Origin of the sequence: Eoetvoesiella caeni (genome assembly GCF_003315175.1) — a bacterium.
Classification (GTDB): Bacteria; Pseudomonadota; Gammaproteobacteria; order Burkholderiales; family Burkholderiaceae_B; genus Eoetvoesia; species Eoetvoesia caeni.
Genome location: NZ_QNRQ01000001.1, coordinates 1 through 113801, shown reverse-complemented (window position 1 = coordinate 113801; position 113801 = coordinate 1). Strand labels below are relative to the sequence as shown.

Genomic DNA, 113801 nt, shown 5'->3' with positions numbered 1-113801 from the left:
GGCCGACAGCGGCTGCCAGGTCTTGCTGACAGGCAGCGCCCAGGAAAAGCCGCTGATCGAAAGCGTCATCCGGCAATGTACTGCAAGAAAGCATGTATTCGACTTGACGGGCAAGCTTGGCTTGGGCGAGTTCGCCTGCCTGATTGAAGATGCCCGTTTGCTGATTTCGAACAATACTGGACCGGTCCATATTGCCGCCGCTGTCCAGACCGCGGTGGTCGACCTTTATGCATTGACCAATCTGCAGCATACGCCCTGGAATGTGCCGCACCGTTTGCTTTATCACGATGTTCCATGCAAGAACTGCTACAGCAGTGTTTGCACTCAGGGAACGAATGCCTGCCTCGAGGGCGTGGATCCGCAAGCGGTAGTCGATGCGGCATTGGAAATGCTGAGCCCAAATGAAAACGGCCCGGCGTGTCTCGACAGCTTCAATAGGCAAGAGAGCGTCCGCGCCAGGCCAGCCATTCAACTTGGAAAGCCATGACTGATTCTATGAACGTGAACATATCGGTGATTGTGCCGACTTATAGACGTCCGGACTTGCTGGCACGTTGCCTGACAGCGCTGTTGCATCAGTCCGCGCCCGCTCAGACCTACGAAATCGTAGTCTGCGACGACGGCCCTAGTGCGCAGGTGAAAGACCTGGTGCTGGAGTTCTCGGCTTCGGGGCACAAGCCGCCATTGATTCGATACATTGCCGTAACCGCCACCCAGGGCCCTGCGGGAGCGCGCAATGCGGGCTGGCGCGCCGCCAGGGCGCCGATCATAGCATTCACCGACGACGACACGATTCCAGATGCGGGTTGGCTGGAAGCAGGGCTGCAAGCAATGGAAGAAGGCGCCGCGGCGGCCGTGGGGCGCATCGTCATGCCGCTGCCCGAGAACCCCAGCGATTACGAGAATGATGCGGCGCGCTTGCAGCAGGCCGAGTTTGTTACGGCCAATTGTTTTGTGCGGCGCGAGGCCCTGGCCATGGTCGGAGGGTTCGACGAAGGCTTTACCTTGGCGTGGCGCGAGGACTCCGACCTGCATTTTTCCTTGTTGAAAAACGGATGCCGGATAATCTCCGCGCCGCAAGCCATTGTGACGCATCCCTTGCGTCCCGCCCATTTTGCAGCCGGCCTGGCAATGCAAAAAAAAGTCATGTTCGATGTGCTGCTGTATCGCAAGCATCCGGAACTGTATAGGCAGCGCATCCGTAAGGCGCCGCCCTGGCTCTATCTGTCCATCACGGCCTGCTTGCTTGGCGCCGTGGTCTTCTTCCTGGCCGGAAGGACGGAGCTGGCTGAAGCGGCCGCTTATCTCTGGCTGGTGTTGAGCCTGTATTTCTTCTTGTATAGATTGAGTCGCAGCTCGCTGGATATGCGCAATATCAGCGAGCTGCTCGTCACCTCCATACTGATACCGCCTTTGTCCATCTTCTGGCGCCTGGTCGGCGCCGCGCGTTTCGGAAGGGCCTTGCCATGAGCGCGGCCAGCTTATGGCTGCCCGCCACGCGCAAGGTCGCAATATTTCGCGCGTTGAACCTCGGCGACCTGCTGTGCAGCATTCCCGCCTTGCGCGCCGTGCGCCGGGCTTTGCCGGCCGCCTCAATTGCATTGGTCGGGCTGGATGGCATGCGGCCGCTTATGCGGCGCTTCCGCCATTATGTGGATGAGTTCGTGGACTTTCCGGGGGACCCTGCTTTTCCCGAGCAAGCGGCATGCGTTGCAAGGCTGCCGGAGTTTTATCGCTACATGCGGGCGCAGGGGTTTGATCTGGCTTTGCAAATGCATGGTAGCGGCATTCAGTCCAATGCCATAGTTGGCAAATTCGGCGCCAGGCAATGGGCTGGCTTTGTCCCCCTGCAATCGCAGCAGACGCCGCAATTGATGACCTGGCCCGACCGCCAACCGGAAATCAGGCGATATCTTGCTTTATTGGAGTATCTGGGTTTGCCGGAGCAGGACGCCAGCCTGGAATTTCCGCTGGACGATGCGGATCGCGAGGCAGCCGCCGAAGTTGCGCGCCAGGCGGGCATCGAGGCGGCGCGGACTGTTTTCATTCATCCGGGCGCACGTCTGGCCTCGCGACGGTGGCCGCTGCAGCGTTTCGCCGAGGCCGGCCGGCGATTGGCACAAGACGGTTGGCGAGTCGTGGTGACAGGTTGCGAAGCGGAACGTCCTCTCACCAGGAACCTGGCAGCCGCCATCGGCCATGGCACGGTGGACTTGGGCGGTGCTACAGGACTGGGCGCTTTGGCAAGCCTCATGAAGCAGGCAAGGCTGCTGATCTGCAACGACACCGGCGTGTCGCATATCGCGGCCGCGGTAGGCTGCCGCAGCGTCGTCATCGCTTCGGGCAGCGATACAGCGCGCTGGGCGCCGCTGGATGCGGGCTTGCATACGGTGTTGCACGCCGATATGTCTTGCCGGCCGTGCGCCTACGATGTTTGTCCTGTGGGCCATGCATGCGCGCTGGCGGTGAGCTCACAGGAGGTGGTGGACGCCGCCCTGGCGCAACTGGGTAAGGAGATCGTTCATGAAGCGCGCTGAGGAGGGGATCGAAACACCGGCGCACCCGAGCGTCTCCGGCCGCCGCTTGCGTGTACTGACTTGGCATGTACATGGGAATTACCTGTATTCCCTGACACAGGCGCCGCATGATTTTGTTATACCGGTCTTACCGGGAAACCCGAATGGGTATAGCGCGTTGGGCACCAAGATTCCCTGGGGCTCCAATGTGCGCGAGGTGCCGGCACACGAGTTGCGCAATGAACAGCTGGATTGCGTGATCTACCAGTCGCGCAGCGCTTTCGAACGCGATCGTTTCGATTTATTGACTCCGCGGCAGCAAGCGCTGCCCTGCGCATATATCGAGCACAATCCGCCGGAGCCGCATCCTACTGATAGTGTGCATTTCTTCAAGCACGACAATGGTGTCCTCGTCCATGTCACCCCCTACAACGCATTGATGTGGAACGCGCCGGACGTGTGCGTGCGCGTTGTCGAGCACGGCGTCGTCGCCCATCCCGATGTCCTTTATACCGGCGAATTGGCGCGCGGCATCGCCGCGGTCAACCATTTGCACAGGCGCGGACGGCGCGTGGGCGCCGATATCTATGAATGGGCCGCGCAACAGGTGCCGCTGGACTTGATCGGCATGCAGTCCGAGACCATGGACGGGCTCGGAGAGATATCCAATATGGAAGTGCCGGCGTATATGGCCAGATACCGTTTTTTCTTCACGCCCATACGCTATGCAAGCCTGGGCCTGTCGTTGATTGAAGCAATGATGGCCGGCATGCCCGTGGTCGGAGTGGCGGCTACGGAATTGCCCAATGTAATCACCAATGGAGTCGAGGGCTACGTCGACAGCAGGCGCGAAAAGCTGCTTGATTGCATGCGGCAACTGCTTCATGAACCTGAGTTGGCCAGATCCTGGGGCATCGCCGCCAGACGGACTGCACTGGAACGATTTTCCATCGATCGCTATATCTGCGATTGGAACGAGATTCTTCTTTTACTGGCTGGAGCACGACATGAATGACAACTTCGGTACCAGCGGGACGGTCCTGGTGGCCGGAGGTGCCGGCTTCCTGGGTTCGCATCTATGCAAGAGGCTGGTACACGAAGGCCGGCGGGTAATATGCCTGGATAATCTGCTTACTGGCCGTCGCGAGAATGTGCAGGCGTTGTTGGACAACCCCTTGTTCTCGTTTGTGCTGCACGATGTCATAGAGCCCATACCTCTCGATATTTCAGCTACCCATATTTATAATCTGGCGTGCCCCGCGTCGCCACGGCACTACCAGGCCGACCCTGTCCATACGCTGCTGACCTGCGTGTACGGATCCCGCAATTTATTGGAGCTGGCGCGCAAATGCGGCGCGCGGATACTGCAAGCGTCCACAAGTGAAGTATACGGAAATCCTCATGTGCACCCTCAGCCCGAATCGTACCGCGGCAGCGTCAATACAGTGGGTCTGCGGTCTTGTTATGACGAGGGGAAGCGCTGCGCCGAGACCTTGTTTTCGGACTATGGTGCGCGCTGGCACCTGCCTGTAAAAATCGCCCGGATTTTCAACACTTATGGTCCGGGAATGGCGCCCGACGACGGGCGGCTGGTGTCCAACTTCATACTCCAGGCTTTGAACGGCAGCCCGCTTACGGTCTATGGCGACGGCAGCCAGACGCGCTCGCTGTGCTATGTGGACGATCTGATAGAAGGGCTGGTGCGCTTGATGAACACTCCGCCTCTTTTTCACGGCCCGGTAAACCTGGGCGGCCCACAGGAAAACACAGTATTGGAAATCGCCCGGCTGATATGCAAGCTGGTGGAAGTTGAAGAGTCGTTCCAGTTCTTTCCACTGCCATCCGACGACCCGGAGCAGCGTTGCCCTGATATTGCGCTGGCTCGCCGCTGTCTGAAATGGCAGCCAGCCACGGGGCTGGAGGCAGGCTTGCGTAAAACCATAGACTATTTTGCGCACGATGCTGCGTACGAGCCGCAGGAGGCGCAAGGCGATGTGTCTGGAACGCTGGGTCACGATAGCGGTATTAACCTATAACCGCCGTGAGCAAGTGCTTCGTACCCTGGCGGCTTTGTCGGCGGTTGCCGGCGACCGCAGCATTGTCGTCGTAGACAACGGGTCGGGCGATGGAACGCCGGCCGCCATTGCCAAAGCTTTTCCGTCCATAAGGCTTATAAGCCTGCGGCACAATATCGGCGCCGCTGCGCGCAATGCCGCTGTCGCCCAAATAACCACCCCGTATGTTGCATTCTGCGACGACGATACGCAATGGGAGCCGTGGGCGCTGGAGCAGGCAGTTCAGATACTGGAGGCTGCGCCGCAAGTAGCGGTGCTTAGCGCCCGCGTAGTCGTAGGTACGGAGGGCCGGCTTGATCCAACCTGTGTGGATATGGAAAACAGCCCCTTGCCGCGCGAAGGGCTACCCGGGCCTCAATTGCTGGGGTTCATGGCGGGGGCGTGTGTCATGCGGGTGCGGGCCTTCAACGAGGCCGGCGGCTATTGGGCACCGTTTTTCATTGGCGGCGAAGAGGAGCTAATGGCGTTGGATCTAGTGCAAAAAGGATGGTGCATTGTTTACGCGCAACAAGTCGTCAGCCGCCACTTTCCTTCGTCGTTGCGCGATTCCGGCTTGCGCAAAAGGCTGCTGGCGCGTAACGCCATTTGGGTGGCATGGATGCGCCGCCCATGGACGCGGGCTTGGCGCGAAACGGCGCTGCAACTGCGCAAAGCACACCGGCAGCGCGACTTCTGGCCCGTGGCCCTGCGAGCCGTGGCCGGGCTTCCGCGCGCTCTGGCAAATCGCAAGCTTATATCGCAGCGGGTCGAAACGATGAGAATGCAGTTGGATAGTTACCGGCCGCCGCCTTAGCCTGTCCCGGCTAGTACTCGCTGAAACAAAGCTACGGGCCGACGGGAGTACCGCAAGCGCATGCATCAGTCTTTGCGCAAGTCTATCCCCGGATCAAGTGGAGATGCGTCGGTCTGCTTGCCTTTTTCTTTGGCTGGCGACTTCAGGCCGAGTTCGGGGAGCCAGTCTTTCTCTTTGTCTGACTTGCGCTCGCCGCCGTCGCCCTTGGGCTTGCCCGCCGGCGACAAATTGGTTCTGCCTGGTTCGATCTTGGCTTGGGTCATGATTCTCGCTCCAAATACTGAAATACAGCATGGCTTCCAGCAAACGTCGTGCCGTAACCGCGGCCCGGGTCGATGCTCGGGCATACCAGTTGCTAGTCGTCGATATACCGCGTTTAGAGGTCAAGTCATGGACGTCCAGTGGAGCGAGCTTTTTGTTTTTGGCGTATCGCCATGGGAGTTGGTGATCCGCGGCAGCCTGGTATATTGGTTCATCTTCATTTTGCTGCGGCTTGCCGGGCGGCGCGACTTTGGTACCGTAGGTTCGGCCGATGTGCTGCTTGTCGTCCTGATTGCCGACGCGGCGCAAAACGCCATGTCCGCGCAATATGAGAGCGTCGCCGAGGGCATGGTGCTGGTGGGCACTTTGATCCTCTGGAGCGTCGCCGTGGACCGAGTCGGCTATTTCTGGCCGGCGTTCGAACGCTTGCTCGACCCGGGACGCGTCTGCCTGGTCAAGGACGGGGTCATGCAGCGCAGAGGGATGCGCCGCGAGTACGTGACCCCGGACGAGTTGATGAGCGAGCTGCGCCAACAAGGCATTGACGACCTGGGCCAAGTGCGCAGGGCCTATATGGAGTCCCAAGGTGAAATCAGCGTTCTCAAGTTCAAGAAAGGCTGAACAGCCTCAGGAGCGTCGCTTGTGCTCGTTGTCCGGGTCGTTTTCCGCGGGCGGGCGGTCGATGCCGGGTGTCTGCTGCGGGTCCACGCCGGGCAGTATGTCGGGTATGCTGTCAGGAGGCCTGGCAGGTCGCCTAGTGGTTTGAGAAGGCGGCTTATGCCGCGAAGGATTCTTGTCCTTCCCGGGCGAATGTTCGTTGGTCATGGTCGTGGCCTATCCTGTACGCGTACTGGAATTGACCACTCGTAGCTTGGGCGAGGGCACCGGCGCTGTATCACTCTCGGGAGAGCAGACCAACCCATGGTATTTGCGTCCCAGTTCCACCGTCGCATGGAAAAGACCCGCCTTGCTGCCGCAGTCGTAGCGTGTCCCTTCAAACTCGAAGCCAAAGACGGCGCGCGCTTTCAGCAGGGCCGCTATGGCATCGGTAAGCTGAATCTCGCCGCCTTTGCCGGCTTGCGTCTGCCTCAGGAATTCAAAAATCTCCGGCTCCAGAATGTACCGCCCTACAACGGCGTGTGTCGAGGGCGCGTCGGCCGGGTCGGGTTTCTCCACGATAGAAGCCAGGCAAGTCGTTTTGCCGTCGACCGTAACCCCATCAATAATGCCGTATTGGTTGGTGTTGGCCCGCGGGATGTTCTGGACCGCGACTATGCTTGCGTTGTGGCGATGAGCGGCTTCGATCAATTGCTGAGTAACCGGAATGTCGGCGTCGATCAGGTCATCGGCCAATATGACGACAAAGGGTTCGTTGCCTACTATGGGTGCTGCGCACAGTACCGCATGGCCCAGTCCCAGAGGAGCCGTTTGTCGGGTGTAGATACAATTGACATTGGCGGGAAGTACATTTCTGACCGCATCCAGCAGGCTGGACTTATGTTTGGATTCGAGTTCGGCTTCGAGTTCGGGTTTTCGGTCGAAGTGGTCTTCGATGGCGTGCTTGGTGCGGCCGGTCACGAAAATCAGTTCAGTGACGCCGGCGGCAATGGCCTCTTCCACGGCGTACTGGATAAGCGGCTTGTCCACGACGGGAAGCATTTCTTTGGGCATGGCCTTGGTAGCCGGTAGAAAACGGGTTCCTAGCCCGGCAACTGGGAATACAGCTTTACGTATCGGTTTCATCGCTGGAGCGCCTTTCTGAAGGGATCATGCCTTTTCCAAGCAAGCGCCGTTCCTGAACCGTTTGCCGGTGAAGTCAGGCTTTTCGCGCCTTGGGCTTGAAGTCCAGCAGGCGCATCGCCGCGGTCAGCGTGCGAGCTGAATTGTTGTAGTCCTGCCATGGTTCGTTGCCTATGCCGAGCCGTTCATGGACATTGTTTATATGCCAGTGTGCCGAGCTTTCCAATGTTTCGATCTCGTTCCAGGCTACGGGCACGGACACGCCCATTCCCGGTCTGACCCGCAGCGACCACGCAGCCACAGTCGTCGCGCCGAAGCCATTGCGCAAGTAATCAATGAAAATTTTCCCTACCCGATTGCGCGGGCCGCTCAGGACAGCGAAACGCGCCGGCAGCGCTTTGCCTATATGCAGCACGACCGCATGCGAAAAATCCTTGACGGTGTCCCAATCGTGTCTTCGTTTCAGGGGCACGACGATGTGCAGGCCTTTGCCGCCGCTGGTTTTTGCAAATGGTATCAGCCCAAGCTCCTCCAGGAAGGCGCGAATGGCCAGCGCCGCCTCCTGCACGGCCGTCCACTCCACGTTCTTGCCCGGATCCAGGTCGAAGATCATTCGGTCCGGCTTGGCGATTGTGGTCTTAATGGCGTTCCAGGTATGAAACTCGATGACGTTCATCTGGGCGGCGCTTAGCAGACCTTGCGCAGAGGGGATCTCCATTAGAGGCGCATGGCCCGGATCCAGCGCGGGCGAAAGTTGTCGCACGCCTGTCATCTTGGCGGTTTCCAGATGCTTCTGGAAAAAGGTCTGCCCGCTGACGCCCTCGGGAGCGCGGACCAGCGATACCGGCCGGCTTTTCAAGTGTTCGAGCATCAGCGGTGCGACCGCGGCATAGTGGCGGACCACTTCCATTTTGGTGGTCCCGGACGTTTCGTCCACTACGCGCTCCGCATGCGTGACCTTGAAGTTGGCGGGCAGCGTACCGGCTTGGTCTGATCCGACATCGGCCTGCATGGGACTCTCCTTGGTGATGGCTTTGGCGGGCTTGTCATCGCGCAAGCCATGAAAAACCGGATGGCGGACATGGCCGCTTTGCGTCCATTGGCTGAAAGAGACTTCCGCCAGCATAACGGGCTTTACCCAATGCGCTTTCTTGTCGATGCTGGTCGAGGCCGAGAACGGAGTCGTCTCCGAATGCAGCTTGTGCAGCTTTTGTTTGATCTGGGCAAGGGTCTTGGTATTGAAGCCGCTGCCGACATTCCCGGCGTAGCGTAGCTTGCCCGCGTCGTCATGTATTCCCAGCAACAAGGAGCCTATTCCGGTCCGCGATCCTTGCGGGTCGGTATAGCCGCCTATTACAAACTCCTGGCGCATACCGCACTTAAGCTTGATCCAGTCCGGCGAACGGCGAGACACGTAACGAGAGGTCTTTCTCTTGCCGATCACGCCTTCAAGCCCCAGTTTGCAAGCCGCGGCAACGATATCGTGTCCCGGCACGTCGAACGTGTCGCTAAAGCGTACGGCACCATCACTAGCGTCCGCAAGCAGACTACGCAGCTTCTCGCGCCGCGTGGTCAGCGGCAGGGCGCGCAAATCCATGCCGTCGCAAAAGGGGAGGTCGAACAGGTAGTAAACAATATCCCGGGTCTTGGAATTGTCGAATGCATTTTGCAAGGCTTGAAAGTCGGGCCGGCCGTGCTGGTCCATCATGACGATCTCGCCGTCATACCAGCCCTCGGGCAGGCGCAGGGCCTTCAGTCGCCGCGCCAGGGCGGCAAGCTTGCCCGTCCAGTCGTTGCCGTTGCGGGTATATAGTTGTATCCGGTCCTTTTCCACCCGTGTCAATAGACGGTAGCCATCGAACTTTATTTCATAAAGCCATGTTTCCGGATCGCGGGGAGGGGTGTCCACCAGCGTGGCCAACTGCGGCTTGAGCGCGGCGGGCGACATCGCCGGGGCGCTGTCGCCCTGGCCTGCAACGCTGCCGGGCATTTCGTCGACGACGCTGAACTCGCTGGCCGGGCGCGAGAACTCATCTTTTTCCTTGATCAACAGCCATGGGTCTTGCTTCGATTCCTTGCCGTGCATGCGAACCAGCACCCAGCTTCCGTGCAGCTTGTGGCCCCGCAATTCGAACTTCAGCTTGCCGGCCCGATATCCTTTGCGAGCATCGCCTTCCGGAATCCAAGTCCCTTTATCCCAGATAATGACTTTTCCCGCGCCGTACTGCTTGGCGGGAATCTCGCCTTCGAAGCTGTTGTACGAAATAGGGTGGTCTTCGACATGCACCGCCATGCGCTTGTCGGCGCTGTCGAAACTGGGTCCTTTCGGTATTGCCCAGCTTTTCATCGTACCGCCCAATTCCAGACGAAAGTCGTAATGCAGGCGGCGTGCCCAGTGCTTTTGGACGACGAAGGAACGGGCTTCCGTGTTGGGCAGGCCGCCCTGGGCCGGCTCGCTGGTTTTGGAGAAGTCGCGCTTGGATTTGTAGGTTTGCAGGGGATCGTTTTTCTTAGCCATTCTTGCGCCGCTTTACGGCCGTGGCCTGCCGTGGTTTTGCGCTGGTCGCAGGCTTTTTCTTTGGTGCCGTGCTCGAATCGCTGTTGACGGAGCGTGTGCGTGATGCCCTCTTTGCAGAGCCTTGAGCGGGCTTCTTCAGGCTGCGTTGCAACATTTCGGTCAAGTCATAGATCTTGGCGCCGCCACTTTCCGCTTCCTCCTCTTCGGGCTGGGTGACGGACTGCGTCTTGCCGGCCTCCGCCTTGTCCTTGACCAACTGGAGGATTTGTTCTCTGAATGAGTCAGTGAACTTTTCAGGCGCCCACTTCGCGCTCATGTCGTCGATCAATTGCTCGCCCATTGTCAATTCTTTCTGGGTCAGCCCTGTCGACTTGGTGCCTTCAGCGGGCAAATTCAGTTCGTCCCAGCCGCGGATCTCTTCGTCCCATCGGATCAGATTCAAAATAAGCGCAGGCCCGCACGCCATCAAAATGGCAAGATGCTGCTTGGTTTGTATGACGACCTTGGCGATCCCGGCTTTTTTTGTCTTATGCAGGACTTCGCGCAGCAGGGCATAGACTTTGGCGCCCTTGTTGATGGGCGAAATATAATAGGGGCGCTCCAGATATATGAAAGGAATGTCGCTTAATTCGACGAACGCCTCGATCTCGACAGTTTGCGTCGTTTTGGGAAAAGCGGCCTCGATTTCCTCGGGCGATAAAATGACATATTGTCCGTCTTCGTATTCAATTCCCTTGACTATGTTTTCCTTGTCGATCTCTTTGCCTGTTGCCTTGTTGATGCGCTTATAGCCTACGGGGTCCATGCTTCGCTTGTCCAGCCAGTCGAAGTCTATTGAGCGGTTGTCGGTCGCCGAGTGCAAGGCTATCGGTATATGAACCAGACCGAACGAAATTGCGCCTTTCCATAAAGCGCGTTTACTGGAGCTTGCCATGGACGTTTTCCATTGATTTGCGCGTAGTCTTTCGCCTTTGGCCTTTTTGAACAGGCCCTCAACCTCCCAGCAAAAGGCGTTCCCAAGTAATATTAGGGTTTAGGTAGCATTCGCAGACTGGACGCATGAGTGAAATTCCGCATTTTCTTCCCTGGCAGCAACAAGTTGCCAGCTCCTGGCTGACGCAGCGCGAGCGGTTTGCGCACGCCTGGCTGATCCACGGCATGGCAGGCATCGGCAAGCGCCAGTTTGCGCTTGCCGCCGCAGCCAGCCTGCTGTGCGAGTCGCCCCAAGAGGGGCTGGCTTGCGGACATTGTGCGGCATGCCTATGGGTGGCCGGCGGCAATCATCCCGATTTACGCCGTATCCGGCCCGAGGCGATTGCCCTGGAAGAGGGCGCGGATACCGCCGAAGAGCCCACCGAGCAGTCCGGGGCCGCCAAGAAGGCGCCTTCACGGGATATTCGCGTAGAACAGTTGCGCGTGTTGTCGCCCTGGTTCAACACCGCAACGCACCGTGGCGGCTGGCGGGTGGCCGTGCTTTATCCTGCCGAAGCTCTTAATTCGATCTCCGCCAACGCCTTGCTTAAAGTGCTGGAAGAGCCGCCCGAACACACCGTGTTTCTGCTGGTGGTGGATGCGCCCGACCGGATTCTGCCTACCCTGGTTTCCCGTTGCCGGCGCCTGCCTTTGGCGGTTCCTTCCCCCGCCGATAGTGCCGAATGGCTAAGCAGCCAGGGGCTGGACGACTCAACGCAGTGGTTGGCTGCGGCGGGCGGCGCGCCGTTGCGCGCCCTGGAAATGTCGCGCGCGGGCGGGGGCGCCTGTCCCGAGTGGCTGGCACAACTGGTCCGATCGTCGGCCCAAGGTGCCATGCCGGATGTCGGAGCATTGGCCGAAAGCCTGGAAAAAGAAGCGCCCAAAGTATGGATAGATGCGTTGCAGCGCTTGTTCTTGGACTTGTCTCTCGCAGCAGCCCAGGCCTCCGTGCGCTACTTCCCGGAACTGGCGGGGCAGATCAAGGCCATTGCGCAAAAGGTGCCGCCCGCCACACTGGCCGATACCGGCAAGTGGCTGGTCCAGCAGCGCGCTGTCGCGGATCATCCTTTGAATACTAAACTGTTCACCTATAGCGCTTTATCGCGTGCCGCTCTGGCCTGTCAGCCGCAGCGATGATCCAGGCAGGGTAAGTGGCGCCATGCATTTACTTGTTCAAGCCCATTCACGTAAGATTTTAATTTAGAGTTTTGCCATGTATGTAGATTCTCATTGCCATCTGGATTTTCCGGAACTTGCCCAGAACCTGCCAGAAATTCTTCGGCGGATGGAGCAGAACCTGGTCAGCCATGCGCTAGTTGTAAGCGTCAATATGCCGCAGTGGCCCGGTTTGATGGAGCTTGTCGCGCCGCACCCGCATTTGTATGCGTCGGTAGGCGTACATCCGGATTACGAAGACACGCCCGAGCCCAGTGCCGATGAATTGGCCGGCATGGCCGAGTCGCCCAAGGTGGTCGCCATCGGCGAAACCGGCCTGGACTATTTCCGTCTTTCCGAGCCGCTGGAGTGGCAGCGCGAACGCTTCCGCACTCATATCCGCGCCAGCCGCAAAAGCGGGCTGCCGCTGATCATCCACACCCGTTCGGCCAGCGAAGATACCTTGCGCATTATGCGCGAGGAGGGCGCCGATGAGTTTGGCGGGGTAATGCATTGCTTTACCGAGTCATGGGAAGTAGCTCAGGCGGCCATGGCGATGAATTTTTATATATCGCTTTCGGGGATCGTTACCTTCAAGAAGGCGACCGACTTGCAGGATTTGGCCGTCAAGCTGCCCTTGGACCGTCTGCTGATCGAGACCGATTCGCCCTATCTGGCGCCGGTGCCGTACCGGGGCAAGGTAAACGATCCATCAAAAGTGATTCATGTGGCCGAGAAAATTGCCGAGTTGCGAAACATGCCAGTCGCAGATGTGGCACAACAATCAACTGAAAATTTCTTCAGATTATTCAATAAGATACGTAGATAAATCAAACCTATTTATTTAAAGTTATTTATCAGGTCTATTTTTACTTATATTTCAGCTAGTTGTGATGGAAATTTAAAGTAAATTAGTTGATAATTTACTTTAAGTTTCATTGATAAATATGTGCCTTGTATCGAAATTTATTGATTTCGAATCATTATTAAAAATTCGATGGGCTGATGCCATATTGGTATGCAATCCTCTTCAAAAGACAATTCTATGAAAGAACGACTACGCGTTTGCATGGCGGTTAATCACAACACGGCACGTTGCGTGTTCGGCGGCTTGCTGCTGTGCTTTGCGACGGCCGTGGCGGCTGTTTCGCCCAGTTGGTGGGTCGATATCGCCAACGACCGCGTCGAAGCCATCAAGACTGAATTGGCACAGGGCGAGTCGCCCAACGAAATCAGCCCTAAAGGCCAACCAGCCCTTATGCAGGCCATTCGCGACGGGGCCTGGAAAGTGTACGACTTGCTGGCCGCTCATCGGCGCGTTGACGTCAATGCCGAGAACCGCATGCACGAAACGCCGCTCATGTATCTGGCGGTGGTGGGCGATGTCAAGCGCGCCCAGGCCCTCATCAAGCGCGGGGCCAAGGTCAACCATCTGGGCTGGAGTCCATTGCATTACGCCGCCTCTAAAGGCCACGCTGACATGGTCAAGCTGCTGGTTGTCAACAAAGCTATTGTGAATGCGCCTTCGCCGGAAGGCACGACGCCGCTGATGATGGCGGCCTTCGCGGGTAGCGACGAAAGCGTGCGTATATTGCTCAGTGCCGGTGCCGATGTCACTACGCGCAACCTCAAGCAGCAAAATGCAGCCGATTGGGCCCGCATGCGCAATCAGGCGGGGCTGGCCAAAAGGCTGGATCAGCTAAACGCTAAAGTGCTGGCCGAGCGCGCCGCCGCGCATGCGCGCAACCGGGCGGCGGGAGCGGCCGAAGAGGAAAACGGCTCGGCCGCCGTGGGTGGTTTGGGGGCGGCTGCGGTCGCCGGGGGCGCGGCCGCGGCCGGCGTGTCGACACCCGCAGCGACGCAGGCGCCAGGGGCTTACGGCTTGCAGATGCCCGAGGGCCTTACTCCTGACGCCGGATATCGCAGCGGCAATAGCAGGGCGCCAGCTGCTTCCTCAGGCAACGAGGTAAAGGCTGTCGACATCAGCCCGCCAGCCATTCCGCCGTCTTTCGACACAGGCAAGCCGGCCAAGCCAAGCGCTACCGAGGGCAACGCCACATCGCGATATTTCGACTTGAACCGCTTCGATAAAGACCCGGCATACTGAAGCTGCGCGAGCATTGCGGTAAATAGCCGGTGCAGCTATGGCACTGGCCTACATTATTGTTTTGCAGGCCCGGTTTCGCTCAAGGCCAGCGATGCCGTCGTGTTGATGTGGTCGCAGATCAAGCCTACGGCCAAGTCAGGCTTGCGGGCCAGGCAAGCGTCAAGGATGGCGGCATGTTCGGCCGCGACATCCCGCGCCTGCCGCGAGCTTACCGATATATGGCGGTAGCGTGTGGTTTGATCGCGTAGCGTATCGGCAAATTGCAAAAGCCAGGCAGAGGAGCAGGCCGAGATCAGTTGCCTGTGAAAGTTGTCGTGTGCGGCTTCCCAGTCCAGGTCCAATTCGTGTTTCATTGCGTCGGCGTGGATACGCAGTCTTGACATGCGGTGGTGGGCGGACAGCACGTGTTCCTCCCAGGCAATGTCGCCATGTTCGATCGAGTCGCGCAAAGCGGCGGGTTCGATCATCAGGCGTACACGCGTCAGGTCGAGCAGTTCTTCCCGAGAGATTTCCTTGACGAAAAAACCGCGCCGGTCCAGAGCGTAAACGAAGCCGCTGGTCGTGAGGCGCGATAGCGCTTCGCGCACAGGAATGGTGCCGGAGTCGTAAAGCCGGGCCAACTCCTGGACCTTCAGCCGCATGCCTGGCGCCAGCCGGCCGCGAATGATGTCCGTGCGTATTGTTTCAGCTAGCGCCGAAGCCATGGTCGAGCCATGTTCCACTGCCGGCGGCTCGTGGGGGATAGCTTGCGCGAACGTTATATCTGATTTCATGGATTCAATTCTAGCATTGCAAAATATATTATTTTTACAGCTCTAGGGTTAACTCGCTTGAAATGGTCAAATAAACGATCCAAACTCTATACAAAATATAGATCTATATTCTCTAACTTGAATCCAAGAAGTAGCTCTTTCGAAGCCTTCCCCATGCCCATCGTGGCACCCAAAGTCGTCAAGGAAATCCTCAAAACCATGAATGAGACAAGAAACCGAGAACAGCTCGCTGTATTACGGGCGGACGATGAACGTTATGGCGCGATGATCGCCAACAACCTGGCGGTGTTGGATCAGCTCTTGGACGGTGATCTCGTGTACACGCATTCGTCCGCCATAGTCGATACGAAAAGACAATATCTGGATTCTTTACGCGATGGCCGTGTCAAGTACGTTGCTGCGGACAGGCGTGACGCGGTTGTGGCCGTTTACGGAACTATCGCACTCATGCATGGGCAGACGGTCATGCAGGCGGTCATTGACGGTACAACGAAGCAGTTGAATAACTTATTCCAGGCTGTGTGGATACAGCGCGAAGGCAATTGGCGGCTTCTGGCCTGGGCCTCGACTGTCATTCCGGCCACGCGCTGACAGCAAACCGAAGAGCAAGCCTGGTTCACATTATGCGCATTGCATCTTATGCACGTGGCAAGAGCACAGGCCTGGCCTTATTATCCGGTACCGCCTGGTTGGATTTAAGCGCGGTGGCGTCCGATTTCAGTCGATATGCTGGTTACCGGAACGCCCGCAGGTGGTGGCTTGGGCAGATGCGGCCGTCGCAAGCCTTTCATCAATAATTAATAGTGCCCGCTGCGGTATTCCCGGGGTGTGCAGCCGTATGTTGCCTTGAAGCTGCGGCTAAAGTGGGAAAAATCATTAAAGCCGTACATCAGTGCAATATCGCTGATGCTGTGCTGCACAAACTCGGGTTGATCGTAGGCGGTTTTGCAGCGCTCCAGGCGCTGCAGCCAAAGATATCTGGAAGGCGGCAGGAGGCCGCAGTCTTTGAATACTTGCTGCAGCCTGCGTGTTGAAACCGACAGGGCCCGGGCCACGGCTTCGACAGTCAACTCGGGGTCGGTCAGTTCGTTTTCAATATAGCGCTGGGCCCGGTACAGCAGGCGATATCGGGCGATTTGCGCAGGTTGTTCCGCCTGGTCGGGAGCAACATCCGAGAGAGCCGAAACAATCAGTTCCAGAGCGCCGATTTTCAGCGCTTCAGCCACAGAGCTCTTGCTGTCGATAGGGTTCGGTCGGTGCAATTGCGTCGACAGGCCTTGCATGAACTGGCCGACCAGCCGTACGGTGCTGCGGGCGCCCGAGATCCGTTGAGTGCAGCGGTGCTCGGCATCGTCGAACACGTTAAGCAGTGCGTCGCGCTGCATATGCACTATCAGCTGTTGGGCGGGCGCAGGAAAAGTTACGCTGTACGGCCGCACGGAATCAAGCAGCGCCATATCCCCGGGAAACAGGCGGGCTTCCAGACCGTTTTGATGCAGCACGCAAAGCCCTTCTTGCTGGATGCAAAGCATGAAGTTGCTATGCGAGCTGCGCCGGATGAGCGCCGTATTCTTGCTTACTTGCACCGGGCTGCTACTGCTCTGGCAAAAATGCAGTCCTTTTAAGCCGGCGTCTGTAAGGCGGGCGTGAAATGGCGTGCCCGACATAGCCTGGCACTCAATGTCGGCAAAGGTATTGCAGACGGCATCGCGCCAATAGGCCAGACGCTTGGCGGCGGCAACCGAGTCGGTCGAGAATTCGATATTCATGGCGTACCCTCCGGGCGGCGCAAGCGGCCAACCCCGCGTATAGAGCATACCGCATTGCGGATGCAGTCAAGAACTATGTTCAAGGCGGCCGGAGAATGGGGAATAAACGATAAAAGCCTCGTTACAAACTACCCATCAAATCGGAGGATATATGAGTGCGAACGATATTAAAACCGCGGTAAAGGAGATTAGCTCGCTGTTTGTCGACGGCGTCTGGCGGCCAGGATCCGAGCAGCAGGCCAGTGAGGACCTTAACCCGCTTACCGGCGAAGTGTATGCCTTTGTCGCGCAGGCTTCTGCCCAGGATGTGAAGGATGCCATCGAGGCAGCCTATCGGGCGCGTGAGGGCTGGCGCAATAAGCTGGCTTCGGAAAAGGAGGCCATTTTGATCAAGGCGGCGGATGTGGTTGCCGCACGCACGGACGAGCTTCGGGACGTAATCATTGAAGAATCGGGCTCGGTGTTTGGCAAAGCCATGTTTGAAATCAGCTACTGCGTTGATTTGTTGCGCGTGGCGGCAGGCCTGGTGCGCCAGGTTACGGGTGAGACCTTGCCTATGACCATGCCTGGGCAATTGGGCATGACAGTACGCCAGCCGCTGGGCGTCATTGCCGGCATTGCGCCGTTCAACGCTCCATTTTTATTGGCGATGAAAAAGGTGGCGTTTGCACTGGCGGCAGGTAATACCTTCGTGCTCAAGCCCTCCGAATATACTTCCGTCATTGGCTTGAAAATTGCCTCTATCTTTGAAGAAGCTGGTTTGCCCGCGGGCGTGTTGAACGTGATTCCCGGTCCATCGGAAATGGTGGGCGAAATACTGATGTCCGATCCGCGCGTCAAAATGGTGACGTTTACCGGCTCGACCCGGGTTGGCCGCTTGCTGGCCGCGCAAGCCGGGAAAAACCTGAAGCGGCTGACGCTGGAAATGGGCGGCAAGAATCCGTTCATTATTTTGAATGATGCCGATCTTGATTACGCGGTCGACGCCGCAGCCTTTGGTATCTACTTTCATCAAGGCCAAGTGTGCATGGCCAGTTCCCGCATTATTGTCGAAGCGGGCCTGTTCGACAGTTTCTGCACCAAGTTCGCGGCCAAGGCCAAGTCGCTCAAGACCGGCGACCCGCATGACCCAAGCACTATTGTCGGACCGCTGATCCGCGAATCGCAATGTGCGGTGATCAATGAACATGTGCGGGATGCCGTGGCCAAGGGCGCAAAGCTATTGTGCGGCGGCAAGCACGAGGGCGCTTTGTACGCGCCGACTGTGCTGGCAGAGGTAACGCCCGAGATGAAAGTCTATGGAGAAGAGTCCTTCGGACCGATCACCTCGGTGATACGTGCTGCCGATTCTGAAGATGCACTGCGTATTGCCAACGACACCTCATACGGATTGTCTTCGGCGGTGATGACCAACGACTTGCAAAAAGCCTTTGATCTTGCCTTGCGCCTGGAAGCCGGCATGGTGCACATCAATAACTGCACGGTGGCCGACGAACCGCATGTGCCTTTCGGTGGCGTCAAGAGCAGCGGGGTCGGACGCGAAGGCGGGCATGCGTCGATGGACGAAATGACTGAACTGAAGTGGATTACCACCCAGCTTGGCAAGCGCGGGTTTCCGTTCTGAGTCTTATTGATTGTGGTTTCAAGGGCCAGGTTCTGCGCAACACAGAACCCGGCCCTTGGTTCGTCCGGCCTTGGCGGTTTGGTTGTGTCGCAAAATCATTTATCATGATTCGGGCACCGGACTATGCGGCCGGGCATATACGTTCGAGGAGCAATAGGCATTGATGAAAGCAGCAATTTACGGTCTTGGGGCCGTCGGAGGACTGGTGGCGGCGCGGCTGGCGGCGGCAGGGTGCGATGTCAGCGCAGTGGCCCACGGCCAGACGCTGGCCGCATTGCAGCAACACGGCTTGAGACTGAAGATCGCAGGCAACACGCAGGCCATTCCGCTGCGGGCCGAAGAAGACCCCGCCAGTCTTGGCGTACAGGATGTCGTGTTCATTGCAGTGAAATCGCCGGCGCTGCCTCAGGTGGTCGAGCGCATTGCTCCGCTGATAGGGCCGCATACTACTGTGGTGACCGCCATGAACGGCGTGCCGTGGTGGTACTTTGAAGGCGAAGGCGTGCCGTTTCAGGGGGCGCAGCTGCAGTCCCTGGACCCCGGGCGCAAGCTGGCAAGCGCCATTCCGGTCAGGCATATCCTGGGCTGCGTTGTGCATTTTTCCAGTGCCCGTCCAGAGGCCGGCGTTGTGGAAGTCCGCTCGGGCAACCGGCTTATCCTGGGCGAGCCCGACGGGCGCGACAGCGGTCGGCTGCGCGAACTGGTCGGCCTGCTGACCAAGGGCGGTTTCGAAGCCGAAGCCAGTTCCAATATCCGGGGCGATATCTGGTACAAGCTGTGGGGCAATATGACCATGAACCCGGTCTCCGCCATTACAGGGGCGGAAACCGCGCAAATAATAAGCGATCCGCTGCTCAACGAGTTTTGCCTGGCCGCCATGCGCGAAGCCGCGCAAATAGGGGAAAAAATCGGTTGTCCCATCGCGCAAAGCGCCGAAGAGCGCAGCCGGCTTACCTTGCAACTGGGCTCTTTCAAAACGTCCATGCTGCAAGACGCCGAAGCCGGCCGCCCGCTGGAAATCGACGGTCTGGTTACTGTCATGCACGAAATCGGCATACTGACCGGCGTTGCTACGCCCACCATCAACAGCCTGCTGGGCCTGGTACGCGTGTTCGGGCGGGCTCACGGCATTTATTGATCACGCATCCAGGCCGGGCCGCAGGCCGAAGCCGGGGGTTGGGTAGTTGAAGCTGGTTGCGGCCCAAAACGTCAGCGTTCTGGGCTTTTTTCAGCACGCCGGGCTATCCAATGCTTGCCGTTGTGTCGCCGGCGGCGCTTGCACTTCGGGCGCCGCTGCGGCCAGGATTTCGGCGCGATCGCCGCTTTGAGGCGGATAGATGCGCTGGCCGTTGATGGTGCGTTTGGTTTGCTTGGCGGCATCCCGCGTGGCGATAACCTGGCGGTCCCATCCCATGGTGTAAACAGCGCCCCACGGCCCCAGGTCCAGAACCGTGGTGTACCAGTCAATGTGCAGCGGCAGCATCTCCGTGCCCATGATGTCAGCTGCAACGTTATGGCCCGCATAGCGGCCCATGGGCCTGCCATGCTGGCAGGACATCACTGACGCGTGTGTTTCATCCAGCATGGACCAAGCCGCATCGCCGGCGGCGAAGACATTGTCCATCCCCTTGACGCGCATGAACTCGTCGACTGCGACACGGCCCATTCGGTCCTTTTCAACCGGCAACAGGCTGCTCAGGTCATTGGCCTTCATGCCTGCGCACCAAATGACCGTTGCTGCGGGGATCTCTTCGCCATCAGCCAGGGTAACGCCCGATGCGTCGACCTTTGTTATGGCAACACCTGTACGGGTTTCCACGCCCAGCGACTTCAACGCCTCGTCGATCACGGCCTGGGCTTGTGACCCCATGTCAGAGCCGATAGTTGGGCTGGAGTCTGCCAAGAGGACACGTATGGGTTCGGTTCCACCGGCCAGGGCCTTGATTTTTGCCAGGCGGGCCGGCAGTTCGCACGCTATCTCGATACCCGTCAGGCCGGCGCCCACCACCAGGGCGGTATACCTTTCATCGCCACGCGCGGCGGCGGGCAGCGATTCCAGATGCTGCTCCAGCCGCTTGGCGCCGTGATAGGTATCGACGTCGAACGAGTGATCGGCAAGTCCGGGAATCGGCGGGCGCCGCAGCTGACTGCCCAGGGCGTAAACCAGCTTGTCATAAGTCACGTCCTGCGTGCCCATGCCGGTGTCGACCTGAACGGTTTGTCGCGCAAGGTCCAGGCCCACGACTTTGCCTTTGACACGCGCGACATTGATGGGGTCCAGAACCCGGGCTAGGGGAATAACCGATACTTCCAGATCGTCTTCGTAATTGCGAACCCTGATGCTATGGAAGTCGTTCTGGTCGATCAGGGTAATTTTTACCTCGTTCGCTGAAACGTTCAGTTCGTCCAGTTTTCTGGCTGCGCCGGCGGCGCTCCAAAGCCCGGCGAAGCCTCCGCCGATAACGACAATACTCTTCATTTTGACCACTCCTTTAAACGTAGTGATGGCATGCGGCGTATAAATCGCCGCATGCGGCTGCAATCGATCGCATGCAAATTTGCGTGCTACATACCGATATGGTCCTGGACCGGCCGCGGATTGGCGCTCAGCTCCTGCGAAGAGCCGTTCCACACGACCACGCCTTTTTCCAGGATGTAGTGGGTGTCGGCGACGCGCATCAGCGCGCCCAGGTTTTTATCAATGACCAGCAAGGCAAGTCCGCGGCTTTTCAAGAGCGCTATGCAACGCCATATGTCTTTGCGAACAATAGGTGCCAGCCCTTCGGTCGCTTCGTCAAGAATCAATAGTTCCGGGTTGGTCATCAGTGCGCGGCCGATAGCCAGCATTTGCTGTTCTCCGCCCGAAAGATTGCAGCCCAGATGGCGTTCACGTTCTTGCAGTCGCGGAAACATGGCATATACATCGTCGAGCTTCCACGTGGGTCCGCTATGCGCTGCTTGTTTGGCGGTGGCTATCAGATTTTCGCGCACAGACAGATTGGGGAACACGCGCCGGCCTTCGGGAACCAGCCCTATGCCTGCATGCGCGATCTGATGCGGGCGCATACGGCACAGATCGGCGCCGCGCAACGTAATACTGCCTTTCTTCAGCGGCTGCAAGCCCATAATGGTTTTAACGGTGGTGGACTTGCCCATGCCGTTGCGCCCTAGCAAGGCGGCGCACTGTCCAGCCTGGATCTCCAGGTTGACACCGAACAGAACCTTGCTGTCGCCGTACGAGGTCTCAATGCCGTGCAACTGCAGCAGGGCCCCCGAGCCTGGCGGCGGGATGGCTTCAGAATTCATCATCGTCGTCTCCGAGGTATGCGCTTTTGACTTCCTGGTTTGTCTGTATGGCTTGCGGGGTGTCGCAAGCAATGGCGGTGCCGTAAAGCAGCACGGTGATGCGGTCGGCCAGGGCAAAGACGGCATCCATGTCATGTTCGACCAGGACAATACTGTATTGGCCCTTGAGCCTGTGCAGCAGGTCGACCAGCCGTGCCGACTCTTGTTGGCTCATGCCCGCCATGGGCTCGTCCAGCAAAAGTACACGGGGTTGCATGGCCAGCGTCATGGCAATTTCCAGTTGCCGCATTTCGCCGTAACCCAGGGCACCGGCCCGCCGCTGGGCTGCATGGGACAGCTGCACCTGGCACAATGCCTCGTGCGCCGGCTCCGAAAGCCTTTTATCGCGGCTGGCCGTCGACCAGAACCGGAAGCTGGAACCCTGGCGCGCTTGTACCGCCAGCATGACGTTTTCCAGAACTGAAAAATCCTTGAAGACGGATGTGATCTGGTAAGAACGTCCGATACCGTTCAACGCCCGTTCGTCCACGGACGATCCGGTGATATCGATGCCATCCAGAAATATCCGGCCTTGATCGGGCATGACTTCCCCGGCCAGTTGATGGATGAAAGTGGTCTTGCCTGCGCCGTTGGGGCCGATGACGCCATGCAGTTCGCCGGCGCGCAAAGTCATGTTCAGGTCGTTGGTTGCGGCCAGCGCGCCGTAGCGCTTTACCAGGTTCTGTACCTGCATGATCTCAGTCATGGTCGCCGCCTTTCGCAGTGAATATTCCGTAAATGCCGCGCCGCATGAAAATGACCACCAGCACGATGAACACTCCAAAGAACCCCAGCCAATGCGTCGTTATCAGTTCGGTTGCGCTGCCGGGCAGTTCTATGGGCATGGTCGACAGGAATTCTTCAAGACCGACGAAGGCCGCAGCACCCACCAGGGGGCCCAGCAATGTGCCCAGGCCGCCCAGCACACACATCAGTATCAGGTCGCCCGAAAGCGTCCAGCTCATGTATGAAGGCGAGGCGAACAGCGCCAGGTTGGCAAGCAAGGCGCCCGCAAGAACGACTATTTGTGCCGAGATGACGTAGGCCAGCAGTTGATAGCGCCTTGAGCAAAACCCCAGGGCATACATGCGGCGAGTATTCTGCTTGCAGCCGCGAATCACCGTGCCAAAGCGTGAACGGATCAGGCGATGCGACAGGAAGGCGACAAGCGCCAGTATGGCCAGGACCAATACATAGAACTGGTAGGGGTCGCCGATGTCGATGCCGGGAATATGGCTGCGCGCGGCGATCTGCAAACCGTCGTCGCCGCCATACTGTTTCAGGCTGATGGCCAGAAAGTAAAACATCTGCGCGAAGGCCAGCGTGATCATGATGAATGCCATCCCGCTGACCTTCAGGCATATATAGCCGACGCCGTAGGCGATGACGGTGCCGGCTGCGAAAGCCACGACCAGTTGAAGCAGCGCCGAATGAACGCCATATTGCGACAGTATGCCTACCGCGTACGCGCCTACGCCCAGGTAAAGCGCATGGCCGAAGCTGACCATGCCGCCATAGCCCAGGATTATGTTCAGCCCTATGGCGGCCAAACCCAGGATCATCATGCGGGATACCAGGTCAAGATAATATGTATGCCCCAGCATGTGCGAAACAAACGGCACAAGGCAAAGCAGCAGGAAGATGCCGATAGCCGGCAAGGCTTGTCCAGTACGCCGCTTGGAGGGCAGCGCCGCGGGCGGTACTTGGCTGGAGCCTGTCGCCAAATGGGGAATGGCATCCATGGCCATGGTTTGTGGAGTCGAGGTGGAGGGCATGGGAGTCATCCGTTTCTGACAGGAAATAGTCCGTGCGGCTTGACCGCAAGCACGAACGCCATCAGCAGGTAGATCAGCATGGAAGCAATGGCCGGGCCGGCGGCTTGGGCGAGCGACTTTTCAAGCAGTTCATTGAATATGTCGGGCAGAAAAGCGCGTCCCAGAGTGTCGACCAAACCGACAATGAGGGCGCCGTAGAAGGCACCGCGTATGGAGCCGATGCCGCCGGTGACAATGACGACAAGGGTAAGGATGAGAATGGGTTCGCCCATGCCCGGCTGAACCGAGAGAATGGGGCCCGCCATGACCCCGCCCAGTCCCGCCAGTCCCGCGCCAAGGCCGAAAATCAAGGTATTCAGGCGCTTGATATTGGTTCCCATGGCATCGACCATTTCCGAGTCCGAGGCTCCGGCCCGGATCAACATGCCGATTCGGGTTTTATTAATGAGCAGATAAAGCAGCAAGCCGCAAAGCAATCCAGTTGCAATAATGAAGAATCGATACGAAGGATAGGGCAGTCCGAAAAGGCTGACAGTACCTCTGAGCGCCTCGGGCGCATTGATGTAAATGGGCGCGGAACCCCAGAGGTAGCGCACGATTTCGTTGAAGACCAGGATCAAGCCGAAGGTGGCCAGCACCTGGTCGAGGTGGTCGCGGGTATAAAGGCCGGCAAGCACGATGCGATCCAACAAAATACCGATCAGGATCGCGGCGGGAATGGCGGCCAGCAGCGCCAGCAGAAAAGAGCCGTATATATTGAAGACGGCCGCTGCGACGTATGCGCCCATCATGTACAGCGAGCCATGCGCCAGATTCACGAAGTTCATGATGCCGAACACCAGCGTCAGCCCGGCCGACAGCAGGAAAAGCAGAATCCCGAACTGCAACCCGTTAAGAACCTGTGTGGCGATTAATTGCATGTCCATGTCAGTTCGCCTTGACGCTTATTGCATTGCGCAATCGTTGTGGTATGCGTCTTGCTGCGCTTTTAGCGGCGTGGCAATCTTCTTGAGCGTAAACCGGTCCTGGGCGTCTTTGACTACTTCGAAAACGGACAGGTCCTGGATGGGGAAGTTGTTGTTGCCAAACTTGAAGTCGCCGCGCACCGAAGAGAAGTCGGCTTGCTTGAGGGCGGCCATGAAGGCAGCTTTGTCCTGGACGTTGCCGTTTACTTTTTTGATTGCCGAATCCAGCAGTTGTGCGCCGTCGTAACTTTGCGCGGCAAAGTCCGAGGGAATGCGCTTGTATTCCTTTTCAAATTCGGCCACGAATTTTTTGTTGGCGGCGTTGTCCAGGTCGGGACCCCAGACAGGGCTTGTAATGACGCCCAAAGCGCTTTCACGCTGCGCTGGAAGATTGATGGCGTCGGTCGTCGATGTGGAAAGAACCGGGATCTTGCCCAAGAGGCCGGCTTGCTGGTATTGCCGCAAGAAATTTACGCCCAGGCCGCCGGGATAGAAAACGTAGATGGCATCGGGCTTTTCCGAAGCGATCTTGGCCAATTCGGCAGAGAAATCCTGTTGATTGAGCGGCGTATAAATTTCGTCCAGCAGCGGCGACTGGTAGTAGCGCTTGAAGCCCGTTACGAAATCGAAGCCCGATTGATAGTTCGGCACCATGGTGATGATTCTTTTGTATCCCTTGGACTTGGCATAGCTGCCCATGCTTTCGGCTTTTTGATCGTTCTGGTACGAGGTACTGAAAAAATACGGCGAACATTCCTTGCCTGCTATCTGGCTGGGCCCGGCGTTGGTGCCGATCAGGAATACTTCTTTTTTTGTAATGGGTGAGTGCACGGCCAGCATCACGTTCGAGAAAGTCACGCCAACAATAATTGGCACACCGTCTTTATCAATAAGCCGCTTTGCCAGTTGCACGCCGACTACGGGCTTGAGCTGAGCGTCAACCTTGATGACGTCTATGTGGCGGTTGCCAAGCTTGCCGCCGTTGTTCTTCAGGTAAAGCATGAAGCCGTCGTATGAGTCCTGGCCCAAGGCCGCTTGTACGCCCGAGAGCACGCCCATGAAGCCGACCTTCAGGTCTTTCTGGTTGTCTTGTGCCAACGCGGCATTAGCCATGGCCATGGCAAGACCCAAGCCGGTTGCGGCAATTGCTTTTATATAGCGATGTTTCATGTTGTCTCCTGGGCGCCGGTGGCTGGGCCAACGGCTATCGTTATTGGTAGGCTGGTTCTGAACCAATCTAATCTGGATGTTTGGTATCCAGAATTAAGACAATTCTAGGGGGGCTTTTTACGCTAGTCAAGAACAATCTAGACATATATAATCCAGATTATGAGGTATACGGATTAGATTATTATGCGAATGAATCAAGGTGTGGAGTGGGGGCTGCACTGCTGTGTTGCACTTGGCTGGATCGGCCAGAACGAAGTTGTCTCTACGGCAAGGCTGGCCGCCAAGTTCGATTTGCCGGCGGCTTATTTGAATAAATCTTTGCAGGCGCTGGCGCGGGCCGGCGTGCTGGTGTCGTCCGCCGGACCGCGCGGCGGATTCCGGCTGGCAAGGGCGCCGTCCAAGATTACTTTACTGGAAGTCGTCGATGCTATCGAAGGTCCCGAGGCTGCGTTTCGGTGTACCGAGATCCGTCGCACGGGCGACGGCGCTTCCCCGGCCAGCGAATGCAAAAAACCTTGTGCCATTGCCTCGGCAATGCGGCAGGCCGAGCTGGCCTGGCGCAAAGAGCTATCAAGCCAGACTATTGCGTCGGTCATGATGAACGCGCCGCAAGCGGCTGCCGAAAGAGCCGTGCAGTGGTTCGAGGCCACGCGTGCGGTAGCCTCGAATACGGCGGCAGCAGCAGCTACTTAAGCGGGTATATATTCCGGCCTGAGTATGTCTTGCAAGGCACTATACGGGATCAGCAATTCCGGCTGGCCGGACGAATAGGGCGCGATTTCGTACGAGTTGTACTTTACGACCAACCCCGCATCCGAAAACCCGAAGTTTTCGCTGGGCTGGAAAGGCCATATCCGGCTGTAGGCCGCTGGGTCGCGCTGCGCGTCGGGGTTGGTGCTTAGCCATTGCGCATGGGCCTGCTTCAGTGCGGCGAGATAAGCGTCGCGCTGCCCGGGGCGGATAACGTTAGCCAGCCCCAACACCTTTTCGCTGGCGTTGTCCCAGTTCAAAAACTGGGTAGCCGAGATGCCATGGGCTGCGCCTGTGTAGTATTGCCAGGTATTTAGCTCGACGACAGTCAGGTTTTTATTGCGGTACGGGGTCTTGGCCGAGAAGACGACGGAGTCGCGCGGTGCGGCGGTCTTCCAGAAATAGGCTTCATACTGGGCCAGGCTGTCGTAGGGCTGCGGCCGGTCAGCGCTTACGCCGGTCATGACCGCCAGTGCATGGTCGACAAGCTGCGTAAGCTTGGGGATGCCCGGAAATACGATGGAGTCGACTTTGATCGTAGGGCATTCGCCCGAGCATTCGGGCTTTTTGCGTTCCCATTTGACTGGCTGCGTGAACACGCCTTCTTTGCTGGTTTGGTCGGCGGTCTGGTCGGCGGGGATCAATGAAATATTGTCCCGGGGGCCGCTTGCGCAAGCCGTCAACAGCAGGGCAAGGCCCGCAAATGCAAGATTGCGACTATAGCGATTTAATATGTTCATGCGTTGTCTATTATTTGACAGTGTGGGCATCCTGGCCAAACAGCAGCTTGCGGGCGGCCTCGGTATGGATGGTGGGCGCGCTATTGATGCTTTGGGCTTTGTCGTAGGCGCGTATGGTGGCCGGGCGCGCGGCAATGGCTTCGAACCAGCGTTTCAGGTGCGGGAATTCGTTCAGGTCTTGCTGTTGTCTTTCGTGCGGCACTATCCAGGGGTAGCAGGCCATGTCGGCGATAGAGTAGGCGCCGGCGATGAATTCGCGATCGGCCAGACGTTTGTTCAGGACGCCGTACAGGCGGCTTGTTTCGCGCACATACCGGTCGATGGCGTAGGGCAGTTTTTCGGGGGCGTAAGTGGCGAAGTGGTGATTCTGGCCCGCCATGGGTCCCAGGCCGCCCATTTGCCAGAAGAGCCATTGCAGCGCGTCGGTACGCCCGCGCAGGTCTTGGGGAATAAAGCGTCCGGTCTTCTCGGCCAAGTACAAAAGTATGGCCCCGGACTCGAACACCGAAATCGGCTCGCCGCCGCCCGCCGGGGCGTTGTCGATAATGGCAGGGATGCGGTTGTTGGGCGAGATGCGAAGAAAGTCGGGTTGAAACTGGTCGCCGTTGCCGATATTGATCCCGTGCAGGGTATACGGCGTTGCGGCCTCTTCCAGGAACATCGTGATTTTGTGGCCGTTAGGAGTGGTCCAGTAATACAGATCGATCATTGCAGTCCTCTTGAAATCGGAAATGGCTTGTTGCGGCAATAGGGGCAAATTATGCGCTTGGCGGATGCTGATCCGAGGGCGCGGCAAGCGCTTTTTCAATATCGCCGCGCAGCTCGTCCGGCGTGGTGGAGGAGCCATAACGTTTTATGACCTGGCCATCGCGTCCTACAAGAAACTTGGTGAAGTTCCACTTGATGGCCTGGGTACCAAGCACGCCGGCCTTTTCGTCTTTAAGCCAGCGGTACAGGGGGTGGGCATCGGCGCCGTTGACGTCTATTTTGGCAAATAGCGGAAAGCCGACCTGGTAAGTAGAGGTGCAAAACTCGAGGATTTCTGCCTCGGGGGCCGGTTCCTGGTGGCCGAACTGGTCGCATGGAAAGCCCAGCACAACCAGGCCCTGGTCTTGGTATTGGCGGTAAAGTGCTTCCAGTCCTGTGTACTGCGGCGTAAAGCCGCACTTGGAGGCGACATTCACGATAAGCGCCACTTGGCCCTGGTAACGGGAGAGGTCGATGTTTTCGCCGGTTATGGAGGCGGCGGAAAAGGAATTCAAAGAGGTCATGGCATTGCTCGGAAAACGCCGGGCCATGACGAACACGGCCCGCTCAGCTGTCACTGTAGCAGGGCGTCGCCAACGCGTCCATTCGCAATTTTTGCTAGTTTACTTTTCGTTTGCCCTCTCGAACCAGGTGCGCGGCGACAAGCCCTGGTCGGGACCCAGGATGGAGAAACCGCCGTCCACCGGGATATCGACGCCGGTGATCCACGAAGCGGCGTCCGAGGCCACGAAAGCCACGGCCTGGCCGATTTCGGCGCCATCACCAACCCGGCCAAGCGGATGGAACTGGCTGGCCACAGCGTCGGCTACGGGACGAGAGTTATTGCTGAAGCGTTCGACCGAAGGCGACCATGTCCATGCCGGAGAAACCGCCACAGCTCGTATGCCCTGCGGTGCAATGCTTACCGCCAGGTTCTTGGTGAATTGCAGCATGGCGGCTTTCGAGGCGGGGTACAGGGCCCGGCCCGCGGCACCGAACTTGCCGCCGGTGCTGCCCAGGTTGACGATACAACTGCCGCGCTGCATGTGCCGCAGTACTTTCTGCGCAAAAATGGCTGCGGAAACCAGATTGACGCCCAGGGTGCGATGCCATTGTTCGCGGGTGGAGTCCACGCCGTTGTCATCGTAGCTGCATGCGTTGTTCACAAGGATGTCGATGCGCCCGAAGGCGTCCAAAGTGCGTTCTATGCATTCGTCGATCTGCGCATCGTCCTGGATGTCGGTCGCGCAATGCAGCGCCTTTGCGCCTTGGGATTGAAGCTCATGGACAATTTCCGCACCGGCTTGCTCATTGCGTCCGACGATAACCACCGCTGCGCCGCAAGCGGCCAGCACGCGGGCAATGTCGGCGCCCAGGCCCTGGGTGCTGCCGGTGATGATGGCGGTTTTGCCCGTCAATGCGGGTAGAAAGGAAGGCGTGGTCATGATGGAAGTTCGTCAAAAAATTGCGCAAGGGCGTTGGCATCAAGAATTTGGGCCATCAGGCTCATGCTGTCCAGCGCGGCCTGGTGCGTGACGGGGCTGGCGCTGGCGCAGGCCGGTGCCGCCACCAGCACTTCGTAGCCGGCATCTGCGGCATGCCTGACCGTGCCTTCCACCACGGAATGTGTTGCCACGCCCGCAATCAGCAGGCGCTTGGCATCGACGATGCGCAAGACTTCTTCGAGCGGGCTGCCGAAGAAGGCGTTGATGCGCGTGTGCTTGACAATGAATTCGCGCGGGCTGCCGGTGTCGGGTGCCAGCTGTTCATGGAACTGGGCGCCCCAGCTGCCCTCGGTCATGGCATTGCTGGCGGCAACGCCGCGCATGATGGGCATGTTGGTCAGCAGGTCGGCGTAGTCGGGCCGGAAGGCAATGCGCACGTGCACGATGGGCAGGCCGCAAGCCCGCGCACGTTGGAACATGGCGCTGGCGGCATCGAGTACGTTCTGGCGGACAGGGCTGTCGCTGTCCAGCCCGACCCGGATCTTGCCGTCCGGGTGCAGGACTTCGTTCTGGTAATGCAAGGCAATTACCGCAGTCGTAGCCGGCTGCATCAGATATACACCTGGATGGCGCCGTGGGTGTCATTGCAGTTGACCAGGTTGACCTGCTTCAACCTGATGCGCCAGCCGTCGTCGGTGGATGCCAGTTTGTGAATATACGAGCCGGCCAATTGGCGCGCGTCGCCCTTGCGCCATTCGGTCAGGTGAAAGGCGGAACGGACCACCAGGTAGCCTTCGCTGTCGGTGCCGTCGATCATGACGCTGCCGACTACACGCGAGGTGTGGGTAATAGGCTGTTGCGCCCAGTTGCGGGCATTGGTCAATGTGCGCATCCGCATTTCGCGCAGCATTTTATTGTCCCAGCACAGCGAGATGTGGTCGTAGGGGCTGGCTTGCCCCGGCTGCTGCGGAATCCAGTACATGCCGTCATCGGTCCAGAGGGCCAGCCAGTCGTCCCATTTGCGTTCGTCCAGCAGGCGGGCTTCGTTATAGATGAAGCGCTGGATCTCATGGTACGTATCGGGCGGGGTCGTCACCGCTTTGGCGTTGTCGCTGGCGACATCGAAGTCTATGTCGAAAAGCATAATGGTCTCCTTGGAACTAGATTTGTCCTAGCATGTATTGTTTCCAGGCATGGAACTGGTTGCGCATGGGAAGTTCGCTGGTGCCGTTGACGGAAACCATGCCGCCCGGAACCTCTTTGTCGGTGCCGGCGTACCGATGCTGGCTGACCCAGTCGCCGCCGTGGGTCATATTGCCCAGTTGGCAGCGGTTGTAGACTTCCAGGTCGTCGGGCATGACGTTGGACGAAGGAGAGTTGATGAGGTTGGCATACATCAGCCCGCGCTTGAACACTTCATCGGGCGCGCCTTTCAGGCGAAACACCTGGATTTCCACTCGGGTACTGTCCACAGTGACGGGCCGTATGACCCGGAACTGCTGAAACACGGTATGCGGCGAACCACTGCCGTAGATAATGGTGTTGTGGCGGTTTTCGCCCAAGATGGCGAGGGCGCGCTCGCGGCCATAGGCAGCCTCGAGCGATTCGAAATGGGCTTTGCTTATGGGGTCGGTTTCGATGGCGCCGGGATTGAAAATTCCTTCCATATAGCCATGGCCGTAGTCAAAAGCGCACAGGTCCAGCTTTTCCCAGAATGTATAGGGTTCGCCGTTGCCATCCATGATGTGCAGTTCCAGCGGCATATTGCCGATTACTTCGGCCTGTTCGCGCGCCGAGGTGTAGGACGATTCGTGGGTGACTCGCGCATGCATGGTGTCATGCAGGTTTTCGTAGAAAACCTTCCAGTTCGACGGCTGCAGCACCTTGAAGATGCCGCCGGCCACTTCGACTTCGCCAACGGGCGAACGGTCGCACATATTATCGATGGACGAGCGCACGCCGCCCAGGAAGTCGACAAGATCGGGACCCTTTTCGGCCTGGCTGGCAAAGATGAAGCCGCGATAGTTGCCAACGCGGGCAAGATTGCGCATGGCGAACTGGGGATTCTTAGGGTCGAAGTCGGTGCCCTCGAAACCCGCGCGCATGGGGGCCGCCAAGTGCGCGCCGTCCAGCTGGAATGTCCAGGCATGGTAAGGACAGCGGAAGAACCGTCCGGTGTTGCCGCTGCTGTCCGCCGGTACGAGCTGGGCGCCTTTGTGCGGACAGCGGTTATACAGCACATGCACTGTCTTGTCGGCTGCGCGGGTCATGATTACATCCTGGTCGCCGATGCGGGTGGCGTAATAGTCGCCCACTTCGGGAACCTGGCTTTCGTGGCCCACGTATATCCAGGCATGGCCGTAAATACGATCCATTTCAAGTTGAAATAAATCGGGGTCGGTGTACACGGACTTGTGTACCGAATCTTCCCGCACCAGTTCGGCGATTTGTTGATCGGTGTAATGCATGATGACTCCTAGTGTGCTCCTTGGCTATGTGATTGAGCATTGGTGCCGCCCGGCAAGACGCAAGGCGGCACGGCTTGGGATTTGCAACCTATTTCATTTTGCATTCCGTCGCATAGCGGTCGTGATAGTCGGTAAATACTGTGCCGACGGTTTTGTTGGTGATCTGGCCTTTGTCGTTTTTGTAGATGAGGCGCATGTAATAGTTCTGGATGGGATAGTGGTTGTTGTTGAATTTGAAGTTGCCCTGCACGGCCTTGAATGGCGCCGAAGCCAAAGCCGCGCGGAAGGCGTCCTTGTCTCCGATTTTGCCGTTGACCTTGCGAATGGCGCCGTCAAGCAGCATGGCCGAATCGTAGCCCTGGGCCGCGTACATGGTTGGTATGCGGTTGTAGGTTTTCTGGAAGTCTTCCATGAATTGCTTGTTCTGGGCGTTGTCCAGATCAGGCGACCATTGTGCGGCGTTATACATGCCCAGCATGGGTTCCCCGACCGCCTTGATGGTGTCCTGGTCGCCCGAGAAGCCTGGTGTATACATGGCCATGTCCTTCGATAGACCCGAAGCCACCAGTTGCTTGATGAAGCTGATTCCCATGCCGCCCGGCAGGAAGAAGAACACCGAGTCGGCCTTGGAGGCCCGCGCCTGGGCGATTTCGGCCGAATAGTCCAGTTGCCCCAGCTTGACATACACTTCGTCGGCGATCTTGCCTTTGTAAAGATGCTTGAAGCCTTCGATGGACTCGCGCCCGCCAGGGTAGTTGGGGGCGATCAGGAATACGCCTTTGTGCTTTTGCTCGGTAACATACTTGCCCATGGCGGCGGGAATGTCTTCATTTTGCCAAGAAACGACAAAAAAGTTTTTGTCGCATTTTTCGCCCGCATATTCTTTGGGGCCGGTATTGGTCGAAATGTAGACGGTATCATTGGCCAGAATGCTGGGCATGACAGGCAGCAGCACATTCGAGAACACCATGCCGGTCATTACGTCTACGTGATCCTTCTTGAGCAGGCGGTCTACGGCCTGCCTGCCCACGTCGGCCTTTTGCTGATCGTCCACGACGACGACCTCGGTGTCGAGCCCGCCAAGCTTGCCGCCTGCGTGCTTTACCGCCAGTTCGAAGCCGTCGCGGATGTCGATGCCCAGTGCACCGCCGGGCCCCGACAACGTCGACAGAAAGCCTACCTTGACGGAGTCGGCGCCATAGGCCGCACTGGTGGATAAGGCAAGGGCAGATAGGGCAGCAACTAGTATGCCTCGTTTCATGGTTGTCTCCTGTTGTGTCAGCCGACCCAGTGGGGCGGCTCGGTTTGTTATAGATATTCGTGCTTGCCTGGTAAAAGGGCTAAAACAGAATAAAGGATCTTGCAAGCTAATAATGTTACGTCGCAGAAATATGGGCTATCCACTTATGGCAATTTCCAGCCAAATCAGGCAACATTAAGCCTACGGCCCCGGGTTGCGGGGCTTGGGCCTGCCACCCGGTCGGCTTTGTCGACTGGGCGGTATTTCCAGTGCTTGGCCAATAACGGCGGCCCTGACCGGGGTTGCGTCTTTTACAGGAGGCTTGCTGTGCAATCATGGTTCCGCAATGGCTTGCAGCCCTTGTTCGACGTTCCGCCGATTTTCGCATCGCACGACCCCGACCAGGCCCGGCTGGGTACCGCGGGCGCACTCAAAGAGCACGACCTGGTCTGGCGGGCCGGCAAGGTCGATTGCGCTTTGCATCGCGCCCAGTTGGGGGCCTTGTCTTTTTTCATATTGCGCTATGGCGCCGCGGTCACTATCGCTCCTGGCGAATTGCAGCACTTCATGTTGTTTCAGGTGCCGCTTAGCGGCGCGGCACATATACGCGTCGGCAATCAGTCGGTGGCCGCCAGCCGCAATACGGGCGTCATTATTTCTCCCACCTTGCCCTTGCAACTGGATTGGGGCCAGGGTTGCGAGCAACTGCTGCTGAAGATTCCGCGTCGGCGCATCGAGCAAGCCTGTAGCGAACTTTTAGGCACCGACCTTGACGAGCCCGTGGAGTTTCTGCCTGAGCTTTCCCTTGGCACCCCGCATGGCAGGGCATGGCAGCATCAAATCGGCACCTTGCTATGCTATTTGGGCGGCCCCCCGCAGGCGGCGCCTTCTCCTTGGCTGCAGGCCCAGGAAGAAGCGCTTATCCATCACTTGCTGCTGTGCCAAAAAAGCAATTACAGTCAACGCCTCATGCAGCGGCCGGCCGGGGCGCAGAAAAAAGTGCGCGTCGCCGCCGAATATATTCACGAACACTTGCAAGAACCGCTGACGCTAGCTGTCATAGCGCAGGCCAGCGGCTCCAGTGTGCGGGGTCTTAGCATGGCGTTTCAAGAGCACTATCGCCAGTCTCCCATGGCGTATGTGCGCCGCGAGCGCATGCGGGCCGCACGCAACGATCTGTTGCAAGCACAGCCAGGCGCACGGGTAACCGACATAGCCTATCGCTGGGGCTTTGGCCATTTGGGGCGTTTCTGTGCCGAATACAGCAAACGATACGGCGAAACCCCAATGCAGTCGCTCAAGCGTTAAAAAGGGCGGGCTTTTTGCACCGCGCGGCTCAGAATGCCGGCGCTGGCAACGCTGCGTTAAACTCCTACATAGCGCTGCCAGATTTCGGGCGACTCGCGCAGGGTCCCGGAAGGGCCCGACCACACCACCTGGCCGCGTTCGATGATTGTGTGCTGGTCGGCCAGCTCGATCAGGCGCTGCACATATTTGTCGATAACCAAGGTGGTTTGGCCCAGGTCGCGCAACTGGCCCAGGCAAGTCCAGATTTCTTCGCGAATTAGCGGGGCAAGGCCTTCGGTGGCCTCGTCCAGTATCAATAGATGAGGATTCGTCATAAGGGCGCGTCCGATGGCCAGCATTTGCTGCTCGCCGCCCGAGAGTTCGTTGCCCATATTTCGTGCACGCTCTTTCAGCCGCGGAAAGAGTTGGTAAATTCGCTCCAGGGTCCACGGCCCCGGACTGTTGGAGCGATTGCAGGCAAAGGCGATCAGGTTTTCCTTGACGCTGAGGTTGGGGAATATCTGGCGGCCTTCCGGTACTACGGCTATCCCCAGGCGCGCGATGCGGTCGGCGGTCCAGCTGTTGATGGCGTTGCCCCGGAAGCGGATCGATCCGGCCCGGGCAGGCGTCAAGCCCAGGATGGAGCGTACGGTCGTGGTCTTGCCCATGCCGTTGCGTCCCAGAAGCGTGGCAGTCTGGCCGCTATGTATCTCCAGGTCGATGCCGAACAATACTTGGCTGGCGCCGTAGGCGGTATCTATTTTCTCGACTTGCAGCAGGGCGCTCATGCGGCAACCTCGTCGCCCAGATAGGCTTTTTTTACTTCGGCATTGCTGCGTATCTCGTCGGCATTGCCGCTGGCGATAATGCGCCCGAAGACCAGAACGGAAATGCATTCGGCCAGTTGGAAGACAGCTTCCATATCGTGTTCGATCAGTAAAATGGTGACTTGGCCGCGCAGACGGTTGATCAGCTCGACCAATTGCAAGGATTCGCCATGCCCCATGCCCGCCATGGGTTCGTCCAGCAGCAGCATGCGCGGGCGGGTTGCAAGCGCAAGCCCGACTTCCAACTGGCGCTGTGCGCCGTGTGCAAGATTGCTGGCTATGGCGTCGACCCGCGTGCTCAGCCCCACCGTGTCGGCCAGTTCGCGGGCTTCGTCGAAAATGGCGCTGTCGCTCAAGGCCGGGCGCCAGAAGCGCATGCTGCTGCCGCTGCGGGCCTGGACGGCCAGGGCAAGATTGTCGAGTACCGAGCACGATTTGAAAATATTGGTTATTTGATACGAGCGCGCCAAGCCTCGTTGTACGCGCTTGTGCATCGGCAGCACGGTGATGTCCTGGCCGTCGAACCTGATGGTGCCTTCATTGGGGCGCAAGCCACCGGCGATTTGCTGGATCAGCGTGGTTTTGCCCGCGCCGTTGGGGCCGATAATAGCGTGGGTTTGCCCCGCTTTGACTGAAAGACTGAGGTGGTCGGTTGCGACCAGGCCGCCATAGCGTTTTACCAGTCCTTGCAGCTCTAGCAATGTTTGGCTCATGAGCTTTCCCCCCGTCGGCGTTCAAGCAGGCTGGCCAGACCATTGGGCAAGAACAGAACAATAAGCAGAAGTATCACGCCCATGGGCAAGCCCCAGTAGATTGTGAAGCTGGTCAGTATTTCTTCGAGAATCAGCATGAAGAATGCGCCAATGACACCGCCAAAGAAATAGCCCATTCCACCCAGTATGACCATGACCAGCAGCGTGCCCGACTGCATCCAGTACAACTGGCTGGGGCTGGCCATCATGTTTTGGTTGGCAAACAATGCGCCGCCCAAGGCTGCCAATGCGCCGGCCACGGTAAAGCAGGCCAGTTTGTAGCGATACACCGGGTATCCTATGGCCTGCATGCGCGTTTCGTTTTCTTTTATGGCCTGTATGACGCGGCCGAATCGCGAGTTCACCAGCCGGTACATGAAAAAAAGAGACGCTGTGCAAAGCGCCAGCACAACATAATAAAAAACCGAGTCCGAGGCAAGGTTCAGGCCCATGCCGGAGCGTTGCGGCAGGCTTAGGCCGTCATCGCCGCCATACGTGCTGAGCGAAACGAAGATGTAGTAGATCATCTGCGCAAACGCCAGGGTGATCATGATGAAATACACGCCCTTGGTGCGCAGGCACATGGCGCCTATGCCCAGGGCCAGCACGGCGCCCGCCGCGATGGCCGCGGGCCAGCTTATCCAGGCGGCAGTGACGTCGTAATACATCAGGATCGCGACCGTATAGGCCCCCACGCCGAAGTAGGCGGCATGCCCCAGGCTGATCATGCCGCCAAATCCGAGAATAAGATTCAGGCTGGTGGCGACCAGGGCGAAGATGAGCAGGCGGCTGCCGAAACCAATGTAGAACTCTTGGCCCAGCAAGGTGGCCAGCAAGGGAAAGGCCAGCAGGACGGCCAGCAAGAGGGCGCAGCGCCAGGGCGAAAGGCGGTGATGCAAGGTGCTTTTTATAGGTGTCATCAGCTTCGTGCGGGAAACAGGCCTTCGGGTTTGAAGAACAACACCCCGGCCATCAAAACATAAATAAGAATCGAAGCCAGGGCCGGTCCCAGGTTGGAGGCGGCTTCAGGCGACATGAAAGAGCGAAAGAGGGGCGGCAGAACAGTGCGGCTGATGGTGTCCACCCCCCCGACCAGTAGCGACCCGATCAGGGCGCCGCGTATCGAGCCGATGCCGCCGACGACAATAACCACGAACGCCAGGATCAGTATGCTTTCGCCCATGCCGACCTGCACCGAAAGTATGCTGCCCAGCAGCGCCCCGGCAATGGCGCAGAGCGCTGCGCCAACGGCAAACAACGAGGTGAATATCAGCTTGATGTTGGCGCCCATGGCGGTTGCCATTTCGCGGTTGGAGGCGCCGGCGCGCACCAGCATGCCGATGCGGGTCTTGGTGACAATGAAGTACAGCAGCGCTGCCACCGCCAGCCCGGTGCCGATGATGAACAGCCTGAAAGAGGAATAATCGAATCCGGACCAGAGCTGGATAGGCTGGGAAAGAATGTCGGGGGTGGAAAGGCGCAGAGGTTGTTCGCCCCAGATGAGACGCGCGCTTTCATTAAAAATAAGAATTAGCGCAAAAGTGGCCAACACTTGCGACATGTGGTTGCGATGATAAAGCCGCCGGAACACCAGAACCTCGAGGACTATGCCGACAACCACGGTGGCGGCCACCGAAAGCAGCAGGCCCAGCCAGAATGAGCCGGTCAGCAAGGTGAACGAGGCGGTAAAGTAGGCGCCTATCATGTACAGCGAACCGTGCGCCAGATTAATGAAGTCCATGATGCCGAAAACCAGGGTCAGCCCAGCCGCCAGCAAAAAAAGCATCAAGCCGAACTGCAATCCATTAAGAACGAGGTCGGCAAGCAAGCTGCTATCCATGCAAGGGGTCTCCTACGGTGCGTTGTGGGGTTCGACCTCTGGTGTTTCAATCTTTCAGACCAAACTACTTTAGGTATCGAATTTTTAGACGCTAAATATATGACGGGTCGATGGCAGCATGCAATGCAGACAAACACTAGTTTTCGTCTTCGGTCTGTTGCAAAAATAGCGATAATGAAGCGGCTGAATCCTGTTTGCAGTATGGTCTATGCGAAACACGCATCCATTGTTATAGTGCCTTCTACACTTTATTGTCTGTTTTTTTATGGCCGAGTCATGACCAAAATTTATCACAACCCCCGTTGCGGGCATTCGCGCACCACCTTGCAAATCCTGGAAGAGCGCGGCCTGAAGCCCGAAGTCATCGAATATCTTATTACCCCTCCCAGCCGGGCCGAGCTTGAAGCGCTCATCAGCAATGCCGGCTTGACCGTGCGTGAAGCCATGCGCAGCAAAGAAGCCATATACCAAGAGCTAGGCCTTGAAAATCCCGGCCTTAGCGACGATCAACTGCTCGACGCCATGATGGCGCATCCCATACTTATTAATCGTCCCTTTGTCGTCACCGACAAGGGGGTACGTCTTTGCCGTCCGGCCTCTGAAGTGGAAGCCATTCTTTAATAGTCCTCCTGCCGCTGCCTTCCCCATCGCTTAAGGAACAAGCATGAATTTTTACGACGCGCTGTTCCATCTGTCGGATTTCTGGCTGTTTTGCGTTTGCGTTTTAGGGGTTTGGTTGTTGACCATGCTGGCCGCGGCATTGATGGCGGGGTTAATGGTCGTGCTTCCGCATCGGGGCATTCCCATGGTGGGCACTGTGCTTACCGGAATACTGCTGCCCACCGGCATGGTCATAGCCTTCGTCGCCAACGATGTCTGGCAGAACGATGCGGCTGGCCGTGCGGCCGTGGCGGATGAAGCGTCGGCCATTTCGGACAGCTTGCGGGTAGCCAAATACCTTTCCCCGGAGTTATCCGAAGCCGTTCGCGTGCTGGTTCAGGACTACACCAAGTCGGTCATAAAGGACGAATGGCCGATATTGGGCAGCGGCCATTTCAACGATGCGTCCGAGCACTATCTTGAACAACTCATGGTCAAGGCCGTTCAGTTGCAAAGCAATCAAGCAGCAAACAGCTCGCTTGCCATTGCCGGGCAAGAGTTGCGCCGATATGTCACTCGCATCGAGCTGGCTCGGGACGCGCGGCTGCGGGTGGCGGACACCCTGGTGCGCATGCCCAAATGGGTGTCGGTGCTTGTCATGCTGTTTGTGGCGGCTTGTGTGCTGGCGGAACTGCACATCACATCGCGCCGTTCCCTAGCTGTAGTAACCACGCTGTTTGCCCTGGGTTTTGGGGTGACTATCTACTTGATAGCCGTGTACGACAGGCCTTTTACCGGAAAAACCATTATTACCGCGGAACCACTGCAGCGCGCGCTGACGCGCGCTTATATCTTGCCGGATTTATAGTTCGTATCAAATTCTCCATAATAGGAGTATAATTCGTCCATATCCGGAGAAACAGCCATGGAACTTGCATACAGCTATCCTGTCAGCCGCTTCGAGCCCGCCGTTGTGGTGGACCTGAACTCGCGTGTTGCGCGCGAGCGCCTGTCCAAGTCGGCGTTGAAGGGCTTTTTCAATCTCGTACAGGCCTGGGGCCTGCGCGACGACGAAGCCTGCGTCTTGCTGGGCGGGCTTTCCAGCAGTGCTTTTTACGAATGGAAGAAAAAGCCCGGGCGGCTGCTGGAAGTAGACCGCATCACCCGCATTTCTTACTTGCTGGGCATTTATAAAGCCTTGCACATCCTGTACGGAGACGAACTGGCCGACCTATGGGTCAAGTTGCCCAACAGCAATGTTATTTTTGCCGGCAAGTCGCCGCTCGATTACATGCAAGAAGGCGGGCTGCTTGCCATGCAAACTGTTCGCAAACTGCTGGATGCCCGAAGAGGCGGGGTTTGAATGCCGTCTTCGGTACCGCCCTTGTGCCTTTTACGCCAGCTTGACACCTGCCGGCTGCTGCCGTCCCGGTTTGCCGACCAGGAAGACTCCGTCCTAACACCGCTTTCCAGCGACCAGGCACACCTAGAAGACTTGTTCGACCTGGACAATGCCACGAACCAGCGGCTGCTTGGCGAACGTGGCGGAATGCCGGGCATAGGCATAGACGAGCTGGTGTTCGGCGTGCCCAATTTTCGCATCATCAATGCCGCATATACCTATCCGCGCCCTGAAGGCAGCCGCTTCAATGGCGGCGAACGCGGCGCCTGGTATTGCGCATTCGACATTGATACAGCGCTGGCGGAGATCGTTTTCCATAAAACGGTCGAGTACGCCGAGATCAACTACTTTCAAGACAGTGTGCGCTACCAGGCATTCCTGGCCGATTTCTCCAGCCAGTTCCACGACTTGCGCAATGCCCCCCAGTTCACCGACTGTTTGGCTCCGGGCAGCTATGTTGCCTCGCAAAAGCTGGCCGGCCGTTTATTGCAGGACGGCTCCTTGGGTATCGTGTACCCCAGCGTGCGGCGCGAAGGCGGCATCAATCTGGCTTGCTTTCGTCCGGCCTTGGTCGGCAATGTGCGCCGTGGCGCGGCCTATCAATTAAGTTGGTCAGGTTCGACCGAGCCATTGGTTACAGCCCTCAGTTAAAGGATCTTCGTGAGCAGCCGGTTGTGTTTCAAGCTAGCCTTGGGCAGCATACTATTGTGGTGGCTGGCATTGCCTTTGGCCTGGGCGGGTCCTTCGCTTGGCGAATGCCATGGCATGAAGAACCTGGTTTTCGTCGCCCACCAGGACGACGACCTGCTGTTCATGAACCCCGATATCGACCAGGTCATCGATGCCGGCGGGTGTGTGCAAACCGTGTACCTGACCGCGGCTGAAAGAGGCGAAGGTGTGCGCTATATGCTGGGCAGGGCGCGCGGTGTGCGCGCCGCCTATGCCCTGATGGCGGACAGCAACGACAACTGGACCGAAACGGAAACCGTATACGGCGGCAAGCACCAGGCACGTTTCAGCCTGAATGCCAACCCGCGCGTTGTCCTGGTGCATATGCGGCTAGAAGACCCCTGGCTGGGCAAAGGGTGGGGCAGCCTTACACCATTGAGCCGAACCGAGTCGATCGCTGGCACCAGCGCCAAGGCGCTGGGGTCCTACAGCGAAAGCTATACGCGGGCCGACCTTGTGGCTACGCTGGCAGCCATCATTGCCGACTACGGTCCCACCGTCATTCGCCATATGGACGACTCCATCTCCATCCCCTATACCTCGCTGTGCTGGCGTTGCATAGGCCACGATCATCCGGATCACATTGCCAGTGCCAGGCTGGTACGGGACGCCATCCGGATGGCGCCTGGCGATTATGCCGAAGCGGCCTATGTCGACTATCCGACCCAAGAGCGTGGGGTCAATCTGACCGCGGCCGAGATTGCCGCGAAAACCAATGCCTTCAAGCGCTATGCTCAAGACGACTATCAATACTGCCCCAATCCCAAGCAATGCAACGAACCGGCGGGTACCGCGGCAGCCTGGGTGGGACGCACTTACTATGTAGTTCGCCGCAACGAATCGCCGGCCCTTATCAAGACGGGCAGCAACGGCTATTTGCTGTTCACGACAGGCGAGCAAAACAGCGCCGCCAATGTGCTGGCCAGCGACAACGCCCAGGCCGATAAAGATCCTGGCTGGGAATCCCTGGGCGGGCGTACCGCCAGCGGCGTGGTTGCCTTTCGTTGGGTCGACGGGCGCGCCGGCATCGTGACACGAGACACGATGGGGCGGCTGTGGATCAACACCCAGAAGACCGGCGCCGGCTGGCAAGGCTGGCACTCTTTGCGCGATATGCACAGCATGCGCCTGCCTTTGGTCGTGAGCCTGAGCGACGGCCAGCCGGCGTTCCTGCTGCAAGACAGCACCGGCGCCCTGCAGTATTGTTCCGGGGTGCTCCCCGATGATTACGTTGTGGGAAGCTGCACGGCTGTACCGCGTTTGAAAGGTTTTTTGACCGAAGCGGTCATGGCTGTGAATGCCGACAATCTGATTTCCGTCTTTGCAGCGGACCGGAGCGGCAGGCTTTGGGTTACCTCGCAAAACAAGGCCGATCCGCAAACCTGGTATCCCTGGAGGCATATGGCCTCGATCCATTCTTCAGGCGGGCTGGCCGCCATGCGCGATGCGGGCGGGCAGATGGTGTTGTTCTGGCGCAATCAGGCCAACGGCAACATGATGCGCACCGACGAAGTCGTCAAGCCTGGCGGCCAGCGCGTTTGGGACGCAGCGCAGGACCTGGGCTTTTCTTATGTCGGCCGTCCATCCATCGGCTTGAATGAACACGGCTACGTGACTGTTGCCGCCCTGGAGCAAGCGGGCAGCTCGTTGATGCTGGTTGAAAAGCAAGGGATGACACGGCTGGGAACAGGCGTGGATTCGGCTCCGGCGCTATGCGCCGTCGACAATCAGTTGGTGTTGATATCCCGCAGCAGCGACGCCAGCCAGAAGTACTGGGTATGGAAGCGTGTTGCCGGAATCTGGCAGGCTCCGCGATTATTGTCTGAGCCGCCGCACGCGGGGGGAGGCTCGTATGCGCCGCTGCCCGTGCCGGCCGCCGGCGAGGCGCCCCGGGCATTTACAGGAACCCCTTCAGTTCCCCCGCCGGCAGCGGCTTCCGGTCCTATTTAGCTAGCGCTTGGCGGCGTGCCATATATCGCGGAACTTGTCGCCGGTCTTATCGCCCGGCTTTTGGTCGGATTTATAAAGATACAGGGGCTGGCCTTTATGAGCCCACTGCCGAGTTCCGTCTTCGCGCGTAATAATAGAAAAATCGCCGCTGGCCTTGTCGCTTTTGTCGGCTGTCAGCGGAGGCCAATTAGCGGCACATGGCCCGGCGCATGCGCTTTTACCGCTAGTGGCCACGTCTTTGTCGAAGGTATAAAGCGTCATGCCCGCATGGTCGACCAGCATGCCGTTGCTGCCCGCCGTAGGCGGCGCAGCATAGGCGCCCGCGCTGAAAAGGCCGCCGCCAGCCACGAGCAGCAATGCAGGCAGGAATAATCTTTTTTTCATGGGTTTCATGGTGAAGTTCCTGAAGAGAGTGTTGCGGTTGAAAACGGGTGAACGTGTTGACCAGCTTACCCTTACTTTGAGGACGGGCGAACGAAAATAATTCCCCCCGTATGTAAAGATTATTCTTGAACGACAACGGGCCAATTGCGGTTACAGGCGCTCTGCGGCGTGTATCGGCCTTGAGCCCGCGCGGTTCCGCCTTTTAGCTCTCGGGCGTGTAGCCGGCTTCGCGGATGGCGTTTTCTATGACCGGCTGCATCTGCGCCGAGGCATCGACCCGGACCAGGTGCTGCTCAATATCGATATTGACGGCGGCGCCGGGTGCGGCTTGCTGGACGGCTTTAGTGATGGTGCTGGCGCAATGGCCGCAGGTCATGTCATGGACGCGATACTCAATCATGTCGACTCCGGTGTAGTGTGTAGGGGTTAAGTGGAACTTCGGTGGAACTTCGCCCGAGGCTTACCATGCACTGTAAAGCTTCCTATAATAGGAAGGTCAAGCCGTCTGGCCGATTTCAAAAAGGTGCAAGCATGAATATTGGGCAAGCCGCCGACGCCAGTGGCGTGACGGCGAAAATGATTCGCTACTACGAAAGCATCGGCCTGGTTGCGGCGGCGCGCCGTACCGAGGCTGGTTACAGAATCTACTCCCAGGCCGATGTGCAGATTCTGCGCTTCATCAAGCGTTCGCGCGATCTGGGATTTTCGCTTGAACGCATTCGAACCTTGCTGGGCCTATGGAAGGATACGGACAGGAAAAGTTCCGACGTCAAGAAATTGGCAAGCCAGTACATTACGGAACTCGATCAGGATATTCTTAAACTGCAATCCATTCGTGATCAATTGGAGCAATTGGCCATATGCTGCCAGGGCGATAACCGGCCCAACTGTCCCATACTGGAAGAACTGGCTTCCTGACCAAGGCCCTCCTGAAACATCAGGCGGGCCTCGAGTGCCGCCCGCGAGGTGTGTGTCCGGAGGGCCGCGGTTGATGCGTTATGCGGCGGCCGCACGGGAGTGCGACGCACGAACGATGCGGTTTATTGGGTGAACCAGACTATGACTTCGCCGCGCACGAATACGGGTTGCGGCAGCGGCCCTTTGCCCGGCGCGGTATGCACCAGGTACATGGGTTTACCGGCATCAAGGCCGTTAAAGGCATTGGTATTGAAGGAAGAGCCGCTGACGGGTACGCACCGCTCTGTGCCGTTCCAGCACAGGCTGGTCTGGACAAGGACGTTGGACTTGTATGAAAGCCTGGCATGTACGCGGCTGATGGCCTGCGGGCCTGGCCCGCCGGCCGCCGGGCGCGGCGGCGCGTACTGGGTACTGACGCTTATGCCGCCATAGTTCAGCGCGGGGCTGGTGCCCGTGGCATTCCACGAAAAATCGCCCGCAATGGCGGCGTGCGCAAACATGGCGCAGGCAAGGGCTGCCAGTCCCTGCGTCAGGCGACGGGCGTCGAAGAGTGCGGCGGATTTATTCAATAGCATTCATGCAGTATCGCCGATGGCGGCAAAAGAAAGGGGCCGTATCCACTTCAAGGGTTTCGCCGGGTTGCGCGATATCCTTCGGCAAATTGTCATTCCATGCCCATCAACTGCACCATGCGGGCGCGCCATTGGCTGCGCGGCTGGAACCCCGGCAGTTGCCGCGCATGCGCTTCCACGGATTGCATGAGTTCGTCGTTGGACTGCCTGAAGTCCACCGGCACACGCATGGGCTGGTCGACATACCAAGGCGTGTCGATGAATAGTTCAAGACGATTGCCTTCGGGGTCTCGCAAATAAACGGAAATGGCGTTTCCGTGTGTGACCGGTTGAATGTCGCTTGCCCCTGCTTCGGCAAGCTTGTCATACAGATCCCTGAGCGTATCCAGGCTGTCGGCGCGCAATGATATCTGATTGATGACATTGAACGAAACTGAGTCCGGCTTTCCGGTTGCCAGGACGATCTGGTGGTGTTCATCGGGATCGCGGCTGAGAAATACCAGTTTGAATTCGCCCGAGGGGCCTGAAAGGGTGCCGCGATCAGTCACGAAGAAGCCGAGCAGCCCCTGATAGAACTGCTCCATTTTATCGATATCCTGGACATAGAAGCCCACGTGGCTAAAGGATAATCCTGCTTGCATGAAAGCCTCCTGTTTATCATTTATAGAAATTATTCTATTTTATAAATGCTGGACTTGCAATTAAATTATATTATTTATCTTATTATGATATTTATTTGATTCTTTGGGCGGCATCAGGCCGGTCTGCGTTGCGCAGGACCTTGCCCAGTTCATCGGCTGTGGTCGTCAATAGTTCCAGCAGTTTGTCATGGTTCATGAACTCGATCCGGCGCACGGGAATGACCAGCGCCAGCGAACCAACGGCGTATGGGCCTTCGCCGAAAAATGGTACGGCAATGGCGCCGACATCGGACTCCAGTTCGCCGCTGGAAAGGTAAAACCCGTCCTTGCGGACTTTCTGCAGCGTTTGCCAGAAGACTTCCCAGGTTTCCGACAAAGGGAAACCAGCCAACTCTTGTTTATGGCTTTCGTAAAGGCGCCTGAGCTTGGCCTTGGGCTGGGTGGCCAGTATGACTTTGGGAGCGGCGCCCAGGAATAGCGGCCGGGACCGGCCGCGGCCATAGGCCAGGTGCAATCCATCGGCGCCCGATTCGCGGTGGGTATCGATGATTTCGTTGTCGAACAGTCGGGTCATGACGCAGTCGCAGCCAGTCTGGGCCGACAGCGCTTTCATGAGCGACTGGCCCGCCGCATAGTAGGGGTCGGTAGTGCGCAACTGGTAGTCCAGTGTAATAATGCGCGGCCCCAGCGAATAGCTTCCGGTACCCAGGCGCAGAAGTATGCCGGCGTTGACCAGTTCCCTTACGTAGCGGTATCCGGTGGGCGCCGAACAGCCGATCTCGGTCGATATTCCTTCGGCGGACCAGATTGGCGTATCGACGGTGAACAGGTCGAGAATGGACAACATTTTGGATAGACTGGACATCGGATAGACCTTGGCGACAGCGGGAAGATGAAAAATCGTTGCACAAACAGCCAGCGGCGATTGTAGCTTTTCGCCGGGCATGATTCGATTTGCCGATACGGAACGGCTTGCCGAACTTATTGTGGGTGCTCGATTCAGAATACTGCCGTTTTATCACAATATGACAAGTTTAGTGGCGCACCTGCGGTTGTTTCATGCCGGCGTTGAATCTAGCGCGCTTGTTGCCATGCCTGCTTTGGGGGTAAGGTAAACACATATCAATTGTCGGGCGGATTCTATGTGGCAGCCCAGCGAAAGCTACCCCGATCCACGAGTGCAAAGTCTGCATGGCAGCTTTGATAAGTATCGCCTGACCGGAGCGGCGGTCGAACTGCTGGCGTCGGGCACCCGTTGGGGCGAGGGCCCAGTGTGGTTTGGCGACGGGCGTTTTTTGCTGTGGAGCGACGTGCCCAACGACCGCATCATGAAGTGGGAAGAAAGCACGGGTTCGGTGTCGGTTTTTCGGCAGGGCGGCAATATGGCCAACGGCAATACCCGCGACCGCCAGGGACGCCTGATAACGTGCGAGCATTTAAGCCGCAGGGTAACCCGCACAGAATATGATGGCAGCTTGACAGTCCTGGCCGATGCATTCGATGGCAAGCCCTTGAATTCGCCGAACGACGTTATCGTAAAATCGGACGGATCAATCTGGTTTACGGATCCGCCGTTCGGCTTGCATGATTTCTATCAAGGACAGGTTGCACAGCAAGAGCTGCCGGCCAATCTATACCGTATCGATGCCGGCGACGGCAGCATTGCCGTTGCGGCGGGCGATATCGAATACCCCAACGGGCTATGCTTTTCGCCGGACGAAAGCAAGCTTTACGTGGTGGCTTCACGTGCCCGGCCCAATCGCGTCATCTATGTCTTCGATGTGTCGGGCGGCCGCGGCTTGATCAACAAGCAAGTGCTTATCGATTGCGGACCCGGGGCGCCCGACGGCATTCGGTGCGACGAGGACGGAAATTTGTGGTGCGGATGGGGCATGGGTGCGGAACAATTGGATGGCGTACGCATTTTCAATCGCGCCGGCGTTCCGGTGGGGCATATCCGCTTGCCCGAGCGCTGCGCCAACCTGTGCTTCGGCGGGCGCCATAAAAACCGCTTGTTCATGGCGGGTGGCCAGAATCTGTACAGCCTGTTCGTCAATACCAAAGGCGCAGCCTAGAGTTTTACCGATGCGGTCTTGCCCATGATTACATGCACGCGATGCGTAAAGCCATCGTCCACAAGAGGAATGCCGGCGAAGTCCGACAATTTCTTGCCGTCCAGTTCTACGCAGGCTACGCCCGCGGCGACGCCATGTGGGTTTTCGACTGTAATGACATAGCGTGTGTTCGCGCCATGCCGGTAAGTCAGCCGGTAGTTGCGCCAGTCCTGAGGAATGCAGGGAGCTATCTGCAATCTGCCACCTCGCTTCCGGAAGCCCAACATGGCTTCGATTCCAGCCCGGTATAGCCATCCGGCCGATCCGGTATACCAAGTCCAACCGCCGCGCCGGCGATGCGAGGGCGAGGCGTAGATGTCGGCCGAGACGACGTAGGGTTCAACCTTGTACACATGTACTCCCGCCCGGCTCGAAGCATGGTTGACGGGATTGAGCATCTTGAACATTTCCCCGGCCCGGTTGCCGTCTCCAAGGGCGGCATAGGCCATCATGCACCATACCGCCGCGTGGGTATACTGGCCGCCGTTTTCGCGGATGCCGGGCAAATAGCCTTTGATATAGCCAGGATCGCGGGTTGTATTGTCGAAAGGGGGAGTAAACAGCAAGACCTGGTTGTCGCCCTGGCGAACCAGATACTGCTCGACCGATTTCATGGCGCGGCTCTGGCGTGCTGGATCGGCGACTCCCGAAAGCACGCTCCAGCTTTGTGCTATGGAGTCGATTCTGCACTCTCTGTTGGACGCGCTGCCCAGGGCGCTGCCGTCGTCGAAGTAGGCCCTGCGGTACCAAGCTCCATCCCATGCCTTTTTTTCCAGCGCCTTTTGCATGGCGCCGGCATAGGCTGTCCAGGTATCGACATGCTTCTGGTCGGCCCGGGCTCGCGCCAGATCTGAAAATCTTGCGATGGTGTTGCATGTAAACCAGCCCAGCCAGACGCTTTCGCCCTTGCCCTCGTGGCCCACCCGGTTCATGCCATCGTTCCAATCGCCGCCGCCCATCAGCGGCAGGCCATTGCGTCCGCGGGTGAGGCTGCAGTCGATGGCTCGCGCGCAATGCTCGTATAACGAGCCCGTCGTGGCGGACACCGTCGGCGCATAGTAGGCGCTTTCTTCTCCGGCGGCGATGGCGGCGCCTTCCAGGAACGGGACTTCCTCATCCAGGACCGCCATGTCGCCGGTAACGGAAACATATTCGGACACGGCGTAGGGCAACCAAAGGCGATCGTCGGTGATATGCGTTCGCACGCCGCGGCCGGTGGGAGGATGCCACCAGTGCTGCACGTCGCCTTCAAGAAACTGGCGGGCGGCACTGCGCAGCAAATGGGCGCGCGTCAAATCCGGTCGGGCCAGATTCAGGGCCATGCTGTCTTGCAGTTGGTCTCGGAAGCCATACGCGCCGCTGGCTTGGTAAAAGCCGGCGCGCGCCCACATCCGGCATGCCAGCACTTGGTACAGCAGCCAGCCATTGAGGACAATGTCTGTTGCCAGGTCCGGCGTCTCGACCTGAAGCGTATTCAATATTTCGTCCCAGTGCGCCTTGGCTTCGGCAAGAACCTGGTCCGGGTCGGCCTTGCGGTAGCGCTGAATAAGCTGACCCGCATCAGGCCTGTTCTTTGCCTGGCCCATGAGGAAAGTCAGTTGCAGTTGCTGTCCCGGCGCCAGCTCAATGGCGGTCTGCAAGGCGCTGCATGGGTCCATTCCGGCGCCCGTGCGATTGCTCAGGGTTTGCCTGGGCCGGAGCGCCGCCGGGTGCCTTAGTGTCCCGTTGCGCCCGACAAACTCGGACCTGTCGCCGGTCCAGCGTTCTGTGCGCCCATTCCAACCGGCAAAAGCAATACATTCGCCAAAGTCTGGATTCCAGGGATTGCTGGCAAACATGGCTCCGGTATCGGCGTCGATCTCGGTTGCGATGAACGGCGCATTCGCCTGACGCGACTCTCCTAAGGCCCACTCTATGTAGGCCGTCGCCGTCAGCTTGCGGCTGCGCGACGAGGTGTTGGTCAAGGTCAGCGTGGATATCTTGATGGGATCACTCCAACTGACGAATTGCAGCAAGGTACTGGAAATGTCGTAGGCGTGATGTTCGAAGCGGCTGTAGCCATGGCCGTGATGGGTCACATAGCGGGTATGCTCCAGGCGAATGGGCAGGGCCGTGGGGGTCCATAGGGCTCCGCTGTCCTCATCGCGCAAATAGAACACTTCGCTGGACGGATCACTGACCGGATCGTTGGACCAGACGCTGAGTTGGTTGCTTTGGCTGTTCGACGCCCAGGTATAGCCGGAGCCTGATTCAGACACCAGGAAGCCGAAATCCGGATTGGCTATGACATTGACCCAAGGAGCCGGCGTTCGCTGGTCCCGACCAAGCACAATGACATACTCGCGCCCCTGCTTGGTAAATCCGCCCAGACCGTTGAAGAACTCCAGCGGCGGGGCAGGCGGCGTCGACTCGTCGACCGGTACAGGCAAAAGGGCATGCGGAATGACGGGGGCAGGCCGTACCTCAGTGCGCCGCATGCGTATTACTTGCTCCTCCAGGCTGCCTTGCTTGGCGCCGCTGAGCGTCACCCGGGCCACGCATTGAACCAGGTCGATTTCGGCCGGCTCCATCAAGTCGGCGCGCAGCACAAAAATATTGCCTGCTGCGGAACCCGACGGCGCAGCTATCTGGCTGCCCTGGACCATGTTTTCAATCGAGTTCTGTAGATCTTGTATATACGAAGATTTGCGTTCGTTCAGAATCACGAGGTCGGCGGCAAGGCCCTTGCTATGCCAGTATTCGTGCGCGCGCAGCAGCTGCCTGATGATGTCTCGGTCTTCCTGATCGTCGATGCGCAGCAGAATTATCGGCAGATTGCCGGAGATGCCAAAGCGCCATAACGAGGTGGCGTTAAGGGTGTTGTGCTTCAGGATCTCCGAGCCAGGGCGCATGGCCGGATCGGTGAACAGAATACGGCTGCCCAAGTATTGAAACAGATTGGCCTCTTCGGCGGCGATGCCAAGATGATGCAAGCCGACCTGGCTCTGAATCCAGGCCTGGGTCGAGATGCGATCGAAGCTGGATGGGTCATGGTATTTGTCAGCCAAGGCCAGCACATCTTCGCGCGTGGCTGCCGCCATCGTGGCGAACATGACCCTTTTGGTAGCTCCGGGCGGCAATTGTATGCGGGTACGCAAGCTGAAGATCGGATCAAGAACGGCGCCTTCCGTGTTGGACAAAGGGCGCCCGTCGAAAATGGCGACAGGATTGTGAACCGAACGGCCCCGGCCGTGGAAAAGAGCGCGGTCGGTCTCATATTCCAGTGTCTCGCCCTGCGTCGCGCCCGACACGACATGCGCGGCCCAGACCGGCGGGTCTTGCGTTGCGCGCGGGCGCCGCTTGGCGACAAGCCCGTGTATCTGGGGCAGGTATTCTGTTTGAATGAAGAGATTCGAGAAGGCAGGGTGGGCGCTGTCCGCCGCTTTGGGCGCCAGCACTATTTCAGCATAGGAAGTGATTTCGATTTCACGCGGCTGCGCGCCCGAATTCGTGATCGAGAGACGGCGGATTTCAGCATTGTCTTCAGGCGAGACGATGATTTCGACCATGCTGGACAAGGTATCGTCCTTGCGGCTGATACGCGCGCGGTCTTCCGAGAAGACGACTTCATAGCGGTCGGGTTCGATGCCGATCGGCTGCAAGGTCGCCGACCAGACATCACCGCTTCCTGTGTCCCGCAGATAAAGATAACTGCCCTGGTCGTCGGCCACGAAGTCTTCCCGCCAGCGCGTAATGGCCAAGCCGTTCCAACTGCTGTAGCCGGACCCTGCGGTAGTGACCATCAACGAGTAGCTGCCGTTGGACAACAGCAAGGTGGACGGAACCGCCTGTTTTGCCGAATGGAACCGGCGGGAAATCGGCTGGGCGCTTTTCCTCGCCTGTGCCACATCAATGATATCGGGACCCGAGCGGGTAATTCCCGCTTCACGCGGCTGCGGCTCTTGCAGCAGCAGGTCGGCGGCGCGGATGATGGGATGCCGGTGGAAACGATGACGCATATTGCCTGCGAACAGCGCGTTGCCCAGCGCTACCAGCGACATGCCCTGATGGTGAGCCATATAGACGCGCACCGGCGCGGACCGCTTGCCCTCGGGAAGGCGTTGGAGTGTGTAGTCGATGGCGTCATAAAAGCCGAACGTGCCCCGTCCGCCGGCCATTTCGATGTGCTTGAGATTCTCAGCGGACGCGGGAGTGTCGTACATGGCCGCCAGCAAGGTTGCATAAGGTGCCACCACCATGTTTTGCGTCAGGCCTCGCTTCAGCCCCAAACCGGGCACTCCGAAGCCGGAATACTGGTAGGTCAGGGCGCGATCGCGGATGTTGTACGCGGATTCGGATATGCCCCAAGGAAGGCGGCGTTCGCGGCCGTATTCGATCTGGCGTTCGACGGCCAGGCGGCATGAGTGCCCCAGCATGCTGTGGCGCGGCGTAAACATGATGAGCGAGGGCATCAGGTATTCGAACATGGACCCCGACCACGACATCAGTACCGCGCCGCCGTCAATGGCGGTCAAGGGGCGGCCCAGGCGGAACCAATGTATCGAAGGGATATCGCCCTTGGCGATCGCGATGAAGCTGGCGACGCGCGCTTCGGATGCCAGCAAGTCGTAATAGCTATTGTCCAGGCTGTCTTCCTGTACGCGATAGCCGATAGAGAAAAGCTGCCGGGTTCGGTCATACAGAAAGCCGAATTGCATCTCCTGGAACAAGGCCATGGCGGTCTGTGCCAGCGCGTCGAACCTGTTGTTCAATTGACGCCGGGCATCGGTGGGTGCCTCGACATTGACGTCGTCCATGCCTTCGTCGTCGTGCTGATCCAGCAGCGGCAAGTCCCTCAGGTGACTGGCAACGTCGTCATGAACCGCCTTGGCCCACGCATACACCTCGCTGTGGCCGATATCGCCGCGTTCGTGGGCGAAGGTGTGAGCCAGGTCAAGCAAAACCGTAGCCCGATTGTCCAGCTCGGACCAGCGCTCGGCCCATTCCCGCGCGTTGGCTGGCGTGTCGAGCAGGCAGGATTCGAAATCGTCCAGGCCTTTGTTCAGCTGGCTTAGATTCACCGTCGATGTGCGCCGATCGTCCTTGGCGGACATGATGGCGTCGCTGAGCAGTTGTACAGAATCGGCGATGCCGGCCAGGTCCATGGCGTCGAACAGCGGACTGGATGCCATTTCGCGGCAGCCGCTCTCGAGCGCCAGCAGATGTCCCGCCAAATTACCGCTGTCCACGGTGGAAATGTATTGCGGCTTGAGCGTGTCGAGGGTTTGGGTGTCGTACCAATTGAAAAAATGTCCTCGATACCGTTGCAGCTTCTGCATGGTCTCCAGGGTGGCTTCCAGCCGCTGCGCCATGTCGTCCGAACCGATCCAGCCGAAGTCGCGCGCCGCCTGAATGGACAGAAGATAAAGCCCCAGGTTGGTGGGGGAGGTCCGATGGGCGACGACGGGGTCGGGGTCTTCCTGGAAATTGTCAGGAGGAAGGAAATTATCCTCGGCACTGACGAAAGTAGTAAAGAATCGCCAGATGCGCCGCGCTTCGAGCCGCAATGCGACTGTGTCGGCCGCACTGGTCTCTTCAAGCAGCACCTTTTCAGGCGGCAAGCTGATAAGCCGGGCAAAAATCGACGCCAGGCACCATAAAATAAGAAATGGCGCGGCAGGGTATAGGTTATGAGGACTGACCCAGGCCACTATCAGGAACAACACACAAGCCAGAATAAGACTGCCGCGCAGGGACCAGGTAAAGCTCTTTAGCGACACACCCGCGTGCCGCTTGGCCTGCGCGGCGGTCACCCATTCAAGCAATAGGCGATGGCTGACAAGCAGGCGGAACAAGGTACGGCCGATGGCGTCCAGCGCCAGCCAGCATTGATGCCCGAGCAGGGTCAGCATGACGGCGGTCTGGCCGGCGCCATACAGCAGGTCGTTGCCGACGGCGCGCGCGTGGCTTGCCAGGGAAACGTCGCGGTGCGCGGGCAGCAGGCCGCGCAAGATGGACAATATGGCCGGCGCCGCCAGCGCCAGCAGCACATACGCGGTCCAGACGGCTACTGGGGCGTTCGGCACCGTCCAGGCTGCAAGCAAGGTAAGGACCATGGCCGGAGACGATACCGAGCGGCGTAGATTGTCCAGCATCTTCCAACGGTCGATGGCGGGAATCGGCTGTTTGGTCAGGCCCAGTATCCATGGCAGCAGTTGCCAGTCTCCGCGCATCCAGCGGTGCGTGCGCGATGCGGCCACCTGGTAATTGGATGGGAAGTCTTCAAACAGTTCAACGTCGGTAATCAGACCGCAACGGGCAAAAGTACCTTCGAAAAGATCGTGGCTGAGAATGGTGTTTTCAGGAATGCGTCCCGCCAGGGAAGCCTCGAATGCGTCCACGTCATAGATGCCTTTGCCTGTGTAGCTGCCCGCCCCGAATACGTCCTGATAAATATTGGAGACTGCGCCGGCATACGGGTCTATGCCGCTGGGGCCGGAGAATATCCGCTGGAATACGGATGTGTCGCGGCTATTGGGCAGCAGAGGCGTGATGCGGGGTTGCAAAATGCCATAGCCTTCAATGACCTGCTGCGTGTCCGGATGCAGACGGGGCCGATTCTGCGGGTGGGCGGCCGTTCCCACCAGTTGCCTGACAGCGCCCAGAGGCAAGCGTGTGTCACTGTCCAGGGTAATGACAAAACGGATGCCGGCGGGAGCATGGGGTTGGCGGCCGTCCAGGGTGATGAACGAGGTGTTGCTTGCTCCTCGCAGTAATCGATTGAACTCATGCAGCTTGCCCCGCTTGCGTTCCCATGCAAGCCATTTTTGCTGCGCCTCGTTCCACAGCCGCTTTCTGTGGAAAAGAAAGAAGCGGGGCTCGCCGTTCGAGGCGGGACCATATTGGGCATTCAACGCCGCAATCTGTTCGATGGCCGTCTTCAGCAGCGGTACATCTTCTTCACGCGTTTCGGTGTCGGCGTCGACCCAATCTGTCAGCAGGGCAAAGTGAACATGGTCTTCCGGGTTGGCAAGATAATGTACTTGCAGTTGTTCTATCTGAGCCGACACAGTGTTCTTGTTGGCAAGCATGGTGGGTACCACGACAAAAGTTTTCATGTCGGGCGGAATTCCATGCTTGAGCTCAAGCCTTAGCAGATGTCGCGGCGGCACCATGCTTTCGATTGCCTTGTTGGCCAGCAGCACGGCCAAGTCCGAGGCAATAAACGCGCCCGCCACGGCCAGCAGAAACAATCCCGCGATGGGCGCGCCTGCCTTGTGGCTATACCATAGCGGCACGAACAGGAACAGCGCCGTCAGCAACAGTATGGTTCCGATATATGCGGTGGCGGGATACGAGGTGTAGGCGCGCAGGCAAAGTTGGCCGAAGCTGGCGCGATAAGCTATTTCACGTTCGAATTCACGGCGACCCTGCGTGATAAGGTAGTACCCCGGATCGCATCTTCGCGGATCGTCTGGAAATTCGGCTTGGGACTTGGCCGCCTTGGCCAGCGCGGCGTGCGCCACTTCCATTTCGCTAAGCGGCGACCTGCCGGCCAGCACCTCTATCGCGTGCCGGTATCGATCGCGGGTGGTGAAGTCCATGTCGGCGTAACCGGGATGGCGGCGCAAGAGCTCTTCGACCACACTGACTTCTTCGAAAAACACTTGCCAGTCGAACGCCCACATTTCACGCAAACTGGTAATGATGTTGCGTACCGTCATGTTGTCGGCCGCTTGCGTGGCGTGCTCCATTTGGACCAAAGTCTCGGACGATAGGCCCTGGCGGTTCAGCTCTTGATTCAGCCAATGCAATGAGATGTCCTGATAGCGCAGCCGCTGGATAAGCTGTACAGCGAACGAGGACGCAATCGGCTTGCTGGTCAGTTCGCGCAGGATGGAGTCGACTTTTTGCGGATCGAGTTTGTCCACCCGAAGCAGATCGTCGGCGAAGCGGTCGGCCCGCTGCCGTACCTCTTGCCGTTCGGCGACATTCACGCTTACCCGCCGCAGGTTCTCTATCATCAAGCAGCGCAGCGTAACAGGAATGGCCCACAGCTCGGCGATGCTCAGAGGCTGGACTTTTTGATAAGCCTCAAGGTAGCGACGCAGCAAGCCCGGATCAAAACGGCTGTCGGTATGTGCAATGAAAGCCCAGATGACGCCGTAGACGTGCGGCTTGCCTGCCAGGGGGCCTTGAGCCAGTCGCGGCAGGCTGCGATATGAACGCGACTGAAGTCCCAGCTGGACATCTTTGAATTGCCCTTCAATAACACGGTAATTATCCAGCAGCCATTCGGCCGCCGGCGTGATGGATCTGTGTTGCAGCGTGTCGCCGGTGGCGGTGTTATAGCACTTGAGCAATTTTTTTTCGTTTTCGGCGCTGCGCCTCGCAAGCATATTGCCGCTTTCCCGGCCAGCATCGACGACCTGGTTGGCTGCCAGGCTGGCAGCATGTTCTTGCAGCCGTTCAACGCTGAACAGTTCAGAGCGTATTGGCTGCTGATCGGGGTGTGTGTCCGTCGCGTATTGTGCAGACTCAAGGAATTGGCTCAGGCGTGCTTTCAGTCTCATTCGCGTCCTCGCTGCACTGTCTTGTCGCGGAAGCCTTGCTGGTGTGCATAGAGCGTTGCCACGGTTCTATTCCTCGAGTGCGGCATCGACCATTGCTTGCGCCTGGATCAGTATGGAGCTTAAATGCTGCTCGTCGCGAAAACTTTCGGCGTAAATCTTGTAGATGTCCTCCGTGCCGGAAGGTCTGGCGGCAAACCATCCTTGCGCAGTGATCGTTTTCAGACCGCCGATGGGCTCATTGTTTCCGGGCGCCCGGGTCAGTACGGCCAGAATCGGGTCGCCGGCCAAGGTAGATGCCGTCATTTGCCGCGCCGACAGGCTGGCCAGCTTCTTTCTCTTTTGTGCCGTGGCGGGCGCCTGGATCCGCTTGGCGAATGAAGTGCCCAGCCTTTCCGACAGTGCGTCATAGGCCTGTGCGGGGTCCCGCCCCGTTCGCGCGGTCATTTCCGCCGAAAGCAGGGCGGCCGCTATGCCGTCCTTGTCGGTAGTCCAGACTTTGCCATTACGGCGCAAGAAACTCGCTCCCGCGCTTTCTTCACCGCAAACGCCCAGAGTTGCGTCGCGCAGGCCTGCCGCAAACCACTTGAAGCCCACGGGAACCTCGTACACATTGCGCTTCAGGTCGCCCGCTACGCGGTCTATCATCTGAGTGCTTGCGATGGTCCTGCCTATGGCGGCGCCCTGATTCCAGTCGGGCCGAAATCGAAGCAGATAATCGACCGCCGCCGAGAAGTAGTGATTTGCCGGGATCAGCGCCGAACCTGGTGTGACGATACCGTACCTGTCATGATCGGTGTCGCACGCGAACGCCAGCGTGTAGTCGTCTTTCTTGGCTATAAGGCTTTGCATGGCATATACCGAAGACGGATCCATGCGGATACGGCCATCCCAGTCGACGGGCATGAAGCTGAAGGTGGCGTCGATCTTGGAATTGAGCACGCTCAGGTCCAGTTGATAGTGGCCGGCGATCATGGGCCAATAGTGCACGCCGGCCCCGCCCATCGGGTCGACTCCCATGCGTATGCCGCTGGCACGTATCGCCTGCATATCGATTACCGACTCCAGCTCCAGCACATAAGCCGCCATGAAGTCGTAGGCGTGCGTAGTCTGCGCATGCAGGGCGCGCTCAAAGGGGATGCGCTTGACGTCGTTCGCCGAGCCATTCAACAGTATTTCGTTGGCTTTGTGTTCTATCCAGGTAGTGACATCGGTGTCGGCAGGGCCGCCGTTGGGCGGGTTGTATTTGAATCCGCCGTCTTCTGGCGGATTGTGCGAAGGGGTAATGACGATTCCGTCCGCCAAGCCGCTGCTGCGTTTATCGTTGTAAGTCAGTATGGCCAACGACACCGCCGGGGTAGGGGTGTATTCGCCGTCCAGTGCCGCCATCACATGCACGCCGTTGCCCGCAAGCACCTCAAGCGCCGAACGGAAGGCCGGCACCGACAGCGCATGGGTGTCGATGCCCATGAATAGGGGGCCGTCTATGCCTTGATGCCGGCGATAGTGGCAAATGGCCTGGGTAATGGCCAAGACATGCAGTTCGTTGAAGGTCAGGTTGAAAGCCGAGCCGCGATGCCCTGAGGTTCCAAATGAAATGCGCTGCAATGGATCGGCAATATCGGGAACATCGTAGTAGGCCGAAATCAGTTTATCGACGTCGATCAAAGCATCGGGCGGCGGCGGCAACCCGGCCAACGGACTGATCTTCATCATGGCATCGGTTCCAGCATTCATTATCAAGCTCCTTTGTCCAATTGCGAATTCAGGCGTTGGTGTTCGATCTGCTCCTTGGCTGTTTGCACAATATGTTGGGGTTCGAATCCAAAATGCCGTTCGACGGACTTGCCTGGCGCCGACACGCCGAAACTCTGCATGCCAAGAATGCTGCCCTCGATGCCGGTATAGCGTTCCCAGCCGAACGCGGAGGCTTGCTCGACAGCGACGCGGGCCCTGATTCGGGGTGGCAACACGCTGTCGCGGTAAGATCTGGATTGGGTTTCGAACAGTTCCCAACAAGGCATGCTTACTACACGTGCCTTGACGCCTTGCGCGGCCAAAAGCTCGTAGGCCTCGATGCATAAAGCAAGTTCCGTGCCCGAAGTCAACAGTATGACCTCGGGCTCGCCGCGATCGGCATCGGCCACGATATAGGCTCCTTGCGCCAGGCCTTCGGCACCGCCATATTTTGAACGGTCCAGGGTGGGTGTGGCCTGGCGGCTCAGTACCAGGCAAAATGGCGCATCATTCAGTTGCATGATTACTTTCCAAGCCTGAACGACCTCGTTGGCGTCGCCGGGACGCATCACCAGCATGCCGGGCATTGCCCTGAAAGACGCCAGTTGTTCTATGGGCTGGTGGGTTGGCCCGTCCTCGCCCAGGCCAATTGAGTCGTGTGTCCAAATGCCTATGACTGGCAGCCTCATCATGGCGCCCAGCCGCAGCGCCGCACGGCCGTAGTCGGTGAAGATCAGAAAGCTGGAAACATAAGGACGCAAGCCGGACAGGCTCATGCCGTTGCCGACGGCGCACATGGCGTGTTCACGAAGGCCGAAGTGCAGATTGCGTCCGCGGTAAGTGCCGCCTTGAGCGCCGCCGGGGTGCTGGAAACCGTTCGGCCGGGAGCTTTCCAAGTCCGTCTTGGTCGATGGCGACAGATCGGCCGCACCGCCCATCAGCCACGGAATACGGGCCGCTATGGCGTTCAGGACTTTGCCTGATGAATCGCGCGTGGACAGGCCTTTGGCATCCGCGGGGAAGACCGCAAGGCCCGTCTGCCAATCCTGAGGCACCTTGCGTTGCAGGATATGTTCTATCTGGCCCGCCAGATCCGGGTACCTGGCCTTATAGTCGGTGAACATCTGCATCCAACCAGCATGTGCCTGTTTGCCGCGCTGGCCAAACTGCGCCGCAAAGTGCTCCTTGACGCCGTCCGGAATGTTGAATGCGGCATCGGGGTCGCAGCCCAGGAACTGCTTGGTCAAGCGGACTTCGTCCGCGCCCAGCGGTTCGCCGTGGGCTTCCCGCGTATCTTGTCTATTCGGAGAGCCATATCCAATATGGCTTTGCACAATAATAAGCGTGGGCCGGTCCTGGGTGTCCAGAAAAGCCTGGTAGGCCTCTGTAAGTTTGCCGAGGTCGTTGGCGTCTCGCAGTTCTTTTACGTTCCAGCCGTAGGCGGCAAAGCGCAGCGCCACGTCCTCAGTGAAAGCAAGGGCCGTCGAACCTTCAATAGTGATGTGGTTGCTGTCGTACACCCAGCATAAATTGGAAAGCTTCAGGTGGCCGGCCAAGGACGCCGCTTCGCTTGCGATGCCTTCCATCATGTCGCCGTCGCTGCATAGGGCATAAATGTTGTGGTCGAACAAATCATAGGATGGACGGTTATAGGTCTCAGCCAACCATCGCTGCGCTATCGCCATGCCTACGCTGGTGGCCGCTCCTTGACCAAGAGGTCCCGTAGTGGTTTCGACCCCCGCGGTCCAGCCATATTCCGGGTGGCCGGTACAACGGCTGCCCATCTGCCGAAAATTCAGCAGATCCTCCATTTCCACGGCGCGGCGCTCTTTATTGATTGAAGTGGGGGCACCGGCTTTTATCTGGCATAAATACAGCAAGCTGTAGAGCAGGGGGCAGGCATGGCCCGCCGAAAGGACAAAGCGGTCGCGGTTGGGCCAGTCAGGATCGAAAGGGTCGTAGCGCAGAAAGCGCTGCCATAGGCAATAGGCCGTGGGAGCTGCCCCCAGCGGTGTACCGGGATGACCTGAATGCGCTCTCTGCACCATGTCGATCGAAAGAGTGCGCAAAGTATCGATACATTTCCAGTCCGATTCGTCAGTGTTCATTACCATGATCTTGTCCGAGGTCTTCTTCAACGGGTTCGGAGCGCGGCGAAAGCCGCCTGTATATTTCGATCAGCGCTCGTGTCGAACCATCGAATTCACGCGGCGGTTCGTCCCTGCCTTCCAGGTGGGGAATAATCTGTCCAGCCAGCTTTTTGCCCAACTCAACGCCCCATTGGTCGAACGAGTCGACGCCCCAGATTATTCCTTGGGTAAAGACGCTGTGTTCATACAGGGCAACCAGGCTTCCCAATGTGCTTGGCGTCAGTTTGCGGGCCAGCAGGGTATTGGACGGTTGGTTGCCTTCCAATACCCTGTGCGGTACCAGCGCTGGGGCCGTGCCTTGCGCTCGCACATCGTCCGCGTTTTCGCCGAATGCCAGCGCTCTGCTTTGCGCGAACAAGTTGGCGATCAGGATAGAGTGTTGTCGAACGGAGCTTACCGTCTGGCAAAAGCCGATAAAGTCGCAAGGGATGAGCTTGGTGCCTTGATGAATAAGCTGGTAGAACGAGTGTTGCCCGTTGGTACCGGGCTCGCCCCAGTAAATCGGCCCCGTCTGGTAGTCGACCGACGCTCCGTCCAGCGTTACGTGCTTGCCGTTGCTTTCCATCGTCAGTTGCTGCAAGTAGGCGGGAAAGCGCTTGAGGTATTGCTCGTAGGGCAGGACCGCGACGGTCTGCGCATTGAAGAAGTTGTTGTACCAGATCGTCAGCAAGCCCATCAGGACAGGTAGATTGCGCTCGAAAGGTGTGGTCCTGAAGTGCTTGTCCATGGCGTGAAAGCCTGACAGCATAGAGCGGAAGTTTTCGGGCCCGATGGAAAGCATGGTCGACAGGCCGACAGCGGAATCCATCGAATAGCGCCCTCCATCCCACTCTGGCATGCCGAATACATTCGACCCTTCGATTCCGAACTCGATAGCTCCTTTGACGTTGGCCGACACGGCAACAAAGTGCCGGGCGGTGACGCCGGAGTCGCCGGTGCCGGCCATGATCCATTGGCGTGCGGCATTGGCGTTGGTCAGGGTTTCAAGGGTTTTGAAAGTTTTAGAGCATACGATGAACAGGGTTTCATCGGCGGCAAGGCCGCGTGTCGCTTCGGCAAAGTCGGTACCGTCCACGTTCGAGACAAAACGAAAGACGAGGTCGCGTTGGCTGAAGTTGCGCAGAGCCTCGAAGGCCATGACCGGCCCCAGGTCCGAGCCGCCTATTCCTATATTGATGATGTTGCGAACAGGCTTTCCGGTATGGCCAAGCCATTCTTTGCGACGAACCGCATTGGCAAAGCGGGACATTCTTTCCAATTCGGCATGTACTTGCCGCACAATGTCGACGCCATCAAGCAAAATGCTCTCTTCCAGCGGGGCACGCAGCGCTATGTGAAGCGCCGCCCGCTGTTCGGTCACGTTGATTTTCCGGCCCTTGAACATGGCTTCGATATGTTCGTCCAGCCGGCAGTCCCGGGCCAGCTGCAGCAGCAGGCGGACGGTTTCGTCGTTGATGCGGTTCTTGGAATAGTCCAGATAAAGGCCGCAGGCCTGGGCGCGGAATTGTTCAGCGCGTTTTGGATTTTCAGCGAAAAGCTGGCGCAGATGCCAATGCCTGGCCGCACGATAGTGTTCGTGCAAAGCCTTCCAGGCCGGTTGCCGGGTCAGTGAAGGCTGGACTGCGGGAATTGTATAAGCCATGATTGCCGATCCATTTCCGTGCGGCACTCAATTGCTTTTTTCCGCGATGAGTGCCAGCAGGTCGCGCCAGGACTGTTTGAACGACTGCGCGCCTTCTTCTTGAAGTTGTTCGCCCATCACCGCAACGTCCAGCCCAGTGTCCTGTATGGCCGCCAGGATCCGGTCCGCACTGGCGCCGTCCGAAGGCATGGGACGCGGCGCGGCATCGTGTTGCTCTACCGCCAACAGCGTCTTTTCCGGCATGGTGTTGATGGTGTTGGCCGCGGCCAGTGCGTCGACATAATAGGTGGGCGGCAGGGCCGGATCTTTCGGGCCGGTACTGGCCCACAGAACACGTTGGGGCAGCGCGCCGGCTTCCGACAAGGTTTGCCAGGCGGTTGTTTCCAGCTTGGACAGGTGGGACTGGTAGATTTTCTCGCTCACAGCGATCCCCAGCTTGTTCTTCAACGCCGGGGGCAGCACTTGTGCCGAGGCTTTGTCCCATCGGCTGACGAATATCGATGCCACGCAGTGCACTCTGGGATCCAGGCCGGCGTCCATGCGGCGGGCAATGCCCTGGCAGTAGGCGTCGAAAGCCACCGTATATTGCTCCGGTGAGAACAGCAGAGTGACATTGACGTCTATGCCCCTGAAGATGGATTCCTCGATGGCCTGGGCGCCGGCTGTTGTCCCGGGAATTTTTATAAGCAGATTCTTGCAGCCGGCCAACTCGTGTAGTTGAGCCACTTGTGAAATAGTGGCCTTGGCGTCGTTGATCAGTAAAGGAGAGACTTCCAGCGAAGCCCAGCCGTCCTTGCCGCCGGTGGCATCGTGGACAGGCCGGAATATATGGGCTGCGCGCCTCAGGTCTTCCAGGGCAAGCTCAAAGAAAATATCTTCGAAACCTTTGCCTTCTTTGCTCTTTTGCGCAATAGTGCCGTCGTAAGCATTGCTGTCGCGCATGGCTTGATAAAAAATGGTGGGATTGGAAGTCAGGCCGGTTAGCGAAAGCTCCCGGCAATAGCGCTCGAGTGTGCCGCTGTCCAGCAACTGGCGGGTGATGTTGTCGAGCCAAAGGCTTTGGCCCAGCATGTGCAATTTTTTAGTCGTCATCAGTCTGCTCCTTCCTTGTCCTTATGCGGCGATGCCCGCGACGCAGGGGGCCGCGGGGTTGTGCCAGCCTCCGTCCTGGGCAGGTAGCGCCTGCGCCTGCGCGGGCCCCCAACTATGAGGCGGGTAATCCAGCACGGAAACCGCGTCTCCCAGCACCGGCTCCACAACGCGCCACGCCGCCTCGATGCAGTCATAGCGCGCGAACAGCGATCCATCGCCTTGAATCGCGTCGCCCAGCAGACGCTCGTAGGGTGCCATTTCGTCGCCTGAGTGGCGGCGGGCAACCAGCTCTACAGGATGGCCTGTCATGGTTTCGCCTGCCTCCTTGACCTGGGCGCATACCGAAATAAGCACGTCGGGACTTATCCTGAATTTGAAATAGTTGGAGTGGCCGGTCCGTTCAGACCTGAACATGGGGCTTGGCGGCGGCTTAAGCTGGATCAGGACTTCGGTACTGGTTACGGGAAGCTTTTTGCCGGCTCGAATGTAAAACGGCACGCCCGCCCAACGCTTGTTGTCGATGTGCAGGCGCAGCGCTGCAAAGGTCTCGACGCTGGAGTCGGAGGCCACGCCATAGATGCCGCGATAGCCCTGGAACTGCCCGCGTACAATTTCATCGGGCGCGATGGGCTGCATGGCCTTGAACAGTTCCAGCTTGGCGTCCTGCAAGGACAGGGGACTATTGTCGCGGGGCGGTTCTATCGTAAGCAAGGATATGACTTGCAGTAGGTGGTTCTGGATTACATCGCGGATGGCGCCGACGCTTTCGTAGAAATTTCCACGTTCGTCCACGCCGAAGGCTTCGGCCATGGTGAGTTGAACGCTGGCAACGTATTCGCGATTCCATATCGGTTGCAAAAACGCGTTGGCGAAGCGGAAGTACAAAAGATTTTGCACTGGTTCCTTGCCCAAGTAATGATCAATATGAAAAACGTTTTCCTCAGGAAAGGTTGCGCTTAATAGCCGGTGTAATTCGCGGGCCGACGCAAGGTCGCGCCCGAACGGCTTTTCTACGATGACTCGCGCATTCGCGGCACATCCGGACCGATTCAGGCCTTCGATCACCACCTGGAACATTTCGGGCGGAATCGCAAGGTAAAGCAAAGGCCGCTTTGCACCGGCCAGCGCGGTGAACAAGCGCTTGTAGGTAGAGCCGACTTGATAGTCTCCCGCAATATACTGAAGCCGACCTGCCAATTCATTGAAAGCCTTGCTGTCCGGCGTGCCTCTTTTTTCGATGCTTTCCCGGGCGCGTTCTATGAACCGCTCCAGGTTCCAGTTGGATCTGCCCAGCCCTATGACGGGCATGTCGAGCCGGCCGCTGCGTGTCAGCGCCTGCAGTGCGGGAAATATCTGCTTGTAGGCCAGATCGCCAGTGGCGCCGAATAAAACAAATGCATCTGAGCGTAAAGCGGGCATTGTCGTTTCCTTGCGTTTACTTGCGGCCGGGCGGTTCCAGGTGGCCGCCGAACTGGTGCCGCATGGCTGACAAAACCTTGTTCGCGAAATCCGCCTCGCCACGCGAACTGAAGCGGGCGTATAGCGCTGCGCTGAGTACAGGAGCCGGCACGGCCTCATCAAGGGCGGCCATGGCCGCCCAGCGCCCTTCGCCCGAATCCGATACATGGCCGTCGTACTGCGCGAGCCTGGGGTCCGCCTGCAGCGCGTTGGCGGTAAGGTCCAGCAGCCACGAGCCAATTACGCTGCCGCGCCGCCAAAGCTCGGCGATTTCGGGCAGATCGAAAACATACTGATAGTCCTCGGGGTTGCGCAGGGGCGTGGTTTCCGCGCTGGAGGTTTCTGGCCTGCTGCCGATATCGGCATGCTTGAGGATGTTCAGGCCTTCGGCATATGCGGCCATCATGCCGTACTCAATGCCGTTATGCACCATTTTTACAAAGTGCCCCGCGCCGTGCGGACCGCAATGCAAATAGCCCAGCTCGGCGCTGCGGCCTTTGCCCTCTCTCCCGGCCGTCGTGGGCACCGTACCTTCGCCCGGCGCCAGGGCCGAGAATATCGGGTCCAGGTGCGCAACAATGTCTTGTTCGCCGCCTATCATCAGGCAGTAGCCGCGTTCAAGCCCGAATATGCCGCCGCTGGTGCCGACATCGACGTAATGAATGTCCTGCGGCTCAAGATCGGCCGCACGCCGGATATCGTCCCGGTAGTAGGAATTGCCGCCGTCGATGACGATATCGCCGGCGCCGAGCAGCGGCATCAGCGCCGCAATCACTGTATCCACAACCGCGGCGGGCAGCATAAGCCATACGGCGCGGGGCTGTTCCAGCCTTTCCACAAAAGCTTCAAGGGTGGAGGGTGCCACGGCGCCCAAGGCACGCATCTGCTCCATGGCTGTGGCGCTGGCGTCATGAACGACGCAGTCCACACCGTGTTTTATCAGGCGTTGCACCATATTGTTGCCCATGCGTCCTAGCCCTATCATGCCCAGTTGCATTGCAAGTTCCTTGATGATTGCTGCGGCAGCAGAACAAAAGAGCTGCCGGCGCCGGCTCGTGGATATGGCGTGAATTGACTAAGCCGGGATGGCAGCGGGGTGCGCCGGCCGGCTACGGCAATGAGGAGTTACGTGCCGGCCTGTGCGGCTGTGGCTGCGTCGTGCGTTGCGGCTTGGTCTTGCCAACTTGTAAACGAGACAGGATTTATTATGCGCGTCCAAGTCTGAAATTACTATGAACGAGAAGAAGTGTTACGGGATCGGCCCGTTGCTTGCTGATGAGCCTACTACTATCGCGCGCAATAATGTAACGATACAGGTTTCAGAAAATTACCAGCCTTGACTCGCGCGACGGGACTTCCAGATAATGAATTCACGCAGTTCAGGAAACAGATGCCAAGTAATCTTTTCGGTCTATATAAGGAGAATGTCATGCTTTACTATGCCGTCGTATTTTTTGTGATAGCGCTTATCGCCGCCTTGTTCGGTTTTACTGGAATCGCCGCCGGCGCCGCCGGGATCGCCAAGATATTGTTTATCGTCTTCCTGGTTATTTTCGTCATTACGTTATTGATGGGAATTCTGAAGCGATAACCCGGGTTGCGGTTTTATTCCCTTCATGACACGGCAAGTCGATGCCGTCTTTACACCTGTCAAGGAGAGTTGCATGGATAGCAATGTCAAACCCCAGCAAGGGCGCAGAGCTTTCGAAATGGACGTCAAGGCAATACGCGCCAACGCTCGCAATAATTTGGACAAGGGCGCCATCACCGAAACGTATACCGCCGATCGAGATACAGTCCTTAAATTATTGAACGACGCACTGGCCACGGAGCTGGTCTGTGTCATGCGGTATAAGCGCCATCACTATATGGCCACCGGAATTCATGCCGAGCCGGTTGCCGCAGAGTTTGCATTGCACGCCGACCAAGAAATGCAGCATGCCGACAGCATCGCCGGTCGCATTGTCGAGCTTGGCGGCGAGCCGGATTTTTCACCGGATACGCTTACGGCGCGCAGCCATGCCGAATATGTCCCGGGCACCGACCTGCACGATATGATCAAGGAAGACTTGGTGGCCGAGCGTATTGCCATAGACAGCTATCGCAAAATGATCAAATATATCGGCGACGGCGATGCCACTACGCGCCGTATGCTCGAAGAAATTCTGGCGGTAGAAGAAGAGCACGCCAACGATATGGCGGATCTGCTTCAACGCGGCTGAAGCCATCGGGCTTGCCACCCGGCTGAAAATCAGCTGGGCGGCAAGCTGGATTCGCGGGGATGTATACTGCCGCCCATGAAAAAGCTCTCTGCAAATCATGCAATTGAAACAGTCTCGGTTCGAATAACCGGCCATGTGCAAGGGGTCGGCTTTCGTGCCGCGGCGGTGCGCCAGGCCCACGCGATGAAAATAACCGGTTGGGTGCGCAACAATACCGACAGCTCGGTCGAGGCCGTCTTGCAAGGCCCGCACGAGCAGGTAGACCGCATGCTGTCCTGGCTTTTGACCGGGCCGCCGGGCGCACGCGTCGCCGCCGTTGAAAGCCAGGAAATGCATACCGAACGGTATTTCGACCGCTTCGAGCAGATTTAGACTATTTGCGCGTCCTCAAGCTGGCCAGCTCTTGCTCCAGCATATCCACGCGGCGCAACAAATTCAGCGCCAGCGCCAGGCCGTCGGCATTCAAGTCGAAGTCCTCGCGCAAGCGGCGCGCTTTGCGAGCCACCACTATACAATCGACTCGAAAAAAATAGTTATGCGGGTCGTCGTTGGTGGGCTCCAGTATGCCGGCCTCGACCAGGTCCAGGATATCGTGTTCGGCAAGCCCGGATACCTCGACAATATGGGCCAGCGAGCAGATGTCCGAGCTGTTCAGCCAGATGCTTTCGCTAATGTGAACGGTGGTCATGGCTTGTTTGCTCCTGCATGAATTTGGGCGCGCGGATCGAAGCTGGATTCAGCGGCAAGCTGGCTATAGAGCTCGCGTTCGCGCGCCGTCGATGTTTTAGGCACGGCGATGCGTATCACGGCATAGAGGTCGCCGTGAGATTCCGCCCCATAGGGCAGGCCGCGCTTGGCCAGGCGCAACTTGCGGCCGGCGGTGGTCCCGGCAGGGATGGACATCTCGACAGCGCCTCCGAGAGTGGGCAACTGTATGCTGGCGCCCAGTACGGCCTCCCAGGGAGCCAGCGCCACGTCCATATAAAGATCGTGTCCGTCGACCTTGTACACGGGGTGCGGCTGCACCTGCATGATCAGATACAGATCGCCCGGCTTGCCGCCATTCATGCCCGTACCGCCTTTGCCCGGCAAGCGCAGGCGCTGGCCCTCGGACGATCCCTTGGGTATTTGCACTCGATACGTCCTGGGCACTCGGTGCAAAAGCCCTTGTTGGTCGTATTCGGGCACGGCGATATTGATTTCGGTTTCTGCGCCGGTGTAGATTTGTTCCAAGGTGATGGGCAGCACCGTTTCAAAGTCCTGGCCGTGCATGGGCCGCTGCGCATAATGTTGCGGCCCGGCGCCGCGCTGGGCCGCGGCAAAGGCGGCCAGCAGGTCGGCCAGGTCCACGTCGTCGAAGTCGGCCGCCGATTCGTGGAATTGCTCTTGCCATTGATGCGGTGGAACAAAATCTTCGCCGGAAGCGTGGGCGCCCAGATTGTCGTAAGCTGCGCGCTTTTCGGGATCTTTCAAGGTGGCGTAGGCCTCGGCCACCTGTTTGAATTTTTCTTCCGCACCCGCGTCCTTGGAGACGTCGGGATGATATTTATGGGCCAACTGGCGATATGCCTTTTTTATGTCGGCCGCCGTGGCGTCGCGCTCGATGCCAAGTACCTTGTAGTAGTCAACGTATTTCATTGAGCCTCGCAAGTAAAGTTGGCGTTGCCGGACGGCTGGCAATACCGTAAGCCGCCGCGGCAAGGACTCGCGCCGCGCAAGAGCAAACCATGGAAAATTATGACCGCTGCGGCGCCGTAAGACAAGCCCTGGGCCGGCGTCCGTTGCAGCACCAGGGCCCATGGTTCAAGTGCAGACTACGCGCTCTCATCCTCGGTCTCTTGCAGCATGCTTTGGATATCGGCCGCCAGGAGGTCGTTCATGCGATCGCTGGTTTCCTTGCTGGCAATGATGAAGCGTTCCTCGTCCTTCCATACCGGGGCCAGGGCCCGAAATACGTTTTCATCGTGCCGGCGAAAAAGACGGGCGGCGCGTTCGGCCTGAAAGTCCTTGAAACCCAGAAACTTCAACGCCTCCGCTCCCAGAGTCAGGCTGGCCTCAAAGGTTTCGCGCTCGACAATATGGGCGCCTTTTTCCAGCAGCCGGTATGTGTGGCGCCTGTCGTAGGCACGCGCCAGTATCTTCAGATTGGGAAAGTGCCGCGCGGCAATTTCGACCAGGGTTTCGGCCTGGTCCCGGTCGTCGATAGCCACGATCAACAGTTTTGCATCGGCGGCGCCCGAGGCCTTCAGAAGGTCCAGCCTTGTCGCGTCGCCATAGTAAACCCGGCGCCCGAAACGACGCACCAGTTCGACCTGTTCGGCGCTGGCGTCCAGGGTTGATGTCTTGAAACCATTGACAATCAGCCGCCGCGCCGCAATCTGGCCAAAACGCCCGAAGCCGGCCACGATGACATCGGGCCGATCGTCGAACGCGTCGTTTTCAGGTTCCGGGCCGGAAGACAGGCTCCGCGTACACCAGCGCTGGTAGCCCATCAGGGCCAGTGGAGTAAGCGCCATGGAAATGGCCACTGCGGCTGTGGCCAATACCGAAATCCGGGTTTCAATTATGCCGTTGGCCTGGGCGATGCCCAACATGACAAAGGCGAACTCGCTTCCCTGGGCCAGCGCCACCGCGGTCAGGGACGCTGCCCGGCTGTCGACGCGGAATACTCGGGCGATAGCGAAGATCACCAATGCCTTGATAGCCATCAGGCCGATGACCAGAGCAGCCACCAAGGCAAGGTGCTGCACGATAAACCCAACATTGATGCCTGCACCTACCGAGATGAAGAACAGGCCCAGCAGCAGGCCGCGAAACGGCTCGATATCGCTTTCCAGCTCGCGCCTGTATTCGCTGTCGGCCAGCATGACGCCCGCAAGAAAGGCGCCAAGGGCGGCGGAAAGGCCCACGGTCTCCATCAGCAAGGTTACCGCTATGACCAGCAGCAAGGCCGTGGCGGTAAAGATTTCGCGCGAGCGCGTATCAGCGATGAAACGAAAAATAGGCCGGGTGAGGTACCGGCCGGCGATGATGATCAATGCAACGGCGGCCATCACGGCCAGCGCATGCATCCAGGCTGGAAATTGCGCCAGCATATCGCCTGGGCCCGCCGCCTGGCCTGCACCCAGAACCAACAGCGGCAATGCGGCGAACATGGGAATGGTGGAAATGTCCTGAAATAGCAGTATGCCAAAAGTGGCCGTGCCGGCGCTTGTATGCTGCAGGCCTTTTTCAGCAAAGGTTTGCAGTACAACCGCCGTGGAGGACAAGGACAGGATGAAGCCCAGAGCCAGCGCTGCACGCCAGTCCAATCCCAAGGCCAGGATGGCGGCGGCCAATACCAGGGCGGTAAGCACGACCTGGGCTCCGCCAAGTCCGAACAGCACGCCGCGCATGGCCCACAAAACAGAAGGGCGAACCTCCAGGCCGATGAGGAACAGCATGATGACAACGCCGAACTCGGCAAAATGCATGACGCCGCTGTAATTGCCGACCAATTGCAGGGTGAATGGGCCGATCAGGATGCCTGCAATCAAATAGCCTAGTACCGACCCCAGGCCAAGTCGGCGGGCAATGGGCACGGCAATGACGCCGGCGGTCAGGTAAACGACCGCCAACGGCAACAGGCTTGCGTCTTCCATGGTTATGTCTTTGTGAAGACCGTTCTTAAATCCGAAGATACTTGTTCAGGAAGTCCAGCGTGCGCGACCACGCCAGCTTGGCCGCCTCTGCGTCGTAGCGCGGCGTTGTGTCGTTGTGAAAGCCGTGGTTGACGCCAGGGTACATATATTCTTTGTAAACGACGTTATGGGCTTTGAGCGTACTTTCAAACGCCGCGCGCCCGGCATTGATGCCTTCGTCCAGGCCAGCATAATGCAAAAGCAAAGGCGCTTTTATCTTGGCGGCGTCCTCGGCCTTGGGTTGCTTGCCATAGAAGGAAACCCCGGCACCAAGGTCCGGCAGCCTGGTGGCAAGCGTATTGACCACGCCACCTCCGTAACAAAAACCTACTGCGCCCACCTTGCCCGTGCATTCCGGCCGAGTCTTCAGGAACTCGTCGCCGGCAATGAAGTCTTCGATGCTTTTTGCAGGATCCAGCTTGGCAAACAGCTCTCGTGCTTTGTCTTCGTCCCCGGGGTAGCCGCCCAGGGACGTTAAGGCATCGGGAGCGAAGGCAACGAAGTTTTCAAGCGCCAGCCGGCGTGCGACATCTTCGATATAAGGATTAAGCCCGCGGTTTTCGTGGATGACCAGGACCCCGGGCAGTTTCTGCGTCGTATCGCTGGGCCGGGCCAAATAGCCCCGTATGGTGCCAGAACCATGGGGCGATGGGTATTCAAGGTATTCCGCCTTGATGCGCGGATCGTCCTTGGTAACCTGCTGGGCCAGTGCGAAATTGGGCTGCAGGCTTTCCAGCATGGCGGCCGCTGTGATTCCGCCAATAGCGAACTTGGCGGCGCGCTCCAGAAATTCGCGCCGGTTGATTTCGCCATGTACATAAAAATCGAACAACTTCATGACGTCGGGAGGAAAATCGCTGGCTTTCTTTCGTTCCACGGTCTGGCTCCTTGAAGGAAGAAGGGACGCTGGCCGGTTCTCCAAATCAAGGATATTTGGCGGCTGCGGCGATAATGACGGATGAGCGTTTAAGCATATTGCCACCAAATTCTGATCCAGAACAGAAAAAAAGTCATCTGGCGCGAAAAGCGGGGTGCATGCCGATTCCTGTTCAGGATCCCCGCGCCTCGCGCAGCAGTATCGCGCGTTTGCGCTCCACGCCCCAGCGGTAGCCGGAAATATCGCCGTCGCGCCGGACTACGCGATGGCAGGGAATCGCTACCGCTATGCGGTTCGCGCCGCAGGCCTGTGCGACGGCTCGTACCGCCTTTGGCGCGCCGATGCGTTCCGCGATCTGTGTGTAGCTGACGGTTGTGCCGGGGGGAATTTCCTGCAAGGCCTGCCACACCCGCTCTTGAAAGGCCGTGCCCTGAACATCCAGCGGCAGGTTCAAGCCCAAGGCGGGCGCTTCGACAAAGCCCACGACTTGCGCAACAAGCTGCTCAAAGCCGGGATCGCCGCCGATGAGGTCGGCTTTGGGGAATTGATCCTGCAAGTCCCGCACTAGCTGCTCGGCGTCGTCGCCCAGAAGAATGGCGCAGATGCCGCGCTGACTTTGCGCAACGAGTATCGCACCCAAAGTGCATTGGCCAACGGCGAACTGGATGCGCGCATTTCGCCCGCCTGCGCGATAGTCGCGCGGGGGCATGCCAAGCATCCGCTCAGAGGCATCGTAAAAGCGGCTGTTGGAATTAAAGCCTGCTTCGTAGATGGCCTCGGTGACAGTGCCGGCCTTGTTCAACTCATGGCGCATCCTTCGGGCGCGGTGGGCGTTGGCGTAAGCCTTGGGGGTAAGGCCGGTCTGCGCCTTGAACAAGCGATGGAAGTGGAATGAGCTGATGTTGGCTTGCCTGGCCAGGTCTTCCAGGCGGGGAGGAGTTTCAGAGCTTTCAATTTGGCGGCAGGCCTGCGCCACCAGGGCCTTGTGCTGGTTTGCGGAGTCGGTGCGATCCGCACTGGCGCGCAGGCTGGGGCGGTAGCCTGCCGCTTCGGCCTCGCATGCCGTATCAAAGAAAATCACGTTTTCGCGCTTCGGCAGGCGGGAGGACGAACTGGGACGGCAATATACGCCTGTGGTAGTCACCGCGTAGACGAATTGGCCGTCCGCAGCCGGGTCGCGAGCCTGGACGGCCGCCCAGCGGATTTCATCGTTGCTGTACAAAGGGGAAGGAATACGGGCGTTCACGGTGCGCTCCTGGCAAGTGTGCGTTATACGGACACCTGAACTTTAGAATAGAGCATAATTGCAAGCACTGCGTTTCTTGCTGTCGAATTTTTTACGGAAAACGCATGCCTGTGGTGCTCTATTTTTATACCGCCAACTGCAGCCGTTCTTCGCTGCCGCGGCCCAAGCAACTGCCGTCCTGAACGCTTTTCGCCGCCCGCGGCTCAGGCGCCGCCAACGATGCCACGCTGTATCTGGTCGCGTTCGATCGATTCGAACAAGGCCTTGAAATTGCCTTCACCGAAACCGTCGTCGCCTTTGCGCTGTATGAATTCGAAAAAGACCGGGCCGAGCAGAGTTTGAGAAAAAATCTGCAGCAGCAGGCGCTTTTTGCCATGTTCGCTGCTGCCGTCAAGCAACACGCCGCGCGCCTGCAGCTCGCCGACCGGTTCGCCATGTCCCGGCAGGCGCTCTTCCAACATTTCATAGTAGGTGGCGGGCGGAGCCTTCATCAGACTTACACCGGCTTTTCTAAGACTGTCGACGCTGGCAAGGAGGTCGTCGGTAAGCAAGGCAATATGCTGGATGCCTTCGCCATTGAATTGCATCAGGAACTCTTCGATCTGGCCGCCTCCGCCCGCGGCTTCTTCATTCAGGGGGATGCGGATTTTTCCGTCTGGCGCGGTCATGGCGCGCGAAGTCAGGCCGGTGTATTCGCCCTTGATATCGAAATACCGGATTTCCTTGAAATTGAAGATTTTTTCGTAAAAATCGGCCCAATAGCTCATGCGGCCGCGATAGACGTTATGGGTGAGATGATCGATCAGCGTCAGGCCATGTCCCACAGGGTGGTGGTCGACGCCCTCCAGGAATTCGAAGTCGATGTCGTAAATGGCTTTGCCTTCTGTAAAACGGTCGATAAGGTAAAGCGGAGCGCCGCCTATGCCCTTGATTGCCGGCAAACGCAACTCCATTGGGCCTGTAGGCAAGTCCAGCCCTTGCGCGCCTCGTTCCAGGGCAAGGGCGTAAGCCTTGTGCGAGTCCTTGACGCGGAAGGCCATGCCGCAAGCCGAGGGGCCGTGTTCGGCGGCAAAATACGACGCCACGCTTTTCGGCTCGTTATTGATGATGAAATTGATACCGCCCTGGCGATACAGCGTTACGTCTTTGGAGCGATGCACCGCCACCTTGGTAAAGCCCAATAGCTCGAATACCGGTTCAAGCACATTCGGGGCAGGGGAGGCGAACTCGACGAACTCGAAACCCATGAGTCCCATAGGATTTTCAAACAAATCAGCCATTGAATGCTCGCTTATTGGATATTGGCTAATACGTTAACGGGTCTGGGGCAAGCACGCAAGTAGGCATCAAGGCGGCCTTGATCGGCTGTGCCACGACGCAAATGGCGACGGGCAGCGCGTTGCGCTTGCCCGTCGCCAATGGGCCTTCTGAAAGGAGCTAGGCTGCTTTGACTTATGACTCCGATTTATGTTCGGGCTTGCCCTTGCGCTTGGTCGAGGCCAATTCCTCCAGTTCCTTTTCACTCATGGATTTATACATGGACTTGGAAGCACCTTTGAGCTTGGCGGTTTTTGTCTCGCCGCGCTTGGCGGAAAGGGCGGCGCCCGCCGCCTTCTGCTGTGCTTGAGATTTCGCTGGCATATCGGATCTCCCAGTAAGGTTCGCGCAAGAGGGCGCCGCTCTATCGACGCAGCACCTTGATGTCGTAATCCACTCTTTGAACGCCTGGCACCTGGCGCGCCGCCTGTACGTCGGTTTGCGCGATGAGCTGGGTGTCGGCCACGCCGCGCAATGTCACGACACCATTCAGTGTCGTCACTTGAAGATTTGCGGCTCCTGTGCCGGAAGCCTGGCTGATGGCCTGGATTACATTGGCGTTGATGGTGGCGTCGTTGTTGACGGGCGCGCCGTTGCTTTCGCTGCCCCGATAGTAGTATGGGCCGGTTGCCACGTTGCCGGGCTGAGTATTGTCGTACCCGGCGCCGTATTGGTTCGTGCCGCGCTGGTCGGAGTTGGCGACACAAGCCGAAAGCGCCAGCGCCGAGGCGGCCGCAATCAATATATGCGTGTATGTTGTGGAACGTATCATAGCGACTCCTTGTTTAAGCGAGAAGACGTAGATCGGACGCGACGAACGCCAGGCTTGCCGGGCCCGAGCCGAACGCCTATTTTGTAACCTTGACCTCCGGCAATTCCTTCAGTTGGTCTTTGGTATAGCCTGTCAGCATTAGTTTGTCGCCGGTCTTGGAAACCTTGTCGAACGGGATGGCGACATTGTGTTCGCCCATACCCAAGAATCCTCCCGCCCCTATGACCAGATTCGAGGCCTTGCCTTCCGGAGTAAGCACCACGTCCTCGATTGCGCCGATTTTTTCGTCTTTTTCGTTATAGACGTTCTTTCCCATGAGCCTGTCCTTGACGCTTAAGCCCGAAATCATCTGAGCCGGCTTGGACGGCGGGGCGCTGGGAGCGGCCCCCATGCCCGGACTTGCCGGTGCCGGCGTCATGCCTCCCGTTGCAGGCGCCGCCGGTCCTGGCGTGGACGGAGCGGTAGGACTGCTTTGCGTTTGCGGCGCGGTCGCCGCGCCCGTTTGCGCGAACACGGCTGGCGTCACCGCCAAGGGCAACGCATAGAAAGCCAGAGTAAGAAGTTTCTTCATGGTGATCTCCTGAAAGTGAGCAAATGCATCAATGTCGAGAGCAAGTCTTGTGCCGCCGCCCTTGCCGCTGCACGCGGGCGCACTATTTGCTGATGCTGTCATGCACACTTGCAACTTGCTAAGCCGGTTCAGATTAAGGAGCGTACTCATGAAAACGACGAAACGTATGGCAGCTTATGCATTGATTACGGCCGTTTTGTTTGGCCTGAGCGCTTGCAGCGGCATGTCGAGACAAGGGCGGAACACCGCCATCGGCGCGGGGGTAGGAGCGGTTGGAGGTTCCGTCTTGACGGGAGGCAGCACTCTTGGGACGCTAGGCGGCGCCGCAGTCGGCGGTGTGGTTGGCCACGAATCGACCAAATGATTGAAATTTGAAGACCTATCACCGAGAGGACATATGTACTACGCCGTGGCAATACTCCTGCTTTTTCTATGGTTGCTTGGATTGGCTACGTCATCCATGATGGGAGGAGCGCTTGCTCCCTGAAGCGGCAGCAGGCTTACTCCTCCAAGAGCCCGGCGGGCGTCACAGTGCTCTACGCAGTTCCGCCGCCGGGTATTTGATTTGACTTCGATATTTCGACACCGTCCTGCGAGCAACAATTACACCCTCCCTGGCCAGCTTGCTGGCCAGGACCACATCGGATAGCGGCTCTTTGGGATTTTCTTCCTCGATCATTTCCCGAATCAAGGCACGCACTGCCATCGCCGAACACTTCCCTCCCGAGTTGGTCGCCAATTCGCGCGAGAAAAAATACTTGAACTCCAGTATTCCTCTTGGCGTGGCCAAGTATTTGTGGGTCGTAGCGCGCGAGATTGTCGACTCGTGCAGGCCGAGCTCATCGGCGATCTCTTTCAGCATCATGGGGCGCAGCGCAATGGCTCCGTAGTCGAAAAACGTCTGCTGCCGGGCCACGATGGCCTGCGCAACCCGCTGTATGGTGACGCTGCGCTGTTCCAGGCTGCGCAGCATCCAACGGGCTTCCTGCAAAGCCTGCGACATCAAGGAACGGTCGCCTCCATGGGATTGGCGAAACAGCTTGGCGTAGACATCGTTCATGTGGACTTGCGGCGTAGCCTCTTGGTTCGGGACTGCGACCCATAGCTTTCCTGCCTTGCGCACGCTGGCGTCCGGGATCACATAACTAGAAGCATCGGTCGGTATAAAGCAAGCACCGGGGCGAGGGTTCAGGCTTCGTATAAGGACGCAAGCGCGTTTTATCTCTTCTTCGTTGCATGCCAGAAGCCGCGTCAAGCCGGCATAGTCGCAACGTGCCAGCTTGTCGAGCCCGCCCGCCGCAATGCGCAGCGCAAGTTCCCGATAAGGTGTTTGGCCGGGCAGAGCGTTCAATTGCAAGCGCAGGCACTCGGATAAATCGCGCGCGCCGAGTCCCGGCGCTCCCAGTTGCTGCACCAGCTTCAGTGCCGTGGTCCATTCACCGTCGGTGATGGCGGGGCTAAACCGATGTGCATCGGCTAGATCGGCAAAAGGCGTCCGCAAATAGCCGTCCGAGTCTAGAGCGTCAATGATGAACTCGATGAGGCAGCGCTCTCTAGCAGTCAATTCGCAGCCATACAGGTCGGCGCGCAATGAGTCTTGCAAGCTGACAGGGCTTCTGGCCCAGGCGCCCACATCGTTGTCGGCATGATCATTGCTGTGAACGCTGGGGTAGCTGCCCGCATGATTGCGTTCGGCCTCGCCTGCGTTGTATTCCAGATGCTCGATGCCGGGACCGTCGTGGGAGGCAGCCGTGGCGGCCTGATCCGGCGCAGGGAGGTCCGGCGTATCCACATCCGGCTTTCCGGCCGCGGCTTCGGCCATAACAGCGGCTGGCGACACGTCCGAAGAGTCGGCGATCTCCGTCCCATCTTCGAGGAACGGATTGGCGGCGATAGCCTCGGCAACTTCGCGATTGAAGTCCAGCGTAGACATCTGCAATAGCTTGACCGATTGCTGCAAGCGTGGCGTAAGGCTGGTTTGCTGCCGCGTTTGTATTTCGCAAGTGAGCTGAGTCAATTTCCACCTCTTTTAGTGTTTCGTTGATTTGAAGGCTCGTGAGTATTTGGGGCTACTGGTCCATTCCATGCAATAACCATGCCAGATATCGAAACTAGTTGTAATAGAAGTAATTTGTTGATATGAAAAGTCGATCGCCATTCTTGTTCTCGGCCTGCTGTTTCTGGTGACAAAGTATGTGCGCGGTCTTGCAAGAGGGGATGTTTTGTGGCGGCGAAGCATCTAACGCTATAAATTGCCGATTTGTGTAAAAAGTACCTCCGCCCCAGTACTGATCGGCCCGTGTTGGCCGGGCACTCTTCATGCTATCGGCCCCAAGGTAGTCCTTCTGGAAAGATGCTATGGAACATTCTGTAGAGGCGCGCATTACGATTCTGATCTTGACCAGCAATCGTCGCGCACAATTATTGAACAAGCTTGAATTGCTGTGTCAGCTACCAGAGAGATGGCCGATCATTGTGGTCGACAACGGTTCAAGCGACGGTACCGCGGACATAGTCGCTTCGCGGTTTCCGCAAGTTCTATTGGTTTGCGCCAAGCGCAACCTGGGTGCGGCGGCGCGCAATATTGGCGTGGCTTATGTGCACACGCCGTACGTTGCATTCTGCGATGACAATACCCTGTGGGAATCCGATGCGCTCAATCGCGCGCTGCATCTGCTGGACACAGCAGCGGACGTAGCGGTATTGAGCGCCCACGTAGAGCCTGGCGCAAGGCAGGAAGCCGGGCCAGGCCTGTTTCGCAAAGAATACGGCTTGCAGGAGGCCAGGCATTTTTACGGCCCGCAATCGCTCGGTTTCATGGCCGGAGCGTGCATCATGCGTACGCGTGCGTTCTATGACGTGGGCGGGTATTGGCCGCCATTGTTCCTTGGCGGAGAAGAAGCCCTGATGGCTTTGGACCTGGCCGAGCAAGGCTGGCGCATAGCATACGCGGACGATGTGGTGGCTCGGCACCTTCCAAACCGCGACCAGGCCTCGGACCGGGGACGTTACCGCCTTATCCGGAACGCCATCTGGGTCGCCTGGATGCGACTTCCTTTGAGGGCCGCCTGGCGCGAAACCTGCTTCCAGGTTGTGCTGGCCCGTCGGCACGATATGTTCGGATGGACGATGCTGCAAGTGCTATGGGGGCTGCCGCGGGCGCTGCGGCGCCGCAAAGTCATTTCTCCCCCCATAGAGGCCCTGAAAGTACTGCTTGAGAGGCCGGCGGCTACCCCGGCCGCCGGCTCGGAATCCTGAGCCAGACTGGAGGTGGGGCGCCCGAAGCCCGAGCAGTACAGATGCAAATGGGTATGCTTATTGCTACCTTGCTGTTCCCGCGAGGCAATTTCGTTGTGAGATTGCGATGAGGTCGGGTTTTGACAAGGAGTATATATGAATGGGGAAGAACACCGCGCCAATATCAGCCGCCGAAAAAACCGCGTCGTTTTCGATTGGCAAGACCTTGTGACCGACGCAGAGGCGTTGTTGCGCTCCACGGCGGCTTACACCGGAGAGGAAATCGAAGATGCGCGCGCCCGGCTCAAGCATCAGCTTGATTCTGTCCGGGGGCACGCCGGCCACTGGAATCGACAGGCCATGGAGAGTTGCCGTGCGGTATCGGGCGCCGCGGATGAATATGTACACGATCATCCATGGAAGCTGTTGGGCGTGGTTGCGGTATTAGGGGTGATGGCGGGCCTGTGCGTAGGTAACGATAAACGTCGGCAATAAATGGTACCGGCAAGGTACCGCGGCAAACCGGTAGGGAGAATGCCATGTTGGGAACGATTTTATTGATTATCTTGATTCTGCTTCTGATAGGCGCGCTTCCGAGCTGGCCCTATAGCAGGGCCTGGGGCTATGGTCCCAGCGGCGGCCTGGGAGTGCTGCTGGTGATCATCATTGTCCTGTTGCTGTTCGGAGTCGTGTAACGGCCGCCCCCAAGGGTGCGAAGTTCCTTGCGGCCACTTCGCATCCCAAGCCGCACGGGGCCGAGTTTGAAAGAAGAAGTAATCGCAATCCCATGAGCTTCGCCGGCAAAGTTCGGCAGCTTGCCGGGACTGCTGTTGCCGGCGGCCCGGTCTATGGACTTTGCGTAGTTTTTTCATTATTATTTTGTTGCCATTTTTTTGATTTTTAGGAACCGATATACGGTACTTTAAAGAACCCGTCGTCACCTGATATCGGCGGAACGCCGATCGGAAGTTGCGGGTTGGGACATTACGCGTAGAAAAACCGTTTTGTAATAATCGCAGGGATACACTGCGCCTGCTTGATGCTGAACTCCTGAATGTACCGAACTCTATGCCGCATTTATTGATAACCGATGATGAGCCTGCCATATGCGATGTGCTCGCCGAAATAGCGTCCACAGAAGGCTACACTGTTGCCGTGGCAAAGGATATACGCCAAGCCCGTATCCAGCTTGGACGTCAGAAACCCGACCTGATGTTGCTCGACATGGTATTGCCCGACGGCGACGGCATCCAATTCTGGAGCGACCTCGAACTGCCCGATACGCGGGTGGTCTTCATGACGGGCCACTCCAGCATCGATAGCGCCATCGAAGCCTTGCGTTGCGGCGCTGTCGATTACCTGCGCAAGCCCGTAAACCTGCAACGAGTTCGCGCCTTGCTGGCCGGAATGAAGCCTTCCCTGAACGAGCGCCAAGAGCCCAGTTCCGCCGATTGCTTCAAGAATATGATCGGGCAGTCGCGCGCCATGCAATTGCTGTGCGCGCATATTGAAAAAGTTGCACCTACGCAAGCCACTGTCCTGTTGGTCGGAGAAAGCGGCACGGGCAAAGAGCTTGCCGCCGAAGCCATTCATTTGGCCAGTCCTCGGCGCAAGAAACCCTTCATGCCGGTCAACTGCGGAGCCATTTCGCCCAACCTCATCGAAAGCGAATTGTTCGGGCACGAGAAGGGCAGCTTTACAGGCGCCGACCGCCAACACATAGGCTATTTCGAGCGCGCCCAAGGAGGAACCTTGTTCCTCGATGAAATTACAGAAATGTCCATGGACTTGCAGGTGCGCTTGCTCCGGGTCCTGGAGACCGGCCGGTTCATGCGGGTCGGCACGAATGTCGAAATCCCCGCCGATGTGCGCATAGTTGCCGCTACCAACTGCAATCCCGAGCAGGCCATGAGCGAAGGCACCTTACGCGAGGACTTGTATTACCGCCTAAGCGTCTTTCCTCTTGAACTTGCGCCTTTGCGCGAACGCCAAGACGACGTCATGCTGCTTGCCGACCATTTTTTGCAAAAGCTCAATAAAGAAAACCGTACGCACAAGGTTTTCTCGCCCAGCGCGCTTAAAGCCATACAAGAATACGCATGGCCGGGCAATATCCGCGAACTGAGAAACTACGTATATCGCAGCTTCATTTTGGCCGATGACGTAATCGAAGGGGACTTCACCACTTTCGACTTGCATTCGCCTTCGGGGGGCTCGAGCAAAGACATCGTATTGCCGGTGGGTGTTCCCTTGGCCGAGGCAAACCGCGAACTTATCCTCGCCACGCTGAAGCAGTGCGGAGGAGTCAAAAAGCTTACCGCCGAAAGGCTGGGCATCAGCCTGAAAACGCTGTACAACCGTCTCGAGGAATACGGCGCCACAGAAGGCGATAGCAGTACGGCGCGTCGTACTCTGTAGTAGGTCGGCCCAAGACCTTTTCTTTTCATTCCAGCCGGGTGCCGCAGCTTGCACGCGGCGCAGGATCGCGCATTAATGGGCACGCTGCTTGCTTCTCGTAGGCCACAGTACCTACAACCACAGAGGCCCATTATGAAACAACAACTATCGGTACCCCGGGGTAAAAGCCTAGCCATTATGGCGGTTGCGCTGTCCAGCCTGGTTTTTGCGGGCTGCACCACCACCGCGCCGAAAGACCAGGCGACCGCCAGCCAACAGCGCAAAGATATCAACGCAAGCGTGGATTCGACGCTGACCCGGCTTTACAAGTCGGCGCCGGATGCGCGCTCGATGGTCGAGCGGGCCAAGGGCGTGCTGGTCTTTCCGAACGTTCTGAGCGCCGGGTTTGTCATAGGCGTCGAGCACGGCAATGGCGTCTTGCGGGTAAATGGCCGCAACCAGGGCTATTACAGTACGACCGGCGGCTCCATAGGTTTTCAAGCAGGCGCGCAGTCGAGGGCGATCGTGCTGTTGTTCATGACCCAAGAAGCCCTGGATAAATTTCAGAGCAGCAATGGCTGGACGGCCGGCGTCGACGCAACGGTAGCCGTGGCCAAGATCGGCGCCAACGGAAAGGTGGACACCAATACCGCTCAGCAATCGGTCGTCGGCTTCGTGTTGACGAACGCCGGCCTGATGGCGGGGGTCTCGCTTGAAGGTGTCAAGATTCAAAAAGTCGAAGGACTCTAGGCGGAGTGCGACAACCCTGCGTTGAGCAAGGCGGGCTGCAGAGCATGCAGTCCGCCGCGTTTAGTGTTCGCTTGATTGCACGTCGTCCAGCCGCGTCACATCCAGCGTGGCAATGCGCCGGCCGGTCATCTGCACTACTTCAAATCTAAGGCCGTTGAACTCTATCACGGCACCGATTTCGGGCAGGGTTCCAAAGCGATCCAGCAGCAAGCCGGCAATAGAGGTGAATCCATCGCCGCTGGCGGGCAGAATATCTGTGCCCAATACTTGTGCCAAATGATGAAGATCCGCCGCGCCGTTGACGCGCCAGTGTCCCGGCCCCATCGACTGAATGGTCGGTTGCTCGTCTTCGTCGGGAAATTCGCCGGCTATTGCCTCCAGGATGTCTATCGGCGTAAGAAGCCCTTGAATCGTGCCGTATTCATCGGTGACCAATACCAGTTGTCCGCGCGACTTCTTAAGTGTGTCCATCGCCTTCAGAACGGCTGTCAGTTCGTGGACGACGATGGGCGCCCTTAAACTCGGCAGCTTATCAAGGCTCTTGCCGTCCATCATGTCGGCCAATAGGTCTTTAGCCCGCGCAACTCCCAGTATATTGTCGAGTTGGCCGCGGCAGACCGGGAAGAAGCTGTGGGGCGTGTCGCGCAAATAGCGTTGTATTGTCGCAGGGTCGTCGTCCAGGTCGATCCACGAGATCTCGGTGCGGGGAGTCATGATGGATCTAATCGAGCGGCCGCCCAGCGTCAGCACTCCGCTTACCATGCTGCGTTCCTCGGCGCCAAAGGCGGGTTGGCCGGCATTCGAGGCATCTTCGGGCACGGCTTGCGATGCATCGGGGCTCGGCTTGCCTCCAAGCATGCGCAACACCGCCTCCGCGGTACGATCGCGCAAAGGCAGGCGCGCTTCGCTCTTTAACAGGCTGCGGCGGGCAACCTGGTTGAAAAACTCGATAAGAATGGAAAACCCGATGGCCGCATACAGGTAGCCTTTTGGAATCTTGAAGCCCAACCCTTCGCTGGTAAGGCTCAGGCCTATCATCAGCAAAAAGCTAAGGCACAACACAACAACGGTAGGATGCGCATTCACAAAGGCGGTCAAAGGCTTGGAGGCCCACATCATCATGGCCATGGAAATAACCACCGCCGCCATCATCACGGGTAGCTCATCCACCATCCCCACGGCCGTAATGACCGCATCCAGCGAGAAGACGGCGTCCAGGACCACTATTTGCGCCACCACGACGGCAAAACCGGCATAGGCCGCCGACTTGCCATGTTGGTGCGGAGTGCCCTCCAGACGTTCATGCAATTCTGTAGTGGCCTTGACCAAAAGAAAGATGCCGCCCAAAAGCAGGATCAAGTCTCTGCCCGAAAGCGAAAAAGGCCCAAACGCAAGTAGTGGAGCGGTCAGTGTCACCAGCCACGAGACCATCATGAGCAGTCCCAAGCGCATCAACAACGCCAGGGAAAGGCCAATCAGCCTTGCCTTGTCGCGCTGGTGGGGCGGCAGCTTGTCGGCCAGTATGGCAATAAAGATCAGGTTGTCGATGCCGAGCACGATTTCCAGCACGACCAGGGTCAATAGACCCAGCCAGATATTGGGATCCAAGAACCATTCCATACGCTAGCCTAATAAAAAGAGGAATAAAGCCACGCCACAACGCTCCCCATGTACGAATCGAAGCGGAGATGAGAAGAGTGGCGGATTTAATACAGAGCCGATCGTTCGGATGTGCGGTCCGGACGAATACAGACGGGGAAGGGGCAGGGACAAGGGCGTCGGCAGGCAAGCTGCAAAGGGCCGAGTCTGATTTGAATACGGAGAGTGGGGGATAAAAAAAGGGACGATAAATCGTCTCATAGGTAGGAAGGGGCTGGTGATAGTGACGCCTAGTATAGCGCGCCGCGGCCCTAAACGGCCTGGCCGAATGTTGCTGGTGGCGCCAGGGCGTAGCGGCCTGTGCAAGCCGGTGAGTTTCCGGCCCGCACAGGCAACATTCAAATTGCCTGGATCGATTTCGCCTGGGGGCCTTTGGGGCCTTCGGCGACTTCGTAAGAAACCCGCTGGTTCTCTTCTAGCGATTTGTATCCGGTGCCCACAATGTCGGTGTGGTGCGCAAATAAGTCCTTACCGCCATTCTCGGGCGTAATAAAGCCGAATCCTTTGTCATTGTTGAACCACTTGACGGTACCCGTTTGTCGTTGCATTGCTGTTGTCCTTGAAGATTGTCTGGAATACTCAGCATATTGTCCCACAGCTTGCGCCGAAAGAACGCCTTGATGAATGGTCTGGCTTGCAAAATATTGCCGCAAACGATGGCTGCCCCTCGCGCGGCGCAAGCTGGATGACTCCAGCGACCGCCGCCTCTACACCATCGCCAAAGTGCACCAGCACTTTCTGTGCCTGAACATCGGCCGACGCCCTTGGCGAGCGGCCAAAGCAACAATAATCCCGCCCAAGCGCTTTGCTCATGCGTTGGCAGGGTCAAATTCCGGTCGGGAAGGTTTCCGCCATGTCGCGGCCTTCGGCTTTGATGTATCCGATCGGCTCGACTGGCCCTGTGTCGTCGAAATGCACTATGGCGTCGAACTGTTCGCCCAGATTGACATGAAAATAATGGCTTTGCCGCTCGGTTTCGGAGCGATAGATGACACCTATGGCCCGTTCCAGCAGAGGCCGGTTCAGCGCCGCGCGCAATGGCGCGTCATCCCGCAGAAGCAGCAGGAAGCGCGCTATTTCGGTTTGATGAAAGACGCGCTCAATGCTGTTCTTCAGGGCGGGTGACACCCGCTTTTGCTGCGGCGGCATATCCCAGTCCGAGGTGGCGATGACGGCGCCCTGATAGGTAGTAAATCCCACGAGCAGGGCGTCCCTGCCATATCGCTCGCGGACAAGTTGGCCAAGATTCAGTTCGCCCAACTCGCCCATCTCTGTAGCCCGGGCATCGCCCACGTGAGAGTTGTGCGCCCATACCACCACCTTGGCATCTTTCTGCTCGGTACTCAGGTAGTCCACCAGTGCCTCGAGCGTTTGCGCCATATGGCGATCGCGGTTGTTCCAGGACTCAACGCGGCCTCGGAACATGGAGCGATAGTATTGTTCCGCATTTTTTACCAGCCGGGCATTTTGCTGGGCGAAGAAGAACTCATCGCTTTCGACTCTGCCGTCTTGGCCAGCGTAGGCGATTGCCTGCTTTTGCAGTTCAAGCGCCTGGCCCAGCGCCTCTTGCTCGCATGAAGAAGAAAGGTCGAAACTTGCGGCGTAACCATAGGCCTGGGGATCTTCGGCAAAGTGGTCGAAGCAGGAGTAGCGATAGCGGGCGCGGGCGGCCGCCTCGGGATCGACCTTTTCAAGATAGCGAAGCACCGCGTCCATGGAAGAGTACATGCTGTACAAGTCCAGCCCATAGAGTCCGGTCTTGCTTTGTTCTTCCCGGTTGTCGTTGAAACGGCGCAGCCATTCGACAAATGCCAGGACATCAAGGTTGCGCCACATCCACGTCGGAAAGCGCTTGAAGTCTTTCAATGCATCGCGGCTATTGGAATCTATGCCTGCCGCCCGGACATAGCGATTGATGCGATATGCATCAGGCCAATCTGCCTCGATGGCAATGGCGTTGAATCCCTTTTCTTCGATCAGCCGCTTTGTAATTTGCGCGCGAGCATCGTAGAACTCATGCGTGCCGTGCGACGCTTCGCCCAATAAGACGAATCGAGCATCGCCGACGAGATCAATAAGCGGATCATAGTCGCGCGCCGCGCCCTGCATTAGGTATGCGGCATTGCGGATCGCCTGGACAAGTGCATTGTCTGTTTCGTCAACCATATTTGTGTTCCCGGGTTCTTCGGCTCGTCCTGTGGGATTTGGGCCATATCCGCAGCCGTAGTGCACCAGATGGGCGATGGCTGGACTCGTCCAGGGTCCAGCAAATGGCATGCCGCGAGAGTCGCGTACACCGCCGTTCTGCGTTGAGCCCGTTATGCAAAAAGCATAAGAAGCGCGCCCGTCGGCGGCATATCAATTGCTGTGCTTCTCGCTTAGGGCAACTTACCGTGGATTTTCCGCAAGGTCCTAAATTTCCATAGACAAGGAGATCAACATGCCTAATGATTTTCAGAGGAATCGACGAAACTTCGATTATCCCGACCTTGACCGCGACCCCGCCGAAAACCGTGGACGCCAGTCGCCGTTCGGGCGGGAGCAAGGCGCTTACCAAGGTCACGATCAACGAAGCTACGACCGCCAAGCGCCGTCGCGCGCAAGGAGCGACTTCAGTGGCGATTGGCTCGACCAAGGCGGTGAGTATGGCCGATACGAAGGCCGCAGCGGCAATGAAGGCGACAGGTACGATCAAGGCGGATACGGCGGCCCAGGGGGACGCGGGTATGCAGGAGGCGATAACTATGACCGTGGAGCATCTCCGCAGCCGCGGCGCAGCCAACAGGCCGGCTATCTGCTGGAAGAGCAATTTACGCCAGGAGAGGACTATGGCGGCTACGCCAACCGCATACTGGACGAGGGCGGCTATGGCCGGCGAAATCCGCAACGCCATGCCTACGAGCCGGCTAATGCCTTTCGATCTCAAGGCGGGCCGCAATCCAATTTGCAAGCGGGCGGCAATCGTGGCTTCGAGGCCAATCGACCGCAAGAACATTATTCGGCACCAAGAAGCATGCCCAAAGGCTACAAGCGGTCGGACGAGCGCATTCGCGAAGACGTGTGCGAACAACTGAGTCGCAGCGGCTGCGATGTCAGCGACGTTTCCGTGGACGTATCGGATGGAAAGGTCACGCTGCAGGGCACAGTCACGGACCGTTATGCCAAGCACGCAATAGAAGATTGCGCCGACGACTGCATGGGCGTACAGGAAGTCGACAACCGCATCCGCGTACAAACGCAAGCCGGGAACAGTGCTGCTTCTTTGCCACGGGAACGGAAGCAGCAGTAGATTGCCGGACGGGAAGCGCACCCAAGGAGACAAAGCATGGCGGAAACGACGACGGAGCTCGACATAGCCGGACGTGTTGCATACTTTTCCATGGAAATGGCGCTGGAACCGGCCATACCCACCTATGCGGGGGGGCTTGGCGTGCTAGCCGGGGACGTAATGCGCTCGGCGGCCGATCTTGAACTTCCTGTCATCGGTATTACTCTTGTCAGCCGGGCAGGGTATTTCAAACAAGAGATCGGTCCGGACGGCGGGCAGATCGAGAAGCCCGCGACATGGCGCCCGGAGGCGCATACGCGGCGGCTGGGTGCGAAAGTGGCCGTTCATCTGGAGGGCAGGCAAGTCTGGATCATCGCGTGGCTTTACTTCGTTTCCAGTGTCCGCGGCGCGAGCGTCCCCGTCCTTTTGCTCGATACTAACCTGGAGGAGAACCATGTTGAAGACCGAACTTTGACAGACTCGCTGTATGGCGGGGACGCGGCCTATCGGTTAAAGCAAGAGGCAATCCTGGGAATTGGCGGCGTACGCATGTTAAGGGCGCTGGCCGTGAAGATCCGGTGCTTCCATATGAATGAAGGGCACTCTGCATTCATGGGGCTCGAGTCTCGTCGTGTCGAGCCCAAAGCTCGCCGAATTTTCACCACTCACACGCCGGTCGACGCGGGACACGACCGGTTCCCGTACACCCTGGTAACGCAGGTGCTCGGAGATTATTATGAGTTGGAAGAGCTCAAGGAATTAGGCGGGTCCGACGAACTGAACATGACTCGCTTGTCCCTTTCGCTTGCGGATTATGTCAACGGCGTGGCGCGGCGCCATGCCATGGTTTCGCAACGCATGTTCCCGGGTTACGAAATCAAGGCTGTGACGAACGGCGTTCATCCGTTTACCTGGACCAGCGAACCCTTCCGCGCGCTTTATTCCCGGCATTGGCCCGGCTGGAGCCACAACCCTGAAGCGCTTATGCGCTCGGAGCAACTTGCTTCGGAAGACATCTGGAACGCCCACATGATAGCCAAGGCGGCGCTGATTCGCTTGGTACAGGCGCGAGCAGGCTCCCAACTGGAGGCCGGCGTGCCCATCTTGGGGCTGGCGCGCCGGATGACCGAATACAAAAGAATCGATTTACTGTTTCGCGACCTGTCGCGCCTGAAAAGCATCGCCAACTCACATCCGTTCCAGGTCGTGCTGGCGGGGAAGTCCCACCCCCACGACGCGGGCGGAAAGCGCATTATCGAGCGGCTGCATCAGTACGCTTTAGCACTGAAAGGATCGGTCCAGGTGGCGTTTATACCGGACTACGACATGGAGGTCGCGCTGGCCATGGTTTCAGGCGCCGATGTGTGGCTGAATACACCATTACCGCCGCATGAGGCCTCGGGTACTAGCGGTATGAAGGCGGCTTTCAATGGCGTGCCGAACCTGAGTATTTTGGACGGTTGGTGGCTGGAAGGCTGCATCGAGGGCATCACCGGCTGGGCAATTGGCAACGACTCCCAAGCCACGGATGAATCCCACGCAGCCAGTCTTTATGACAAACTCGAACATATCATTCTACCCATGTGGTATCGCGACCGTGGGGCATGGGTCAATGTCATGAGAGGAGCTATCGGTCGAAACGCCAATCATTTCAATAGTCAACGCATGATGCGCCAGTATGCGGCAGAAGGCTATCTGCTGTGAGCCGGCGCGGCGCGCGCCGCAGCGAATTGGACGCGTTCCGGACTGGCGCCGTTTTACCCCTGTGGCCATTTCCAATGCTGAATCTCATCTCTGTCCGTGCCTTCGGTATTGGCATGGTTGATGCTGTCGATGATTTGTCCTTTAAGCCATTCTTTCAAGTGTGCGCCAGAGTTTCGTAATCCTGGAACACGGTCGATGACGTCAATTGCCAAATTGAAGCGGTCGACCTGGTTTTGAATGGCCAGCTCGAGCGGCGTGTTGATGTTGCCTTTCTCTTTGTATCCGCGTACGTGAATATTGGAGTGATTCGTCCTGCGATAGGTGAACTTGTGAATAAGCCACGGATACCCATGGAAATTGAAGATCACGGGCTTATCACGGGTAAAAAGTGCATCGAAATCACGGTCAGAGAGACCATGGGGATGTTCTGTGCTGGGTTGAAGCCGATACAGATCGACAACATTGACAAAGCGGATCTTAAGCTTTGGAAGATGCTCGCGAAGAATAGCGACCGCAGCCAGCGCTTCTTGAGTCAAGATGTCGCCAGCGCTGGCCATGACGACGTCCGGCTCGTCGGCGGCGTCAGTGCTGGCCCACTCCCAGATGCCGATGCCCTTGGCGCAGTGGATTGCGGCGGCTTCCATATCCAAATAGACCAAATGCGGCTGCTTATCGGAGACTATTACGTTGACGTAGTCGGTGCTGCGCAAGCAATGGTCCGCCACACTGAGCAGGCAGTTTGCGTCGGGAGGCAGATAAATACGCGTTATCTCGGCGCTTTTATTGCTGACCAGATCCAAAAAGCCCGGATCCTGGTGCGTAAAGCCATTGTGGTCCTGACGCCAGACAAGCGATGAGATGAGGATATTAAGCGATGAAATCGGAGCCCGCCATCGCACCTCAAGCTTCGCTTTATCGAGCCATTTGGCATGCTGGTTGTACATGGAGTCGACAATATGAACAAAGGCCTCGTATGTATTGAAAATGCCATGGCGCCCCGTCAGTAAATATCCCTCCAGCCAACCCTCAAGCGTATGCTCGCTGAGCATCTCCATCACGCGCCCATCGGGCGCTATCTCTGTGCCGTCGGCATCCTCGGGCTTTATTTGCGCCATCCAGGTCTTCGGACTTGCCTTGTAGACCTCCTGCAAACGGTTCGAGGCATTTTCGTCCGGGCTGAAAAGCCGAAAGCTGGTCATGTTCGACTTCATTACATCGCGCAAGAACCGGCCAAGATTTTCCGTAGGCGATACTCGCTTGCTTCCAGGGCTATCCAACGGGACGGCATAGTCGCGAAAGTCGGGGATAGCCAGGGGCTTGCGCAGTTTGCCTCCGTTGGCGTGCGGGTTGGCGCTCATGCGGCGCTCGCCCACCGGCGCCAGATCCTGTAATTCAGGCATCAAGGCGCCATGCTCGTCAAACAGCTCCTGCGGCCGATAGCTGCGCATCCATTGCTCGACAATCCGTAGATGCTCGGGATTCGATTTCACCTCGGTAACAGGAACCTGATGCGACCGCCAGAAGTTTTCCACTTGATGCCCGTCTACCTCCTTGGGCCCGGTCCAGCCCTTGGGCGACCGAAGAATAATCATCGGCCAGCGCGGTCTGTCCGGCTTGTTGGCTTTGCGCGCTTGTTCTTGAATGGCCCGAATCTGCAACACGCAGGCCTCGACCGTTGATGCCATCTTCTCGTGCATTGCATCGGGCTCCTCGCCTTCGACCACATGCGGCGTCCATCCGTATCCCTTGAATAAATCCTCCAGCTCCTGTGGAGTGATACGCGCCAGCAGCGTGGGATTGGCAATCTTGTAGCCATTCATATGAAGAATGGGCAACACTGCGCCGTCGCGGATCGGGTTCAGGAACTTGTTGGAGTGCCATGACGTTGCCAGCGGTCCGGTTTCGGCTTCGCCGTCTCCGACCACGACACTGGCTATGAGGTCGGGATTATCGAATACGGCTCCAAAAGCGTGCGAGACGCTATAGCCCAGTTCACCGCCTTCGTGAATCGACCCGGGCACTTCGGGAGTGCAATGGCTGCCTAGCTGGCCGGGAAACGAGAAAGCCCGGAATAGATTCAGCATGCCTGCCTCGTCCCGGCTTTTCTCGGGATAGATTTCTGAATAGGTTTTTTCCAGATAACAATTGGATATGACGGCTGGGGCGCCATGCCCGGGGCCCGAGAGATAAATCATATTTAAATCGAACTTGCGGATGACACGATTCAAATGCACCCAGATGAAGGTTTGACCGGGATCGGACCCCCAGTGCCCCAACAGCCGGTTCTTGAAATGTTCTGGACGCAGCGGCTCTTTAAGAAGGGGATTGTCGCGTAGGTAGATCATGCCGGCGCATAGGTAATTGCAGGCACGCCAGTACGCGTCGATCAAGCGCCGTTCATTATCGGAAAGAGTCCGGCTTGCCTCGGCTGCCCGAATGTTTTGAGTGGATCTCATGACAATCTGGCTCCTTGTGTTTATACAGACACTTGCAGCAATTTCAAGGAAAGCTGCAAAGACTATGTTTTACCTTTCAGGCAGCGTCGTCCAGCATGGAGCGACAATGGCGAGCTATTTGCAGTTCTTCCTGGGATTCAAAGACAAAAACTCCAAGCCGGGCTTCTTCGGGTGAAATCCTTTTGTCATTGCGCAGGTTGGCCGGTTCGTCAATGCGGGCGCCAAGGAACTCCAGACCGTTGCAAACCTTACGTCGAACCCGCGGGCTGTGCTCGCCGATGCCGCCGGTAAAAACAATTGCATCCAGGCCGCCAAGCACGGCTGTGTAGGCTCCAATAGTCTTGCGAATGGATGTGCAAAATACATCCAGCGCCAACTGTGCATGGTGGTCGCCGGCATCCGCCGCGGCCTGCAGCTCACGCATGTCGCGCCTACCTTGCGACAAGGCTGTCAGCCCGGAGGTATTGTTCAATAGCGTTTCAATCGACCTGGCGCTCAGTTGCTTTGCCTGCAACAAATATAGTATTACGCCCGGATCCAGATCGCCACTGCGTGTAGCCATGGGAATGCCTCCGGTTGGAGTAAGGCCCATCGTGGTGTCGACAGATAACCCGTCCTTTAGCGCGACCACGCTGGCTCCATTGCCCAGATGAGCAATTATCATGCGCGAGGGTACGCTGCCGTTCCATTGATGAATAATGGACTCGTAAGAGAGGCCATGAAATCCATAGCGACGGACTCCTTCATCGAATAAATCGGAGGGAAGGGCGAACCTTGCGGCGACTTCGGGAAGGCTGCGGTGAAACGCCGTGTCAAAGCACGCGAACTGGGATGCCTCTGGATAGATCCGCTCAACCCGCTCTATTAATTCCAGGCCTATCGGAATGTGTATTGGCGCGAAATGCAGACAGGCCCGCAATTGAGCCAATACCGCGGGGGTAATACGCTGATGGGATGTCAGCAGGGGGCCTCCGTGTACAACCCGATGTCCTATCGCTTGCGGTTTGGCTTGGAGTTCATTCAGCCACTGTGCGGCTGTCTGCAATGCGTCGCCTTGCGACGAAAAGCTCAGGCATTCGGATCGCACGACTTGGCCCCCGCCATCCTTGAGCAGAAGTTTTCCCTGGCCGCCGCCTATGCCATCCGCCAATCCTTCCAACACCAGTTGTTCTGTATCGTTGACCTTTCTGCAAAGCCCAAATTTGAGCGATGAGGACCCCGAGTTGACGACTAATATTGATTCGTTGGACATGTTAGGCCCAGCCTTCAAGAAAATATGCGGCGGATAAGGCTAATGGCAAAGGCAATACTACACTACAGTCGTTGTCTCGGATAGGATCCTAAAGGCGCGCGCAGAACCCGCTCTTTAAATTGCCTCTGTCTCCAACGTAGTGATCCATGTACCTGAATGTGAACTAGCGTGATGATCTTCAGTGTCAGATGAGAAGTATCAAACGTTACAAAATAAGAGTAATCTCCCTGCAACGCCTTAGACCACATCAACCGCATACTACTTGAGCGAGTGTTTATGGAGCTTACATTTCTTGGAGCGGCCGGAACGGTAACCGGATCTCGGCACCTGCTTGAAGCCGACGGCCAGCGTATTCTTATCGATTGTGGGCTCTTTCAGGGCTTGAAGCAATTGCGGCTTCGAAATTGGGGCGCTTTTCCTGTGCCTCCTGACAGCATCGAGGCCATCGTGCTGACACATGCTCATCTTGATCATTCGGGATATTTGCCGCGACTGGCACATGATGGTTTTCAAGGTACAGTTTACGCCACCCCAGCCACCGTCGATTTATGCCAGATCCTGCTGGCCGACAGCGCTCATATTCAAGAGTCTGATGCGGATTTTGCAAATCGGCATAAGGTATCCAAACACACGCCTGCGATGCCCTTGTACACCCTGAAAGACGTAGACCATGCGATGCGCCAGCTAAAAAGGTTATCTTTCGATATGCTGCATCAGCCGCAGGAAGGCATCAGCCTGCGATTCCTTCGCGCGGGCCATATATTGGGCGCCTCCATTGTCGAGGTTCACTGGAAGGGGTGCAATATTGTCTTTTCCGGAGACTTAGGCCGATACGACGATCCTTTGATGCCGGATCCTGCCGTTGTAAAAAGCGCCGACTATTTGGTATTGGAATCAACCTACGGGGACCGTCGTCATGATCAAGAAGATCCCGAAACCCGGTTGGGAGACATAATTCGGCGCACGGCGGCGCGGGGAGGTACGGTTATCATTCCGGCCTTTGCCGTTGGGCGCGCGCAACTGTTGCTTTGGTACTTGTACCGCCTAAAACAAAAAGGACAATTGCCTGGCAATCTACCTATTTACCTGGATAGTCCGATGTCCGTAAATACAGTGGATGTTTACCGTGGCCATAGTGACGATTTGCGTTTAAACGAAGCCAAATACGCCGCCGCTTTCAATGTCGCTCATTATGTTCGCGATGTCGAAGAATCCAAAGCTTTAGATAACAGCCCTATGCCGAAAGTTATTATCTCTGCTAGCGGGATGGCTACGGGAGGGCGGGTTTTGCATCATTTAAAGCGGTACGCGCCCGACGTACGCTCGTCCATATTGTTCTCCGGTTTTCAGGCGGCGGGGACGCGGGGCGCCAAAATGTTGCACGGTGCAGAAACGGTCAAAATCCATGGCGAATACATTCCCGTCCGAGCAGAGTTACACAACTTATCGATGCTGTCAGCTCATGCCGACACTGATGAAATCATGCGCTGGTTGAGCAATTTTGAAAAGCCGCCAAAAGAAACTTTTTTGGTACATGGCGAACCGGAAGCCGCAGACACTTTGCGATTACGAATTAAAGATGAGTTAGGTTGGTCCTGCCGTGTCGCTCAGGATCTTGAGAAAGTCAGCTTGCGTTGAATTCCAGATGACGAACTTAACCGCTAGCGAGCTGCCCGGGCCCCCCGAAGAGCTGTGGATCAATAAGCTGGGTCCCGGGCTGATTACCGGGGCTGCCGACGACGACCCAAGCGGCATTGCCACTTATTCTCAGGCTGGTGCGCAATTTGGCTTCAGTATGTTGTGGACGACGCTTTTTACCTACCCGCTAATGGTCGGTATTCAAATCGTCAGCGCACAGATCGGCAGGGTTAGCGGCCATGGGCTCGCCACCAATATTCGTCGGCATTACCCGCCTTGGCTGCTTTATTGCATTGTTGGGCTACTGCTTTTGGCTAATACGATCAATATTGCAGCCGATATTGCCGCGATGAGCGAAGCCTTGAAACTATTGGTTGGCGGGGCTACACGTTTCTACGCCTTGGGGTTTGGAATGGCTTCGGTGCTGCTTCAAGTCTTTATTCCTTACAACCGGTATGTGCGTATATTGAAGTGGCTTACACTGGCCTTGCTTGCCTATGTTGGCGTGGTATTTGCAGTACGCGTGCCCTGGGACCGGGTGATAATTGAAACGTTCTTGCCGCACTTGTCCTGGAAAACAGAATTCATAACGACCGTTGTCGCGGTATTTGGCACCACCATCAGCCCATATCTCTTCCTTTGGCAAACTTCGCAAGAGGTGGAAGAAGAGTTGGCAGACCCGAAGGCGCGGCCGCTTAAATATGCGCCGCAGCAAGCACATGCCAATTTTCGGCGCATTAAGCTTGACACTCATATTGGCATGGGGTTTTCCAACCTCATCGCTTACTTCATTATCCTGACGACCGCGGTGACCCTGCATCAGCACGGGGTAACTGATATTCAGACGTCGGCACAAGCAGCATCGGCATTGCGGCCAATAGCAGGCGAATTTGCCTTCTGGCTATTTAGTGCTGGCATCATTGGTACAGGTCTGCTGGCCATTCCGGTTCTGGCGGGATCCGCGGCCTATGCCATGGCAGGGGCTTTTGATTGGAAAAACAGCCTTGAATCCAAGCCATCAACGGCCAGGAAGTTCTATAGCATTATTGTTCTTTCGACCTTGCTGGGCGTCGCGCTGTGCTTTACTCCGATCGACCCGATTAAGGCGCTTTACTGGAGCGCTGTAATCAATGGCGTCATTTCAGTGCCGATCATGATAATAATGATGCTGATGGCTGGCCGCCCGGACATTATGGGTCGCTTTGTGATACGCCGCCGATTACGGAGATTGGGGTGGGCTTGTACCAGTGTAATGGCTCTCGCGGTGGTCATTATGCTGGTGGCGTTGGCCGGTTCAGCATAAGCCCACCGCCTGTGACATAGAGCCAAGGCTTCAGCCAGGTTGCAAAAGAACTTGATATGCTTTAAGCGCTCGGAAGCGTTTTAACGCGGCTCGGCATCCAGTCGCCGAAAAAGCTCAAGCTGCAACTCCAAAAAGAGCACCGACGCCTGCAGTCAGCGCCATTGCCAATGCCCCCCAGAATGTCACGCGCATGGCCGATGCCAACAATGACGAGCCTCCTGCCCGTGCGGCGACCAAACCCAAGAGTGCGAGAAAGAAGAGCGAGCTACCCGCGACATACCACATGAGAGCAGAAGCTGGAAGCAAGAAAACCACTAACAAAGGCAAGAATGCGCCAGCGGCAAAAGTGGCAGCAGAGGCAAATGCGGCTTGCACTGGTTTGGCAGCCAACGTGTCCGATATTCCAAGTTCATCTCGCCCATGCGCTGCCAGTGCGTCGTGCGCCATGAGCTGGCTCGCGACATCCAAAGCCAAGTTTTCGTCAAGACCACGCTTGACGTAGAGGGCCGTAAGCTCTGCGTGCTCCTGCACGGGGTCATCTGCCAGCTCTGTCTTCTCGCGGGCGAGATCTGCCTTTTCGGTATCGGCCTGCGTACTGACCGAGACGTACTCGCCCGCCGCCATAGACATGGCTCCAGCAACGAGGCTCGCGACGCCCGCAATAAGAATGGCCTTGGTGCCAGACCCTGTGGCAGCTACGCCCAGGACAAGGCTCGCTGTGGAAACAATTCCGTCATTGGCGCCTAGCACAGCGGCTCGCAACCAGCCTGTACGGTGGCTCTTATGTTTCTCGCTGTGTCTCATCAGGATCGCAGGCCAGTAGAGTGGTGGAGCAGTTAAATAGTACCGAAGGGGCCGTTCGGCTTACCTTCCGGATGGTAATATAACCGTTCTATATAGCAAAAGTGCAGAAGCTTCATGCTTATTGATGTTGTTACTGAAATTACGGCGACAGGCTCCAGCCTAGGGGCGAGCAACCGTTGCGTTACTCGATCTCAGACATTTTCACGCACTGCTATCCCTGACGCGTTGACTCGGGCACTACTACCACAACGCAAAGCAGGCGCAGCCACCCGTTGGTTATGTGGCTGCTTTCTTTATCGGGGCCTTCCATGAAATACCACTCATCATTGCGCCAGGGCATGCTGGCTATCTGGTTATGCCTGGTCGTCCTGCCCACATGGGCCAGCGACGATTGCGATGCACCGGTGAATCGCTGGCAGACGCGCGAGGCTGTGCGACAGTGGGCGGCAGCACAGGGCTGGCATATTCAGCGGCTCAAGATCGACGACGGCTGCTATAACATTCGAGGTACGGATACTCAAGGACATAGCTTTAAAGCCAAGATTGATCCGGAAACACTCAAGGTGTTGAAGATAAAGCAAGACAATCACCACGGTGCTCAAAAGCGAGATCACGATGACTAGGGCACTGTGTGGCGCATCCCGTCACCCTGCCATAGCATCGGCTTGAACGGACACTGGCCGCATGCTTCGCGGCCAGACTTAATAACTACCGCAGCTATAGGAGCATCACTATGTCCAAACCACTTTCGAACATATTAGCCACCGCCTGCATGCTGGCTCTTCCAGCTCTGGCACACAGCAGCCCAATCACGTTGACCGCTCAACTTAAGAACTACGGCGGCAATGGCGCTTACTTGGCGGCGTATCTGACCGATGCCAAAGGCGCCTATGTGCGTACGCTTTGGGTGGCTGGAGGCAAGGCGAAGTACCACAAGCACTTGTCCGACTGGAGTCGCCTTTCGGCCGGTGACGCCAAACGGCTTGATGGTGTAACCGGCGCTAGCGTGGGATCAGGGCGCTCTCTGAAGGTCACAGCCGATCTAGCGGATGCACTGATTGACGCAGGCTATGAGATCCGCCTTGATGCCGCTGTTGAAGACATGCGAGACAGCCCAGCAGAGGTCCGTATCCCTCTGACCAGAGCCAATGCTGGCAAGCCGCAAGCCGGCAAACAGTACATCCAGTCGGTGACATTCCAATTGCAGTAAAGGAACTCGCATGAGCTGGAAAGCGATCCACCGTTGGCTGGGTCTGACTGTTGGCGTCTTGGCCGTGCTACTGGGTCTCACCGGGGCCTTCTTGGCGATGGACCCGGTGCAGCAGGCGTGGGAGGCGCCCAGCGCTCCGGGAGCTTTGCCCGTCAGCACGCTGGTGCAGCGCGTAATCCACACCATCCCGGCTGCTGAAGAGATTCGCCGCTTGCCCTCAGGTGCCATCGCTGTGTTTAGCTTCGCTGGCGACCAGCCGGAAGCGTCTTACGTAAATCCCGCCGATGGCACAGTGTTGGGAGCTTGGCACGCCTCGGCGGTGCCTCGCTGGGTCAAAAATTTGCACCGCTCGCTATTGTTGGGCGACCCTGGGCGCTGGGCCGCAGCCGGCGTCGCTCTGGCGATGGGCTTATTGTGCATCTCAGCCCTCATGCTTTTGCTGCGACGCGTGGGTGGCTGGAGGCGGCTGACTGCGCGGGTACGTGGTTCGCTGGCGCAACGCATCCACGTGGTCGCTGGCCGGGTAGTACTAGCAGTGCTTTGCTTGACTGCGATCACAGCGCTGACCATGAGCGCCTCTACCTTGGATCTGGTGGCGCTGGACACGAGGATCGAACCTGAAGTCGCCTCACTAGTCACCGGCAGGCCTGACTTGCCCGGAGCACAGCTTGCAACACTGCAAAGCCTCATGGTCAAGGATTTGCGCCAACTGAACATTCCTGGCGCGACCGACCCACAGGACACCTGGAAGGTCGTCACCACGCAAGGCCGAGGCTGGATTGATCGGTACTCGGGCCAGTTGCTGGCATGGCAGGACGCAACCGTTGCGCAACGTGTTTACGACTGGGCTTTGGTGCTGCATACAGGGGAAGCGGCTTGGCCTTGGGCCGTAATATTAGGGCTCACGGGGGCTAGCGTGCTCCTGTTCTGGCTATCGGGCGTTGTCATTTGGTGGCAAGTACGTAGCCAGGCTCCGCATATTACGGGCAACAGCCCGCCGACACAGGCGGACGTGCTGATCTTCGTTGCCAGCGAAGGCGGCAGTACCTGGGGCTTTGCACAGACGTTGCACGATGCATTGAGGAAAAGCGGCCACCGCGTGTACACCAGCCCTTTGGAAGACTTCCGAACCACGGCCTCGGCACGACAGGTATTTGTACTTGCGGCAACTTACGGTGAAGGTCAAGCTCCGGCCCACGCCAGCCACGCACTCAAGCACATTGCCATGCTCAACGCCGGCGCCGTGCCGGTGACGGTGTTGGGCTTTGGCGACCGGCTGTTCCCTTCCTTCTGCGCGTATGCCGAGGCACTAGACCAGACATTGCGTGCTCGGGGCTGGTCTTCGCTGCTACCGCTCGAGCGCATCCATCAGCAATCGGGTCAGCAGTTTGCGCGCTGGGGCGTTGCCCTGGCACAGGCTCTCGGCGAACCGCTAGTGCTGGAACATGTGCCGCGCGTGCCTGCCACCGTTGCTCTTACTCTTGTTGCGCGGCAAGACTATCCCGATGCTTTCGGGCAGGCCGCGGCGATATTGCGCTTTTCGTGGCCTATACAAGACCTGGGCGCGCGTCTGCGCGGGCGCGGCCTGGCGCGATTTGCCGCGGGTGATCTCGTGGGCATCTTGCCGCCGGGTTCATCCGTGCCGCGGTACTACTCCTTGGCGTCAGGCTGGGAGGACGGGTTTCTGGAAATTTGCGTGCGCCATATGTCCGGGGGCCTCTGTTCTACCCATTTGCTGGGCCTCCAGGCAGGGGATTGCATCGCTGCCTTTATCCGGTCCAACTCCGGCTTTGCGCTGCCGCGATCACGACAGCCTGTGCTCCTGATCGGGGCGGGAACAGGCGTGGCACCACTGGCCGGCTTCATCCGCCGCAACGACAGGCGAAGGCCGATGCACCTGTACTTCGGAGGGCGTGATCCAACGCGGGACTTCTACTTTGGGCCAGAAATCCAAGGCTGGCTGGCCGACGGGCGCTTGACGACTTTGCAGACGGCTTTCTCGCGCGTACCAGGCGGCGGCTACGTGCAGGATGCCCTGCGGCGGGAGGCCGAGCGCGTGCGCGACCTGATAGCGCAAGGCGCGATCGTGCGTGTTTGCGGCAGCCGAGCCATGGCGCAGGGTGTAGCCGAGACTCTGGACGTGGTACTGGCACCGCTGCGGTTGAGCGTATCGGCGCTAAGAGCAAAGGAGCGTTATGCCGAAGATGTTTTCTGAGGCTGCTGCGTCTTGTAAACGGACCACACTGCACGGTGCGACCATGGGCACACGTTGGTCAGTCAGCATGGATGTGGACAACACCGAGAATCTTGCGGCCTTACGCCAGGCCCTTGCCACTGCGGTGGAACAGGTGGACGCGCAGATGTCCCCATGGAAGCCAGGCAGCGACCTTACGCGATTCAATCGCGCGCCCGTAAGGCAGTGGGTAAACCTTTCCGCCGAAATACTGCAAGTACTGGACTGTGCGCTCGATATTCACCGCTTGAGTGCCGGCGCATTCAATCCATGCATGGGGATGCTTGTAGATGCCTGGGGATTTGGCGCGGTGCGCGATGCACCCGACGCACAAGCGATACGCGCCGCACGCCAGTGTGCCGCTCTCACGGCGAACGCAAAGCTTGAGCTCGACATTCCCGGCGGCCGTGCTCGCAAGCATGCACCTTTGGGGCTCGATTTGTGTGGCATTGCGAAAGGATACGCGGTAGACCGCATGGTGCACATGCTGCAGCAGCATGGCGTACGACATGCGCTCGTAGCGCTCGACGGTGAGCTGCGTGCTGTAGGAGGCCAAGCCGGCGGCGTGCCCTGGGCTGTGGCGCTTGAACGTCCCGATGTGGGGTGCCGGGCGGTGCACGGGGTCATCGAGCTGGAGGAACTTGCCGTGGCTACATCGGGGGACTACCGACGCTATCTTGAAATAGGCGATATACGTATCGCGCACACAATGGACCCACGCCGCTGCGCTCCCGTGAACAACGCCGTAGCCTCGGTCACGGTCCTTGCGCGCACCTGCATGCTTGCAGATGCTTGGGCCACGGCCTTATTGGTGGCGGGGCCAGACGAAGGTCTGAGCATGGCACAGCGCATGACAATGGACGTGATGTTCCTCTTGCGTCGCGCTGAAGAGTTAACGGAGGTAGGGTTGGGTCGTTTTGGCACGCCTCCTGACCGATCAAGCCTTGCATGCCACCCGAGTTGAGACCAGCAGGTTAGAGTTGCGCCTGGCGCTCGACCCGGCCATAGGTAGTCCCGTCAGGCTAAAACCAGTGATTAATAACCATGAAACGAATAAGTAGTACCAGGAGCAGCAAGGCTACGAACCTCTTAGTCTCAGTCCCTTTATAGCAGGCAGACACAATTCTACCGATTCACGGCCCGCTTCGATGGCTTGCTGTGCCCGATGAAAGTCCAGTAGCCCCAAGTGAGCAAGCTTAGGCGTGATGATGATGTCCGGCGGTTCACCCGCCATCCGGCTACGGGTGATGCGTACTTGCATAATATTCAAGCTCGATGCTACGACGTCTAGCACCGATGGTAGCCTGTGCTCGTCGCTCGCATCGGAAAATAGCGTGGCCCCGACCTCGGACTTGATCTTACGTACCCATTCAGAAGCGGGAGAGCCCGACTTACTGGTCTTGACAGGCGGTTGAATGAGGTGCCTGCCTAGTGTGTCGGAGCTCAAGTCGACAGCTATCACAATATCCGCGCCCATTGCATGGGCAAGCGACACAGGAACAGGATTCACCAAGCCACCATCGACCAGCAGCCTTCCTGAATGCCAGACAGGGGCAAATAGGCCCGGCAGGGCAATGGAGGCGCGTATGGCGTCTAGCGCCGATCCGCTGCGCAACCATACCTCTGCGCCTGTGTGCAGGGCCGTCGCGACCGCTCCAAAAGGAAGTTCCATGTCTTCTATGGAACAGTCGATGAAGTTCTGGCGAAAAAATGCCATCAGACGCTCGCCCTTCAACACGCCGCCGTTGAGCGCGATGTCCATGAAGCCGACTACGTTCTTGATTGTAAGTCCGACCGCCCAGTCTTTAAAGCGCTCTATTTCTCCGACTGAATAGGCGGCGCCGACCAAGGCACCGATGGACGTCCCGCACACAATGTCGGGCCTTATCCCATGCTCTTCCAGAGCCAGAATGACGCCGATGTGAGCCCAGCCTCGCGCTGCTCCACCACCTAGGGCCAACGCGACTAAAGGACCGGAACTGGGCTTCGGGGATATGATCGTCTCCTTGGCCTTGCGGCACAGTGATGTGTGAACGAAGTGCGATAACTCGGGTTATTGTAATCCGGCCAACGCAGGCAGCGAGACACCGTTGTTCTTTTGCTGCTGCGCTGTCTTGGATCTGCGCTGTCCGCATGTTCTTAAGGACATGTACCAATGCCGATGATGGATGGATATTGATTGTCGTCAAGGTATTGGCCATTTTCTGGCGCATAATTGCAAGACGCGAGGTGTCGAGAGGAAATATGTATGAATGTCGGGTCTGGCGCGCAACTGCCCCCGGGGCTAAGCTCTACGGAAGCTGCCTGCCGCCTTCTTACGGAAGGCCCCAATCGTTTACCTGACAACGCCCGCAAGTCAGTGTGGACGATGCTGGGCAGCGTCGCGGCCGAACCCATGTTTATCATGCTCTTGTCCGCTAGCGGGATATACCTATTGTTGGGCGATAAAACCGAGGCCGCATTCTTAATGGCCTCGGTGTTTATCGTCATTTCCATAACGCTACTTCAGCAACGAAGGGCCCGGCGGGCGCTGGAGGCATTGCGCGATCTGTCCGCGCCGCTAGCCCTCGTAATCAGGGACGGACAACCAACACGCATCCCGGGCCCGCACGTGGTTCGCGGAGACCTTCTGGTGCTGCATGAAGGAGACCGTATCGCTGCCGATGGGGTTCTTCTGCGCGGCAGCATCTCGGTTGATGAGTCTTTGCTCTCGGGCGAAGCGATAGCCATCGAGAAAGTCGCACCGCCCGTTTCGGAGAGTACGGTCGGAGCAGCGCCAGTGGCAGACGCAAGCAATGCAGGGCTACCGTTGCTGTTTGCAAGCACTGTGGTCACAAAAGGCGAAGGAGTAGTGCAGATAACCGCTATCGGAACCGAAACGGCAGTCGGCAGAATAGGGGAGTCCTTGAGCAGAGTGGAATCCCTGCCATCCGGGCTGACGCTTGCATCTCGCAGGATCGTTTGGCAGATGACGACGCTTGGCTTGCTGATTGCGGCCCTGGTCTTTGTGGTTTCCTGGTCCTGGGACGGCAGGCCATTGCTTGATAGCTTATTAGCCGCGATCGCATTGATCATGGCGGTCCTTCCAGAAGAGATACCGTTAGTGCTTACCGTGTTCTTGGCTCTTGGCGCATGGCGAATGGCAAAGAAGAAAGTCCTTACCCGACAGATGTCCGGACTGGAAGCGTTGGGGGCCATCACTATTCTAGCTGTCGACAAAACAGGCACGATCACGCAAAACCGCATGAAGGTTGCGCAATTATCCACTGAAACCGCGCAGTTTCATGATGACAATTCGACGCCCTTGCCCAATGAGTTTCACGAACTTTGCCGAATTGCCATGCTGGCTAGTCCTGCCGATCCGTTCGATCCCATGGAGAAAGCCATTCAACAATTCGAGCAGCGCAGCTTGAAGGAATCCAGGCGACCGGGAGAAGGGCTGCGCCAGGCGGCAAAGTATGACTTGTCTTCCAGCGTTCTGGCTATGACCAATGTGTATAGCGCTGAAGAATCTTCAGAGTACCTGATAGCCACCAAGGGCGCGCCTGAGACGATCCTCGACCTATGCCGTCTTCCCGAAAGAACCCACGAAGCGATGCAGCTTCGCGCCGCCGCGATGGCTGAATCGGGCCTCAGGGTACTTGGCGTGGCCAAAGGGTCGTGGCACGCCGAGAACCTTCCGCCGGACCAGCGGGATTTTAATTTCATTTTCCTGGGGTTCGTCGGATTTGTCGATCCCCCGCGGCCCGACGTGAAGCAAGCTATTTCAGAGTGCCGCTCGGCAGGCATTCGGGTCATCATGATGACTGGCGACCATCCGGCCACGGCGAGAGCAATTGGGCAGCAGGTCGGTCTGAGCGAACGATTGGACCTCATTACAGGAGCCGAAGTCGCAGAGATGAACGACATAGAGCTAGCGAAAAAATTGGGCTATATCGATTTGTGCGCTCGATTGAAGCCTGAGCAGAAATTGCGGCTTGTACAGCTACTGCAAAGAAATGGCGAGGTGGTCGCGATGACGGGAGACGGCGTGAACGATGCGCCGGCCCTTCAGGCAGCGAATATCGGTATTGCCATGGGCGAGCGCGGCACGGACGTTGCACGCGAAGCCGCTGACCTGATTTTAATGGATGACAGCTTTGCCAGCATTGTGCTATCGGTAAGGCAGGGGCGCCGCATCTACGACAATATTACCTGCGCGATACGATTCATTTTCGCTGTGCACGTTCCTGTGGTGGCCTTGGCGCTTTTTCCAACCTTGTTTCATTGGCCGATCGTCTTGTTTCCACTTCACATCGTGCTCCTGGAGCTCATTATCGATCCCTCGTGTTCTATCGTGTTTGAGGCGCAGCCTGAAAAGTCCGATATCATGAAACGTCCTCCGCGCGAGCTAACTCACACGCCATTTTCGCTTTCCAACCTAGGTTACGCCATCGTCCAAGGGGTCGGCATCAGCTTCATTCTGCTGTTGGGGTATTGGATGCTGGGCAGCATGCCTGCATTAAGTGAAACCCAGGAGCGGGTCATCGTCTATATATCGCTTGTTGCCGGAGTTCTCTTGTTGGTCGTAAAAAATGGCGAGTTTTCCGTCTCCTTGTCTGCAGGTGCAAGTAAAAGCAGTAATCTTTTGATTGGGTTCATCGTCTTGATTACAGGACTGTTGATCGCCATAACCACAGTTCCAATGGCCAATGAAATTTTCCAGTTCCGTCGACCGGAATTTTTCGATTGGGGATTTGCCGCGATCATGGTCGCGATTATGGCTATCTGGCTTGAGACCTTCAAAAGAGCCATGCAGCGCTACGCCAACTAATCATGTCGTATATGCATCGTATCGGTGGTGCCAGCAGGGGAGGTAAGCGCTCGGGTGAGAGCAGTTGTTTCATTATGAAAATTACCTTTCGGAACTCATCTTCATCCTTGTGTACTATGAGTGATCTGACGGCAATAATTTTCGAGATTCTCCGGTAGATCTGTCGGACAAACACCACACTGCCGATTGCCCGGCACGGCATAGTCGATAAACTTCGGATAAGGCAAGTTCAGGCTGGCCATTATGTACGTGAACTCATCGAGCGTTTTGTCACCGCCCAATCGCGGGTTGCGAGCCTTTTCCTGTGCAATAGAGGACACATGGCGCCCAACGTAGTCATGGGCCGGATATACGAGCGTCTCATCCGGTAGTACAAACAGCTTTTCTCGGACGCTTCTGTACAACGTAGCGGCGTCGCCGTTCTGAAAATCGGTACGGCCACAACCATCAATCATCAACGCATCGCCAGTAAAAACGCGGTCATTGAAGATGTATGCGAAATGTCCATCTGTATGACCCGGCGTATGGAGAGGATGCAGCATGATGCCGCCAACTCCAAACGGCTTGCCTTCCTCGACACCGACGTCAGCGCATGGCAAGCAATCATACGCCGGCGCGGCAATCTTGCTTCCCATCATCCGCTTGAACTCTAGCGCGGCGGTAATGTGATCAGCATGTATATGGGTTTCGACAGTGTAGGCGAGCCTCAGACCAAGGCCTTGAACTTCGGCCAAATCGCGGTGCATTGCTGAGATGACTGGATCAATGAGAATGGCCTGACCACTTTGCTCGTCACCCAACAAGTAGGTATAGGTGCTGGACAGAGGCTCGTATAGTTGTCGAAAGATCATGGCGGCTCCGCATCAGGTTATTAAAAAATCTATATATACCAAACATTATACCTTTTTATATATATTAATAATGTATAATGTATATGTAAAGTACATTTTCGCCCGGTTCCTTATGACTACCTCAGAGCAAATTGACTTTTTAAAGCTTCAGGCGGCCGCCGGAAGAGCGTGCGACCTCCTGAAAGCTCTTGCCAATCCGCATCGTCTCCTTCTACTGTGCCAGATGACTCGGGGTGAGCACTCTGTGAGTGCGCTGGAGAGCACTACCGGCATTCGACAACCGACGCTTTCGCAGCAACTAGCCGTATTGCGTGAAGAACAAGCAGTGCATACGCGCCGTGAAGGCAAGCAGATTTTTTACAGCATCGCTAGCCAAGAAGCGCTGGCTGTGCTTGAAGTACTGTACAAGTTGTACTGCCCTAACGATGAGAAGAAATGATATGACGATTGACTGGACTCACTTCACGCCATGGACGTCGCTTGTTGGCGGTCTGATGATTGGTTTGGCAGCTGCAATGTTTTTGTTCTTCAATGGCAGAATTGCAGGTATCAGCGGTATTGTAGGCGGTCTATTCAGGCCAGCCAGCGGCAATATTGCATGGCGCCTTGCTTTCATTGCTGGTATGTTGGCCGCGCCCATAATCTATGCGCTTGCACGACCCCTTCCAGACGTCCGAATCGATGCCGATTTGCCGACTCTCATTGTGGCCGGGTTATTGGTTGGAATCGGCACTCGCTACGGATCCGGCTGCACCAGCGGACATGGCGTGTGCGGCCTGTCTCGACGCTCACCGCGTTCGTTGGCGGCAACGCTGGCATTTATGTCGGCCGGATTTGTGACTGTCTACATCGTGCGCCACGTTTTTGGATAAAGGGAGCCAAGATGGTATTGCTTATGGCGTTGATTTCCGGTCTTGTATTCGGCCTTGGACTGATTGTTTCCGGTATGACAGACCCATCCAAAGTACTCGCATTTCTGGACCTGACTGGAAACTGGGACCCTTCGCTCGCGTTTGTGATGGCCGGCGCTTTAACAATAGGCTCGCTCGCTTTTCCGTTCGCAGGCAGGCGGCGGCATTCAACGTTGGGCGAAGCAATGCATTTGCCGACGGCGACAAAAGTCGACCTGCGGCTTGTGCTTGGCAGTTTGACCTTCGGGGTCGGCTGGGGGTTGGCGGGATATTGCCCCGGTCCAGCCCTGGCATCGCTCGTTCAGGAGGGCATAAAGCCCCTGATATTTTTCGTTTCGATGGTCGTCGGCATGCTGGTGTTCGAGGCTTTGGAACGAATAAAAAATCAGACACCTTGATTTGCATTGATCTTCGAATAGCATACGATGAGTTCATAATCCCTTTGCGCGCTTCCTCGATGTTTTCGGCAGTATTGGCGCTCGGGCGGCAGTTGTTTAGAACACGTCCAGGACGCGCCTCAACTCCTGATCATAAGAAACAACTGCCATGGAAGAACAAATTTACACACAGCAAGGTGAAAACATATTGGTCACTACCGAAGAGCGGCCCTATGATGTCGTGATCGTGGGTGGCGGGCAGTCTGCTTTGGCTGTCGCATACTTTTTAAGGCGCACCTCCTTAAGCGTCATGCTTTTGGATAGTGCCCACGCACCGGGCGGTGCCTGGGTTCATGGCTGGGATTCCTTGCGCCTATTTTCTCCGGCCCAGTGGAGCTCCTTGCCGGGTTGGAGTATGCCGTCAGTAGAGGGCTATCCAACACGCGATGACATCGTTGACTACTTAGCCCAATACGAAAAGCGCTACAATTTTTCCATAGAAAGGCCAGTGTTGGTGACGGACATTTGTCGCGACGATGGCGGCTTTATCGTGCATGCGGACCAAGGTGTGTGGCGCGCCCGTGCGGTTATCAGCGCAACGGGTACCTGGAGCCACCCCTATGTACCGGTTTATCCGAATCGCTCGTCTTACGTTGGGCAGCAGATGCATTCCGCACATTACCGCAACGCTACGCCATTTACTGGCCAAGAGGTACTTGTCGTAGGCGGCGGTAATTCGGGTGCCCAGATTCTGGCAGAAGTGTCTGGCGTGGCCAAAAGCACGTGGGTCACACAAACTGAACCGATCTTCCTGCCAGATGACGTGGATGGTCGGGTGCTGTTCGAACGCGCCACGGCCAAATGGAAAGCACGGCAAGAAGGGCGGGTACTGCAGGATCCACCCGGTGGGCTAGGCGATGTCGTGATGGTGGACTCGGTCAAAGCCGCGCGGGAACGGGGCGTGCTTAAAGCTGTGCGACCATTTCGGGAGTTCGCCGAAAATGGCGTGATTTGGCAAGATGGATCGGAAACCGCATTCGATGCGGTCATTTGGTGCACTGGATTTCGTCCGGCACTGCGGCATCTGGAGTCACTGGGTATTGTTACGCAAGAAGGCAAGGTTGCGCTTTCCGGAACTCAATCGGTCAACGTACCCGGTTTATGGTTAGTGGGTTATGGCGAATGGACTGGCTTTGCCTCGGCAACCCTGATCGGAGGCATGCGTTATGCCAAAGCGACGGCGCTTGAGGTGGCTCAAGCTCTGCAAGGTGAGCCTCTTGCGCAACAGTAAACAAATGCGATATGGCTAATATTCAGGTTAATCCGCTGGAGGCATCTTCCATCTGACCAGTAACAGCCGACAGTCCGCGCGGGCTCATCAGAGCCCGCGGTATCGGCAAATAAGCGCATGGGGATCGTTGTACTACTGACCTTTCCCAGCATCACGCTTGCCAGAACTCTTGCGCCAGTCATACAGCCAACAGAGGCCGCTAGAACACGCCCAGGCGCAAGGCAAGTGCCGCCAGAGTAACAAGCAATACAGGCAAGGTCAGCACGATACCCACTTTGAAGTAATAGCCCCACGTAATGGTCATCCCTTTGCGTGCCAGCACGTGCAGCCACAGAAGTGTGGCGAGGCTGCCTATGGGGGTAATCTTGGGGCCCAGGTCGCTGCCGACGACGTTGGCATAGATCATGGCTTCTTTCACCACGCCCGTAGCCTGACTGGCGTCAATCGAAAGCGCCCCGACCAGAACGGTAGGCAAGTTGTTCATAATGGACGAGAGCAGGGCGGTGAGTACGCCGGTGCCCAGAGTGGTCGCCCATAGACCGTGGCCGGCAAAATAATCGAGCAGACCAGCGATCATCTCAGTCAATCCCGCATTGCGCAGCCCATAAACAACAAGATACATGCCCAAAGAGAAAATCACGATAGACCAGGGCGCTTCGCGTACGACTTTACGCGTGCTGATCTTGTGCCCCCGTCCCGCCACAATAAGCAACACAAGCGCTCCGAAAGATGCAATGGCGCTGACCGGCACACCGAAGGCTTCAAGGGTAAAGAAGCTGACCAACAGCAAGCCCAGTACTACCCATCCCGCGCGAAAGGTCGCCAGGTCGCGAATCGCCGTTTTAGGCTCCTTGAGCTGGCTATCGTCATAGCAAGCCGGAACGCTGCGGTAAAAATACAGCAACAGAACCAGCAAGGTGGCGGCAACTGCAACAACGTTGACCGGAACCATGACTGCGGCATATCGCGCAAAACTGATATCGAAGAAATCGGCGGAAACAATATTGACGAGGTTCGATACAATGAGCGGAAGGCTGGCCGTGTCGGCAATAAAGCCTGCAGCCATGACGAAAGCCAGTGTGGCTGCAGGGCTGAACCCTAACGCCAAAAGCATGGCCATGACGATGGGCGTCAAGATCAAAGCGGCTCCGTCATTGGCAAAGAATGCGGATACCGCGGCTCCCAGCAAAACAATAAGAACGAACAGTCGCCGGCCATGCCCGCCGCCCCATCTGGCGACATGCAGCGCCGTCCATTCAAAAAAGCCTGCCTCATCCAGTAGCAGGCTGATTATGATGATCGCCACGAATGTAGCGGTCGCGTTCCAGACGATCTGCCAGACCACGGGTATATCGCTGAAGCCGACGACGCCGAAAATCAATGCAAGCGTTGCGCCAATCATGGCGCTCCAGCCAATATTCAAGCCGCGCGGCTGCCAAATGACCAGGACAATGGTGACAATGAAAATCAATAATGCGGCAAGCACGTGCGATATCTCTTTACGGCAAACAGAAGGGCGCCCAGGGGAAGGGCATTGGAGCTGATAGTGTCAATTTGCAAACGCTGACGACGGCACATCAAGGCAGAATATCGCCGATGCGATCCAGTTCAGTTTTCAGGCGAATCGGATCATGCTTTAAATCAGCGTGTGGCAGCGCCAGGAATGCTTCAATGCGGGTTCGCAAAATGCGGTATGCGGTATTGAACGCTGCATCGATCTGTTCGCCAGTGCCGATGGCTCGGGCCGGGTCCTCAACACCCCAATGAGTCCGGATGACGCGGCCCAAGTACGCGGGGCATGTTTCGCCCGCAGCGCTGGCACAAACTGTGACGACCAGATCCGGGTTATGCGGCAGATTATCCCAGGACTTGCTGAAATAGCCGTGGGTTGCAATCCCTTCACGCGCGAGCAGCGTCAACGACCGAGGATGCACATGGCCGGTAGGATGGCTGCCGGCGCTCATGGCATGCCAGCCAGCAGGTGCCAGGTGATTGAAAGTGGCTTCAGCCAGGATGGAGCGGCACGAATTACCCGTGCATAGGAAAAGGACGTTCATAAAAAAATGGTCAAGCGCGGGTTTTCTGAGCCACAGAGTGGGCATGGGAACTTACCGGCGAACATGGATTGCCGCCGCAACAGTTTTCGGTGAGATAGGCCAGCAGCGAATTCATGGTTTCGTATTCGGCTGCGTAAAAGACAAAACGTCCTTCCTGGCGTGACGACAACAGTCCCGCATTCACCAACTCTTTCAGATGAAAGGACAGCGAGGAGGGCGCAATGCCAACTAATTCTGAAAGCTGCCCTGCCGGCAAACCCGCTGGGCCGGCTTGCACCAGGCAGCGATAGGCTTCCAGCCGAGACTCGTGGGCGATGGCGGCCAGTGCGCGTACTATATTCTTCGTTTCCATTAATCAATAATACTCGAAATGTAAAAATAATGATACCCAGCCAGATACGGTGCGCCGTCGACATACAACCACGACGTCAGCCAGGTTTCAGAATAAGTTTGAGGTGTTTTAAAAGCGCAGAAGTGTTTAAGCGATTATCACGAGAGCAATTTTTTAGACAGTCGACTTTGAGTCGCCATCAATCGGGAATACTTGGCCGGAAATGGTCCGTGCGTGGGGCCCTGCAAGGAAAATGGCCAGCGCGGCGATGTCGGCCGGATCGATGAATTTCTTGACCGCCTGGTTGGCCATCGCCGCATCGGTTTCCGCTTCTACAGTGCGTCCCGAAATTTTGGCACGGCCCTCAAGGACAGAATGGAGCCGTGGCCCTTCGACAGCACCCGGGTGGATGGAATTGGCGGTAATGCCAAACGGTCCAAGTTCAAGCGACAAGGTCTTGGTAAAACCCACCAGTCCCCATTTAGTCGTGGAATAGGCGACCCGGTTCGGGTAGCCGAAACGTCCCGCCAGCGAAGACATGACGAGGATGGAGCCGGCAGAAGATTGCTTGAGCAGAGGAATGGCACGCTGAGTGACCATGAACGTTCCCGTCAGGTTGATGCCGACAACGGCGTTCCAGACATCGATTGGGTAGTCGGCCACTGGGCTTGTAGCGCCAGCGATGCCCGCATTGTTGACGAGCACATCAAGGCCTCCCAATTGGCTTTGCATTTCACCAAAGAGTCTATCCAGATCCGCCGCTTGGCTGATGTCGCCTACGGTTCCGGTTATCTCGGGATATTGTCTGGTAATTTCCTGTACAGCCTCTGCATTGACATCGGCGATGTGCACGCGAGCGCCGTCGGCAGCAAAAGCCTTCGCAATGGCAAGGCCGATTCCGCCAGCGCCGGCGGTGACGAGTACGCGTTGAGTCATGATTGAATTCTCCGGATGGACATGCAATGGTGGACATTTTAGTTGTTCAAGCAATCTACGCCTTTCACCGGCGGAGTCAACGTGCGATACCATCACATTAGGCAAGCCAATAGCGCTCTGAACTAAATTAGGCGCATTTCATAATGCAAAAAGCAATTTTTGGCAATGGACTGCCGGATCATCTTAAAGTTAAATCTTAAGTTTCGCTTCAAATTTAGTTCCGGTTTTTTACGCCTATTTAAAAAGCAATCTTATTTTGGAACTAAACTTGACTCATTGATGCGGGATCAGAATTATGCTGGGCTTCTTGAGGCTGCACCCGAAAAGCGTCTAGCTTAATGTACTGAATAGGACCATAATATTTACCCTAACGGATATCAATGAGCAACTGCCAAACCCTGAGACAACGTAGCCGCAACATCAAGTTTTAAACCGGCTCATTCGGAAGAGGGAGATTCTTCTGAACAAGGAACATCTATCGCCTCGTAATGCGCAACGCCTTCGTCTTTTCGATGCCTATCGAGGACGAGGACGTAGAAATAATAATCTTTTTTTGGTCTATAGCGTAAAGACGAGTCGGGATTGGGTGCTACCAAGTGACAGGCATTTGGTGCATTGGATTCATTATTTAGAAACAAATCCTGAGGTTAAGACTTTCGACTTTACATCCGAATGCGATTGGGATGGCGATCACCTCTGGGTCGTTGACGTCATTCTTTCTAATGGCACCCGAATAAATCATCAGGTCGGGCGTGGTGCAGAAGAAAATGGCGAACTAATTGCACTGCAAAAAGGCTCTTGGAAAGATCAGGCTTCACGCTTGGAGAATCGTGTTTTTACCGACGATGACCTCCAGCCTTTTGTAAAATCAAGCCTGCATTGGCTAAAGGCCATCGGATTTGCAGCAGCCTTGCGGAACTATGAATACCCACATCAAGCCCTTATTCTGCTTGAGTATTTCAAGCAATACAAAAATGGGAACCTTGGACAGATTCTGAAAGATCTTAATGTATGTGAGCATGAGCCGGCTGTAATTTTGGGGTTGGTAGCTCGCCTCGCCATTAAGGGGCACATCCAGCTAGACCTTGCTGACGGCAGCTTCGGGTACCGTACCCGCTGGATCTGGTCCGTCAAGGAGTATTGATATGTGGACAAGAAGGTCCGCACTCACGTCGGCATTGCCTATTGCACTCTGGCCTACTGTCAATAGTCAAGCCTTGAGTCCCGAGCAAGCGCGAAAGTTTGCTGCTCACAAGGAAGCAATGCAACTCTATTTTGCCGATGAGCGGGTTGACGACATTGTGCATAGAACGGGAGTGCCAAGACGGAACTTAGCGCGTATGGCGAAGAAATGTTTGTTGGAGGCGCCTGACGGGAGGATTTTTGGCTTTCGGGCACTCATTCCGTATATACGGACAAGTTGTTATCAGCGCCATGCGCAAGTGCAAGACAAGCGTCAACATCAGCAGGGTGGGCAGGCCGGAGCATTAGGTGCCACGCTCGTACGATTTCCAGATTTAGAAGATGAGCTCGTGAAATGCATCAAACAGGATAGCAAGCACAAGCAGATTCCAGAGAACAAGCTTCGAGCGAAAGATCTTCATCGGCTCTTTATTCAGTGCGTAAAAGGGAAGGGAGTATCTGAGTCAGAGTGGCCGTTTACAACACAGTACCTTGGGGTGCGCACAATCCAGAAGTATATGAACCGAGTGCTTAATGATAATTTTTCTCGATCGGTTTTTTCTCGTGAAGGGTCTGCAGCCAAAGCACATATGAACGTCGGAACGGGACATGCTTCTTTCCTTACGTTTGAAGAACCTTATGATGCGGTGGAAATAGATGCATACAAGCTAGATGCTCACTTTACTGTTGCTTTCGAAACCCCTGAGGGAACGGAAACGGAAGTTCTATTAGAGCGTTTATGGTTGGTTGCTGCCGTTGAACGGGCCTCAACGGCTATGCTTGCTTATGACATGGTCTATCGAAGTGAAGTGACTGCGGACAATATCTTAAAAGTCATTCGGGATGCCTTAACAAAGAAATGGCAACCCAAGGCTTTAACCTTGCCACTGAACTATCCGCCTGGAGGAGGATTACCTAGCGGCATAATCCCAGAAGCTTATGGCGCAGTATGGAACGTGCTTTTGTTCGATGGGGCGCTGGCCCATCTATCAAGTGCTGTCCATGATCGTGCTCGTAAGGAGCTTGGCTGTGTTATTAGCTGGGGGGCTCCCGGGCACTTCGAAAGACGCCCGAATGTAGAACGCACTTTTCGGCGTATAGCGGATGATATTTTTAAACGACTACCCTCTACGACGGGATCGAATCCATACAACGGTAGGGCTCCGGACGGAGAAGTCAAGGCGTTACGTTACAAAATTCGAGCCAATGAGGCCGGGCAAATGCTGGATGTGTATCTTGCCCAGCATAATGCGACCCCCTGCGAAGGTATTTCTTTTCTTACGCCACTTGAGTACATCAGGCATTTTTTGAATGATCAGTACGCGGGTTTTGTGCTGCGTACGCTACCTGAAATTAGTAAACAGGGAGCGAATATGTTTTCGGTTACCGAAGAAGTCACCGTCCGCGGAAGTATCAAAGATGGCCGTAGACCTTATATACAGCTCGATCGGGTTCATTACACCAGCCCTGTGTTAGTCGAACTTGGCAATTTAATCGGCGAAAAAATGTTTGTCGAAATTGATGAGGATGACATGCGCCAGGTGAAAGCATTCTTAAAAAATGGTGCAGAATTAGGGTTCCTGACCGCCAAAGGACGATGGGCGGAGTCAAAACACAGTCGGCGCACACGTAAGGCGATAAACAGCCTCGTCTCTAAACGCATTCTCATTATTTCCGAATTTGACGATCCTGTACGTGTTTATCTTTCCCATTTGTCAGTACAAAATAAGCAGCGCTCGACAAGTCCTATACCCAGAAAGCAAGCTACCGATGCTACTCGGGTAGCTAAAGAGGCAAATCTGCCGTTGAAGATAGGAGCTACGCCTACTCGACAGACAAATCGTGTTTCTGATATCCCAGCTATATCTGCCGTCGCACCACGTCGGTCCTTGATGGATAAAGATCCGCCGGTGCTACGATTAGTGAAAAATCGTCGCTAGGAGAAGTCCGTGCTCGATAATAAAACAGTTAGCCAACTTACCGCAGAGCAGCGGGCCGCTCTTCTAGAAACTCACCCTGTTTTAGAAAAAAATTATCGACTGCCAACTCCGATGATGGAACGTACGTACGCGCTCATCCGTGAACGTGTCTGGATGAAGAGAACGGGAGTATATCTTTATGCTAGCCCTCGTACAGGAAAAACTACCTGTGCAGAGGAGACTCAAGCCTTACTATTTTCGGAATTTCCAAAGTTTCATATTTTGCGAATTGCCGCTAGACGAACTCAACGTCCTTCAGACGCACATATGTTTCGGCTGATTTTAGAAGGCATGAATCATGCATTAAGTAAGAGGCCGGCAGCTGATTTACTCTTTCATAATGTCAAGGCGGACATTATGGTGCAGCTAGCGGCTCGAGGGGGCTCACATTTTGTGCTGATAATCGATGAAATGCATAGGCTCAACGACTTAGATCTTGAACAGCTTTTAGCCGTGCATAACGCGTTGCAGATGGAAAAAATTGGTATGACCACCATTTCCTTCGCACAACCAGAAATTAGGCAAAGAGTCACTGGGCTGATGACAAGAGGGCAACATCAGTTGCTAGCGCGGTTTCTTGCTGAACCGATTTTATTTGAAGGCTGCCCGTCTGTAGACGATCTCCAGAAAATATTAAATTCCTACGACTGTAGGTCGGAGTACCCAGAGGGCTCAGGATGGTCATATACACGATTCTTTTTACCGCAAGGATATGAATCCGGATTTCGTCTCAGTAATTATGCAAACGAAATATGGGAAGCGCTTTCGTATGCACTCGGTTCATATACCATGTCGCGCGTCAACTATCTTGGCCGGTGCGCGTCAATTATCTTGGCCGGTTGACGCTGGGCAATTTACTGAGTTGATGCCATCCTTTTCAGGGAT

The 113801-nt window shown here is 57.3% G+C and carries 106 protein-coding genes (1 of these 106 running past the window's edge); 47 read left to right on the top strand and 59 right to left on the bottom strand.

Features of this window, described 5'->3' with window-relative positions:
* The 6 genes in view from DFR37_RS00530 to DFR37_RS00505 are tightly spaced (each overlapping or abutting the next) and all read left to right on the top strand, a layout consistent with a single transcriptional unit that may run on beyond the window.
* On the top strand, nt 1-487 hold the 3' portion of the coding sequence (locus DFR37_RS00530; protein WP_113931297.1) for a glycosyltransferase family 9 protein. Its footprint begins 668 nt before the window's first position; the window shows 487 of its 1155 coding nt (coding positions 669-1155); its start codon lies beyond the left edge, outside the window; the stop codon is at nt 485-487.
* Nucleotides 484-1470: a glycosyltransferase family 2 protein gene (locus tag DFR37_RS00525; RefSeq protein WP_113931296.1), complete on the top strand. Its 987-nt coding sequence runs from the start codon at nt 484-486 to the stop codon at nt 1468-1470. The genes DFR37_RS00530 and DFR37_RS00525 overlap by 4 nt, the downstream gene beginning before the upstream one ends.
* Complete coding sequence (locus DFR37_RS00520) at nt 1467-2537, top strand: glycosyltransferase family 9 protein (RefSeq protein WP_113931295.1); 1071 nt, start codon at nt 1467-1469, stop codon at nt 2535-2537. Before DFR37_RS00525 ends, DFR37_RS00520 begins: the two co-directional genes overlap by 4 nt.
* A complete protein-coding gene (locus DFR37_RS00515) occupies nt 2524-3531 on the top strand; it encodes a glycosyltransferase (RefSeq protein ID WP_113931294.1) in 1008 nt (335 codons plus the stop codon). Before DFR37_RS00520 ends, DFR37_RS00515 begins: the two co-directional genes overlap by 14 nt.
* Complete coding sequence (locus DFR37_RS00510; RefSeq protein WP_113931293.1) at nt 3524-4552, top strand: UDP-glucuronic acid decarboxylase family protein; 1029 nt, start codon at nt 3524-3526, stop codon at nt 4550-4552. Before DFR37_RS00515 ends, DFR37_RS00510 begins: the two co-directional genes overlap by 8 nt.
* On the top strand, nt 4509-5384 hold the full coding sequence (locus DFR37_RS00505; RefSeq protein WP_113931292.1) for a glycosyltransferase family 2 protein: 876 nt from the start codon (nt 4509-4511) through the stop codon (nt 5382-5384). Before DFR37_RS00510 ends, DFR37_RS00505 begins: the two co-directional genes overlap by 44 nt.
* A 65-nt stretch (nt 5385-5449) precedes the next feature.
* Here the strand turns inward: DFR37_RS00505 and DFR37_RS00500 are convergent, their stop codons facing one another.
* Nucleotides 5450-5647: a hypothetical protein gene (locus DFR37_RS00500; protein ID WP_113931291.1), complete on the bottom strand. Its 198-nt coding sequence runs from the start codon at nt 5645-5647 to the stop codon at nt 5450-5452.
* Nucleotides 5648-5774: 127 nt separating this feature from the next.
* Here DFR37_RS00500 and DFR37_RS00495 point away from each other — a divergent pair, with 127 nt between their 5' ends.
* Complete coding sequence (locus tag DFR37_RS00495) at nt 5775-6266, top strand: DUF421 domain-containing protein (protein ID WP_113931290.1); 492 nt, start codon at nt 5775-5777, stop codon at nt 6264-6266.
* 6 nt (nt 6267-6272) lie between these two features.
* On the opposite strand, the gene DFR37_RS00490 is transcribed toward DFR37_RS00495, so the two are convergent.
* The 4 genes from DFR37_RS00490 to ku form a co-directional block, all read right to left on the bottom strand.
* Nucleotides 6273-6470, bottom strand: coding sequence for a hypothetical protein (locus tag DFR37_RS00490; protein WP_113931289.1), 198 nt, complete (start codon nt 6468-6470; stop codon nt 6273-6275).
* A 9-nt stretch (nt 6471-6479) separates the two neighbouring features.
* Complete coding sequence (gene galU / locus DFR37_RS00485) at nt 6480-7388, bottom strand: UTP--glucose-1-phosphate uridylyltransferase GalU (RefSeq protein ID WP_113931288.1); 909 nt, start codon at nt 7386-7388, stop codon at nt 6480-6482.
* Between the two features lie 73 nt (nt 7389-7461).
* Nucleotides 7462-9903, bottom strand: coding sequence for a DNA ligase D (gene ligD / locus DFR37_RS00480; RefSeq protein ID WP_113931287.1), 2442 nt, complete (start codon nt 9901-9903; stop codon nt 7462-7464).
* Complete coding sequence (ku, locus tag DFR37_RS00475) at nt 9896-10837, bottom strand: non-homologous end joining protein Ku (RefSeq protein ID WP_113931286.1); 942 nt, start codon at nt 10835-10837, stop codon at nt 9896-9898. Before ku ends, ligD begins: the two co-directional genes overlap by 8 nt.
* A 125-nt stretch (nt 10838-10962) precedes the next feature.
* On the opposite strand from ku, the gene holB reads away from it, so the two are divergent.
* The 3 genes from holB to DFR37_RS00460 all read left to right on the top strand — a co-directional run bounded on the left by holB (nt 10963) and on the right by DFR37_RS00460 (nt 14137).
* Nucleotides 10963-12012 (top strand): DNA polymerase III subunit delta', encoded by a 1050-nt coding sequence (gene holB, locus DFR37_RS00470; protein WP_113931285.1) that lies wholly within the window; start codon nt 10963-10965, stop codon nt 12010-12012.
* A gap of 76 nt (nt 12013-12088) precedes the next feature.
* Nucleotides 12089-12859: a TatD family hydrolase gene (locus DFR37_RS00465; protein ID WP_113931284.1), complete on the top strand. Its 771-nt coding sequence runs from the start codon at nt 12089-12091 to the stop codon at nt 12857-12859.
* A gap of 216 nt (nt 12860-13075) precedes the next feature.
* Nucleotides 13076-14137, top strand: coding sequence for an ankyrin repeat domain-containing protein (locus tag DFR37_RS00460; protein WP_242341684.1), 1062 nt, complete (start codon nt 13076-13078; stop codon nt 14135-14137).
* Between the two features lie 53 nt (nt 14138-14190).
* Here the strand turns inward: DFR37_RS00460 and DFR37_RS00455 are convergent, their stop codons facing one another.
* The gene (locus DFR37_RS00455) at nt 14191-14910 is read right to left on the bottom strand and encodes a GntR family transcriptional regulator (protein ID WP_211317191.1); all 720 of its coding nucleotides are present in this window, start codon (nt 14908-14910) and stop codon (nt 14191-14193) included.
* A 198-nt stretch (nt 14911-15108) separates the two neighbouring features.
* Here DFR37_RS00455 and DFR37_RS00450 point away from each other — a divergent pair, with 198 nt between their 5' ends.
* The gene (locus tag DFR37_RS00450; RefSeq protein WP_113931840.1) at nt 15109-15501 is read left to right on the top strand and encodes a nuclear transport factor 2 family protein; all 393 of its coding nucleotides are present in this window, start codon (nt 15109-15111) and stop codon (nt 15499-15501) included.
* A 206-nt stretch (nt 15502-15707) separates the two neighbouring features.
* On the opposite strand, the gene DFR37_RS00445 is transcribed toward DFR37_RS00450, so the two are convergent.
* Nucleotides 15708-16679, bottom strand: a complete 972-nt coding sequence (locus tag DFR37_RS00445) for an AraC-like ligand-binding domain-containing protein (protein ID WP_170139794.1) — start codon at nt 16677-16679, stop codon at nt 15708-15710.
* A gap of 151 nt (nt 16680-16830) precedes the next feature.
* Here DFR37_RS00445 and DFR37_RS00440 point away from each other — a divergent pair, with 151 nt between their 5' ends.
* Both DFR37_RS00440 and DFR37_RS00435 read left to right on the top strand, forming a co-directional pair.
* A complete protein-coding gene (locus tag DFR37_RS00440; protein ID WP_113931281.1) occupies nt 16831-18303 on the top strand; it encodes an aldehyde dehydrogenase family protein in 1473 nt (490 codons plus the stop codon).
* Between the two features lie 163 nt (nt 18304-18466).
* Complete coding sequence (locus DFR37_RS00435; RefSeq protein ID WP_113931280.1) at nt 18467-19441, top strand: 2-dehydropantoate 2-reductase; 975 nt, start codon at nt 18467-18469, stop codon at nt 19439-19441.
* A 90-nt stretch (nt 19442-19531) separates the two neighbouring features.
* Here the strand turns inward: DFR37_RS00435 and DFR37_RS00430 are convergent, their stop codons facing one another.
* From DFR37_RS00430 to DFR37_RS00405, 6 genes are all read right to left on the bottom strand, one after another.
* Nucleotides 19532-20782, bottom strand: a complete 1251-nt coding sequence (locus DFR37_RS00430) for an NAD(P)/FAD-dependent oxidoreductase (RefSeq protein ID WP_113931279.1) — start codon at nt 20780-20782, stop codon at nt 19532-19534.
* An 86-nt stretch (nt 20783-20868) separates the two neighbouring features.
* Nucleotides 20869-21609, bottom strand: coding sequence for an ABC transporter ATP-binding protein (locus DFR37_RS00425; protein ID WP_170139812.1), 741 nt, complete (start codon nt 21607-21609; stop codon nt 20869-20871).
* Nucleotides 21599-22354 (bottom strand): ABC transporter ATP-binding protein, encoded by a 756-nt coding sequence (locus DFR37_RS00420; RefSeq protein WP_113931277.1) that lies wholly within the window; start codon nt 22352-22354, stop codon nt 21599-21601. Before DFR37_RS00420 ends, DFR37_RS00425 begins: the two co-directional genes overlap by 11 nt.
* Complete coding sequence (locus tag DFR37_RS00415) at nt 22347-23423, bottom strand: branched-chain amino acid ABC transporter permease (RefSeq protein WP_242341685.1); 1077 nt, start codon at nt 23421-23423, stop codon at nt 22347-22349. The genes DFR37_RS00420 and DFR37_RS00415 overlap by 8 nt, the downstream gene beginning before the upstream one ends.
* 5 nt (nt 23424-23428) lie before the next feature.
* A complete protein-coding gene (locus tag DFR37_RS00410) occupies nt 23429-24349 on the bottom strand; it encodes a branched-chain amino acid ABC transporter permease (RefSeq protein ID WP_113931275.1) in 921 nt (306 codons plus the stop codon).
* Between the two features lie 18 nt (nt 24350-24367).
* Nucleotides 24368-25558, bottom strand: a complete 1191-nt coding sequence (locus DFR37_RS00405) for an ABC transporter substrate-binding protein (protein WP_113931274.1) — start codon at nt 25556-25558, stop codon at nt 24368-24370.
* A 183-nt stretch (nt 25559-25741) separates the two neighbouring features.
* Between DFR37_RS00405 and DFR37_RS00400 the strand changes: the two genes are divergently transcribed.
* Nucleotides 25742-26251, top strand: coding sequence for an RrF2 family transcriptional regulator (locus tag DFR37_RS00400; RefSeq protein ID WP_113931273.1), 510 nt, complete (start codon nt 25742-25744; stop codon nt 26249-26251).
* Here the strand turns inward: DFR37_RS00400 and DFR37_RS00395 are convergent.
* From DFR37_RS00395 to DFR37_RS00360, 8 genes are all read right to left on the bottom strand, one after another.
* Nucleotides 26248-27048, bottom strand: coding sequence for an RsiV family protein (locus tag DFR37_RS00395; protein WP_113931272.1), 801 nt, complete (start codon nt 27046-27048; stop codon nt 26248-26250). The genes DFR37_RS00400 and DFR37_RS00395 overlap by 4 nt on opposite strands.
* A 10-nt stretch (nt 27049-27058) precedes the next feature.
* Nucleotides 27059-27757 carry a glutathione binding-like protein gene (locus tag DFR37_RS00390; RefSeq protein WP_113931271.1) on the bottom strand — a complete coding sequence of 233 codons (699 nt, stop codon included), beginning with the start codon at nt 27755-27757 and terminating at the stop codon, nt 27059-27061.
* Between the two features lie 49 nt (nt 27758-27806).
* Entirely contained in the window at nt 27807-28319 is a 513-nt protein-coding gene (locus DFR37_RS00385; RefSeq protein ID WP_113931839.1) for a glutathione peroxidase, read from the bottom strand.
* A gap of 99 nt (nt 28320-28418) precedes the next feature.
* A complete protein-coding gene (locus DFR37_RS00380) occupies nt 28419-29240 on the bottom strand; it encodes an SDR family oxidoreductase (RefSeq protein ID WP_113931270.1) in 822 nt (273 codons plus the stop codon).
* The gene (locus DFR37_RS00375; protein WP_113931269.1) at nt 29237-29851 is read right to left on the bottom strand and encodes a cysteine hydrolase family protein; all 615 of its coding nucleotides are present in this window, start codon (nt 29849-29851) and stop codon (nt 29237-29239) included. The genes DFR37_RS00380 and DFR37_RS00375 overlap by 4 nt, the downstream gene beginning before the upstream one ends.
* Complete coding sequence (locus DFR37_RS00370; protein WP_113931268.1) at nt 29851-30384, bottom strand: aromatic-ring-hydroxylating dioxygenase subunit beta; 534 nt, start codon at nt 30382-30384, stop codon at nt 29851-29853. Before DFR37_RS00370 ends, DFR37_RS00375 begins: the two co-directional genes overlap by 1 nt.
* 16 nt (nt 30385-30400) lie before the next feature.
* Nucleotides 30401-31708: an aromatic ring-hydroxylating dioxygenase subunit alpha gene (locus DFR37_RS00365; RefSeq protein WP_113931267.1), complete on the bottom strand. Its 1308-nt coding sequence runs from the start codon at nt 31706-31708 to the stop codon at nt 30401-30403.
* A gap of 88 nt (nt 31709-31796) precedes the next feature.
* Nucleotides 31797-32969 (bottom strand): ABC transporter substrate-binding protein, encoded by a 1173-nt coding sequence (locus DFR37_RS00360; RefSeq protein WP_113931266.1) that lies wholly within the window; start codon nt 32967-32969, stop codon nt 31797-31799.
* A gap of 306 nt (nt 32970-33275) precedes the next feature.
* On the opposite strand from DFR37_RS00360, the gene DFR37_RS00355 reads away from it, so the two are divergent.
* Nucleotides 33276-34256 carry an AraC family transcriptional regulator gene (locus DFR37_RS00355; RefSeq protein WP_242341686.1) on the top strand — a complete coding sequence of 327 codons (981 nt, stop codon included), beginning with the start codon at nt 33276-33278 and terminating at the stop codon, nt 34254-34256.
* A gap of 56 nt (nt 34257-34312) precedes the next feature.
* On the opposite strand, the gene DFR37_RS00350 is transcribed toward DFR37_RS00355, so the two are convergent.
* Genes DFR37_RS00350 through DFR37_RS00335 form a run of 4 tightly spaced genes read right to left on the bottom strand, consistent with a single transcriptional unit; the run spans nt 34313 to nt 37654 of the window.
* A complete protein-coding gene (locus tag DFR37_RS00350; RefSeq protein WP_113931265.1) occupies nt 34313-35023 on the bottom strand; it encodes an ABC transporter ATP-binding protein in 711 nt (236 codons plus the stop codon).
* Entirely contained in the window at nt 35020-35775 is a 756-nt protein-coding gene (locus tag DFR37_RS00345) for an ABC transporter ATP-binding protein (RefSeq protein ID WP_113931264.1), read from the bottom strand. Before DFR37_RS00345 ends, DFR37_RS00350 begins: the two co-directional genes overlap by 4 nt.
* Nucleotides 35772-36734, bottom strand: coding sequence for a branched-chain amino acid ABC transporter permease (locus DFR37_RS00340; protein WP_170139793.1), 963 nt, complete (start codon nt 36732-36734; stop codon nt 35772-35774). The genes DFR37_RS00345 and DFR37_RS00340 overlap by 4 nt, the downstream gene beginning before the upstream one ends.
* The gene (locus tag DFR37_RS00335) at nt 36734-37654 is read right to left on the bottom strand and encodes a branched-chain amino acid ABC transporter permease (RefSeq protein ID WP_113931263.1); all 921 of its coding nucleotides are present in this window, start codon (nt 37652-37654) and stop codon (nt 36734-36736) included. The genes DFR37_RS00340 and DFR37_RS00335 overlap by 1 nt, the downstream gene beginning before the upstream one ends.
* Before the next feature lie 276 nt (nt 37655-37930).
* Here DFR37_RS00335 and arsC point away from each other — a divergent pair, with 276 nt between their 5' ends.
* Genes arsC through DFR37_RS00310 form a run of 5 tightly spaced genes read left to right on the top strand, consistent with a single transcriptional unit; the run spans nt 37931 to nt 42335 of the window.
* Nucleotides 37931-38275, top strand: a complete 345-nt coding sequence (gene arsC, locus DFR37_RS00330) for an arsenate reductase (glutaredoxin) (protein ID WP_113931836.1) — start codon at nt 37931-37933, stop codon at nt 38273-38275.
* A 43-nt stretch (nt 38276-38318) separates the two neighbouring features.
* The gene (locus DFR37_RS00325; RefSeq protein ID WP_113931262.1) at nt 38319-39122 is read left to right on the top strand and encodes a bestrophin-like domain; all 804 of its coding nucleotides are present in this window, start codon (nt 38319-38321) and stop codon (nt 39120-39122) included.
* A gap of 57 nt (nt 39123-39179) precedes the next feature.
* Nucleotides 39180-39617 (top strand): MbcA/ParS/Xre antitoxin family protein, encoded by a 438-nt coding sequence (locus DFR37_RS00320; protein WP_113931261.1) that lies wholly within the window; start codon nt 39180-39182, stop codon nt 39615-39617.
* The gene (locus tag DFR37_RS00315) at nt 39618-40307 is read left to right on the top strand and encodes an RES family NAD+ phosphorylase (protein ID WP_113931260.1); all 690 of its coding nucleotides are present in this window, start codon (nt 39618-39620) and stop codon (nt 40305-40307) included.
* Between the two features lie 9 nt (nt 40308-40316).
* A complete protein-coding gene (locus DFR37_RS00310) occupies nt 40317-42335 on the top strand; it encodes a DUF8189 domain-containing protein (protein WP_113931259.1) in 2019 nt (672 codons plus the stop codon).
* On the opposite strand, the gene DFR37_RS00305 is transcribed toward DFR37_RS00310, so the two are convergent.
* Together DFR37_RS00305 and DFR37_RS00300 are read right to left on the bottom strand one after the other, a co-directional pair.
* Nucleotides 42336-42728, bottom strand: a complete 393-nt coding sequence (locus DFR37_RS00305) for a COG4315 family predicted lipoprotein (RefSeq protein WP_346724782.1) — start codon at nt 42726-42728, stop codon at nt 42336-42338.
* Between the two features lie 193 nt (nt 42729-42921).
* Complete coding sequence (locus DFR37_RS00300; protein ID WP_113931258.1) at nt 42922-43119, bottom strand: heavy-metal-associated domain-containing protein; 198 nt, start codon at nt 43117-43119, stop codon at nt 42922-42924.
* A 131-nt stretch (nt 43120-43250) separates the two neighbouring features.
* On the opposite strand from DFR37_RS00300, the gene cueR reads away from it, so the two are divergent.
* Nucleotides 43251-43637, top strand: a complete 387-nt coding sequence (gene cueR / locus DFR37_RS00295) for a Cu(I)-responsive transcriptional regulator (protein WP_113931257.1) — start codon at nt 43251-43253, stop codon at nt 43635-43637.
* A 122-nt stretch (nt 43638-43759) separates the two neighbouring features.
* Here the strand turns inward: cueR and DFR37_RS00290 are convergent, their stop codons facing one another.
* From DFR37_RS00290 to DFR37_RS00280, 3 genes are all read right to left on the bottom strand, one after another.
* Nucleotides 43760-44212, bottom strand: a complete 453-nt coding sequence (locus tag DFR37_RS00290; protein ID WP_113931256.1) for a flagellar protein FlhE — start codon at nt 44210-44212, stop codon at nt 43760-43762.
* Between the two features lie 89 nt (nt 44213-44301).
* Nucleotides 44302-44850 carry a VOC family protein gene (locus DFR37_RS00285; RefSeq protein ID WP_113931255.1) on the bottom strand — a complete coding sequence of 183 codons (549 nt, stop codon included), beginning with the start codon at nt 44848-44850 and terminating at the stop codon, nt 44302-44304.
* A gap of 91 nt (nt 44851-44941) precedes the next feature.
* The gene (locus tag DFR37_RS00280; RefSeq protein WP_242341687.1) at nt 44942-45715 is read right to left on the bottom strand and encodes an IclR family transcriptional regulator; all 774 of its coding nucleotides are present in this window, start codon (nt 45713-45715) and stop codon (nt 44942-44944) included.
* A 277-nt stretch (nt 45716-45992) separates the two neighbouring features.
* On the opposite strand from DFR37_RS00280, the gene DFR37_RS00275 reads away from it, so the two are divergent.
* Nucleotides 45993-46925 (top strand): SMP-30/gluconolactonase/LRE family protein, encoded by a 933-nt coding sequence (locus tag DFR37_RS00275; protein ID WP_113931254.1) that lies wholly within the window; start codon nt 45993-45995, stop codon nt 46923-46925.
* On the opposite strand, the gene DFR37_RS00270 is transcribed toward DFR37_RS00275, so the two are convergent.
* The 7 genes from DFR37_RS00270 to gnd form a co-directional block, all read right to left on the bottom strand.
* Nucleotides 46922-55516: a glycoside hydrolase family 94 protein gene (locus tag DFR37_RS00270; protein ID WP_113931253.1), complete on the bottom strand. Its 8595-nt coding sequence runs from the start codon at nt 55514-55516 to the stop codon at nt 46922-46924. The two genes, DFR37_RS00275 and DFR37_RS00270, sit on opposite strands and share 4 nt — an antisense overlap.
* 66 nt (nt 55517-55582) lie before the next feature.
* Nucleotides 55583-57250, bottom strand: a complete 1668-nt coding sequence (pgm, locus tag DFR37_RS00265) for a phosphoglucomutase (alpha-D-glucose-1,6-bisphosphate-dependent) (protein WP_242341688.1) — start codon at nt 57248-57250, stop codon at nt 55583-55585.
* A gap of 2 nt (nt 57251-57252) precedes the next feature.
* Nucleotides 57253-59364 carry a transketolase gene (gene tkt / locus DFR37_RS00260; protein ID WP_379881305.1) on the bottom strand — a complete coding sequence of 704 codons (2112 nt, stop codon included), beginning with the start codon at nt 59362-59364 and terminating at the stop codon, nt 57253-57255.
* The gene (pgi, locus tag DFR37_RS00255) at nt 59348-61042 is read right to left on the bottom strand and encodes a glucose-6-phosphate isomerase (protein WP_113931251.1); all 1695 of its coding nucleotides are present in this window, start codon (nt 61040-61042) and stop codon (nt 59348-59350) included. Before pgi ends, tkt begins: the two co-directional genes overlap by 17 nt.
* 27 nt (nt 61043-61069) lie before the next feature.
* Entirely contained in the window at nt 61070-62134 is a 1065-nt protein-coding gene (locus tag DFR37_RS00250; protein WP_242341689.1) for a transaldolase, read from the bottom strand.
* Between the two features lie 21 nt (nt 62135-62155).
* On the bottom strand, nt 62156-63553 hold the full coding sequence (zwf, locus tag DFR37_RS00245) for a glucose-6-phosphate dehydrogenase (protein ID WP_113931249.1): 1398 nt from the start codon (nt 63551-63553) through the stop codon (nt 62156-62158).
* A gap of 16 nt (nt 63554-63569) precedes the next feature.
* Nucleotides 63570-64589 (bottom strand): phosphogluconate dehydrogenase (NAD(+)-dependent, decarboxylating), encoded by a 1020-nt coding sequence (gene gnd / locus DFR37_RS00240; RefSeq protein WP_113931248.1) that lies wholly within the window; start codon nt 64587-64589, stop codon nt 63570-63572.
* Between the two features lie 432 nt (nt 64590-65021).
* On the opposite strand from gnd, the gene DFR37_RS00235 reads away from it, so the two are divergent.
* The 3 genes from DFR37_RS00235 to DFR37_RS00225 all read left to right on the top strand — a co-directional run bounded on the left by DFR37_RS00235 (nt 65022) and on the right by DFR37_RS00225 (nt 66186).
* Nucleotides 65022-65183, top strand: coding sequence for a DUF1328 domain-containing protein (locus tag DFR37_RS00235; RefSeq protein ID WP_113931247.1), 162 nt, complete (start codon nt 65022-65024; stop codon nt 65181-65183).
* Nucleotides 65184-65256: 73 nt separating this feature from the next.
* On the top strand, nt 65257-65814 hold the full coding sequence (locus tag DFR37_RS00230; protein WP_113931246.1) for a ferritin-like domain-containing protein: 558 nt from the start codon (nt 65257-65259) through the stop codon (nt 65812-65814).
* A 75-nt stretch (nt 65815-65889) separates the two neighbouring features.
* The gene (locus tag DFR37_RS00225) at nt 65890-66186 is read left to right on the top strand and encodes an acylphosphatase (RefSeq protein WP_113931245.1); all 297 of its coding nucleotides are present in this window, start codon (nt 65890-65892) and stop codon (nt 66184-66186) included.
* Nucleotide 66187: 1 nt separating this feature from the next.
* On the opposite strand, the gene DFR37_RS00220 is transcribed toward DFR37_RS00225, so the two are convergent.
* From DFR37_RS00220 to DFR37_RS00180, 9 genes are all read right to left on the bottom strand, one after another.
* Nucleotides 66188-66502, bottom strand: a complete 315-nt coding sequence (locus DFR37_RS00220) for a chaperone modulator CbpM (RefSeq protein WP_113931244.1) — start codon at nt 66500-66502, stop codon at nt 66188-66190.
* Nucleotides 66499-67452 carry a DnaJ C-terminal domain-containing protein gene (locus DFR37_RS00215; protein ID WP_113931243.1) on the bottom strand — a complete coding sequence of 318 codons (954 nt, stop codon included), beginning with the start codon at nt 67450-67452 and terminating at the stop codon, nt 66499-66501. The genes DFR37_RS00220 and DFR37_RS00215 overlap by 4 nt, the downstream gene beginning before the upstream one ends.
* A gap of 176 nt (nt 67453-67628) precedes the next feature.
* Nucleotides 67629-69455 carry a monovalent cation:proton antiporter-2 (CPA2) family protein gene (locus DFR37_RS00210; protein WP_113931242.1) on the bottom strand — a complete coding sequence of 609 codons (1827 nt, stop codon included), beginning with the start codon at nt 69453-69455 and terminating at the stop codon, nt 67629-67631.
* A 25-nt stretch (nt 69456-69480) separates the two neighbouring features.
* On the bottom strand, nt 69481-70371 hold the full coding sequence (locus tag DFR37_RS00205) for a dienelactone hydrolase family protein (protein WP_113931241.1): 891 nt from the start codon (nt 70369-70371) through the stop codon (nt 69481-69483).
* 172 nt (nt 70372-70543) lie between these two features.
* Nucleotides 70544-71617, bottom strand: coding sequence for a bifunctional DNA-binding transcriptional regulator/O6-methylguanine-DNA methyltransferase Ada (ada, locus tag DFR37_RS00200; protein WP_113931240.1), 1074 nt, complete (start codon nt 71615-71617; stop codon nt 70544-70546).
* A gap of 203 nt (nt 71618-71820) precedes the next feature.
* Entirely contained in the window at nt 71821-72897 is a 1077-nt protein-coding gene (gene hppD / locus DFR37_RS00195; RefSeq protein WP_113931239.1) for a 4-hydroxyphenylpyruvate dioxygenase, read from the bottom strand.
* Nucleotides 72898-73069: 172 nt separating this feature from the next.
* Nucleotides 73070-73258, bottom strand: coding sequence for a DUF3008 family protein (locus DFR37_RS00190; RefSeq protein WP_113931238.1), 189 nt, complete (start codon nt 73256-73258; stop codon nt 73070-73072).
* Nucleotides 73259-73298: 40 nt separating this feature from the next.
* On the bottom strand, nt 73299-73706 hold the full coding sequence (locus DFR37_RS00185) for a BON domain-containing protein (RefSeq protein ID WP_113931237.1): 408 nt from the start codon (nt 73704-73706) through the stop codon (nt 73299-73301).
* A 76-nt stretch (nt 73707-73782) separates the two neighbouring features.
* Nucleotides 73783-74277 carry a PRC-barrel domain-containing protein gene (locus tag DFR37_RS00180; RefSeq protein WP_170139792.1) on the bottom strand — a complete coding sequence of 165 codons (495 nt, stop codon included), beginning with the start codon at nt 74275-74277 and terminating at the stop codon, nt 73783-73785.
* Nucleotides 74278-74425: 148 nt separating this feature from the next.
* Here DFR37_RS00180 and DFR37_RS00175 point away from each other — a divergent pair, with 148 nt between their 5' ends.
* Nucleotides 74426-74641: a YMGG-like glycine zipper-containing protein gene (locus tag DFR37_RS00175; RefSeq protein WP_113931235.1), complete on the top strand. Its 216-nt coding sequence runs from the start codon at nt 74426-74428 to the stop codon at nt 74639-74641.
* A 162-nt stretch (nt 74642-74803) separates the two neighbouring features.
* On the opposite strand, the gene DFR37_RS00170 is transcribed toward DFR37_RS00175, so the two are convergent.
* Nucleotides 74804-76294 (bottom strand): RNA polymerase factor sigma-54, encoded by a 1491-nt coding sequence (locus DFR37_RS00170; RefSeq protein WP_113931234.1) that lies wholly within the window; start codon nt 76292-76294, stop codon nt 74804-74806.
* A 341-nt stretch (nt 76295-76635) separates the two neighbouring features.
* Between DFR37_RS00170 and DFR37_RS00165 the strand changes: the two genes are divergently transcribed.
* From DFR37_RS00165 to DFR37_RS00145, 5 genes are all read left to right on the top strand, one after another.
* Entirely contained in the window at nt 76636-77535 is a 900-nt protein-coding gene (locus DFR37_RS00165) for a glycosyltransferase family 2 protein (protein WP_113931233.1), read from the top strand.
* 135 nt (nt 77536-77670) lie between these two features.
* A complete protein-coding gene (locus DFR37_RS00160; RefSeq protein ID WP_113931232.1) occupies nt 77671-78009 on the top strand; it encodes an ElaB/YgaM/YqjD family protein in 339 nt (112 codons plus the stop codon).
* A gap of 44 nt (nt 78010-78053) precedes the next feature.
* A complete protein-coding gene (locus DFR37_RS00155; RefSeq protein WP_113931231.1) occupies nt 78054-78209 on the top strand; it encodes a DUF3309 family protein in 156 nt (51 codons plus the stop codon).
* A 373-nt stretch (nt 78210-78582) separates the two neighbouring features.
* Nucleotides 78583-79932: a sigma-54-dependent transcriptional regulator gene (locus DFR37_RS00150; protein ID WP_113931230.1), complete on the top strand. Its 1350-nt coding sequence runs from the start codon at nt 78583-78585 to the stop codon at nt 79930-79932.
* Nucleotides 79933-80061: 129 nt separating this feature from the next.
* On the top strand, nt 80062-80661 hold the full coding sequence (locus DFR37_RS00145; RefSeq protein ID WP_379881319.1) for a BPSL1445 family SYLF domain-containing lipoprotein: 600 nt from the start codon (nt 80062-80064) through the stop codon (nt 80659-80661).
* A 60-nt stretch (nt 80662-80721) separates the two neighbouring features.
* On the opposite strand, the gene DFR37_RS00140 is transcribed toward DFR37_RS00145, so the two are convergent.
* The 3 genes from DFR37_RS00140 to DFR37_RS00130 form a co-directional block, all read right to left on the bottom strand.
* Nucleotides 80722-82281, bottom strand: a complete 1560-nt coding sequence (locus DFR37_RS00140; RefSeq protein ID WP_113931228.1) for a TerC family protein — start codon at nt 82279-82281, stop codon at nt 80722-80724.
* A 377-nt stretch (nt 82282-82658) separates the two neighbouring features.
* Nucleotides 82659-82868, bottom strand: a complete 210-nt coding sequence (locus tag DFR37_RS00135) for a cold-shock protein (protein ID WP_113931227.1) — start codon at nt 82866-82868, stop codon at nt 82659-82661.
* A 277-nt stretch (nt 82869-83145) separates the two neighbouring features.
* Nucleotides 83146-84486, bottom strand: a complete 1341-nt coding sequence (locus DFR37_RS00130) for an erythromycin esterase family protein (RefSeq protein WP_113931226.1) — start codon at nt 84484-84486, stop codon at nt 83146-83148.
* A gap of 274 nt (nt 84487-84760) precedes the next feature.
* Here DFR37_RS00130 and DFR37_RS00125 point away from each other — a divergent pair, with 274 nt between their 5' ends.
* The gene (locus tag DFR37_RS00125) at nt 84761-85609 is read left to right on the top strand and encodes a BON domain-containing protein (RefSeq protein ID WP_113931225.1); all 849 of its coding nucleotides are present in this window, start codon (nt 84761-84763) and stop codon (nt 85607-85609) included.
* Nucleotides 85610-85645: 36 nt separating this feature from the next.
* On the top strand, nt 85646-87292 hold the full coding sequence (glgP, locus tag DFR37_RS00120) for an alpha-glucan family phosphorylase (RefSeq protein WP_113931224.1): 1647 nt from the start codon (nt 85646-85648) through the stop codon (nt 87290-87292).
* A 53-nt stretch (nt 87293-87345) separates the two neighbouring features.
* Here the strand turns inward: glgP and DFR37_RS00115 are convergent, their stop codons facing one another.
* Both DFR37_RS00115 and DFR37_RS00110 read right to left on the bottom strand, forming a co-directional pair.
* Complete coding sequence (locus DFR37_RS00115) at nt 87346-89748, bottom strand: phosphoketolase family protein (RefSeq protein WP_113931223.1); 2403 nt, start codon at nt 89746-89748, stop codon at nt 87346-87348.
* Between the two features lie 76 nt (nt 89749-89824).
* A complete protein-coding gene (locus tag DFR37_RS00110; RefSeq protein WP_113931222.1) occupies nt 89825-91000 on the bottom strand; it encodes an acetate/propionate family kinase in 1176 nt (391 codons plus the stop codon).
* 276 nt (nt 91001-91276) lie between these two features.
* Between DFR37_RS00110 and DFR37_RS00105 the strand changes: the two genes are divergently transcribed.
* Nucleotides 91277-92638, top strand: a complete 1362-nt coding sequence (locus tag DFR37_RS00105) for an MBL fold metallo-hydrolase RNA specificity domain-containing protein (protein WP_113931221.1) — start codon at nt 91277-91279, stop codon at nt 92636-92638.
* A gap of 7 nt (nt 92639-92645) precedes the next feature.
* A complete protein-coding gene (locus DFR37_RS00100) occupies nt 92646-93941 on the top strand; it encodes an NRAMP family divalent metal transporter (protein ID WP_113931220.1) in 1296 nt (431 codons plus the stop codon).
* A 114-nt stretch (nt 93942-94055) separates the two neighbouring features.
* On the opposite strand, the gene DFR37_RS00095 is transcribed toward DFR37_RS00100, so the two are convergent.
* Entirely contained in the window at nt 94056-94745 is a 690-nt protein-coding gene (locus DFR37_RS00095) for a VIT1/CCC1 transporter family protein (RefSeq protein ID WP_113931219.1), read from the bottom strand.
* 308 nt (nt 94746-95053) lie between these two features.
* On the opposite strand from DFR37_RS00095, the gene DFR37_RS00090 reads away from it, so the two are divergent.
* From DFR37_RS00090 to DFR37_RS00075, 4 genes are all read left to right on the top strand, one after another.
* Nucleotides 95054-95368, top strand: coding sequence for a PepSY domain-containing protein (locus tag DFR37_RS00090; RefSeq protein WP_113931832.1), 315 nt, complete (start codon nt 95054-95056; stop codon nt 95366-95368).
* 110 nt (nt 95369-95478) lie between these two features.
* On the top strand, nt 95479-95955 hold the full coding sequence (locus DFR37_RS00085) for a DUF2271 domain-containing protein (RefSeq protein WP_113931218.1): 477 nt from the start codon (nt 95479-95481) through the stop codon (nt 95953-95955).
* Between the two features lie 10 nt (nt 95956-95965).
* Nucleotides 95966-98170 (top strand): PepSY domain-containing protein, encoded by a 2205-nt coding sequence (locus tag DFR37_RS00080; RefSeq protein WP_113931217.1) that lies wholly within the window; start codon nt 95966-95968, stop codon nt 98168-98170.
* Nucleotides 98151-99152: an FAD:protein FMN transferase gene (locus tag DFR37_RS00075; RefSeq protein ID WP_113931216.1), complete on the top strand. Its 1002-nt coding sequence runs from the start codon at nt 98151-98153 to the stop codon at nt 99150-99152. Before DFR37_RS00080 ends, DFR37_RS00075 begins: the two co-directional genes overlap by 20 nt.
* Nucleotides 99153-99266: 114 nt before the next feature.
* Here the strand turns inward: DFR37_RS00075 and rssA are convergent, their stop codons facing one another.
* Entirely contained in the window at nt 99267-100148 is an 882-nt protein-coding gene (gene rssA, locus DFR37_RS00070) for a patatin-like phospholipase RssA (protein WP_242341690.1), read from the bottom strand.
* Between the two features lie 288 nt (nt 100149-100436).
* Here rssA and DFR37_RS00065 point away from each other — a divergent pair, with 288 nt between their 5' ends.
* The gene (locus DFR37_RS00065; RefSeq protein WP_113931214.1) at nt 100437-103001 is read left to right on the top strand and encodes a cation-translocating P-type ATPase; all 2565 of its coding nucleotides are present in this window, start codon (nt 100437-100439) and stop codon (nt 102999-103001) included.
* A gap of 101 nt (nt 103002-103102) precedes the next feature.
* Here the strand turns inward: DFR37_RS00065 and DFR37_RS00060 are convergent, their stop codons facing one another.
* Nucleotides 103103-103852 (bottom strand): MBL fold metallo-hydrolase, encoded by a 750-nt coding sequence (locus DFR37_RS00060; RefSeq protein WP_113931213.1) that lies wholly within the window; start codon nt 103850-103852, stop codon nt 103103-103105.
* Between the two features lie 112 nt (nt 103853-103964).
* Between DFR37_RS00060 and DFR37_RS00055 the strand changes: the two genes are divergently transcribed.
* The 4 genes from DFR37_RS00055 (at nt 103965) to DFR37_RS00040 (ending at nt 106431) form a co-directional block, all read left to right on the top strand.
* Nucleotides 103965-104291, top strand: a complete 327-nt coding sequence (locus tag DFR37_RS00055) for an ArsR/SmtB family transcription factor (protein WP_113931831.1) — start codon at nt 103965-103967, stop codon at nt 104289-104291.
* A gap of 1 nt (nt 104292) precedes the next feature.
* The gene (locus DFR37_RS00050; RefSeq protein ID WP_113931212.1) at nt 104293-104724 is read left to right on the top strand and encodes a YeeE/YedE family protein; all 432 of its coding nucleotides are present in this window, start codon (nt 104293-104295) and stop codon (nt 104722-104724) included.
* Between the two features lie 11 nt (nt 104725-104735).
* Entirely contained in the window at nt 104736-105161 is a 426-nt protein-coding gene (locus DFR37_RS00045) for a YeeE/YedE family protein (RefSeq protein WP_113931211.1), read from the top strand.
* Between the two features lie 148 nt (nt 105162-105309).
* Nucleotides 105310-106431, top strand: a complete 1122-nt coding sequence (locus DFR37_RS00040) for an ArsO family NAD(P)H-dependent flavin-containing monooxygenase (protein ID WP_113931210.1) — start codon at nt 105310-105312, stop codon at nt 106429-106431.
* A 199-nt stretch (nt 106432-106630) separates the two neighbouring features.
* On the opposite strand, the gene DFR37_RS00035 is transcribed toward DFR37_RS00040, so the two are convergent.
* The 4 genes from DFR37_RS00035 to DFR37_RS00020 form a co-directional block, all read right to left on the bottom strand.
* Nucleotides 106631-107917 carry an arsenic transporter gene (locus DFR37_RS00035; RefSeq protein ID WP_113931209.1) on the bottom strand — a complete coding sequence of 429 codons (1287 nt, stop codon included), beginning with the start codon at nt 107915-107917 and terminating at the stop codon, nt 106631-106633.
* Nucleotides 107918-108008: 91 nt separating this feature from the next.
* A complete protein-coding gene (locus DFR37_RS00030; protein ID WP_113931208.1) occupies nt 108009-108488 on the bottom strand; it encodes an arsenate reductase ArsC in 480 nt (159 codons plus the stop codon).
* A gap of 10 nt (nt 108489-108498) precedes the next feature.
* Nucleotides 108499-108840 carry an ArsR/SmtB family transcription factor gene (locus DFR37_RS00025; RefSeq protein ID WP_113931207.1) on the bottom strand — a complete coding sequence of 114 codons (342 nt, stop codon included), beginning with the start codon at nt 108838-108840 and terminating at the stop codon, nt 108499-108501.
* A gap of 153 nt (nt 108841-108993) precedes the next feature.
* Nucleotides 108994-109755, bottom strand: a complete 762-nt coding sequence (locus tag DFR37_RS00020) for an SDR family oxidoreductase (RefSeq protein WP_113931206.1) — start codon at nt 109753-109755, stop codon at nt 108994-108996.
* A gap of 607 nt (nt 109756-110362) precedes the next feature.
* Here DFR37_RS00020 and DFR37_RS00015 point away from each other — a divergent pair.
* The 3 genes from DFR37_RS00015 to DFR37_RS00005 all read left to right on the top strand — a co-directional run bounded on the left by DFR37_RS00015 (nt 110363) and on the right by DFR37_RS00005 (nt 113759).
* Nucleotides 110363-110899: a hypothetical protein gene (locus tag DFR37_RS00015; RefSeq protein WP_147251574.1), complete on the top strand. Its 537-nt coding sequence runs from the start codon at nt 110363-110365 to the stop codon at nt 110897-110899.
* 73 nt (nt 110900-110972) lie between these two features.
* Nucleotides 110973-112877 (top strand): hypothetical protein, encoded by a 1905-nt coding sequence (locus DFR37_RS00010; RefSeq protein WP_170139791.1) that lies wholly within the window; start codon nt 110973-110975, stop codon nt 112875-112877.
* A gap of 9 nt (nt 112878-112886) precedes the next feature.
* Complete coding sequence (locus DFR37_RS00005; protein WP_113931203.1) at nt 112887-113759, top strand: ATP-binding protein; 873 nt, start codon at nt 112887-112889, stop codon at nt 113757-113759.
* Nucleotides 113760-113801 lie beyond the last annotated feature (42 nt).

What these genes read in the sequence shown, in the direction of transcription:
- DFR37_RS00525 (WP_113931296.1), top strand. Translation starts at nt 484, where the DNA reads ATGACTGATTCTATGAACGTGAACATATCGGTGATTGTGCCGACTTAT.
- DFR37_RS00520 (WP_113931295.1), top strand. Translation starts at nt 1,467, where the DNA reads ATGAGCGCGGCCAGCTTATGGCTGCCCGCCACGCGCAAGGTCGCAATA.
- DFR37_RS00515 (WP_113931294.1), top strand. Translation starts at nt 2,524, where the DNA reads ATGAAGCGCGCTGAGGAGGGGATCGAAACACCGGCGCACCCGAGCGTC.
- DFR37_RS00510 (WP_113931293.1), top strand. Translation starts at nt 3,524, where the DNA reads ATGAATGACAACTTCGGTACCAGCGGGACGGTCCTGGTGGCCGGAGGT.
- DFR37_RS00505 (WP_113931292.1), top strand. Translation starts at nt 4,509, where the DNA reads ATGTGTCTGGAACGCTGGGTCACGATAGCGGTATTAACCTATAACCGC.
- DFR37_RS00500 (WP_113931291.1), bottom strand. Translation starts at nt 5,647, where the DNA reads ATGACCCAAGCCAAGATCGAACCAGGCAGAACCAATTTGTCGCCGGCG.
- DFR37_RS00495 (WP_113931290.1), top strand. Translation starts at nt 5,775, where the DNA reads ATGGACGTCCAGTGGAGCGAGCTTTTTGTTTTTGGCGTATCGCCATGG.
- DFR37_RS00490 (WP_113931289.1), bottom strand. Translation starts at nt 6,470, where the DNA reads ATGACCAACGAACATTCGCCCGGGAAGGACAAGAATCCTTCGCGGCAT.
- galU (WP_113931288.1), bottom strand. Translation starts at nt 7,388, where the DNA reads ATGAAACCGATACGTAAAGCTGTATTCCCAGTTGCCGGGCTAGGAACC.
- ligD (WP_113931287.1), bottom strand. Translation starts at nt 9,903, where the DNA reads ATGGCTAAGAAAAACGATCCCCTGCAAACCTACAAATCCAAGCGCGAC.
- ku (WP_113931286.1), bottom strand. Translation starts at nt 10,837, where the DNA reads ATGGCAAGCTCCAGTAAACGCGCTTTATGGAAAGGCGCAATTTCGTTC.
- holB (WP_113931285.1), top strand. Translation starts at nt 10,963, where the DNA reads ATGAGTGAAATTCCGCATTTTCTTCCCTGGCAGCAACAAGTTGCCAGC.
- DFR37_RS00465 (WP_113931284.1), top strand. Translation starts at nt 12,089, where the DNA reads ATGTATGTAGATTCTCATTGCCATCTGGATTTTCCGGAACTTGCCCAG.
- DFR37_RS00460 (WP_242341684.1), top strand. Translation starts at nt 13,076, where the DNA reads ATGAAAGAACGACTACGCGTTTGCATGGCGGTTAATCACAACACGGCA.
- DFR37_RS00455 (WP_211317191.1), bottom strand. Translation starts at nt 14,910, where the DNA reads ATGAAATCAGATATAACGTTCGCGCAAGCTATCCCCCACGAGCCGCCG.
- DFR37_RS00450 (WP_113931840.1), top strand. Translation starts at nt 15,109, where the DNA reads ATGAATGAGACAAGAAACCGAGAACAGCTCGCTGTATTACGGGCGGAC.
- DFR37_RS00445 (WP_170139794.1), bottom strand. Translation starts at nt 16,679, where the DNA reads ATGAATATCGAATTCTCGACCGACTCGGTTGCCGCCGCCAAGCGTCTG.
- DFR37_RS00440 (WP_113931281.1), top strand. Translation starts at nt 16,831, where the DNA reads ATGAGTGCGAACGATATTAAAACCGCGGTAAAGGAGATTAGCTCGCTG.
- DFR37_RS00435 (WP_113931280.1), top strand. Translation starts at nt 18,467, where the DNA reads ATGAAAGCAGCAATTTACGGTCTTGGGGCCGTCGGAGGACTGGTGGCG.
- DFR37_RS00430 (WP_113931279.1), bottom strand. Translation starts at nt 20,782, where the DNA reads ATGAAGAGTATTGTCGTTATCGGCGGAGGCTTCGCCGGGCTTTGGAGC.
- DFR37_RS00425 (WP_170139812.1), bottom strand. Translation starts at nt 21,609, where the DNA reads ATGAATTCTGAAGCCATCCCGCCGCCAGGCTCGGGGGCCCTGCTGCAG.
- DFR37_RS00420 (WP_113931277.1), bottom strand. Translation starts at nt 22,354, where the DNA reads ATGACTGAGATCATGCAGGTACAGAACCTGGTAAAGCGCTACGGCGCG.
- DFR37_RS00415 (WP_242341685.1), bottom strand. Translation starts at nt 23,423, where the DNA reads ATGCCCTCCACCTCGACTCCACAAACCATGGCCATGGATGCCATTCCC.
- DFR37_RS00410 (WP_113931275.1), bottom strand. Translation starts at nt 24,349, where the DNA reads ATGGACATGCAATTAATCGCCACACAGGTTCTTAACGGGTTGCAGTTC.
- DFR37_RS00405 (WP_113931274.1), bottom strand. Translation starts at nt 25,558, where the DNA reads ATGAAACATCGCTATATAAAAGCAATTGCCGCAACCGGCTTGGGTCTT.
- DFR37_RS00400 (WP_113931273.1), top strand. Translation starts at nt 25,742, where the DNA reads ATGCGAATGAATCAAGGTGTGGAGTGGGGGCTGCACTGCTGTGTTGCA.
- DFR37_RS00395 (WP_113931272.1), bottom strand. Translation starts at nt 27,048, where the DNA reads ATGAACATATTAAATCGCTATAGTCGCAATCTTGCATTTGCGGGCCTT.
- DFR37_RS00390 (WP_113931271.1), bottom strand. Translation starts at nt 27,757, where the DNA reads ATGATCGATCTGTATTACTGGACCACTCCTAACGGCCACAAAATCACG.
- DFR37_RS00385 (WP_113931839.1), bottom strand. Translation starts at nt 28,319, where the DNA reads ATGACCTCTTTGAATTCCTTTTCCGCCGCCTCCATAACCGGCGAAAAC.
- DFR37_RS00380 (WP_113931270.1), bottom strand. Translation starts at nt 29,240, where the DNA reads ATGACCACGCCTTCCTTTCTACCCGCATTGACGGGCAAAACCGCCATC.
- DFR37_RS00375 (WP_113931269.1), bottom strand. Translation starts at nt 29,851, where the DNA reads ATGCAGCCGGCTACGACTGCGGTAATTGCCTTGCATTACCAGAACGAA.
- DFR37_RS00370 (WP_113931268.1), bottom strand. Translation starts at nt 30,384, where the DNA reads ATGCTTTTCGACATAGACTTCGATGTCGCCAGCGACAACGCCAAAGCG.
- DFR37_RS00365 (WP_113931267.1), bottom strand. Translation starts at nt 31,708, where the DNA reads ATGCATTACACCGATCAACAAATCGCCGAACTGGTGCGGGAAGATTCG.
- DFR37_RS00360 (WP_113931266.1), bottom strand. Translation starts at nt 32,969, where the DNA reads ATGAAACGAGGCATACTAGTTGCTGCCCTATCTGCCCTTGCCTTATCC.
- DFR37_RS00350 (WP_113931265.1), bottom strand. Translation starts at nt 35,023, where the DNA reads ATGAGCGCCCTGCTGCAAGTCGAGAAAATAGATACCGCCTACGGCGCC.
- DFR37_RS00345 (WP_113931264.1), bottom strand. Translation starts at nt 35,775, where the DNA reads ATGAGCCAAACATTGCTAGAGCTGCAAGGACTGGTAAAACGCTATGGC.
- DFR37_RS00340 (WP_170139793.1), bottom strand. Translation starts at nt 36,734, where the DNA reads ATGACACCTATAAAAAGCACCTTGCATCACCGCCTTTCGCCCTGGCGC.
- DFR37_RS00335 (WP_113931263.1), bottom strand. Translation starts at nt 37,654, where the DNA reads ATGGATAGCAGCTTGCTTGCCGACCTCGTTCTTAATGGATTGCAGTTC.
- arsC (WP_113931836.1), top strand. Translation starts at nt 37,931, where the DNA reads ATGACCAAAATTTATCACAACCCCCGTTGCGGGCATTCGCGCACCACC.
- DFR37_RS00325 (WP_113931262.1), top strand. Translation starts at nt 38,319, where the DNA reads ATGAATTTTTACGACGCGCTGTTCCATCTGTCGGATTTCTGGCTGTTT.
- DFR37_RS00320 (WP_113931261.1), top strand. Translation starts at nt 39,180, where the DNA reads ATGGAACTTGCATACAGCTATCCTGTCAGCCGCTTCGAGCCCGCCGTT.
- DFR37_RS00315 (WP_113931260.1), top strand. Translation starts at nt 39,618, where the DNA reads ATGCCGTCTTCGGTACCGCCCTTGTGCCTTTTACGCCAGCTTGACACC.
- DFR37_RS00305 (WP_346724782.1), bottom strand. Translation starts at nt 42,728, where the DNA reads ATGAAACCCATGAAAAAAAGATTATTCCTGCCTGCATTGCTGCTCGTG.
- DFR37_RS00300 (WP_113931258.1), bottom strand. Translation starts at nt 43,119, where the DNA reads ATGATTGAGTATCGCGTCCATGACATGACCTGCGGCCATTGCGCCAGC.
- cueR (WP_113931257.1), top strand. Translation starts at nt 43,251, where the DNA reads ATGAATATTGGGCAAGCCGCCGACGCCAGTGGCGTGACGGCGAAAATG.
- DFR37_RS00290 (WP_113931256.1), bottom strand. Translation starts at nt 44,212, where the DNA reads ATGCTATTGAATAAATCCGCCGCACTCTTCGACGCCCGTCGCCTGACG.
- DFR37_RS00285 (WP_113931255.1), bottom strand. Translation starts at nt 44,850, where the DNA reads ATGCAAGCAGGATTATCCTTTAGCCACGTGGGCTTCTATGTCCAGGAT.
- DFR37_RS00280 (WP_242341687.1), bottom strand. Translation starts at nt 45,715, where the DNA reads ATGTCCAGTCTATCCAAAATGTTGTCCATTCTCGACCTGTTCACCGTC.
- DFR37_RS00275 (WP_113931254.1), top strand. Translation starts at nt 45,993, where the DNA reads ATGTGGCAGCCCAGCGAAAGCTACCCCGATCCACGAGTGCAAAGTCTG.
- DFR37_RS00270 (WP_113931253.1), bottom strand. Translation starts at nt 55,516, where the DNA reads ATGAGACTGAAAGCACGCCTGAGCCAATTCCTTGAGTCTGCACAATAC.
- pgm (WP_242341688.1), bottom strand. Translation starts at nt 57,250, where the DNA reads ATGAATGCTGGAACCGATGCCATGATGAAGATCAGTCCGTTGGCCGGG.
- tkt (WP_379881305.1), bottom strand. Translation starts at nt 59,364, where the DNA reads ATGGTAATGAACACTGACGAATCGGACTGGAAATGTATCGATACTTTG.
- pgi (WP_113931251.1), bottom strand. Translation starts at nt 61,042, where the DNA reads ATGGCTTATACAATTCCCGCAGTCCAGCCTTCACTGACCCGGCAACCG.
- DFR37_RS00250 (WP_242341689.1), bottom strand. Translation starts at nt 62,134, where the DNA reads ATGACGACTAAAAAATTGCACATGCTGGGCCAAAGCCTTTGGCTCGAC.
- zwf (WP_113931249.1), bottom strand. Translation starts at nt 63,553, where the DNA reads ATGCCCGCTTTACGCTCAGATGCATTTGTTTTATTCGGCGCCACTGGC.
- gnd (WP_113931248.1), bottom strand. Translation starts at nt 64,589, where the DNA reads ATGCAACTGGGCATGATAGGGCTAGGACGCATGGGCAACAATATGGTG.
- DFR37_RS00235 (WP_113931247.1), top strand. Translation starts at nt 65,022, where the DNA reads ATGCTTTACTATGCCGTCGTATTTTTTGTGATAGCGCTTATCGCCGCC.
- DFR37_RS00230 (WP_113931246.1), top strand. Translation starts at nt 65,257, where the DNA reads ATGGATAGCAATGTCAAACCCCAGCAAGGGCGCAGAGCTTTCGAAATG.
- DFR37_RS00225 (WP_113931245.1), top strand. Translation starts at nt 65,890, where the DNA reads ATGAAAAAGCTCTCTGCAAATCATGCAATTGAAACAGTCTCGGTTCGA.
- DFR37_RS00220 (WP_113931244.1), bottom strand. Translation starts at nt 66,502, where the DNA reads ATGACCACCGTTCACATTAGCGAAAGCATCTGGCTGAACAGCTCGGAC.
- DFR37_RS00215 (WP_113931243.1), bottom strand. Translation starts at nt 67,452, where the DNA reads ATGAAATACGTTGACTACTACAAGGTACTTGGCATCGAGCGCGACGCC.
- DFR37_RS00210 (WP_113931242.1), bottom strand. Translation starts at nt 69,455, where the DNA reads ATGGAAGACGCAAGCCTGTTGCCGTTGGCGGTCGTTTACCTGACCGCC.
- hppD (WP_113931239.1), bottom strand. Translation starts at nt 72,897, where the DNA reads ATGGCTGATTTGTTTGAAAATCCTATGGGACTCATGGGTTTCGAGTTC.
- DFR37_RS00190 (WP_113931238.1), bottom strand. Translation starts at nt 73,258, where the DNA reads ATGCCAGCGAAATCTCAAGCACAGCAGAAGGCGGCGGGCGCCGCCCTT.
- DFR37_RS00185 (WP_113931237.1), bottom strand. Translation starts at nt 73,706, where the DNA reads ATGATACGTTCCACAACATACACGCATATATTGATTGCGGCCGCCTCG.
- DFR37_RS00180 (WP_170139792.1), bottom strand. Translation starts at nt 74,277, where the DNA reads ATGAAGAAACTTCTTACTCTGGCTTTCTATGCGTTGCCCTTGGCGGTG.
- DFR37_RS00175 (WP_113931235.1), top strand. Translation starts at nt 74,426, where the DNA reads ATGAAAACGACGAAACGTATGGCAGCTTATGCATTGATTACGGCCGTT.
- DFR37_RS00165 (WP_113931233.1), top strand. Translation starts at nt 76,636, where the DNA reads ATGGAACATTCTGTAGAGGCGCGCATTACGATTCTGATCTTGACCAGC.
- DFR37_RS00160 (WP_113931232.1), top strand. Translation starts at nt 77,671, where the DNA reads ATGAATGGGGAAGAACACCGCGCCAATATCAGCCGCCGAAAAAACCGC.
- DFR37_RS00155 (WP_113931231.1), top strand. Translation starts at nt 78,054, where the DNA reads ATGTTGGGAACGATTTTATTGATTATCTTGATTCTGCTTCTGATAGGC.
- DFR37_RS00150 (WP_113931230.1), top strand. Translation starts at nt 78,583, where the DNA reads ATGCCGCATTTATTGATAACCGATGATGAGCCTGCCATATGCGATGTG.
- DFR37_RS00140 (WP_113931228.1), bottom strand. Translation starts at nt 82,281, where the DNA reads ATGGAATGGTTCTTGGATCCCAATATCTGGCTGGGTCTATTGACCCTG.
- DFR37_RS00135 (WP_113931227.1), bottom strand. Translation starts at nt 82,868, where the DNA reads ATGCAACGACAAACGGGTACCGTCAAGTGGTTCAACAATGACAAAGGA.
- DFR37_RS00130 (WP_113931226.1), bottom strand. Translation starts at nt 84,486, where the DNA reads ATGGTTGACGAAACAGACAATGCACTTGTCCAGGCGATCCGCAATGCC.
- DFR37_RS00125 (WP_113931225.1), top strand. Translation starts at nt 84,761, where the DNA reads ATGCCTAATGATTTTCAGAGGAATCGACGAAACTTCGATTATCCCGAC.
- glgP (WP_113931224.1), top strand. Translation starts at nt 85,646, where the DNA reads ATGGCGGAAACGACGACGGAGCTCGACATAGCCGGACGTGTTGCATAC.
- DFR37_RS00115 (WP_113931223.1), bottom strand. Translation starts at nt 89,748, where the DNA reads ATGAGATCCACTCAAAACATTCGGGCAGCCGAGGCAAGCCGGACTCTT.
- DFR37_RS00110 (WP_113931222.1), bottom strand. Translation starts at nt 91,000, where the DNA reads ATGTCCAACGAATCAATATTAGTCGTCAACTCGGGGTCCTCATCGCTC.
- DFR37_RS00105 (WP_113931221.1), top strand. Translation starts at nt 91,277, where the DNA reads ATGGAGCTTACATTTCTTGGAGCGGCCGGAACGGTAACCGGATCTCGG.
- DFR37_RS00100 (WP_113931220.1), top strand. Translation starts at nt 92,646, where the DNA reads ATGACGAACTTAACCGCTAGCGAGCTGCCCGGGCCCCCCGAAGAGCTG.
- DFR37_RS00095 (WP_113931219.1), bottom strand. Translation starts at nt 94,745, where the DNA reads ATGAGACACAGCGAGAAACATAAGAGCCACCGTACAGGCTGGTTGCGA.
- DFR37_RS00090 (WP_113931832.1), top strand. Translation starts at nt 95,054, where the DNA reads ATGAAATACCACTCATCATTGCGCCAGGGCATGCTGGCTATCTGGTTA.
- DFR37_RS00085 (WP_113931218.1), top strand. Translation starts at nt 95,479, where the DNA reads ATGTCCAAACCACTTTCGAACATATTAGCCACCGCCTGCATGCTGGCT.
- DFR37_RS00080 (WP_113931217.1), top strand. Translation starts at nt 95,966, where the DNA reads ATGAGCTGGAAAGCGATCCACCGTTGGCTGGGTCTGACTGTTGGCGTC.
- DFR37_RS00075 (WP_113931216.1), top strand. Translation starts at nt 98,151, where the DNA reads ATGCCGAAGATGTTTTCTGAGGCTGCTGCGTCTTGTAAACGGACCACA.
- DFR37_RS00065 (WP_113931214.1), top strand. Translation starts at nt 100,437, where the DNA reads ATGAATGTCGGGTCTGGCGCGCAACTGCCCCCGGGGCTAAGCTCTACG.
- DFR37_RS00060 (WP_113931213.1), bottom strand. Translation starts at nt 103,852, where the DNA reads ATGATCTTTCGACAACTATACGAGCCTCTGTCCAGCACCTATACCTAC.
- DFR37_RS00055 (WP_113931831.1), top strand. Translation starts at nt 103,965, where the DNA reads ATGACTACCTCAGAGCAAATTGACTTTTTAAAGCTTCAGGCGGCCGCC.
- DFR37_RS00050 (WP_113931212.1), top strand. Translation starts at nt 104,293, where the DNA reads ATGACGATTGACTGGACTCACTTCACGCCATGGACGTCGCTTGTTGGC.
- DFR37_RS00045 (WP_113931211.1), top strand. Translation starts at nt 104,736, where the DNA reads ATGGTATTGCTTATGGCGTTGATTTCCGGTCTTGTATTCGGCCTTGGA.
- DFR37_RS00040 (WP_113931210.1), top strand. Translation starts at nt 105,310, where the DNA reads ATGGAAGAACAAATTTACACACAGCAAGGTGAAAACATATTGGTCACT.
- DFR37_RS00030 (WP_113931208.1), bottom strand. Translation starts at nt 108,488, where the DNA reads ATGAACGTCCTTTTCCTATGCACGGGTAATTCGTGCCGCTCCATCCTG.
- DFR37_RS00025 (WP_113931207.1), bottom strand. Translation starts at nt 108,840, where the DNA reads ATGGAAACGAAGAATATAGTACGCGCACTGGCCGCCATCGCCCACGAG.
- DFR37_RS00020 (WP_113931206.1), bottom strand. Translation starts at nt 109,755, where the DNA reads ATGACTCAACGCGTACTCGTCACCGCCGGCGCTGGCGGAATCGGCCTT.